General features: G+C 58.3%; 129 protein-coding genes, 1 tRNA gene and 1 pseudogene. 66 read left to right on the top strand and 65 right to left on the bottom strand.

Annotated elements, in window-relative coordinates; all coding sequences use genetic code 11:
• Window positions 1-215: 215 nt before the first annotated feature.
• Complete coding sequence (locus tag ACR0KS_RS18835; protein WP_170554788.1) at window positions 216-596, top strand: hypothetical protein; 381 nt, start codon at window positions 216-218, stop codon at window positions 594-596.
• A 193-nt stretch (window positions 597-789) separates the two neighbouring features.
• Here the strand turns inward: ACR0KS_RS18835 and ACR0KS_RS18830 are convergent, their stop codons facing one another.
• The 3 genes from ACR0KS_RS18830 to ACR0KS_RS18820 all read right to left on the bottom strand — a co-directional run bounded on the left by ACR0KS_RS18830 (window position 790) and on the right by ACR0KS_RS18820 (window position 1,940).
• A complete protein-coding gene (locus tag ACR0KS_RS18830) occupies window positions 790-1,242 on the bottom strand; it encodes an Arm DNA-binding domain-containing protein (RefSeq protein ID WP_480693299.1) in 453 nt (150 codons plus the stop codon).
• 152 nt (window positions 1,243-1,394) lie between these two features.
• Window positions 1,395-1,470, bottom strand: a tRNA-Ala gene (locus ACR0KS_RS18825).
• Between the two features lie 143 nt (window positions 1,471-1,613).
• Window positions 1,614-1,940, bottom strand: coding sequence for a TIGR02300 family protein (locus ACR0KS_RS18820; RefSeq protein ID WP_170803220.1), 327 nt, complete (start codon window positions 1,938-1,940; stop codon window positions 1,614-1,616).
• Between the two features lie 100 nt (window positions 1,941-2,040).
• Here ACR0KS_RS18820 and ACR0KS_RS18815 point away from each other — a divergent pair, with 100 nt between their 5' ends.
• From ACR0KS_RS18815 to ACR0KS_RS18805, 3 genes are all read left to right on the top strand, one after another.
• A complete protein-coding gene (locus ACR0KS_RS18815) occupies window positions 2,041-2,736 on the top strand; it encodes a YgjP family zinc-dependent metalloprotease (RefSeq protein WP_170567858.1) in 696 nt (231 codons plus the stop codon).
• Window positions 2,737-2,766: 30 nt separating this feature from the next.
• Window positions 2,767-3,414, top strand: coding sequence for a GntR family transcriptional regulator (locus ACR0KS_RS18810; protein ID WP_170486018.1), 648 nt, complete (start codon window positions 2,767-2,769; stop codon window positions 3,412-3,414).
• A gap of 111 nt (window positions 3,415-3,525) precedes the next feature.
• Window positions 3,526-4,653, top strand: coding sequence for a lytic murein transglycosylase (locus ACR0KS_RS18805; protein WP_170567856.1), 1,128 nt, complete (start codon window positions 3,526-3,528; stop codon window positions 4,651-4,653).
• A 5-nt stretch (window positions 4,654-4,658) separates the two neighbouring features.
• Here the strand turns inward: ACR0KS_RS18805 and ACR0KS_RS18800 are convergent, their stop codons facing one another.
• Complete coding sequence (locus ACR0KS_RS18800) at window positions 4,659-5,621, bottom strand: acetyl-CoA carboxylase carboxyltransferase subunit alpha (RefSeq protein ID WP_170567854.1); 963 nt, start codon at window positions 5,619-5,621, stop codon at window positions 4,659-4,661.
• A 112-nt stretch (window positions 5,622-5,733) separates the two neighbouring features.
• Complete coding sequence (locus ACR0KS_RS18795) at window positions 5,734-6,330, bottom strand: LysE family translocator (RefSeq protein WP_170567867.1); 597 nt, start codon at window positions 6,328-6,330, stop codon at window positions 5,734-5,736.
• A 73-nt stretch (window positions 6,331-6,403) separates the two neighbouring features.
• Here ACR0KS_RS18795 and ACR0KS_RS18790 point away from each other — a divergent pair, with 73 nt between their 5' ends.
• Complete coding sequence (locus ACR0KS_RS18790) at window positions 6,404-6,856, top strand: Lrp/AsnC family transcriptional regulator (protein ID WP_170554749.1); 453 nt, start codon at window positions 6,404-6,406, stop codon at window positions 6,854-6,856.
• 117 nt (window positions 6,857-6,973) lie between these two features.
• Window positions 6,974-7,552, top strand: coding sequence for a PA14 domain-containing protein (locus ACR0KS_RS18785; RefSeq protein WP_170567852.1), 579 nt, complete (start codon window positions 6,974-6,976; stop codon window positions 7,550-7,552).
• Window positions 7,553-7,585: 33 nt separating this feature from the next.
• On the opposite strand, the gene ACR0KS_RS18780 is transcribed toward ACR0KS_RS18785, so the two are convergent.
• On the bottom strand, window positions 7,586-8,548 hold the full coding sequence (locus ACR0KS_RS18780) for an L-malyl-CoA/beta-methylmalyl-CoA lyase (protein ID WP_170567850.1): 963 nt from the start codon (window positions 8,546-8,548) through the stop codon (window positions 7,586-7,588).
• 295 nt (window positions 8,549-8,843) lie between these two features.
• On the opposite strand from ACR0KS_RS18780, the gene dgcN reads away from it, so the two are divergent.
• The 3 genes from dgcN to ACR0KS_RS18765 all read left to right on the top strand — a co-directional run bounded on the left by dgcN (window position 8,844) and on the right by ACR0KS_RS18765 (window position 11,746).
• Entirely contained in the window at window positions 8,844-9,845 is a 1,002-nt protein-coding gene (gene dgcN / locus ACR0KS_RS18775; RefSeq protein WP_170388100.1) for an N-acetyltransferase DgcN, read from the top strand.
• Window positions 9,846-9,909: 64 nt separating this feature from the next.
• Window positions 9,910-10,875: an N-acetyl-D-Glu racemase DgcA gene (gene dgcA / locus ACR0KS_RS18770; RefSeq protein ID WP_170567848.1), complete on the top strand. Its 966-nt coding sequence runs from the start codon at window positions 9,910-9,912 to the stop codon at window positions 10,873-10,875.
• 10 nt (window positions 10,876-10,885) lie between these two features.
• Window positions 10,886-11,746 (top strand): D-amino-acid transaminase, encoded by an 861-nt coding sequence (locus ACR0KS_RS18765; protein ID WP_170567846.1) that lies wholly within the window; start codon window positions 10,886-10,888, stop codon window positions 11,744-11,746.
• 42 nt (window positions 11,747-11,788) lie between these two features.
• Here the strand turns inward: ACR0KS_RS18765 and ACR0KS_RS18760 are convergent, their stop codons facing one another.
• The 3 genes from ACR0KS_RS18760 to ACR0KS_RS18750 all read right to left on the bottom strand — a co-directional run bounded on the left by ACR0KS_RS18760 (window position 11,789) and on the right by ACR0KS_RS18750 (window position 13,213).
• Window positions 11,789-12,103, bottom strand: coding sequence for a DUF1244 domain-containing protein (locus tag ACR0KS_RS18760; protein WP_170567844.1), 315 nt, complete (start codon window positions 12,101-12,103; stop codon window positions 11,789-11,791).
• Between the two features lie 73 nt (window positions 12,104-12,176).
• Window positions 12,177-12,416, bottom strand: coding sequence for a DUF6868 family protein (locus ACR0KS_RS18755; RefSeq protein WP_170388107.1), 240 nt, complete (start codon window positions 12,414-12,416; stop codon window positions 12,177-12,179).
• A 59-nt stretch (window positions 12,417-12,475) separates the two neighbouring features.
• Window positions 12,476-13,213, bottom strand: a complete 738-nt coding sequence (locus ACR0KS_RS18750) for an N-formylglutamate amidohydrolase (RefSeq protein WP_170567843.1) — start codon at window positions 13,211-13,213, stop codon at window positions 12,476-12,478.
• A gap of 131 nt (window positions 13,214-13,344) precedes the next feature.
• Between ACR0KS_RS18750 and pyk the strand changes: the two genes are divergently transcribed.
• The 5 genes from pyk (at window position 13,345) to rplT (ending at window position 17,789) form a co-directional block, all read left to right on the top strand.
• Entirely contained in the window at window positions 13,345-14,790 is a 1,446-nt protein-coding gene (pyk, locus tag ACR0KS_RS18745) for a pyruvate kinase (protein WP_170388111.1), read from the top strand.
• Between the two features lie 234 nt (window positions 14,791-15,024).
• On the top strand, window positions 15,025-15,462 hold the full coding sequence (locus ACR0KS_RS18740; protein WP_170486007.1) for a universal stress protein: 438 nt from the start codon (window positions 15,025-15,027) through the stop codon (window positions 15,460-15,462).
• Window positions 15,463-15,476: 14 nt separating this feature from the next.
• Window positions 15,477-17,027 (top strand): alanine/glycine:cation symporter family protein, encoded by a 1,551-nt coding sequence (locus ACR0KS_RS18735; protein ID WP_170567841.1) that lies wholly within the window; start codon window positions 15,477-15,479, stop codon window positions 17,025-17,027.
• Between the two features lie 181 nt (window positions 17,028-17,208).
• Window positions 17,209-17,409: a 50S ribosomal protein L35 gene (rpmI, locus tag ACR0KS_RS18730; RefSeq protein WP_010443552.1), complete on the top strand. Its 201-nt coding sequence runs from the start codon at window positions 17,209-17,211 to the stop codon at window positions 17,407-17,409.
• Between the two features lie 14 nt (window positions 17,410-17,423).
• The gene (gene rplT, locus ACR0KS_RS18725) at window positions 17,424-17,789 is read left to right on the top strand and encodes a 50S ribosomal protein L20 (protein ID WP_152457001.1); all 366 of its coding nucleotides are present in this window, start codon (window positions 17,424-17,426) and stop codon (window positions 17,787-17,789) included.
• 86 nt (window positions 17,790-17,875) lie between these two features.
• Here rplT and gntH read toward each other — a convergent pair whose 3' ends face one another.
• The gene (gntH, locus tag ACR0KS_RS18720) at window positions 17,876-19,219 is read right to left on the bottom strand and encodes a guanitoxin biosynthesis MBL fold metallo-hydrolase GntH (protein WP_480693298.1); all 1,344 of its coding nucleotides are present in this window, start codon (window positions 19,217-19,219) and stop codon (window positions 17,876-17,878) included.
• 251 nt (window positions 19,220-19,470) lie between these two features.
• On the bottom strand, window positions 19,471-20,862 hold the full coding sequence (locus ACR0KS_RS18715; RefSeq protein WP_170388119.1) for an aminotransferase class III-fold pyridoxal phosphate-dependent enzyme: 1,392 nt from the start codon (window positions 20,860-20,862) through the stop codon (window positions 19,471-19,473).
• A 220-nt stretch (window positions 20,863-21,082) separates the two neighbouring features.
• Here ACR0KS_RS18715 and ACR0KS_RS18710 point away from each other — a divergent pair, with 220 nt between their 5' ends.
• Window positions 21,083-22,711 (top strand): acyl-CoA synthetase, encoded by a 1,629-nt coding sequence (locus ACR0KS_RS18710; protein WP_170567837.1) that lies wholly within the window; start codon window positions 21,083-21,085, stop codon window positions 22,709-22,711.
• On the opposite strand, the gene ACR0KS_RS18705 is transcribed toward ACR0KS_RS18710, so the two are convergent.
• The 9 genes from ACR0KS_RS18705 to hmgA all read right to left on the bottom strand — a co-directional run bounded on the left by ACR0KS_RS18705 (window position 22,708) and on the right by hmgA (window position 30,098).
• Window positions 22,708-23,049 (bottom strand): DOPA 4,5-dioxygenase family protein, encoded by a 342-nt coding sequence (locus ACR0KS_RS18705; protein WP_170567835.1) that lies wholly within the window; start codon window positions 23,047-23,049, stop codon window positions 22,708-22,710. The genes ACR0KS_RS18710 and ACR0KS_RS18705 overlap by 4 nt on opposite strands.
• Window positions 23,050-23,136: 87 nt before the next feature.
• Entirely contained in the window at window positions 23,137-23,775 is a 639-nt protein-coding gene (maiA, locus tag ACR0KS_RS18700; RefSeq protein ID WP_170567833.1) for a maleylacetoacetate isomerase, read from the bottom strand.
• Between the two features lie 18 nt (window positions 23,776-23,793).
• Entirely contained in the window at window positions 23,794-23,991 is a 198-nt protein-coding gene (locus ACR0KS_RS18695; RefSeq protein ID WP_170388127.1) for a DUF2783 domain-containing protein, read from the bottom strand.
• A 5-nt stretch (window positions 23,992-23,996) separates the two neighbouring features.
• Window positions 23,997-25,607 carry an FAD-dependent oxidoreductase gene (locus ACR0KS_RS18690; protein WP_170567831.1) on the bottom strand — a complete coding sequence of 537 codons (1,611 nt, stop codon included), beginning with the start codon at window positions 25,605-25,607 and terminating at the stop codon, window positions 23,997-23,999.
• Window positions 25,608-25,744: 137 nt separating this feature from the next.
• Window positions 25,745-26,695: an MBL fold metallo-hydrolase gene (locus ACR0KS_RS18685; RefSeq protein WP_480693297.1), complete on the bottom strand. Its 951-nt coding sequence runs from the start codon at window positions 26,693-26,695 to the stop codon at window positions 25,745-25,747.
• Window positions 26,696-26,698: 3 nt separating this feature from the next.
• Window positions 26,699-27,235: a dihydrofolate reductase family protein gene (locus ACR0KS_RS18680; RefSeq protein WP_170567827.1), complete on the bottom strand. Its 537-nt coding sequence runs from the start codon at window positions 27,233-27,235 to the stop codon at window positions 26,699-26,701.
• 3 nt (window positions 27,236-27,238) lie between these two features.
• Window positions 27,239-28,495: a fumarylacetoacetase gene (fahA, locus tag ACR0KS_RS18675; RefSeq protein WP_170567825.1), complete on the bottom strand. Its 1,257-nt coding sequence runs from the start codon at window positions 28,493-28,495 to the stop codon at window positions 27,239-27,241.
• Between the two features lie 80 nt (window positions 28,496-28,575).
• Window positions 28,576-28,743, bottom strand: coding sequence for a hypothetical protein (locus ACR0KS_RS18670; RefSeq protein ID WP_170567823.1), 168 nt, complete (start codon window positions 28,741-28,743; stop codon window positions 28,576-28,578).
• Window positions 28,743-30,098: a homogentisate 1,2-dioxygenase gene (gene hmgA / locus ACR0KS_RS18665; RefSeq protein ID WP_170567821.1), complete on the bottom strand. Its 1,356-nt coding sequence runs from the start codon at window positions 30,096-30,098 to the stop codon at window positions 28,743-28,745. The genes ACR0KS_RS18670 and hmgA overlap by 1 nt, the downstream gene beginning before the upstream one ends.
• Before the next feature lie 57 nt (window positions 30,099-30,155).
• Between hmgA and ACR0KS_RS18660 the strand changes: the two genes are divergently transcribed.
• Window positions 30,156-30,608, top strand: a complete 453-nt coding sequence (locus tag ACR0KS_RS18660; RefSeq protein ID WP_170567820.1) for a MarR family winged helix-turn-helix transcriptional regulator — start codon at window positions 30,156-30,158, stop codon at window positions 30,606-30,608.
• 61 nt (window positions 30,609-30,669) lie between these two features.
• Window positions 30,670-31,899: an adenylate/guanylate cyclase domain-containing protein gene (locus ACR0KS_RS18655; RefSeq protein WP_170567818.1), complete on the top strand. Its 1,230-nt coding sequence runs from the start codon at window positions 30,670-30,672 to the stop codon at window positions 31,897-31,899.
• Here ACR0KS_RS18655 and ACR0KS_RS18650 read toward each other — a convergent pair.
• Window positions 31,896-32,705, bottom strand: a complete 810-nt coding sequence (locus ACR0KS_RS18650; protein ID WP_170388145.1) for a division plane positioning ATPase MipZ — start codon at window positions 32,703-32,705, stop codon at window positions 31,896-31,898. The genes ACR0KS_RS18655 and ACR0KS_RS18650 overlap by 4 nt on opposite strands.
• Window positions 32,706-32,916: 211 nt before the next feature.
• On the opposite strand from ACR0KS_RS18650, the gene ACR0KS_RS18645 reads away from it, so the two are divergent.
• The 3 genes from ACR0KS_RS18645 to ACR0KS_RS18635 all read left to right on the top strand — a co-directional run bounded on the left by ACR0KS_RS18645 (window position 32,917) and on the right by ACR0KS_RS18635 (window position 35,998).
• Window positions 32,917-33,804, top strand: coding sequence for an AEC family transporter (locus ACR0KS_RS18645; RefSeq protein ID WP_170567816.1), 888 nt, complete (start codon window positions 32,917-32,919; stop codon window positions 33,802-33,804).
• A 77-nt stretch (window positions 33,805-33,881) separates the two neighbouring features.
• Window positions 33,882-35,462, top strand: coding sequence for an MFS transporter (locus tag ACR0KS_RS18640; protein ID WP_170567814.1), 1,581 nt, complete (start codon window positions 33,882-33,884; stop codon window positions 35,460-35,462).
• Between the two features lie 107 nt (window positions 35,463-35,569).
• Window positions 35,570-35,998, top strand: a complete 429-nt coding sequence (locus ACR0KS_RS18635) for a CBS domain-containing protein (RefSeq protein ID WP_170567813.1) — start codon at window positions 35,570-35,572, stop codon at window positions 35,996-35,998.
• A gap of 745 nt (window positions 35,999-36,743) precedes the next feature.
• On the opposite strand, the gene rpmE is transcribed toward ACR0KS_RS18635, so the two are convergent.
• The gene (gene rpmE / locus ACR0KS_RS18630; protein WP_170388151.1) at window positions 36,744-36,965 is read right to left on the bottom strand and encodes a 50S ribosomal protein L31; all 222 of its coding nucleotides are present in this window, start codon (window positions 36,963-36,965) and stop codon (window positions 36,744-36,746) included.
• 11 nt (window positions 36,966-36,976) lie between these two features.
• Complete coding sequence (gene rplS / locus ACR0KS_RS18625) at window positions 36,977-37,360, bottom strand: 50S ribosomal protein L19 (protein WP_039541573.1); 384 nt, start codon at window positions 37,358-37,360, stop codon at window positions 36,977-36,979.
• A 381-nt stretch (window positions 37,361-37,741) separates the two neighbouring features.
• On the opposite strand from rplS, the gene ACR0KS_RS18620 reads away from it, so the two are divergent.
• Window positions 37,742-38,539, top strand: coding sequence for a glycoside hydrolase family 25 protein (locus ACR0KS_RS18620; RefSeq protein ID WP_170567811.1), 798 nt, complete (start codon window positions 37,742-37,744; stop codon window positions 38,537-38,539).
• Here ACR0KS_RS18620 and trmD read toward each other — a convergent pair.
• The 10 genes from trmD to ACR0KS_RS18570 all read right to left on the bottom strand — a co-directional run bounded on the left by trmD (window position 38,536) and on the right by ACR0KS_RS18570 (window position 44,765).
• Window positions 38,536-39,333: a tRNA (guanosine(37)-N1)-methyltransferase TrmD gene (gene trmD, locus ACR0KS_RS18615; protein WP_170554697.1), complete on the bottom strand. Its 798-nt coding sequence runs from the start codon at window positions 39,331-39,333 to the stop codon at window positions 38,536-38,538. The two genes, ACR0KS_RS18620 and trmD, sit on opposite strands and share 4 nt — an antisense overlap.
• The gene (locus tag ACR0KS_RS18610) at window positions 39,330-40,145 is read right to left on the bottom strand and encodes a hypothetical protein (RefSeq protein WP_170567809.1); all 816 of its coding nucleotides are present in this window, start codon (window positions 40,143-40,145) and stop codon (window positions 39,330-39,332) included. The genes trmD and ACR0KS_RS18610 overlap by 4 nt, the downstream gene beginning before the upstream one ends.
• Complete coding sequence (gene rimM / locus ACR0KS_RS18605; protein WP_170567807.1) at window positions 40,145-40,648, bottom strand: ribosome maturation factor RimM; 504 nt, start codon at window positions 40,646-40,648, stop codon at window positions 40,145-40,147. Before rimM ends, ACR0KS_RS18610 begins: the two co-directional genes overlap by 1 nt.
• Complete coding sequence (locus ACR0KS_RS18600) at window positions 40,641-40,787, bottom strand: hypothetical protein (protein WP_170418159.1); 147 nt, start codon at window positions 40,785-40,787, stop codon at window positions 40,641-40,643. Before ACR0KS_RS18600 ends, rimM begins: the two co-directional genes overlap by 8 nt.
• A 4-nt stretch (window positions 40,788-40,791) precedes the next feature.
• Window positions 40,792-41,427 carry a 5,6-dimethylbenzimidazole synthase gene (gene bluB, locus ACR0KS_RS18595; protein WP_170567806.1) on the bottom strand — a complete coding sequence of 212 codons (636 nt, stop codon included), beginning with the start codon at window positions 41,425-41,427 and terminating at the stop codon, window positions 40,792-40,794.
• Window positions 41,428-41,439: 12 nt separating this feature from the next.
• On the bottom strand, window positions 41,440-41,829 hold the full coding sequence (gene rpsP, locus ACR0KS_RS18590; RefSeq protein ID WP_170388164.1) for a 30S ribosomal protein S16: 390 nt from the start codon (window positions 41,827-41,829) through the stop codon (window positions 41,440-41,442).
• Between the two features lie 96 nt (window positions 41,830-41,925).
• A complete protein-coding gene (locus ACR0KS_RS18585; RefSeq protein WP_170388166.1) occupies window positions 41,926-42,222 on the bottom strand; it encodes a chorismate mutase in 297 nt (98 codons plus the stop codon).
• Window positions 42,219-42,773 carry a GNAT family N-acetyltransferase gene (locus ACR0KS_RS18580; RefSeq protein ID WP_170567804.1) on the bottom strand — a complete coding sequence of 185 codons (555 nt, stop codon included), beginning with the start codon at window positions 42,771-42,773 and terminating at the stop codon, window positions 42,219-42,221. The genes ACR0KS_RS18585 and ACR0KS_RS18580 overlap by 4 nt, the downstream gene beginning before the upstream one ends.
• On the bottom strand, window positions 42,770-44,275 hold the full coding sequence (gene ffh, locus ACR0KS_RS18575) for a signal recognition particle protein (protein ID WP_170418150.1): 1,506 nt from the start codon (window positions 44,273-44,275) through the stop codon (window positions 42,770-42,772). The genes ACR0KS_RS18580 and ffh overlap by 4 nt, the downstream gene beginning before the upstream one ends.
• A 313-nt stretch (window positions 44,276-44,588) precedes the next feature.
• Window positions 44,589-44,765, bottom strand: coding sequence for a hypothetical protein (locus tag ACR0KS_RS18570; protein ID WP_480693296.1), 177 nt, complete (start codon window positions 44,763-44,765; stop codon window positions 44,589-44,591).
• Here ACR0KS_RS18570 and ACR0KS_RS18565 point away from each other — a divergent pair.
• Entirely contained in the window at window positions 44,765-45,295 is a 531-nt protein-coding gene (locus tag ACR0KS_RS18565; RefSeq protein ID WP_170567802.1) for a prolyl-tRNA synthetase associated domain-containing protein, read from the top strand. The two genes, ACR0KS_RS18570 and ACR0KS_RS18565, sit on opposite strands and share 1 nt — an antisense overlap.
• Here the strand turns inward: ACR0KS_RS18565 and ACR0KS_RS18560 are convergent, their stop codons facing one another.
• Together ACR0KS_RS18560 and ACR0KS_RS18555 are read right to left on the bottom strand one after the other, a co-directional pair.
• The gene (locus tag ACR0KS_RS18560; protein WP_170567800.1) at window positions 45,296-46,036 is read right to left on the bottom strand and encodes an aspartate/glutamate racemase family protein; all 741 of its coding nucleotides are present in this window, start codon (window positions 46,034-46,036) and stop codon (window positions 45,296-45,298) included.
• A 73-nt stretch (window positions 46,037-46,109) separates the two neighbouring features.
• Window positions 46,110-46,691, bottom strand: coding sequence for an NAD(P)H-dependent oxidoreductase (locus ACR0KS_RS18555; protein ID WP_170567798.1), 582 nt, complete (start codon window positions 46,689-46,691; stop codon window positions 46,110-46,112).
• 121 nt (window positions 46,692-46,812) lie between these two features.
• Between ACR0KS_RS18555 and ACR0KS_RS18550 the strand changes: the two genes are divergently transcribed.
• From ACR0KS_RS18550 to ACR0KS_RS18540, 3 genes are read left to right on the top strand one after another with little or no spacing between them, the layout of a single operon-like run.
• Window positions 46,813-47,691, top strand: coding sequence for a LysR family transcriptional regulator (locus ACR0KS_RS18550; protein WP_170567796.1), 879 nt, complete (start codon window positions 46,813-46,815; stop codon window positions 47,689-47,691).
• Window positions 47,688-48,608 (top strand): DMT family transporter, encoded by a 921-nt coding sequence (locus tag ACR0KS_RS18545; protein WP_170567794.1) that lies wholly within the window; start codon window positions 47,688-47,690, stop codon window positions 48,606-48,608. Before ACR0KS_RS18550 ends, ACR0KS_RS18545 begins: the two co-directional genes overlap by 4 nt.
• Window positions 48,609-48,651: 43 nt before the next feature.
• Complete coding sequence (locus tag ACR0KS_RS18540) at window positions 48,652-49,065, top strand: universal stress protein (protein WP_170388183.1); 414 nt, start codon at window positions 48,652-48,654, stop codon at window positions 49,063-49,065.
• Between the two features lie 5 nt (window positions 49,066-49,070).
• On the opposite strand, the gene ACR0KS_RS18535 is transcribed toward ACR0KS_RS18540, so the two are convergent.
• Complete coding sequence (locus tag ACR0KS_RS18535; RefSeq protein ID WP_170567792.1) at window positions 49,071-49,403, bottom strand: metalloregulator ArsR/SmtB family transcription factor; 333 nt, start codon at window positions 49,401-49,403, stop codon at window positions 49,071-49,073.
• Between the two features lie 231 nt (window positions 49,404-49,634).
• Between ACR0KS_RS18535 and ACR0KS_RS18530 the strand changes: the two genes are divergently transcribed.
• The 5 genes from ACR0KS_RS18530 (at window position 49,635) to ACR0KS_RS18510 (ending at window position 52,205) form a co-directional block, all read left to right on the top strand.
• On the top strand, window positions 49,635-49,967 hold the full coding sequence (locus ACR0KS_RS18530; protein ID WP_170418140.1) for an AtpZ/AtpI family protein: 333 nt from the start codon (window positions 49,635-49,637) through the stop codon (window positions 49,965-49,967).
• 2 nt (window positions 49,968-49,969) lie between these two features.
• Window positions 49,970-50,728 (top strand): F0F1 ATP synthase subunit A, encoded by a 759-nt coding sequence (locus ACR0KS_RS18525; protein WP_170567790.1) that lies wholly within the window; start codon window positions 49,970-49,972, stop codon window positions 50,726-50,728.
• A gap of 48 nt (window positions 50,729-50,776) precedes the next feature.
• Complete coding sequence (locus tag ACR0KS_RS18520) at window positions 50,777-51,001, top strand: F0F1 ATP synthase subunit C (RefSeq protein ID WP_005981269.1); 225 nt, start codon at window positions 50,777-50,779, stop codon at window positions 50,999-51,001.
• 86 nt (window positions 51,002-51,087) lie between these two features.
• A complete protein-coding gene (locus ACR0KS_RS18515; RefSeq protein ID WP_170388190.1) occupies window positions 51,088-51,639 on the top strand; it encodes a F0F1 ATP synthase subunit B' in 552 nt (183 codons plus the stop codon).
• 5 nt (window positions 51,640-51,644) lie between these two features.
• On the top strand, window positions 51,645-52,205 hold the full coding sequence (locus ACR0KS_RS18510) for a F0F1 ATP synthase subunit B (protein WP_170567788.1): 561 nt from the start codon (window positions 51,645-51,647) through the stop codon (window positions 52,203-52,205).
• A 57-nt stretch (window positions 52,206-52,262) separates the two neighbouring features.
• Here the strand turns inward: ACR0KS_RS18510 and ACR0KS_RS18505 are convergent, their stop codons facing one another.
• Both ACR0KS_RS18505 and ACR0KS_RS18500 read right to left on the bottom strand, forming a co-directional pair.
• A complete protein-coding gene (locus ACR0KS_RS18505; protein WP_170567786.1) occupies window positions 52,263-52,955 on the bottom strand; it encodes a hypothetical protein in 693 nt (230 codons plus the stop codon).
• Between the two features lie 166 nt (window positions 52,956-53,121).
• The gene (locus ACR0KS_RS18500; protein ID WP_170388195.1) at window positions 53,122-53,892 is read right to left on the bottom strand and encodes an FCD domain-containing protein; all 771 of its coding nucleotides are present in this window, start codon (window positions 53,890-53,892) and stop codon (window positions 53,122-53,124) included.
• A 155-nt stretch (window positions 53,893-54,047) separates the two neighbouring features.
• On the opposite strand from ACR0KS_RS18500, the gene ACR0KS_RS18495 reads away from it, so the two are divergent.
• From ACR0KS_RS18495 to ACR0KS_RS18480, 4 genes are all read left to right on the top strand, one after another.
• Window positions 54,048-55,247, top strand: a complete 1,200-nt coding sequence (locus tag ACR0KS_RS18495; protein ID WP_170567784.1) for an aminotransferase-like domain-containing protein — start codon at window positions 54,048-54,050, stop codon at window positions 55,245-55,247.
• Between the two features lie 46 nt (window positions 55,248-55,293).
• Entirely contained in the window at window positions 55,294-55,701 is a 408-nt protein-coding gene (locus ACR0KS_RS18490) for a hypothetical protein (protein WP_170567782.1), read from the top strand.
• 139 nt (window positions 55,702-55,840) lie between these two features.
• On the top strand, window positions 55,841-59,296 hold the full coding sequence (locus tag ACR0KS_RS18485; RefSeq protein WP_170567780.1) for an AAA family ATPase: 3,456 nt from the start codon (window positions 55,841-55,843) through the stop codon (window positions 59,294-59,296).
• A gap of 54 nt (window positions 59,297-59,350) precedes the next feature.
• Window positions 59,351-59,701 (top strand): hypothetical protein, encoded by a 351-nt coding sequence (locus tag ACR0KS_RS18480; protein ID WP_170388199.1) that lies wholly within the window; start codon window positions 59,351-59,353, stop codon window positions 59,699-59,701.
• Window positions 59,702-59,847: 146 nt separating this feature from the next.
• On the opposite strand, the gene ACR0KS_RS18475 is transcribed toward ACR0KS_RS18480, so the two are convergent.
• The 4 genes from ACR0KS_RS18475 to ACR0KS_RS18460 all read right to left on the bottom strand — a co-directional run bounded on the left by ACR0KS_RS18475 (window position 59,848) and on the right by ACR0KS_RS18460 (window position 63,856).
• Entirely contained in the window at window positions 59,848-60,660 is an 813-nt protein-coding gene (locus ACR0KS_RS18475) for a polysaccharide lyase family protein (protein WP_170567778.1), read from the bottom strand.
• Between the two features lie 135 nt (window positions 60,661-60,795).
• A complete protein-coding gene (locus ACR0KS_RS18470; RefSeq protein WP_170567777.1) occupies window positions 60,796-61,959 on the bottom strand; it encodes a lytic murein transglycosylase in 1,164 nt (387 codons plus the stop codon).
• Window positions 61,960-61,970: 11 nt separating this feature from the next.
• Window positions 61,971-62,891, bottom strand: a complete 921-nt coding sequence (gene cbiB, locus ACR0KS_RS18465) for an adenosylcobinamide-phosphate synthase CbiB (RefSeq protein ID WP_170567775.1) — start codon at window positions 62,889-62,891, stop codon at window positions 61,971-61,973.
• Entirely contained in the window at window positions 62,888-63,856 is a 969-nt protein-coding gene (locus ACR0KS_RS18460; RefSeq protein WP_480693295.1) for a threonine-phosphate decarboxylase, read from the bottom strand. The genes cbiB and ACR0KS_RS18460 overlap by 4 nt, the downstream gene beginning before the upstream one ends.
• Window positions 63,857-64,035: 179 nt before the next feature.
• Between ACR0KS_RS18460 and ACR0KS_RS18455 the strand changes: the two genes are divergently transcribed.
• A complete protein-coding gene (locus tag ACR0KS_RS18455) occupies window positions 64,036-64,398 on the top strand; it encodes a response regulator (protein ID WP_170567773.1) in 363 nt (120 codons plus the stop codon).
• On the opposite strand, the gene ACR0KS_RS18450 is transcribed toward ACR0KS_RS18455, so the two are convergent.
• Entirely contained in the window at window positions 64,380-65,369 is a 990-nt protein-coding gene (locus ACR0KS_RS18450) for a glutathione S-transferase family protein (RefSeq protein WP_170567771.1), read from the bottom strand. The genes ACR0KS_RS18455 and ACR0KS_RS18450 overlap by 19 nt on opposite strands.
• A 211-nt stretch (window positions 65,370-65,580) precedes the next feature.
• On the opposite strand from ACR0KS_RS18450, the gene ACR0KS_RS18445 reads away from it, so the two are divergent.
• Window positions 65,581-65,934, top strand: coding sequence for a hypothetical protein (locus ACR0KS_RS18445; RefSeq protein WP_170388205.1), 354 nt, complete (start codon window positions 65,581-65,583; stop codon window positions 65,932-65,934).
• Between the two features lie 35 nt (window positions 65,935-65,969).
• Here ACR0KS_RS18445 and ACR0KS_RS18440 read toward each other — a convergent pair whose 3' ends face one another.
• Entirely contained in the window at window positions 65,970-67,142 is a 1,173-nt protein-coding gene (locus ACR0KS_RS18440) for a MalY/PatB family protein (protein WP_170567770.1), read from the bottom strand.
• Between the two features lie 94 nt (window positions 67,143-67,236).
• On the opposite strand from ACR0KS_RS18440, the gene def (ACR0KS_RS18435) reads away from it, so the two are divergent.
• Genes def (ACR0KS_RS18435) through ACR0KS_RS18415 form a run of 5 tightly spaced genes read left to right on the top strand, consistent with a single transcriptional unit; the run spans window position 67,237 to window position 69,684 of the window.
• Window positions 67,237-67,755, top strand: a complete 519-nt coding sequence (def, locus tag ACR0KS_RS18435; protein ID WP_170388209.1) for a peptide deformylase — start codon at window positions 67,237-67,239, stop codon at window positions 67,753-67,755.
• A complete protein-coding gene (gene def / locus ACR0KS_RS18430; RefSeq protein WP_170567768.1) occupies window positions 67,752-68,246 on the top strand; it encodes a peptide deformylase in 495 nt (164 codons plus the stop codon). The genes def (ACR0KS_RS18435) and def (ACR0KS_RS18430) overlap by 4 nt, the downstream gene beginning before the upstream one ends.
• Window positions 68,247-68,288: 42 nt before the next feature.
• A complete protein-coding gene (fmt, locus tag ACR0KS_RS18425; protein WP_170567766.1) occupies window positions 68,289-69,203 on the top strand; it encodes a methionyl-tRNA formyltransferase in 915 nt (304 codons plus the stop codon).
• 6 nt (window positions 69,204-69,209) lie between these two features.
• Window positions 69,210-69,446 (top strand): hypothetical protein, encoded by a 237-nt coding sequence (locus ACR0KS_RS18420; protein ID WP_170567764.1) that lies wholly within the window; start codon window positions 69,210-69,212, stop codon window positions 69,444-69,446.
• Window position 69,447: 1 nt separating this feature from the next.
• Window positions 69,448-69,684 carry a GlsB/YeaQ/YmgE family stress response membrane protein gene (locus tag ACR0KS_RS18415; protein ID WP_170413888.1) on the top strand — a complete coding sequence of 79 codons (237 nt, stop codon included), beginning with the start codon at window positions 69,448-69,450 and terminating at the stop codon, window positions 69,682-69,684.
• Between the two features lie 52 nt (window positions 69,685-69,736).
• On the opposite strand, the gene ACR0KS_RS18410 is transcribed toward ACR0KS_RS18415, so the two are convergent.
• From ACR0KS_RS18410 to ACR0KS_RS18385, 6 genes are all read right to left on the bottom strand, one after another.
• The gene (locus tag ACR0KS_RS18410; RefSeq protein WP_170388219.1) at window positions 69,737-70,360 is read right to left on the bottom strand and encodes a trimeric intracellular cation channel family protein; all 624 of its coding nucleotides are present in this window, start codon (window positions 70,358-70,360) and stop codon (window positions 69,737-69,739) included.
• On the bottom strand, window positions 70,357-70,824 hold the full coding sequence (gene rnhA, locus ACR0KS_RS18405; RefSeq protein ID WP_170567762.1) for a ribonuclease HI: 468 nt from the start codon (window positions 70,822-70,824) through the stop codon (window positions 70,357-70,359). Before rnhA ends, ACR0KS_RS18410 begins: the two co-directional genes overlap by 4 nt.
• Complete coding sequence (locus ACR0KS_RS18400; RefSeq protein WP_480693294.1) at window positions 70,817-71,404, bottom strand: class I SAM-dependent DNA methyltransferase; 588 nt, start codon at window positions 71,402-71,404, stop codon at window positions 70,817-70,819. Before ACR0KS_RS18400 ends, rnhA begins: the two co-directional genes overlap by 8 nt.
• Window positions 71,401-71,853 carry a DUF3429 domain-containing protein gene (locus ACR0KS_RS18395; protein ID WP_170567759.1) on the bottom strand — a complete coding sequence of 151 codons (453 nt, stop codon included), beginning with the start codon at window positions 71,851-71,853 and terminating at the stop codon, window positions 71,401-71,403. Before ACR0KS_RS18395 ends, ACR0KS_RS18400 begins: the two co-directional genes overlap by 4 nt.
• The gene (gene ispH, locus ACR0KS_RS18390; protein ID WP_170567757.1) at window positions 71,850-72,800 is read right to left on the bottom strand and encodes a 4-hydroxy-3-methylbut-2-enyl diphosphate reductase; all 951 of its coding nucleotides are present in this window, start codon (window positions 72,798-72,800) and stop codon (window positions 71,850-71,852) included. The genes ACR0KS_RS18395 and ispH overlap by 4 nt, the downstream gene beginning before the upstream one ends.
• Before the next feature lie 188 nt (window positions 72,801-72,988).
• Complete coding sequence (locus ACR0KS_RS18385) at window positions 72,989-73,561, bottom strand: LabA-like NYN domain-containing protein (protein WP_170388228.1); 573 nt, start codon at window positions 73,559-73,561, stop codon at window positions 72,989-72,991.
• 140 nt (window positions 73,562-73,701) lie between these two features.
• Here ACR0KS_RS18385 and folK point away from each other — a divergent pair, with 140 nt between their 5' ends.
• The 10 genes from folK to rnc all read left to right on the top strand — a co-directional run bounded on the left by folK (window position 73,702) and on the right by rnc (window position 81,835).
• Window positions 73,702-74,271, top strand: coding sequence for a 2-amino-4-hydroxy-6-hydroxymethyldihydropteridine diphosphokinase (gene folK, locus ACR0KS_RS18380; RefSeq protein ID WP_170567755.1), 570 nt, complete (start codon window positions 73,702-73,704; stop codon window positions 74,269-74,271).
• A 94-nt stretch (window positions 74,272-74,365) separates the two neighbouring features.
• Window positions 74,366-74,719: a DNA-directed RNA polymerase subunit omega gene (gene rpoZ / locus ACR0KS_RS18375; RefSeq protein WP_142639234.1), complete on the top strand. Its 354-nt coding sequence runs from the start codon at window positions 74,366-74,368 to the stop codon at window positions 74,717-74,719.
• A 26-nt stretch (window positions 74,720-74,745) separates the two neighbouring features.
• A complete protein-coding gene (locus ACR0KS_RS18370; RefSeq protein WP_170567753.1) occupies window positions 74,746-76,878 on the top strand; it encodes a RelA/SpoT family protein in 2,133 nt (710 codons plus the stop codon).
• A gap of 16 nt (window positions 76,879-76,894) precedes the next feature.
• Window positions 76,895-77,593, top strand: a complete 699-nt coding sequence (locus ACR0KS_RS18365) for a DUF2062 domain-containing protein (RefSeq protein WP_170388234.1) — start codon at window positions 76,895-76,897, stop codon at window positions 77,591-77,593.
• On the top strand, window positions 77,586-78,338 hold the full coding sequence (locus ACR0KS_RS18360; protein WP_170567751.1) for a pyridoxine 5'-phosphate synthase: 753 nt from the start codon (window positions 77,586-77,588) through the stop codon (window positions 78,336-78,338). Before ACR0KS_RS18365 ends, ACR0KS_RS18360 begins: the two co-directional genes overlap by 8 nt.
• 22 nt (window positions 78,339-78,360) lie before the next feature.
• On the top strand, window positions 78,361-78,813 hold the full coding sequence (locus ACR0KS_RS18355) for an ABZJ_00895 family protein (protein WP_480693293.1): 453 nt from the start codon (window positions 78,361-78,363) through the stop codon (window positions 78,811-78,813).
• Between the two features lie 52 nt (window positions 78,814-78,865).
• Window positions 78,866-79,843: an NADPH:quinone reductase gene (locus ACR0KS_RS18350; RefSeq protein WP_170567747.1), complete on the top strand. Its 978-nt coding sequence runs from the start codon at window positions 78,866-78,868 to the stop codon at window positions 79,841-79,843.
• Between the two features lies 1 nt (window position 79,844).
• On the top strand, window positions 79,845-80,264 hold the full coding sequence (gene acpS, locus ACR0KS_RS18345) for a holo-ACP synthase (RefSeq protein ID WP_170388243.1): 420 nt from the start codon (window positions 79,845-79,847) through the stop codon (window positions 80,262-80,264).
• 57 nt (window positions 80,265-80,321) lie between these two features.
• Complete coding sequence (gene lepB / locus ACR0KS_RS18340; protein WP_170567745.1) at window positions 80,322-81,161, top strand: signal peptidase I; 840 nt, start codon at window positions 80,322-80,324, stop codon at window positions 81,159-81,161.
• The gene (rnc, locus tag ACR0KS_RS18335; RefSeq protein ID WP_170567743.1) at window positions 81,158-81,835 is read left to right on the top strand and encodes a ribonuclease III; all 678 of its coding nucleotides are present in this window, start codon (window positions 81,158-81,160) and stop codon (window positions 81,833-81,835) included. Before lepB ends, rnc begins: the two co-directional genes overlap by 4 nt.
• 4 nt (window positions 81,836-81,839) lie before the next feature.
• Here rnc and ACR0KS_RS18330 read toward each other — a convergent pair whose 3' ends face one another.
• Window positions 81,840-82,598: a hypothetical protein gene (locus ACR0KS_RS18330; RefSeq protein ID WP_170567741.1), complete on the bottom strand. Its 759-nt coding sequence runs from the start codon at window positions 82,596-82,598 to the stop codon at window positions 81,840-81,842.
• On the bottom strand, window positions 82,595-83,356 hold the full coding sequence (locus tag ACR0KS_RS18325; RefSeq protein WP_170567739.1) for a hypothetical protein: 762 nt from the start codon (window positions 83,354-83,356) through the stop codon (window positions 82,595-82,597). The genes ACR0KS_RS18330 and ACR0KS_RS18325 overlap by 4 nt, the downstream gene beginning before the upstream one ends.
• Before the next feature lie 235 nt (window positions 83,357-83,591).
• Between ACR0KS_RS18325 and era the strand changes: the two genes are divergently transcribed.
• From era to recO, 3 genes are all read left to right on the top strand, one after another.
• A complete protein-coding gene (gene era / locus ACR0KS_RS18320) occupies window positions 83,592-84,500 on the top strand; it encodes a GTPase Era (protein ID WP_170388257.1) in 909 nt (302 codons plus the stop codon).
• Window positions 84,497-84,826 carry a DUF1491 family protein gene (locus ACR0KS_RS18315; RefSeq protein ID WP_170388260.1) on the top strand — a complete coding sequence of 110 codons (330 nt, stop codon included), beginning with the start codon at window positions 84,497-84,499 and terminating at the stop codon, window positions 84,824-84,826. Before era ends, ACR0KS_RS18315 begins: the two co-directional genes overlap by 4 nt.
• Before the next feature lie 142 nt (window positions 84,827-84,968).
• On the top strand, window positions 84,969-85,694 hold the full coding sequence (recO, locus tag ACR0KS_RS18310; protein WP_170567737.1) for a DNA repair protein RecO: 726 nt from the start codon (window positions 84,969-84,971) through the stop codon (window positions 85,692-85,694).
• Here recO and ACR0KS_RS18305 read toward each other — a convergent pair.
• The 3 genes from ACR0KS_RS18305 to ACR0KS_RS18295 form a co-directional block, all read right to left on the bottom strand.
• Window positions 85,678-86,070, bottom strand: a complete 393-nt coding sequence (locus ACR0KS_RS18305; RefSeq protein WP_170567736.1) for an META domain-containing protein — start codon at window positions 86,068-86,070, stop codon at window positions 85,678-85,680. The genes recO and ACR0KS_RS18305 overlap by 17 nt on opposite strands.
• A gap of 13 nt (window positions 86,071-86,083) precedes the next feature.
• Window positions 86,084-86,638, bottom strand: a complete 555-nt coding sequence (locus tag ACR0KS_RS18300) for a hypothetical protein (RefSeq protein ID WP_480693292.1) — start codon at window positions 86,636-86,638, stop codon at window positions 86,084-86,086.
• A 172-nt stretch (window positions 86,639-86,810) separates the two neighbouring features.
• On the bottom strand, window positions 86,811-88,502 hold the full coding sequence (locus tag ACR0KS_RS18295; protein ID WP_170567734.1) for an acyl-CoA dehydrogenase family protein: 1,692 nt from the start codon (window positions 88,500-88,502) through the stop codon (window positions 86,811-86,813).
• A gap of 144 nt (window positions 88,503-88,646) precedes the next feature.
• Between ACR0KS_RS18295 and ACR0KS_RS18290 the strand changes: the two genes are divergently transcribed.
• Window positions 88,647-89,411, top strand: a complete 765-nt coding sequence (locus ACR0KS_RS18290) for a sulfite exporter TauE/SafE family protein (protein WP_170567731.1) — start codon at window positions 88,647-88,649, stop codon at window positions 89,409-89,411.
• Here ACR0KS_RS18290 and ACR0KS_RS18285 read toward each other — a convergent pair.
• The 3 genes from ACR0KS_RS18285 to ACR0KS_RS18275 all read right to left on the bottom strand — a co-directional run bounded on the left by ACR0KS_RS18285 (window position 89,408) and on the right by ACR0KS_RS18275 (window position 92,226).
• Complete coding sequence (locus ACR0KS_RS18285; RefSeq protein WP_480693300.1) at window positions 89,408-89,950, bottom strand: hypothetical protein; 543 nt, start codon at window positions 89,948-89,950, stop codon at window positions 89,408-89,410. The genes ACR0KS_RS18290 and ACR0KS_RS18285 overlap by 4 nt on opposite strands.
• Window positions 89,951-89,983: 33 nt before the next feature.
• Entirely contained in the window at window positions 89,984-90,274 is a 291-nt protein-coding gene (locus ACR0KS_RS18280) for a hypothetical protein (RefSeq protein ID WP_170388330.1), read from the bottom strand.
• Window positions 90,275-90,627: 353 nt separating this feature from the next.
• Complete coding sequence (locus ACR0KS_RS18275) at window positions 90,628-92,226, bottom strand: phosphoenolpyruvate carboxykinase (RefSeq protein WP_170388272.1); 1,599 nt, start codon at window positions 92,224-92,226, stop codon at window positions 90,628-90,630.
• Between the two features lie 346 nt (window positions 92,227-92,572).
• On the opposite strand from ACR0KS_RS18275, the gene ACR0KS_RS18270 reads away from it, so the two are divergent.
• The 7 genes from ACR0KS_RS18270 to ACR0KS_RS18240 are packed head-to-tail and all read left to right on the top strand — an operon-like array spanning window position 92,573 to window position 97,995.
• A complete protein-coding gene (locus tag ACR0KS_RS18270) occupies window positions 92,573-93,277 on the top strand; it encodes a response regulator transcription factor (RefSeq protein WP_170388274.1) in 705 nt (234 codons plus the stop codon).
• A gap of 32 nt (window positions 93,278-93,309) precedes the next feature.
• Entirely contained in the window at window positions 93,310-95,028 is a 1,719-nt protein-coding gene (locus ACR0KS_RS18265) for a sensor histidine kinase (RefSeq protein ID WP_170567730.1), read from the top strand.
• Between the two features lie 3 nt (window positions 95,029-95,031).
• The gene (locus tag ACR0KS_RS18260) at window positions 95,032-95,502 is read left to right on the top strand and encodes a serine kinase (protein ID WP_170567728.1); all 471 of its coding nucleotides are present in this window, start codon (window positions 95,032-95,034) and stop codon (window positions 95,500-95,502) included.
• Window positions 95,499-96,380 carry an RNase adapter RapZ gene (rapZ, locus tag ACR0KS_RS18255; RefSeq protein ID WP_170567726.1) on the top strand — a complete coding sequence of 294 codons (882 nt, stop codon included), beginning with the start codon at window positions 95,499-95,501 and terminating at the stop codon, window positions 96,378-96,380. Before ACR0KS_RS18260 ends, rapZ begins: the two co-directional genes overlap by 4 nt.
• Window positions 96,377-96,784 carry a PTS sugar transporter subunit IIA domain-containing protein gene (locus ACR0KS_RS18250; RefSeq protein ID WP_170567724.1) on the top strand — a complete coding sequence of 136 codons (408 nt, stop codon included), beginning with the start codon at window positions 96,377-96,379 and terminating at the stop codon, window positions 96,782-96,784. The genes rapZ and ACR0KS_RS18250 overlap by 4 nt, the downstream gene beginning before the upstream one ends.
• 2 nt (window positions 96,785-96,786) lie before the next feature.
• Window positions 96,787-97,056 (top strand): HPr family phosphocarrier protein, encoded by a 270-nt coding sequence (locus tag ACR0KS_RS18245; RefSeq protein WP_170485943.1) that lies wholly within the window; start codon window positions 96,787-96,789, stop codon window positions 97,054-97,056.
• Window positions 97,057-97,095: 39 nt separating this feature from the next.
• Window positions 97,096-97,995, top strand: coding sequence for a lysophospholipid acyltransferase family protein (locus ACR0KS_RS18240; RefSeq protein ID WP_170485942.1), 900 nt, complete (start codon window positions 97,096-97,098; stop codon window positions 97,993-97,995).
• A gap of 74 nt (window positions 97,996-98,069) precedes the next feature.
• Here the strand turns inward: ACR0KS_RS18240 and ACR0KS_RS18235 are convergent, their stop codons facing one another.
• On the bottom strand, window positions 98,070-98,945 hold the full coding sequence (locus ACR0KS_RS18235) for a 3-hydroxybutyryl-CoA dehydrogenase (protein WP_170567722.1): 876 nt from the start codon (window positions 98,943-98,945) through the stop codon (window positions 98,070-98,072).
• Window positions 98,946-99,107: 162 nt separating this feature from the next.
• On the opposite strand from ACR0KS_RS18235, the pseudogene ACR0KS_RS18230 reads away from it, so the two are divergent.
• Window positions 99,108-99,929, top strand: a pseudogene (locus ACR0KS_RS18230) (DUF6473 family protein).
• Window positions 99,930-99,977: 48 nt separating this feature from the next.
• Here ACR0KS_RS18230 and ACR0KS_RS18225 read toward each other — a convergent pair.
• The 6 genes from ACR0KS_RS18225 to ACR0KS_RS18200 form a co-directional block, all read right to left on the bottom strand.
• Window positions 99,978-100,907, bottom strand: coding sequence for an electron transfer flavoprotein subunit alpha/FixB family protein (locus ACR0KS_RS18225; RefSeq protein WP_170413959.1), 930 nt, complete (start codon window positions 100,905-100,907; stop codon window positions 99,978-99,980).
• The gene (locus ACR0KS_RS18220; protein WP_170388298.1) at window positions 100,907-101,665 is read right to left on the bottom strand and encodes an electron transfer flavoprotein subunit beta/FixA family protein; all 759 of its coding nucleotides are present in this window, start codon (window positions 101,663-101,665) and stop codon (window positions 100,907-100,909) included. The genes ACR0KS_RS18225 and ACR0KS_RS18220 overlap by 1 nt, the downstream gene beginning before the upstream one ends.
• Before the next feature lie 184 nt (window positions 101,666-101,849).
• Entirely contained in the window at window positions 101,850-102,422 is a 573-nt protein-coding gene (locus ACR0KS_RS18215) for a cob(I)yrinic acid a,c-diamide adenosyltransferase (protein WP_170567720.1), read from the bottom strand.
• The gene (locus tag ACR0KS_RS18210; RefSeq protein WP_170388302.1) at window positions 102,423-102,626 is read right to left on the bottom strand and encodes a twin transmembrane helix small protein; all 204 of its coding nucleotides are present in this window, start codon (window positions 102,624-102,626) and stop codon (window positions 102,423-102,425) included.
• An 80-nt stretch (window positions 102,627-102,706) separates the two neighbouring features.
• Window positions 102,707-103,534 carry an SDR family NAD(P)-dependent oxidoreductase gene (locus ACR0KS_RS18205; RefSeq protein ID WP_170485937.1) on the bottom strand — a complete coding sequence of 276 codons (828 nt, stop codon included), beginning with the start codon at window positions 103,532-103,534 and terminating at the stop codon, window positions 102,707-102,709.
• Window positions 103,535-103,603: 69 nt separating this feature from the next.
• The gene (locus ACR0KS_RS18200; protein ID WP_480693291.1) at window positions 103,604-104,215 is read right to left on the bottom strand and encodes an SH3 domain-containing protein; all 612 of its coding nucleotides are present in this window, start codon (window positions 104,213-104,215) and stop codon (window positions 103,604-103,606) included.
• A gap of 200 nt (window positions 104,216-104,415) precedes the next feature.
• Here ACR0KS_RS18200 and parC point away from each other — a divergent pair, with 200 nt between their 5' ends.
• From parC to ACR0KS_RS18185, 3 genes are all read left to right on the top strand, one after another.
• Window positions 104,416-106,764, top strand: a complete 2,349-nt coding sequence (parC, locus tag ACR0KS_RS18195; RefSeq protein ID WP_170567718.1) for a DNA topoisomerase IV subunit A — start codon at window positions 104,416-104,418, stop codon at window positions 106,762-106,764.
• 97 nt (window positions 106,765-106,861) lie between these two features.
• Window positions 106,862-107,455 (top strand): hypothetical protein, encoded by a 594-nt coding sequence (locus ACR0KS_RS18190; protein WP_170485935.1) that lies wholly within the window; start codon window positions 106,862-106,864, stop codon window positions 107,453-107,455.
• A 113-nt stretch (window positions 107,456-107,568) separates the two neighbouring features.
• On the top strand, window positions 107,569-107,659 hold a 91-nt coding region (locus ACR0KS_RS18185), incomplete at its 3' end, for a GTP-binding protein (protein ID WP_215675807.1).

Below are 107,659 nucleotides of genomic sequence, written 5' to 3'. Positions count from 1 at the left end.
CGGAAGACCGCCGGGGTATGGACCGCCCGAGACATGCTTGCGACCGGTGCGAATGGTCTGGGTCTAGCGCCGATCCACTGATGAGCCTAAGGCAGGGCGAAACCAACAGCATCCAGAGCGTCACGAAAATCGTGATCACCAACCCCGCCCTGGGGTGGTCGCCGGTGGCAACAGCCAACGGGATGCGCATCAAAATGATGAATAGGAGAAATCACATGGAGCAAGATATCCAACTTGAAGCTGCCGCAGCAAGGCACATCGTCCTGATCGCTATGGCCTACTGTGAAGCCCAAACAGCAACGAGCGGCGAGGAACTCCCGATTGTGCATGACCGGCAGTGGCAGGCCTGCTGTGGTGTCGCTGCGCGCTTCCTGAGCGATCCTGAAGCTATGACACCGCAACTCTGCCACCATGAATGGCGGCTCAGCCAAATGCGGCACAGTCATCCGCAGTTCTGGCCTGCTGCCGCATCTCGCACTTGGGATGAACTCGACCCGATGGACCAGTATGTCGAGCGGGCTGGTTTGGCGGCAATGCGTCAGGCGCTGGACGAAACACGGAGGTCCTCGCGGGGTCGCACCGCGGCGCTGCAATGAACGTCGGGCGTTAAAAAGCAGCATTATGCTTGATGTGAACAACAGAAAATATACAGACGGACGAGACACAAAACATCCCAACCTCCCAACCAAACGCCCGACAGGGAAGTTGGGAGGTTTTATTGCATGTCCACCCACAACGATATGGCCGGCCTAGTTCGTTTGGCCTCGTTACAAGCTGTCCCACTTTAAATCAGGCCGTCTTGAGGATAGCATTTTCGAACCGAGCGCCTTTGCTATTGGGTCCTGGAACGAGACGGGGCTCTACATGACGCAAGCGTCGAGCGAAGCTGTTGCGCGCAGGAATTCGGCTGTCCGATACACCTTCTTCGGCACACCACAGACGGAAATTCGAATACAGATCAGCAACAGTGACGACGTTGTTTGCCTTGATGGATAGTCTCTCTGCCGCCCACGCACGAACCCGGTCCGCATCCCTCATCCACGCCTCCTTGGCTATGCGTGATGTCATGGGATCCGCCAAGGTCATCTCACGCTGCTTGCCATCGACCCTGTAACGCCAGACCCACGTCTTGCTGCCTTTCGGGTGAACGATTAGAGCGAGGCCACCGCCATCTGCCAGCTTGATCTTCTTATCGCCCGGCTTCGCAGCTTTGATTTGTCTGTCCGTTAGTTTGGTCATCATGCATACTTTCTCACTGGCGAACCCCACACAGACCCCCACAATGGGACTTCTGGCAGAGCCCAAGTTTCCTTGGGGGTGAGAAAGACTGGCACGTCAAAGGCCTTACTTTCAAAGCCGTATGACTGCGAGTGAATTCGAAGTGAGGATAAAGATGGTGGAGCCTAGGGGAGTCGAACCCCTGACCTCTTGCATGCCATGCAAGCGCTCTCCCAACTGAGCTAAGGCCCCATGCAGGTACTGCCGAAGCAGTGGACGGACGTTTATGAGACAGCGGCGGTTAGCGCAAGTCCAAAAACAGGCAAATCCGTCAAAAACTTTCCGGCCAAAGACCGGGGTGGTTCGAGGCGGCGCTGGGCCGCCTCTGACCAATATTAGTTTTCGTCCTCGGACGACATGTCGGTGATGTCGTCCAAAGAGACGTTATCATTGCCGTCATCGTCATCGTCCAGCAGATCGTCATCCAGTTCGACGTCGACATTGTCGTCATCATCCAGAACCAGATCTTCACTTGACGCGTTCTCACGCGCTTTGGCCGATGCTGCATCTTCTGCATCCGCGGCGATCATCCGGCTTTTGCCGGTTTCAAGCTCCACGATCTCGCCGGTGTAGGGGCTAACGATCGGGTCCTTGTTCAGGTCATAAAACCGCTTGCCGCTTGTCGGGCAAACGCGCTTTACGCCCCATTCTTCCTTGGGCATGTCAAATCCCCTTGATATCAGGTGAGTCGTATCAACGATTCAGGTCACGTGCCACATGCAGCGGGCACTGTCAAAGCCTTTGAGCAGGAGAAACAGGCATATGGGAGATCACGCACTGCCCGGGACGCCTCCGGTGCCGCTGACGTTGCGCAAATCAGCGCGGGCGCGACGGATCAGCCTGCGAATTTCCCAGTTGGACGGGCGCGTTACATTAACATATCCGCAAGGCGTGCCAGAGGCCGAGGCGCTGAACTTTGCGCGTATGAAAGAAGACTGGATCCGGCAGCACCTAGAAGACAGGCCCGACCCGGCGGTTGTTCAGTTCGGCCAGAGCATCCCGGTTGAGGGTATCGCACGGCGAATCGTTCCTGCCAGTGGGCGTCGTGTGCAGTTGGGCACTGATGAGATCGCCGTCCCAAAGGGCGCTGAGGCACGACGGCTGTCCAGATTTCTCAAGGAACTGGCGCGGGACCGCCTTACCGGGGCTTGCGATGACTACGCGGCCATTCTGGGGCGCCCTTATTCCAGCCTGACGATCCGGGATACGCGGTCTCGCTGGGGGTCGTGCAGTTCGACCGGTGGCTTGATGTTTTCATGGCGGCTGATTTTGGCCCCGTCCGACATCCTGCATTACGTGGCTGCACATGAGGTGGCGCATCTGGCGGAAATGAACCACTCACCCGCGTTCTGGGCGCAGGTCGAACGCATTTTCGGAGATTATAAAGACCAAAGGCGATGGCTGCGCGACAACGGGGCACAGCTTCATCAGTACAGATTCGACGCCGCCATGAGTTGACCACAGGTCATTTTGTGATCACATGGGGGCATGTTAAGTGCTCGTCCTTCTGAATCGCAGACGGCCACGCATGACCGGGTCTACCGGGCTTTGCGGGCTCGTATCATGCATGGCGAAATTTCCCCGGGGCAGGCACTGACCCTGCGCGGTATCGGCAAAGAATTTGGTGTTTCGATGACTCCGGCGCGCGAGGCTGTGCGACGTCTGGCGGCAGAAGGGGCATTGTTCTTATCCACGTCCGGCCGCGTCTCGACGCCCGAGCTGACAAACGACCGGATCGAGGAACTGGCGGCCCTGCGCGCCTTGCTTGAGGTGGAGCTGGCAAGCCGCGCTTTGCCCCGGGCACATATGGCTTTGATCGACCGGCTTCAAAGCATCAATATGAACGTGGCCGAAATGGTCACCAAGCGCGATGCCGTTGGCTATATCCGAACCAATCTTGAGTTCCACCGCACCCTATACCTGAGGGCGCAGGCACCTGCGATGCTGGCCATTGCCGAAACCGTATGGCTGCAATTGGGGCCGACGATGCGCGCGCTCTATGGCCGTCTGCGCCGGACCGAGCCGCCGCATTATCACAAGCTGATCATTGCTGCGCTCAAGGCCGGGGACGAACCCGGTTTGCGTCTGGCGGTGCGCTCGGATGTTACGCAGGGTCTGAGGATGCTGGTCAGCTAGGCGACTTGTTGCCGAACGTCTTGAGTCTGCTCAGACTGGATTCGTCGTTCTGGTTTGAGGCGACGCTCTGTTGTACTCTGGACCAAATCACAACAAGAGCAGATTTCAGCTATGATCAATCGTCGAGTATTTTCTGTCGGCCTCGGGTCCGCCCTTCTGACTGCGTGTTCCGCCGGGACGCAGACCACCGCGCCTGCGTCGCGTATGCGCGCCGTTCCAAACTCGGGCTGGGATGCCTGGGTTGCCGGTTTCAAAGGTCGCGCTGCCGCGCAGGGCATTTCGCAGTCAACGATCAATCGTGCCTTTCAAGGGGCGGGTTATTTGCCGGACGTGATCGAGCGGGATCGCAATCAGGTTGAATTCAAACGCTCGCTTGAAGACTATTTGGCCATCGCTGCCTCGGACGAGCGGATCGAGACGGGCCAGCAGATGATGGTGCGCCATGCCGGGACCTTGTCCAAGATCGAGGCGCAATACGGTGTCGACAAAGAGGTCATCGTTGCGGTCTGGGGGCTTGAAAGCCGCTATGGTGCCCGCCGAGGTGATGTACCCGTGGTTTCGGCGGTCTCGACGCTGGCATATGACGGACGGCGGGGCGCATTCTTTGAAAAACAACTGATCGCAGCCCTGAAGATCATTCAGGAGGGCGACACGACCCCTGACAAGATGACCGGAAGCTGGGCGGGGGCAATGGGCCACACGCAGTTCATTCCGACTTCGTACCTTGCCTATGCGGTGGACTTCACCGGCGACGGTCGCCGCGATATCTGGTCCGACGATCCAACGGATTCGCTGGCTTCAACCGCGGCATATCTGGCCCGCGCAGGTTGGGTGCGCGGACAGCCTTGGGGTGGTGAGGTCGGAACGGTCTCGGGCACGCCGGTCGCGGTTCTGCAGCCGCAAACGCCGGGACCGCGTATTGCCGTGTTCCGCAATTTTCAGGTAATCAAACGGTACAACAACTCGGACAGCTATGCGATTGGCGTCGGACATTTGTCCGACCGGATCGCGGGTGGCGCTCCATTTCAGGCCTCATTCGGACCGGATGCCACCGGCCTGACGCTGGAGGACCGCAAAGAACTGCAGCGCAGATTGACTGCGGCTGGCTATGATACGCAGGGCGCAGACGGCGTGATTGGCAACAACACGAAATCTGCCATCAGCGCCTATCAGGGTGCGAAGGGTCTGCCGGTGACGGGCGAACCCTCGGTGGCGTTGTTGCGGCAGTTGGGGGGCTAGGCGCGTTACGCGGCCAGCCCTTTTGAACCGATATCCAGGAATTTCTGACGGCGGTCGCGGATCAGGGCCGCCGCGTCTTTGCCTTCAAGCTCGTTCAGCATAGCGGCAATCGCTGCGCGAACCGAGTCAACCGCAGCCGCGCGATCGCGGTGCGCGCCACCTTTGGGCTCGGTAATGATACGGTCGCAGACGCCCAGTTTGTAGAGGTCTTGCGCGGTCAGGCGCAGGGCTTCGGCCGCTTCGCGCATCTTTTCCGCATCTTTCCACAGAATCGACGCGCAGCCTTCGGGCGAGATGACCGAGTACACGGAATGCTCCAGCATCGCCACGCGGTTTGCCGTGGCAAATGCCACCGCTCCGCCCGAACCGCCTTCGCCAATGATGACCGAAACCAAGGGCACGCCGATTTTCAGGCACATCTCGGTTGACCGGGCGATCGCCTCGGACTGGCCACGTTCTTCAGCCCCCTTGCCGGGATAGGCACCGGCAGTGTCGATGAGCGTGATGACCGGCAGCCCAAATCGCCCCGCCATTTCCATCAGACGGACGGCTTTGCGGTATCCTTCGGGCCGGGCCATGCCGAAGTTCCGTTCGATCCGCGACTTGGTGTCCGAGCCTTTTTCGTGCCCAATCACCATGACGGGCTGGTCGTCAAAACGCGCAAGTCCGCCGATCACGGCCAGGTCGTCGGCAAAGTTTCTGTCCCCCGCCAGCGGCGTGAATTCGGTGAACAGTTCCTTGACGTAGTCCTGACAATGCGGGCGTTCAGGGTGTCGTGCCACCTGACATTTGCGCCACGGGGTCAGGTCCGCGTAAAGCTCGTCCAGCAGCTTGGCAGCCTTGGCGTCCAGTGCGGCGGCTTCCTCGGCCACGTCCATTTCTTCGTTGGCGCGGGCCAAAGCACGCAGTTCCTCGGCCTTGCCTTCAATCTCGGCCAGGGGTTTTTCAAAATCCAGATACTGGGTCATGACGCCTCTCAACGCAGAATTTCCCTGCTATATGACCTGACGTCGCGCCGGATGCAACTCGGGCAATGCGATCGGTGTTTGGTGCAGTCAGATTTCTTCGCCAAGCAGCCGGTTATGCTGGCCAGAGAACGGGGTACAGCGAGGCCACCAGCAATATCGCCATGGACCAGTTGAACGCGGACAAGCGTTTGGGATTGGTCAACACGCGCGCCATCTGTTGCCCCAGAACCGTCCACGTACTGACCGAGGGCAGGTTCACGGCACCAAACACAAGCGCAACGATGATGATGGCGTTCAGAGTCTGCTCGGGCGTGTAGGCGGTTGTGGCTGTCAGGGCCATGACCCATGCCTTGGGATTGACCCATTGAAAAGCTGCAGCCTGAAGAAAGGTCATCGGCGTGCCCGAGGTCGCCCCCGCCTTTGCTGGCGCTGCATGTGCGATTTTCCAGGCGAGAAACAGCAGATAAAGGACCGAGGCCGTTTTCAGGATCGTATAGCTGATAGGAAACCGATCAAAGACTTGCACCAAACCAGCCCCGACCAGCAGAACCATCACCGTAAAGCCCAGTCCGATCCCCAACATGTGCGGGACCGTCCGGCGAAAGCCAAAATTCGCGCCCGACGCCATAAGCATCAGGTTGTTTGGTCCGGGTGTAATGGACGAAACAAAGGCAAATGTGATCAGGGCTAGAAGAATCTCGTATGTCATGAACGGCATAATTGCTGCGCGCAGGGCAAATGAAATTGCGTTTTTGTGCGTGGCTGTCATACTTCTGCAATAAATGACCAAGATTGATCGAATAAATCAGCAAATATTGCACGAGCTTTCGCGCGACGGACGGATCAGCAATCTGGACCTAGCCGAACGTGTCGGGCTTTCCCCATCCGCCTGCCTGCGTCGCGTGCAAGAGCTGGAGCGTACAGGCGTGATCGCCGGATACCGCGCGGTCTTGAACCCGGCGGCGGTTGGCGTGGGGTTTGTGGCCTATATCGGCGTGGGTCTGGGCGAACACACCAAGGCCGCGCAGGAAGGGTTTGAGCGTGCCCTTCAGCGTGCCCCCGAAGTGGTCGAGTGTCACAACATCACCGGCACCATAGAATACCTGCTGCGCGTCGAATGCGCGGACCTTCCGGCCTATAAAACCTTTCATACAGATGTGCTGGGAACACTGCCGCATGTCACTTCGATTACGTCTTATGTTGTCATGGATTCTCCCAAAGATATGCGTGCCTAGCCCCACGATTGTGATGTTTAATCGTCTTGCGGGGGCAAAATTCACGCCCTAGTGTCAGTTAATGACCTAATCATATGGGGATCGAGCCCCCGCAGGATGACTCTCAGGGAGGAGATTATGAAACTCTTCAGAACAGGGGCGCTTGTCGCAGTCTTCGCGATGATTGCAGGTGCGGCCATGTCAGCGCCGCTCAAGCTGCAACCTGCCAGCCCTCAGCCCAGCCCAAAAGCCGGTTTGAATGTGAAATACGCATGGGAGGGTAACCCTCCGCGTAAAATCCAGAACCTGTCCAAGGTTGATTTTCTGCTGAAAAAGGCCAAACCGGGTCAGCCGCTGCGTGGATTGGACTACCGCGATACGACCGAAGGCGATCCGGTGATGACGTTCAACGAAGCGTTCAACGTCGCGGCTGAGATCACCGGTTACATCAAGTTCAACTCACCCGGTGTCTACGAGCTTGAGACGTGGTCCAATGACGGGATCGACGCTTGGGTCGGTGGGCAACAGATCGGATACTTCAACGGCCGTCAGGGGTGCGATGCGAACCAGAGGACCGAGGTCGAAGTCCCGCAGGCGGGATGGTACCCCCTGAAGATCAAGTATTTTCAGAAATACGGAACGTCTTGCCTGATGATGAAATGGGGCAAGAAGGGCGAACGGTTCACCTGGACGCCAAACGACGTATTTGGCCGTTAAGAAAGAGGCGCCCCGAAGGGCGCCTTTTCAGTTTCAACCGTTTGCGGCGATCAATTCAGCCTGTGCCACGATCACCTCGGCCTGTTTGATCGACGCGATGTCCACCAGACGCCCTTTGTAAACCGTTGCGCCTTCGCCGTTGGCCTTTGCCTGTTCCATCGCAGCAAGGATTTCGCGCGCCTCGGAAACAGCTTCGTCCGACGGGGTGAAGACCTGATTGGCCAGCGCGATCTGCTTAGGATGGATCGCCCATTTGCCGACCATGCCCAGCGTGGCCGAGCGTTTGGCCTGCGCGATATATCCTTCGTCATCCGAGAAATCGCCGAACGGCCCGTCAACCGGCAGCACCCCATGGGTGCGGCAGGCGGCGACAATGGCGGCCTGCGCCCAGTGCCACGGATCGGACCAGTGCTTTTCGCCTTCACGCAGCATGTAGTAGTTTTCCTGCGTACCGCCGATGCCGGTGGTCTGCATTCCCATCGAGGCCGCAAAGTCCGCAGCACCAAGGCTCATGGCCTGCATGCGGGGCGAGGAGGCGGCGATTTCCTCGACATGGGCGATGCCAGCGGCGGATTCGATGATGACCTCAAAGCTGATGGGCTTGGTGCGGCCCTTGGCGCGCTCAATCGCCGTGACCAGCGCGTCCACGGCGTAGACATCTGCCGCACATCCGACTTTCGGGATCATGATTTGGTCCAGACGGTCACCAGCCTGTTCCAGCAGATCAACCACGTCGCGGTACCAATAAGGCGCGTCCAGCCCGTTGATGCGGACGGACATGTACTTGCCGCCCCAGTCGATGGTGTTCAGTGCCTCGATCACATTCGCGCGGGCCACGTCCTTGTCGGTGGGTGCGACCGAGTCCTCAAGGTCCAGATTGATCACATCCGCTGCAGAGGCGGCCATTTTCGGGAACAGTTTGGTATTTGATCCCGGCCCGAACAGTTGGCAACGGTTAGGGCGCGCGGGGGCGGCGGGTTGGATGCGAAAGCTCATCTGGACCTCGTGCGAGAAAGGAAATTACGATTTTCTTGCCTCTTGGGGTATTAAATTGCGCGTTGCTTCGCAAGCGTCTTTGTGCAGATGCGGCAATGCAATCGCAGCATTCACCGCAATACGCTGCGTCGCTGGCGGTTAAAGTTTAATCGCTTTAGAAACTCGGGATGTTTTTGCGCTTTTGGTCAAAACTGCGCAAGATTCTCCCTCTCGACCCTGCGTCGCTGCAGGAAAACGCGAAACACTCGTTTGAGTGGTTCAATAATCTGCGTCGGAATCAAAGGAGTGCACCGCAATGATCGAGACACCGTATCTATTGTTTTTGGGCGATGCGCCCGACCAGTTGGCGGCCAAGGTTGCCATCGGAATCCGCGACTGGCGGCCGGAAAACGCCGTGGGTCAGTACCGCATGGACGGCTGCAAGGCCGACCTGGGCATGACGGACATGACGCTTGCCGAAGCCAAGGCCGCCGGAGCTAAGACCTTGGTTATCGGTGTTGCCAACCGTGGCGGAGTGATCAGCGCGGCGTGGAAAAAGGTGCTGATCGAAGCGTTGGAGATGGGCTATGATCTGGCGTCCGGCCTGCACAACCTGCTGCGCGATGAAGGTGATCTGGTGGCCGCAGCTCAGACCCATGGCTGCACGTTGCATGATGTGCGGGTGCCGACCGTTGGCTATCCGATTGCAAATGGCCGAAAACGCGCGGGCAAGCGGTGTCTGGCCGTGGGCACCGACTGTTCGGCGGGCAAGATGTATACTGCCATGTCGATGGACGCCGAGATGCGTAAGCGCGGGTTGAAGTCCACCTTCCGCGCCACCGGTCAGACGGGCATTCTGATCACCGGGCAGGGCGTTCCATTAGACGCGGTCGTCGCCGACTTTATGGCGGGTGCGGTTGAATACCTGACGCCCGAGAATGACGCCGATCACTGGGATCACATCGAAGGGCAGGGCTCGCTTTATCATGTGTCCTATTCCGGCGTGACCATGGCGCTGATCCACGGAGGCCAGCCGGATGCGCTGATCCTGTGCCACGAACCCACCCGGACTCATATGCGCGGCCTGCCAGAATATTCTCTGCCCACGCTGCAAGAACTGCGCGATGCCGCGCTTCCGATGGCACGGATCGCGAACCCGGCCTGTCAGGTTGTCGGGGTGTCGATCAACACGCAGAACCTGAGCGAAGAGGACGCCTTGGCCTATATCGCCGAGGTTGAGGCCGAAATGGGTCTGCCCGCCACCGATCCGTACCGGTTTGGTGCGGGTAAACTGGTGGATGCGCTGGCCGCGCTGTGATCTAAGCGCTGGGCCGGTGGCGTTCGTTGCCGGCCTTTGGATACTAAACTGAAAGGGTAGGCGCGTGCAGGTAGAAGTCTCTCGTGATGTGTTTCGGCTGGCGCAGGTGTTCACCATTTCGCGCGGGTCGCGGACCGAGGCGAAGGTTCTGACAGTCCGGATTTCGGATGGGGCGCATCAAGGGTGGGGGGAATGCGTTCCTTACGCGCGCTACGACGAGACGCTTGAGTCGGTCGAGGCCGAGATCGCGGACCTGCCCGCAGAATTCACACGTCAGTCGCTGATGGACCTGCTGCCCGCCGGGGCTGCGCGTAATGCGGTGGACTGTGCGCTTTGGGATCTGGAGTGCAAACGCGCAGGTAAACGGGCCTGGGACTTGGCTGGCTTGCCGGTTCCGGGGCCGGAGATCACGGCGTATACCCTTTCGCTGGACACGCCCGAGGCAATGCAAGCGCAGGCGGCGCAGAATGCGCATCGCCCGCTGCTGAAGATCAAGCTGGGCACACCGGACGACATGCCCCGGCTTGAGGCCGTCCGCGCAGGTGCGCCGAATGCCAAGATCATCGTCGACGCGAATGAGGGCTGGTCAGCCGCCGTCTACGCCGACCTTGCGCCGCATCTGGTGCGTTTGGGGGTGGCTCTGGTCGAACAGCCTCTGCCCGCCGGAGACGACGAGGCATTGATTGGGATGGAGCGTCCGGTGCCAGTTTGCGCCGACGAATCCTGTCATGACCGCGCCAGCCTTCCTGCGCTGAAGGGTAAATACGACGTGGTCAACATCAAGCTCGACAAAACCGGCGGCCTGACCGAGGCGCTGGAGCTGCGCAAACAGGCGCTGGCCGAGGGGTATCAAGTGATGGTCGGCTGCATGGTCGGCAGCTCGCTTGCGATGGCTCCTGCGACCTTGTTGGCGCAGGGTGCGATGGTAACGGACCTTGACGGCCCGCTTCTTCTGGCCGAAGACCGCACCAACCCGCTGATTTTTGACGACGCCGGAGTGCATCCGCCTTCAAGCGCGCTCTGGGGCTGAGGAGAACAACATGACCCGCACCGTTTACGTGAACGGAGAATACCTGCCCGAGACCGAGGCCAAAGTCTCGATCTTTGACCGTGGATTCCTGATGGCCGACGCTGTTTACGAAGTGACCAGCGTTCTGGACGGCAAGCTGATTGACTTTGAGGGGCACGCGGTGCGCCTGAAACGCTCGCTGGACGAGCTGCAGATGGCCGAGCCCTGCAGCAAGGATGAGCTGCTGGAGATTCACCGCAAGCTGGTCGAATTGAACGGGATTGTTGAGGGCTTGATCTATTTGCAGGTCACACGCGGCAGCGATGGAGACCGGGATTTCGTGTTCCCTGCGGCCGACACCAAGCCGACGCTCGTCCTGTTCACCCAGAACAAGCCGGGTCTGGCCGACAGCCCCGCGGCGCAGAAGGGGGCCAAGATCATCTCGATCGATGATATCCGCTGGGGGCGTCGCGACATCAAGACCGTGCAGTTGCTGTACCCGTCCTTGGGCAAGATGATGGCCAAGGCCGCCGGTTGCGATGACGCGTGGATGGTCGAGGATGGCTATGTCACCGAAGGCACCAGCAACAACGCCTATTTCGTGAAAGACGGCAAGATCGTCACCCGCCCGCTGTCCAATGACATCCTGCACGGCATCACCCGCAAGGCCGTCCTGCGCATGGCGGCTGAGGCCCAGATGGAAGTCGAGGAACGTCTGTTCACCATCGATGAGGCGAAAGAGGCGGATGAGGCGTTCACCACTTCGGCCAGTGCCTTCGTGATGCCGGTGGTTGAGATCGACGGAGTCGTGCTGGGCGAGGGAACGCCCGGCCCGATCGCCAAGCGTCTGCGCGAGATCTATTTGGATGAAAGCCGCAAAGCGGCGATCTGAGCAAAAAGGCCCGCTGAATCGGCGGGCCTTTCTTTTGATGCGTCAGCCTTTCTTACCGACGTTTTCTTCAAACGCGACCTCGAAGGCGGCCTGTTTCTCGGGGCTGGCTTCGGTCTGATAATTGGCTTTCCAGTCGTCCATGGTCATGCCGTAGAAAATCTGACGGGCTTCGTCCTTGCCCATCTCGATGCCTTTTTCATTGGCCGCTTCCTGATACCAGCGCGACAGGCAGTTGCGGCAGAACCCGGCCAGATTCATCATGTCGATGTTCTGTACGTCGGTGCGGTCTTCCATCAGGTGCTTTTGCAGCCGACGAAACGCGGCGGCCTGAAGTTCGATTTCGGTTTGCTTGTCCATGGTCTGGCTCCGGGTGACAGTATCGTTGTATCTGACCTAGCGGTCCGGTGGCGATGTTTCAACAATCGGCCTATCAGGCCAGTTTCAACGCCAGCCACGGTACGATGCAGAAGATCAACGTCAGAATTTTGTAGTTGGCGAGATACCTGAAATAGGCCCGTTTCACATCCGGGCGTTCCATCTGGAACATCCTGCCGTGGATACCCGCGATCCAGTCCTGCAACAGCAAAACCATCGCTGTTGTGAACAGCAAAACCGCGATGTTGAGAACGGCCATCCAGCCAAAAACGGAGGTTATAAATTCCTGTGTCATAGTCGCCCCCTTTCCCGCAATATATATGGGTTGGCGGCGAACCTCACAATGTCATGCGCTTAAAGGTCGCTGTCCTTCAGAGCATCCTCTAGAATGACCGCCAACCGCTCGGCCCATGCGCGTTGCCCGGCATGATCGGCAATCAGATCGTTGCGCAGCTCGATCAATGCATTGGGGCGGCCAAATGCCGTGCAGTGTTTGTCGATCGCATCACCGGGCAGCACTCCGGTATAGGGTTCATTGACGCCAACGCACAGGTCGCCTTCTGCTTCCAGTCGGTTGACCAACGGGCGCGCAAAGCGTTCATCCGGTGTGTGCAGGACACCCACATGCCAAGGGCGCGGGTCGCGGCCGCGAAGTTGCCGGGTGAACGAGTGCATCGAAACGATCACCGCGTGGGGCAGGGCGGCCAATTCTGCTAGCGCGTTGTGATACGGGCGATAGCACATATTCAGGCGGCGTTCGCGTTCGGCGGCGTCTGCGTGGCGGTTGCCGTGGATGATCGAGCCGTCATACAGCTTCATCAGCAGGGTCGGGTCATCTTCCCCCCGGTTGGGGTCGATCACGAGGCGTGAGAAATTGGCGGCAATGACGGGCGCGTTCAGAATTTCGCCCAGATGCTTGGAAACCTCATAAGCGCCCACGTCATAGGCGATGTGACGTTCCATATCCTCGCGCGGCAGGCCGAGGTCTCCACCGTTGATTTCGGGCGGCACGGTGTTGGTTGCATGGTCGCATGTGATCAGCCAGCGGGACGGGCGATCCGCGCCGTGGATAAAAAACGGAGAATACGTCATAAGCCTGTCATCTAGTTTGCCGCAGGTGTAGGACAGTTGCTTCCAAAAGGGAATTGCGCAATAAGCAGCCTAAGCAATGTTTGCGGTAACAAATTCGCGAAACCAGAGAATACCTGAGGAGAGCAAGACCAATGCGACGCCTGAGAAATGTAAAAATCGTGGCGACGCTGGGACCGGCGTCCAATGATTATGACACCATCCGCGCCTTGCACGAGGCCGGGGCAGATGTGTTCCGCCTGAACATGAGCCACGGCAGCCATGACGAAATTCGCGAACGCCACCGTATTATCCGGCAGGTGGAAAAAGACCTCGACAGCCCGATTGCAATCCTTGCCGATCTTCAGGGGCCGAAACTGCGTGTGGGTGTCTTTGCCAATGATGCCGAAGAACTGGTCGAGGGCGCGTCTTTCCGACTGGATCTCGATTCCGAAGCCGGGGACGTCAACCGAGTTTGCCTGCCTCACCCCGAGATTTTCGCGGCGTTGGAACCGGGCGCGCGACTGTTGGTCAATGATGGCAAAATCCGCCTGATCGTTCAGGACTGTGGCCAGGACTACGCCGACTGCACAGTTGAGGTGGGCGGCACGATTTCCAACCGCAAGGGTGTGAACGTGCCGGACGTTGTGCTGCCGCTGGCAGCTCTGTCCGCCAAGGATCGCGACGATCTGGAATTTGTCTGTCAGTTGGGTGTCGACTGGCTGGCGCTGAGCTTTGTTCAGCGCGCCAAAGATGTGTTTGAGGCCCGCGCATTGGCCGACGGCCGCGCGTCGATCCTGTCCAAGATCGAAAAGCCGGCGGCGGTTGAGGCATTTGACGACATTCTTGATGCGTCCGACGGGATCATGGTCGCGCGGGGCGATCTGGGCGTGGAACTGCCCGTGTCCGCTGTTCCGCCTATCCAGAAACGCCTTGTTCGGAAATGCCGTGGTGCAGCCAAGCCGGTGATTGTGGCGACGCAGATGTTGGAGAGCATGATTGAAAGCCCCATGCCGACCCGCGCCGAGGTCTCGGATGTGGCCACCGCCATCTACGAGGGCACGGACGCCATCATGCTCAGCGCTGAATCCGCCGCGGGATCTTACCCGATCGAGGCTGTGCAGACGATGAACAAGGTCGCCATCGAGGTCGAAGCAGACCCGACCTATTCTCAAATCATCGCGTCGTCACGGTCGGCCAAAGGCACGTCTGTGGCAGACGGCATCGTTGCCGCCGCGCGTGAGATCGCTGAAAAAACCGAAATCAAGGCGATCTGCTGCTTTACGCAAAGCGGAACAACTGCCCTGCTGACCGCGCGCGAGCGTCCGGGGGTTCCGATCATCGCGTTGACACCGGCCACCGGCACGGCCCGCCGCCTGTGCCTGACCTGGGGATGCCATTGCGTGATGACGCCCGAGCTTGAACGGTTCAAAGGCGCAGTGGTGAATGCAGCCCGCGCCGCCCGCGCCGGTGGATTCGCCGCCGAGGCCGACCAGATCGTTGTCACCGCTGGTGTGCCCTTCAACGTGCCGGGTACGACCAACATCCTGCGCATCGCGCCCTGCGACGAGCGGTTGATTTACAACACCGACCCGGGTTGAGCTGTAGCGGATCAACTCTCGGGCAGTGGTGATAGCTTAAAAAATAAGCAAAAAAAGTACATATAAAACAACATATTATCCAAATAGAAGGCGAATCCTAAAGATTCCCCTCTATTTTTCGGTGTTTTTCTTGGATACTGATCTGCATGGGCGGTCTACTCATTAAGTTCCAGGTTCCGGCTGCCCGGCCGGGGGCACGGGCCTCGGTATAATCAACAAAATCGGAGGAACGTCATGACAACCAAAATTGTCATTGGACTGGACGGGACAGAAACTGGAGAGCGCGCGATCGCCTTCGCCAAGGACTTGGCCGAACGGATCGGAACGTGTGAATTGCTAGTGGTTTATGTTATCGAATGGTCCCCTTTCACTTTCCAAACACCTGAAGAAAACGCGTTGCGACACAAGCGGCGCGAAGAAGAGGTCGAATTGGCGACGTCGCGGATCGTCAAGCCGGCTGTGGAAGCTCTGTCCGCTGCCGGGTTTTCGGCGCATGGTATCGTGCGTCACGGCGACGTGGCCGAGACTCTCAACGCGATTACGGTCGAAAACGGCGGGACGCAGATCATCGTAGGCCGCGCGTCGGCAGATGGGTTCAAAAAGCGGCTGTTTGGCAGTTCGACGCAAAACCTTGTGATGCATGCCGATGTGCCTGTCACAGTAGTGAATTGAGAGGGGCGACGATTATGAACATGCCGAAACACGTGGGTCTGGCCTCGGCCGCCACCTTCTTAGCAAGCCCTGCTCTGGCGCAAGAGGCGGTGGGACTGGACGACAAAATCAACCAGGCTTTCGCCGATTTCACCGGGCCGTTTGTCAGCTTTATCTTCGCGCCCTTCCCGGGCACTGGGTTCCCCTGGATCGTGGGGTGGCTGGTTGTCGCGGCTACGGTTTTCACGCTGTATTTTGCCTTTGTGCAACTGCGGTTCTTTGGCCATTCGATCAGCTTGGTCAAAGGCGACTATTCCGATCCTAACGACGCGGGTGAGGTCAGCCACTTTCAGGCGCTGGCCACGGCCCTGTCCGGGACGGTTGGTCTTGGTAACATCGCGGGTGTGGCGGTGGCTGTCGGGATCGGTGGGCCGGGCGCCACATTCTGGATGATCGTCGCGGGCCTTCTGGGTATGGCCTCGAAATTCACCGAATGTACGCTGGGCGTTAAATACCGCAACGAATACGAGGACGGTACGGTCTCGGGTGGTCCGATGTACTATATGTCCAAAGGCTTTGCCGAACTGGGTCTGCCCGGAGGCAAAATCCTTGCGGTTCTGTTCTCGATCTTTTGTATCCTTGGTGCGCTGGGCGGTGGCAACATGTTCCAGGCGAACCAGGCGCATCAGCAGATCGCGGGCATCGTTGGCGACTATCCGGGCTGGATCACCGGTCTGGTTTTTGCGGGCATCGTGTTCGCCGTGATCGTTGGTGGCCTGAAGTCCATCGCGCGTGTCACGGAAAAAGTCGTTCCGTTCATGGGTGTCATGTATGTATTGGCCGCGCTGGTCATTATCCTCATGCATGCAGATCAGATCGGTTGGGCCTTTGGCCAGATCTTCGCGGGTGCCTTTACTGGCCTTGGCGTTGCTGGCGGCATGGTCGGCGCGCTGATTCAGGGCTTCCGTCGTGCGGCGTTCTCGAACGAAGCGGGCGTTGGTTCTGCGGCGATTGCGCACTCGGCGGTGCGGACGAAAGAGCCGATCACCGAGGGCTTTGTTTCGTTGCTCGAGCCGTTCATCGATACCGTCGTGATCTGTACCATGACCGCGCTGGTGATCATCATCACGCAGCAGTTGATCGTTGATCCGGCAACCGGCAACTACATGCTGAACGAGGCGGGCAATGCCATTGCCACGGTCGATGGAAACTCGGGCGTCAGCCTGACCTCGGCAGCCTTTGCCAGCGCCTTTGGGTGGTTCCCCTATGTGCTGGCCATCGCGGTGGTTCTGTTTGCCTTCTCGACCATGATCAGCTGGTCCTACTACGGCCTGAAAGCCTGGACCTACCTGTTTGGCGAAGGCCACACCAAAGAGCTGATCTTCAAGATCATCTTCTGCGTCTTCGTGGTGATCGGTGCGGCGGCCAACCTTGGCCCGGTCATCGACTTCTCGGATGCAGCGATCTTTGCGATGGCGGTTGTGAACGTCTTTGCGCTCTACTTCCTGATGAAGGTGGTGCGCGAGGAACTCGCTAGCTACGCAGCCCGACTGAAAAGCGGCGAGATCCGCAAGTTCAACCACTAAACCACATCACCGGGGCGGCGTATGTCGCCCCGGTGCCTGACCACCCTGCGAAAAGCGCAGATTCTGGTCAAAACCCCCTTGCCAGTATGATCGAACTTGCGTAAACGGCGCTTCTGATCGCGTGACCGGCCGGATGGCATGCCGAGTCGCGTTTTGTACCGAACCCCGAAAGGAGACGGAAATGCCTAAGATGAAGACCAAGTCGAGCGCCAAGAAGCGCTTTAAGGTGACTGCAACCGGTAAGGTTCTTGCTGGTCAGGCCGGTAAACGGCACGGCATGATCAAGCGGACCAAAAAGTTCATCCGCGACGCCCGTGGCAACACCACCCTGTCCGCCCCCGACGCCAAGATCGTCAAGGGCTACATGCCCTACGACCGCTAAGAGGAGATTAAGAGATGTCCCGCGTTAAAGGTGGAACCGTAACTCACGCCCGTCACAAGAAGGTCATTAAGGCCGCCAAAGGTTACTATGGCCGCCGCAAGAGCACCTTCAAAGTTGCTCGTCAGGCCGTCGACAAGGCCAACCAGTATGCAACCCGCGACCGTAAGAACCGCAAGCGCAACTTCCGCGCGCTGTGGATCCAGCGTATCAACGCTGCTGTCCGTTCGCATGACGAGGCTCTGACATATTCCCGCTTCATCAACGGCCTGAACCTGGCCGGTATTGAAGTGGACCGCAAAGTTCTGGCTGATCTGGCCGTGCACGAACCGGAAGCGTTCGGCGCGATCGTCGCCAAAGCTCAGGCTGCTCTGACGGCCTGATCCTCTTTCGAGAGACAGTGAATGAAAGGGTCGTTCCATCAGGAGCGACCCTTTTTCTATGCGCAGGTAAGACTGTCAAAGCCGGTTCAGTCACCAGGATATGGGAAGTCGCGTCCCAAAGCCTCGCTAGCTTGTTCGTAGATCGGGCGCAGGGCATCGTCCACGTCCCACTTTCCACCTTCGATAAACTCCGAGAAGCCCACGGACTCCACTGGAATTCCCAGGTTCTCGGCGAAGGTCTGCCGGTCATTTTCACCGGGCGGGATCGGAGGCTCAGACAGCGGCGGTGACCAGGTATGTTCTTCGGTAACGGCCATCCGTACAAGGATATCGTCTTTGGTGACGTTCCATACCATGAAGTCTTCAGCCAAACTCAGCGGTCCATCATAGGTCGTGCGAATACGCTCCTCTACACCTCCGGCGGTGTCGAAATCGTTGAAGAAATGATAGGCAACGGCAATCCGTGGCTTGATTTCGGACATCACTTTCCCGAACGCTTCAGGCGCGGTGTGTATCTGCGTTCCGACCGCAAGCGCGGATTCGGGGGTAAAGCCTAGCTTTCCAACGATGTCAGGAACCGCGATGAAACACTCGTGGATCGCGATGTCAGCATCCTTGGCATATTCGATAAACCACTTGTTAGGGTACGTGTCAGAGCTGTAGACGAATTTCAGGCCGTTCCATTCCAGCGAAAAACTAACCGCACCGTCGATCCCGTGGATCGCAGGGAATGATCGGACGACGACTCCGTTCTCGTCATAGATCACTTGGTTTTCACCTTTGTAGTCAAATTCAGTGACATCCATCTGGTATCCGCGGGGGTCGGTCGCCCCGACGCGTGCGCTCAGATCCCATAGCAGCATATCTTTCATACTGTCCGTGGCAGCCTTTGTCCCAAGCTCTGGGACGGACCCGCTGGGCCCCCAAACGCGCAGCGGCCTGTTGCGGCCCATCAAGGCACCACCGATAAAGAGCTCGTGCAGCGCGCCAAAATGGTCGGTGTGCAAGTGACCCACAAAGACCTTGTCGAGGTAATTGTAGGGAATTTGCAGCGACGAAATGCGTTCCGATGACCCCGAGCCGATGTCAAAAAAGAACTTGTCCCCATTTCCAAGCTCTACAAGAAAACACGCAGCGGCCTGTGCTGCACGGGTTGTTGGCATCCCGGTGCCACACGCGATAACGCGCATCTCGTCAGGCTTCAGGTCTTCCGTGTTCGGATAATACGCATCGCGCGGACGATCACGCACAGCGACGGGCGAGATCTCTGGCTCTGCATCTTGTGCCAAAGCCATTCCGGGACTTAGAGCGTCGACCGCGCCTTGTAGAATAGCGCCCGGAGAAGAACCGCTTCGTTCGATCCACGTTCCGACAGTGACACCGACGCCTAGTAAGACAACGGTGGCTGTCCCTTTCACTAGACCTTTCATCTGCGATCCTCCCTAAACAAAAAATTTTGGCGAAGACGTTTGCGCTATTAAACAAAATACATATGCAAGCATCCGATAAAGAGAATGTAACACGGCTTCAGGAAAACTTCGACTTTAAGATCAACATTGTTTGATGGCCTGGCTCGCCGTCTGTGAAATGGGGATTGAGCGCAAAAAAACCGGCGCAAAACATGCGCCGGTTTCGGTCAATTCGCTTGCCTGATCTAGGCTATGAAAATCACCGGTTGCCTTTAGCCGAACACACGCCCCAACGCGCCATCGACCGCATCCGTGATCTGGTCAATATCATCCGCCGTCGCGATCAGCGCAGGCGAGAAGCACAGCGTGTTGTTCTTGCCGGGAACCGAGCGGTTGGTCACGCCGATGATCACGCCCTGCGCCATGCAGTCGGCGACAACGGCTTGGGCCAGTTTCTCGTCTACCGGCTCGCGCGTAGACCGGTCGGACACAAGCTCGGCCCCAAGGAACAAGCCCTTGCCGCGCACGTCGCCGATGACTTTGTGTTTTTCCATCAACTCTTGCAGGTTGCCCATCATGCGATTGCCCATCTCGGTGCAATTCCCCAGCAAGTTTTCATCCTCGATGATGCGCATGTTCTCGATCGCAGCCGCAGGGCCAGCGGTGCAGCCGCCAAATGTTGAGATATCGCGGAAATAGTTCATCGGGTCGTCAGCATTGTCCTTGAACAGGTCAAAGACTTCTTCGGTCGTTACCATGCACGCAATGGCGGCATAGCCCGAGGCCACGCCCTTTGCCATGGTCACAAAATCGGGTTTCACCCCATATTGCTGATACCCGAACCATGTTCCTGTGCGCCCGACGCCGCAGACAACCTCATCAATGTGCAGAAGGATGTCGTATTTCTTGCAAATTTCCTGCACGCGTTGCCAGTAGCCCTCGGGCGCTTCGATCACGCCACCGCCTGCGGTCACGGGTTCAAGACACAACGCGCCCACGGTATCTGGACCTTCGCGCAGAATGACCGCTTCGATCTGGTCGGCTGCCCATTCGCCGAAATTCTCGTCAGGGGCACCGTCCAGTTCGTGCTTGCGGTATTCCATGCAGTGCGGCACGCGCACGAAATCGGGTGCGAAGGGACCATATTGCGCATTGCGCTCGTCCTGTCCTCCGGCAGACATCGCCGCCAGGGTCGAGCCGTGATAGTCGCGGTCGCGATACAGGATCTTGGTCTTTTTGCCGCCGTATTTCTTATGGGCGATCTGCCGGACCATCTTGAAGGCTTTCTCATTCGCCTCGCTGCCAGAGTTGGTGTAGTAGACGCGGCTCATCCCTGGCATCTTGCTGATCAGTTTCTCGGCGAAAATCGACCCCGGAATTGACCCGGCAGAGTTGGCGAAATAGCACAGTTTCATCAACTGGTCGTACACGGCCTTACAGATCGATTCGCGGCCATAGCCCACATTCACCGTCCAGACCCCGCCCGAGACGGCATCCAGATGTTCTTTACCCTTCTGGTCCCAGACACGCATGCCCTTGCCTTCGACAATGATGCGCGGATCGTTGGTTTCAAAGGGTTTATGCTGGATCAGGTGGTGCCAGATATGGGCGCGATCAGCCTCGACCACGCGGGAAAGATCATTTTCGTTGAACGTGCCGTCCATGACATGCCCTTTCAGATTTTTTGGGTGCGCAGGATGCCGGGATAAAGTTCCGGCCCTTGTGATTTCGATGGCTCAGATCACCGCGAAAGCCCATCGGTAGATAGGGCCAGATTGCATCATCCCATATTGCCAGTCCAGTCCTGCGGCGTATTTCTACGGGTTTGTCAGCCGGGCAACTTTGTGATCAAGTCGCGCGATCAGACAAAGGGAGGGTAAACCGATGACCGCAGCCAACATTTATGAACGTCATCTAGATCGATGCCGCGCGAACCATACGCCGCTGTCACCGCTCAGTTTCATTGAGCGGACGGCGCAGGTTTACCCCGATTACCCGTCCGTTGTGTACGGTGAGCGTCGATATACATGGGCCGAAACATATGTCCGGTGTCGTCGTTTGGCAGGGGCGCTTGATGCGCGCGGCATTGGAAAAGGCGACACGGTTTCGATCATCGCCGCCAACATCCCCGAGATGTACGAGGCGCATTTTGGTGTCCCGATGACCGGTGCGGTGTTGAACGCGATCAACACTCGGCTGGATGAGCCGATCATCGCCTTCATCCTAAACCATGCGGAATCCAAAGTGCTATTGGTCGACCCAGAGTTCTCGGGCGCAGTCAAAGAGGCACTGAAACAGGTCGATCACGATCTGTTGGTTGTGGATATCGAAGATGCCAGTTTTGACGGGGGCGAAAAACTGGGCACACTGACCTATGACGCCCTGCTGGACGATGGTGCCCCCGATTTCGCATGGTCTCTGCCCGATGACGAATGGGATGCGATTACTCTGAACTACACCTCGGGCACCACGGGCAATCCAAAGGGCGTCGTGTATCACCACCGAGGGGCAGCACTGAATGCGCAGTCGGACCTTCTGGATTGGCACATGCCCAAGCATTCGACCTATTTGTGGACCCTGCCGATGTTCCACTGCAATGGCTGGTGCTTCCCTTGGGCGATGGCGGCAAATGCAGGCGTTTCGGTCTGTCTGCGTGCCGTGCGGGATGAACCGATCTATGCCGCCTTCCGCGATGAAAAAGTCACCCATTTCTGTGGCGCACCCATCGTGCTGAACATGTTGGCCAATGCGCCCGAGCACCTCAAGGATTTCGATCACCAGATCAAGGTGATGACCGCAGGTGCCCCGCCACCGGCCGCCGTGATCGCCAATATGGAGGGGATGGGGATCGAGGTCACACATGTGTATGGCCTGACCGAAACCTACGGCCCATCGGTCGTCTGTGCGTGGAAGGACGAATGGAACGACAAACCCTCTGATGAGCGCGCGGCGCTGAAGGTTCGGCAGGGCGTGCGTTATACCGCTCTGTCGGGGTTGATGGTGGCCGACCCCGAAACGTTGGAACCGGTGCCCGCTGATGGTGAGACGATGGGTGAGATATTCATGCAGGGCAATGTAGTGATGAAAGGGTATCTCAAGAACCCGGATGCCACGGACAAGGCGTTCAAAGGCGGGTGGTTCGCCTCTGGCGATCTGGGGGTCATGCACCCGGACGGCTATGTCGCCCTAAAGGATCGGTCAAAGGACATCATCATTTCGGGCGGCGAGAATATCTCGTCCGTCGAGGTGGAGGATATCCTTTATAAGCACCCCGCCGTGATGGAGGCCGCAGTCGTCGCCCGCCCGGATGAAAAATGGGGCGAAACCCCCTGCGCCTTTGTCGAATTGAAACCCGATGCGCAGGCGACTGAGGCCGAGATTATTGCCTTCTGCCGAGATAACATGGCGCATTTCAAGGCGCCCAAGACCGTTGTGTTCGGACCCTTGCCCAAGACATCGACCGGCAAGATTCAGAAGTTCAAATTGCGCGATCATGCAAAGGCGCTTGGCTAACGTGCCATCTTGTCAAACATAGACAGGTCCAGCTCAAGCATCTCGCCCATCCAGATGGCGCGGTCCCGGTGATCCTCAAGATGCTGGCCGGTTTCGGGGTGGGTGAAGATGGTCAACCCACTCCGGTTCAGCATCAGCCACGGGATGACCTGATCAAAGGCGTCTGCGGCGAAGGCCAATTGGCAACTCCAGCGCGGGTGGGGGCCGACATTCCGCGCGTGCATCCGCCCCATTGCAACCGGGAAAAGCCGGGCGGCTTCTTCACAGACCTGCTTGGCGGTCTCTTGCGCGTTGGCATCGAAATAGACATGTGCGTGATAGCCGGTGATCTCGGGCACTGGCGCCTCCTTCTTACGTTTCAAAGAAGGTAGGCAAACACGGTGCCAATTCCTATTTGCGCCGACACACAGACTCTGTGCAGCGTATCAGGAAGGTGCGTACTGATCGGGGTGGGCTGCGGCGAATGCCGGGTGTCTTGCGCAGGCTGCCTCGACGCTCAGAATGCGTGGCAATCCAGTCAGGTCGACTTCCCAGCGGCGCGCGTTGTACATCTGAGGCATCAGGCACAGATCGGCCAGCCCCGGCTGTGGTCCCGTGCAATAGGGGGTCTGCTGGAAATCACCCAGCAGGGATTCAAAAGCCAGTAGGCCCGGGCGGATGAAATGGCGCATCCAGTTGCCGGGCATCTCTTGCGAGCTACCGCTTAACTCGGTGGCGTGACGCGCGACCGACAAGTTGCAAACCGGGTGCAGGTCCACGGCGATAGAGTGCGCCAAGGCCATAGCTTTGGCCCGTGCCGCTGCTTCACCCGGCAAAAACCCCAGCCCCCTAGTCTGATCCAGATAATCTGTGATCGCCATAGATTGCGTCAGTCGAAGCCCGTCTATTTCAAGGACAGGAACCAATCCCTGCGGGTTGCGGGCCAGATGCGTGTCGGACCTGTGCTCGCCCGCTACCAGATCAACCGAAACCGCCTGAAACGCTATTCCGGCAAGATGCAGCGCGATCCGCACGCGGTAACTGGCCGAAGATCGCCAATAGTCGTACAGCACCACGCCGCTCATCCGTGCCTCCTGCGTTTGTCAGTTGCCTTGCAGCTTGGCTGCTTTCAATGCTTGTGACAACACATCCGCATCGCCGATGTGGTTTGCCAGCAGCAAGACCAACCGCGCGTTAAACGCATCGCAGTCGGCTTTGTCCAAGCCTTCATGGGCGGCCAGCAACCCGGCGTAGAAGTCGTCGGCGCTGTCCAGATTAGGGGTGAGGATCAGATCGGTCATCTCGATTACTCCTTACCGGTTGCGCGGCGGATGGCCTGCCGGAACGCGTTTTCTTCAAAATTGTCACGACGGGCGGCCACGTGCTGATCCGGTCGGATCAGATAGACTGCGCTGGTCGCGTCGCCCAGATACCGGCGTTTCAACTCCAGTGTCAGATCGTCTTTGACCGAAAGCGCCAACCGCGTCGCCTCGACCCCGCCTTCCTCGAGGCTGTCGGGCGCGTCCGCGTCGATCGTCAGAAGGGTGAACTTATCTGCCAGTTTGGGCAGAAGAAATTCGTCGCCCAGCGGCGCGTCCGGACAGGCCGAGCCGGGTCTGGTAATGTCCGGTCCGTTCAGCGCATCCGCCGAGTTCAGGGAAGACCCTTCATACACGCAGGGCGTACTCAATCGTCCGGAATTCACCAATGGACGGGCAAATTCGTAGTGCTCACTAAGATCCAGAACAGCATCGCGCAGCAGGCGCGACATCTCGGACTTGGGCGTGATGAAATCGGTCGAGCGCGTGGACATGCTGATGTTCTCATCTGCCGCTTGCACACGTTCGCGGCTGTAGCTGTCCAGCAGCAATTCGGGGGCTTGCCCGTCGATCACCAGCTTCAGTTTCCAGCACAGGTTGTCCGTGTCCTGAATACCGGAATTGGCGCCACGGGCACCAAATGGGCTGACCTGATGGGCGCTGTCCCCGGCAAAGAGGACGCGACCGTACCGGAAGCGTTCCATCCGGCGGCATTGGAAGGTGTAGATGGACACCCATTCCAGATCGAATACGACATCCTCGCCTAACATGGCCTTGAGGCGCGGGATCACGTTTTCCGGTCGCTTCTCACGCTCTTTGTCGATGTCCCAACCCAACTGCAGGTCAATACGCCAGACATTGTCCGGCTGTTTGTGCAGCAGGGCGGATTGGCCCCGGTTGAAGGGCGGGTCAAACCAGAACCAACGTTCCGAGGGAAAATCGGCCTCCATCACCACGTCGGCGATCAGGAAGTTGTCCTCGAACACGCGACCGTCGAAATCCAGCCCCAACATCCGGCGGGTTGGAGAATGTGCGCCGTCACAAGCGATCAGCCAGTCGGCTTCGACGTTATACGGACCTTCGGGAGTTTCGACTTCAAGCTTTACGTGATCGTCATGGGTGCCGATGGCCTCGACTTTGTTTCGTCCACGGATTTCGATCGGAGCACCGTCCGCCTGAAGTGCCCGCACCCGATCGACCAAGATCCTCTCAAGGTGATATTGTTGCAGGTTGATGAAGGCGGGGTTGGCAAAGCCCTTTTCAGGCTGAAGGTTGAACTCGTAGACCTTGCGGTTGTCGAAGAAAACTTTACCCGCGTCCCACTGGACGCCGGTCTCGACCATGGGAAGGCCGCTACCTAACCGATCTGCGATGTCCAGTGTGCGTTGAGAAAAGCAAATCGCTCGGCTGCCAAAGCTGACCTTGTCGTTTTCATCCAGCACTACGACCTCGACCCCACGTTGGGCCAGGTCAATCGCAGCCGCCAGACCTACAGGCCCGGCACCAATGACAATCACCTTGTGACGCACCGGAGCAGCGGCATCCTGATCCGGGCTACGGTCATACGCGTAAAGCGGCGTTTCAAAAATCTTGTTCATGGGTTCTCTCCCCGATGCTTTGGCTCCCTGCGACGCAAGTCCTTGGCCTCTGGGCTGGCCAACCCAGTGGTCTTTCCCAATGGTTTCACTGATTTTTCCCGCGCAAAACGATCTGGATCAAATGCGACGCTATGTCCCTAACCTTGCAACGCCTCCCACATCTCAAGATCGCGCTGCGCGGTCCAGATGCGCGGGGTGTCGATGCCGCGCGCCTCGTCATAGGCGCGGGCGACGTTGAACGGCAGGCAGTGTTCGTAGATCGCGTAGTTCGAGAATTTGGGATCGCACTCGGCGCGAACTGCATCCCACGCTTCTTTCAAGGAACCACCGCGCGCGGCAACCCTTGCTGCCGGGCGATAGGTGCTGTCCACAAAGTCGCGTGTGTTCTCGATGGCAGCATTCACCATGCTTTTGCCCACCAGAGCGTCTCCGCGACCCGGCGCAATCGCGTCAACATCGAACCATTTGATTTCGTCCAGCGTGTCGCTCCAGTCGCCGAAATGCCCGTCGCCGCAGTAGCAGGCCGAGTGATATTCGACGATGTCACCGGTAAACATCACGTTCTGATCGGGCACGTGGATCACGATATCGCCCGCCGTATGTGCGCGGCCCAGATGCATCAGATCAACCCGACGGTTGCCCAGATAGACGGTCATCGTGTCGCTGAAGGTGGTGGTGGGCCATGTCAGACCGGGGATGCTTTCGTGTCCCTCGAACAGGCGGGGGAAACGCTGGAATTCGCTGTCCCAGTCCTCTTGCCCACGTTCCACAACCATCGCGCGGGCCATGTCGGACATGATGATCTGTTGGGCACCGAAGGCGCTGGCACCTAGAACCCTGACAGCGTGATAGTGGGTCAGCGCGACATGGGTGATGGGCTTGTCTGTGACCGAGCGCACGCATTCGATGACCTTGGTTGCCAGACGCGGCGTCGCCTGCGCCTCGACAATCATGACGCTGTCGTCGCCGATGATGACGCCAGAATTCGGATCACCTTCGGCGGTGAAGGCATACAAACCTTCGCCGACCTCGGTAAACGAGATTTTCTTTTCCGACATGTCCCCTTGGGACGCGAAAGCTTTGGTCATCGTTCAACCTTTTACACTGTAGTCTATTTGCAGAATGCCGCCCGGCTGTTTCGAGACTTCCATGAGCGTCAGATTGTGCTGTTTTCCGGGGGCAAAACAGGGCAATCCCTGACCAAGCAGGGTTGGCATGATGAAGATACGAAGTGTATCGAACATACCTGCGTCAATCGCTGCGCGTTGCGTTTTGCCGCCGCCAAGAATCCAGACTCTTTTGTGTCCGGCTTTTAAAATGGCAGTTTCCAGGGACTCGATGCTGCCCGAAGCGGCGATATGTTCGCCATTGAGCTTCTTTTGCCGGGTCATCACATAAGCTGGCCGTTCGCCATATGGCCAACCCCAACCAAGAACCTGATCATATGTGGCGCGGCCCATGATCAGGGCGTCAATGGATGCGATAAATTCCCCATAGCCCCCGTCACCCCCGTCCGAGGATAAGGCTTCGTTGAACGGGTTCAGCCAGTCCACACTGCCATCGGGATCAGCGATGAACCCGTCTAGGCTCATCGCGATATATCCGACATATGTGGGGTTCGCCGTCACGGGTTAGCGCCCGTAAGGGTCTTGCAGTGCAGGTAAAACCGTACCCACGCAGTCACCAAACCCGATTGTATACCCTTCGCCCTTGGCCTCACCGGTCAGGGTCAAGGTGTCGCCGTCCTCGATGAAGGTGCGGGTTTCGCCCGTGTCCAGCATAAGCGGCTCTTTACCGCCCCAGCTCAGTTCCAGAAGCGAGCCGCGCTCGGGCTTTGTTGGCCCCGAGATCGTGCCCGACCCCAACAAATCGCCTATGTTCATCGGGCAGCCCGAGGTCGAGTGATGGGCCAGTTGCTGCGCCGAGGAATAGTACATCTCTTTGTAATTCGTTCTGGCGATTGTTGTGGCGGGCTTCCCCTCGGGGGCCATCGTTACCGACAGATCAATGTCATACAACATCGGGCCGCAGTCTTTCAGGTGATCCAGCAGCTCGAACTCTCGCGCGGGGGTATCGCACCGGAACGGCTCCAACGCCGCCTTGGTAACGATCCACGGGCTGATCGAAGTAGCAGTAGCCTTGGCCTGAAACGGTCCAAGAGGCTGGTATTCCCACGCTTGAATATCGCGCGCGGACCAGTCGTTCAGCAGGACATAACCAAAGATGTTATTGTCGGCTTCCTGCACCGTGATCGGCCCGTCCGAAGGCGTGCCAACAAGCGCGCCCATTTCCAGCTCGATGTCGAAGCGGCGGCTGGGCAGAAAGGCCGGGCGGTCGTGGTCGGGCGATTTCAACTGACCCCAAGGGCGGCGGATGTCGGTGCCGGAAACCACCACCGAAGACGCGCGGCCGTTATAGCCAATCGGAATGTGCAACCAGTTCGGCGGCAGCGCGTTTTCAGGGCCACGGAACATGGTGCCGACATTCTGCGCGTGATGCCGTCCGGCATAGAAATCGGTGTATTCGCTGACGGCGACGGGCATATGCATTTCGGCGTCGCTTTGAGCGACCAGAAGGTGTTCAATGTCGGACCGTGCCTCGCTGCCCTCGGCCAGAAGGTCTGTTAGCCGGTCTCGCAACGCGGCCCAGACCGCCGGGCCTTGTTCCATCAGCGGGTTCCAGAAGGGCAGGTCGAACAGCGGCTCGTCCGCCAACTGGATCAATCCCTCGGCTTCTGCGGCTGTGACATCAAAGATCATGTCTCCGATCGCCACCCCGCAGCGCGGTTCATCGCCGTCGGTCGAGAATACGCCATAAGGCAGGTTGTTTAGCGGAAAAGGGTGGTGGGCGTCATTGGCCGATGCCACCCAGGATGTCATTAGAGGCATCTTTGATCCTTGTCGTCTTTAGCGTCTTTGAGAACGTGGTGTTGGGAATGGGGGTACAACATGTTCCTGTTTTCTATCTTTCAATCGCCGCTGGGATCGGTCCCGCCGGAAGAACCCGCTTGGCGATGGCCGGGCATTGGGTTGTGCCTGTAGTGGTCGCGCTTTCCGTTCCAGCGTCCGCGCAATGCCCAAATCGACAACCCGAAGATGCCTGAGAACACGGCTATGACTATGTATCCACCATCCATCACTTTTTCCCCGGCGTACCGTCGAACTTTTTCTCAAGAGAGGTCCAGCAGTCAATGTAGTCATCCTGCAACGGGGCTTCATTTGCTGCGAATGGGGTCAGATGCTGAGGGAACCGGGTTTCAAACATAAAGGACATGGTGTTGTCCAGCTTGTCCGGCCCAAGGTTGGAATTCGACGCCTTGTCGAACGCTTCGCGGTCTGGTCCGTGAGGCAGCATCATGTTGTGCAGACTCATGCCGCCGGGAACAAAGCCCTGCGGTTTGGCGTCGTACTGGCCGTAGATGTTGCCCATCAGCTCGGACATGATGTTCTTGTGGTACCACGGCGGGCGGAACGTATCCTCGGCCACCATCCAGCGCTCGCGGAACAGGACAAAGTCGATATTGGCCGTGCCGGGCTGACCTGATGGGGCCGTCAGCACGGTAAAGATCGAGGGATCGGGGTGGTCGAACAGGATCGCTCCGACCGGACAATACGTGCGCAGGTCGTATTTGTAAGGCGCGTAGTTGCCATGCCATGCCACCACGTCCAGCGGGCTTTGACCGATCTGCGTTGTATGGAACTGTCCGCACCATTTGACGGTGACTGTCGAGGGAACTTCACGGTCCTCAAACGCTGCGACGGGGGCCTTGAAGTCGCGCGGATTGGCCATGCAGTTGGCGCCGATCGGACCGCGACCGGGCAGTTCAAACTTTTGCCCGTAGTTTTCGCAGACAAACCCACGCGCGGGACCTTCCAGCACCTCAACCCGGTACAGCAAGCCACGCGGGATGATGGCGATCTCTTTCGGCGCTAGGTCAATGATCCCCAATTCGGTCGCAAAGCGCAGGCGGCCTTCCTGCGGCACCACCAGAAGCTCGGAATCGGCTGAGAAAAAGTAGTCATCCACCATGGATTTGGTGACCAGATAGATATGGCTGGCCATACCCACCTGCGTGTTCACGTCGCCAGCCGTGGTCATGGTGCGCATCCCGGTTAGCCACGTCAGCCCTTCGTCTGAATGGGCAACCGCATCCCAGCGGTACTGGCCCAGACTGATCACATCAGGATCGACGTAAGGTGCGGATTTCCAATAGGGCAGGTCGATCTTTTCGTAGCGATGCGAATGTTTCACCGAAGGCCGGATGCGATAGCACCACGTCCGTTCGGGTGGATTGGCTGTAAAGGCGGTGCCGCTGAGTTGCTCGCCATACAGCCCGTAATTACAGCGCTGCGGACTGTTCATCCCTTGGGGCAAAGCGCCGGGCAGAGCCTCGGTCTCAAAGTCATTGCCAAAGCCGGGCATGTAGCCTTCGTGCGTCCCCACCGGGCTGCTGGCTTGTGTCAGGCTGTGCGGATCCGTCGGACGATTCATCCAGTGTTCCTCCATTTGCTGCTTGTCCGATAATAGTTGATTTTGTAACTAACAAGCATGACGAACACGGATTCCGACAAAAAAGATGAATTTGATCTGCGGGTTTTCCTGCCCTACCTGCTGAACCGGGCGGCCGAGGAAAGCTCGTTAGAGTTTCAGCGGGCCTACAAGGATCGGTACGGAATGTTGCGCACCGAATGGCGCGTTCTGTTTCACTTGGGCAACTACGGCGAGATGACCGCGAAAGAGATCGGAACGCGGGCGCGGATTCACAAGACCAAGATCAGCCGCGCAGTCAGCAAACTAGAGCAGCGCAGATATCTTGCGCGCACTCGGAGCCAATCAGATCGCCGGGCCGAGCAGCTGACGCTAACGGCTACCGGGCAGACGGTTTACCGCGAACTGTGCGAAATCGCGCAGAGATACGACACCAAGTTGGCGGGGATGTTCCAAGAGGATGAGGTTGCCCTGCTGCGCAAAATGCTTGGACGGCTGGCGCATATGGATTGACCACTGGTAATTTACGCTAGGTGACCCCAGATGACACCCTGAGTGGACGCAGGATTTTGACATGACAGCCCCGGACCCCAACGCGGCGAAAACGAACGATCTTATTAATTGGCTGGTATCGCGTGGCCTTGCTGGTGCCGAAAAAGAAGAACTTCTGGACGGGTACTGCACACGGCTTATTGATATGGGCGTGCCCTTGATGCGGTTTCACGCGGCGCAATCTGCGCTGCACCCGGTTTACGGCGGTACGGGGTATAGCTGGTACCAGGGGCGTGGCGGGGATTATCAGAAGTTCGAGTATTCGGAAGATGTCAGCGAGGATTGGCAGAAAAGCCCGCTTTTTGCCATTCTCAACGATGATGTCGAAGTTGTGCACGAACGCATGGTGGATCAGAACGAACCCAGCCGATTTCCCCTGATCAATGAGCTCAGAGAGAATGGGGCGACCGAGTATTATGCGCGGGGTGTGACGTTCGACGTCCCGACCCACAACGCGCCGCGGGACGCCAAGAAAGCCGTGGATGGTGTGTTGCTGTCCTGGACGTCGAATGCTCCGGACGGGTTTCGTGACGGCGATCTTGAGCTGATCAACACTGCGTTGCCCCATCTGGGTTTGGCGCTGAAATCGGCGTCTAACGCACGGGTCTCCGAGGATTTGATGCGTGTCTATCTGGGCCGCGAAGCCGGTCGCCGTGTTCTTTCGGGCGAAATTCGGCGCGGCTCTCTGCAGCAGATTGATGCCGTGATCTGGAACTTTGATCTGGAGGGGTTCACCAGCCTGTCCGAAGAGTTGCCGGGCAGCGAAATCATCGACATGCTGAATGACTACCTAGCAGTGGCCGTCGGGGTGGTGCATGACAATGACGGAAACATCCTGAAATTTATGGGCGACGGGCTGATGGCCATGTTCGACGTGGGCGAGATTGACGAAGACGCGCGCGCGGCTTTGAAAGCAGTGCCTGTGCTGCAAGAGCGGATCAGGCTGCTAAACGATGAGCGCAGCGCCGCTGGCCTTCCGGTCGCCAATTTCACGCTGGCCCTGCATGCAGGTGAGATTTTATACGGCAATATCGGGTCGGAAAGTCGGCTTGATTTCACCGTGATCGGACCGGCTGTGAACCAGACGGCAAGGATTGCGGGAATGCACCGGTCACTGGGGCAGCGTATTCTGATTTCAGACGATGTGGCGCAGGCGGCCATGCCGTGCAGTCAGGATCTGATCTCGGTCGGGCGTTACATGCTGCGTGGCGTGCCGGAACCGAAAGAGCTGTTTACCGTGTATAACGGTTAAAAGTCGATCTCGACGCCCGGCAGGTTCAGCTCCTTCATCATGTCGCGCAGTTCCTGACGCGCGGCGATGTTCGAGATATTGAGCTGCTTGACCCCGATATCCTTGAGGTCCAGCAGGGTCAGCCCGCGCGGGAACAACTCGCGGAAGATCACGCGTTCGGAAAAGCCCGAGGCGACGCGGAACCCGATGCGTTGCGACAGCATCTCGATCGCGCGCTGCATCTTTTCCTTGTTGACCATGCGCTGCGTACCCACACGATTGCGCACAACAACCCAGTCGATCGGTTTCAGACCGGCCTGCGCGCGCAACTGTCGGGCATTCCAGACCATCTCGGAATAAACCGACGGGCCGAGGATTTTTTCGCCCTTTGAATCAATCCGGGCCAGCAGGTCAAAGTCGATGAAACTGTCGTTCAGCGGGGTGATTAGTGTATCGGCCAGAGAATGCGCCACCTGGCTGAGGCGCGTATGCGAGCCCGGGCAGTCAATCAGGATGAAATCGCTGTCGCTTTCCAACTCGGCAACTGCGGCAGACAGACGATGGTCATAGATATTCTCGCCCGGTTTCAACTTGGTCGCGTCGATCTCGGGCAGGTCGTGGTGGCGCGGTGTCGGCAGGGTCAGGTCTGAGTTTTTCAGGAAATTGGCGCGATTTTCAAAATAGCGTCCAAGGCTGCGTTGCCGAAGATCAAGGTCCAGCGTGCTGACCTTATGCCCCAGCCGTGCCAGCGCTGTGGCGACGTGCATTGAAACGGTAGACTTGCCTGCGCCGCCCTTCTCGTTCCCCACTACGATGATATGTGCCATACCTGTATTCCCACGTCCCGCCGTGTTTGACCACACGTTGTTGAAAAACACTATATGTTGTGGAAGCTGGGAAGGGAAGAACCCGAAACACAGTCGGTGCTCAATAAAATTCGCTGTTGCGGAAATCTCAGGGTCGGGTTTGGCCTCGCGCTTGCCAAACTCAACCACCTGTTTCACTGTCCGAATTACGAAATTGGATCAGGGGCTTGCGGTGGACCATCTGTTTCTAAACGTGCTGAACGTGGTCCTGCCTGTGCTGATCTGCGCCGGGATCGGGTATAGTCTGGCGTTGTTCAAAGCTCCGTTTGACAACAAGGTCATCGGAGGGATCGTGTCTCGGGTCGGGTATCCGACGCTAATCATCTCGCACCTTTCAACGACAAAGATCGCGGTGGGGACATTCCTGGACGTGATGGCTGCGGCGGCGCTGGCGATTGCAGGCTTTGGCGTGCTGGGGTTTGTGGCTCTTAGGGCCATGCGCTTGCCGGTCCGTGCGTTCCTGACGCCTTTGATGCACGGCAATGTCGGCAATATCGGCCTGCCGATCACGCTTTTGGCGCTGGGCGATGCCGGGATGGCGTACACGATGGGCTTTGTGGTGGTCGTCCTGATCAGCATCTTCACCGTGGGCATGTGGATTCCGGCTGGTGAGTTTTCACCGAAAAAGCTGGCCGCGTCCCCGATCATCTACGCGGTAATCGTTTCACTGGTGCTGATGGCAACGGGGTACAGTCTGCCGCAACCTGTGGCCAAGTCGTTTGACATTCTCGGCGGTCTTTCCATCCCGCTGATGCTTTTGACTCTGGGCCACACACTGGCGAGCCTTCAGGTACAACGCCTTGGCCGCGCCGTGATCCTGACTGTGCTGCACCTGATTATGGCGATTGCGATTGCGACCGCGCTGGTCTGGGCATTCGGCTTTACCGGGGCTGAACGCGGTGCGGTTATCCTGTGCTGTTTGATGCCGTCGTCGGTGGCAACTTACCTGTTCATTGATCAACACATGCCGGAATACGGCCCGGACGTGGCTGGGTTCATTCTGGTGTCAACGCTGACAACGATCGCTGTTTTGCCGCTTGCCCTGTCCTATTGGATCTGAGGTTATGCGATGGGCCAAAACCTGCTAAGGTGTTGATGTGGCGTCCCAAAGGCGCCGGTGGGTTTGAGGGCGGAGCGATGTCACAGACGAATTCACATCCGGATGGGGCGCGGGTCGTTCTGGCTATGACCGCGATCTGCATGATGGTCGTTGGGTTCAACACAACGGCAGTTGCGACCATCCTGCCCAACCTCAAGGCCGAATTCGATCTTACGCCGTCGGGCCTGCAATGGGTCATGGCGACGTACACCGTCGCCAGCGCCACCTTGGTGACTATCGTCAGTCGGTTGGGGGACATCACGGGCAAGATGGGGGTGTTCTTCTTTGGCATGATCGTCTTTGCCATAGGGTCTTCCCTTGTCCTTTTCGCACAAGATGGCGCGATGCTCTTGATTGGGCGCGGCGCGCAAGGGGCGGGTGCTGCGGCATTGTTTGGCACGTCTCTGTCGCTGTTGACTGCGGCAACGCCAGAGGAACAACGCGCCAGCGTGACAGGCGCCTGGGGCGCGATCGTCGGGCTGGCGATTGGCGTTGGCCCCATAGTCGGCGGTGCATTTGCCCACTACGTCAGTTGGCGCGCGGTGTTCGCAACCGATCTGATCCTTTTGGTGATCGCCTTTGTTATTGGCCTGAAAGTGAGCAAGCAGAAATACGTCCCGGATACGCGTCTGGCCGGGGCACGGTTCGATTACCTCGGGGCCATGGCAATCCTGCTGTTTCTCGGGCCGCTGTCTTTTGCGCTCAGTAGCGGGGAAAGCAACGGTTGGACAACGTCCATGACATTGGTGCCGCTGGGCGTCGCAGCCCTTGCAACTGTCGGTATCGTTCTCGCCGCGCGGCGCAGCGATGATCCGTTGATCGAGCTGAGGTATTTTCGTCATCCACGCTATTTCATGGCCGCCGCGGGGATGTTTTTCACCGGCTTCACGTTGTTTGGGTTCTTTGTCTATTTCAACACTTTCGTGCAGTCGCCAGACGCCTTTGGGTATTCCCCCGTTGGCGCGGGGCTGGCGATCATGCCGCTCAGCCTCAGTATGTTCGTTATTTCGGTCACGGCGCCGCGGTTTCTGGCGCCCTACAGTTTCCGGTGGCCGGTCGTGATCGGACTAGGTGCGATGGCCTGCGGGTTCCTGCTGTTGATGGCAACAACGAACACGACGCAATACGGCGAGATTTGGTGGAAACTGATGATGGTCGGGGTCGGGTTGGGTATTTGTTTTTCGCTGCTACCACGCCTTGGCTTGCGGCTGCTTCCAGAGGCGCATGTGGGGCAGGGGTCTGGTGTGATCAACGCCTGCCTCTATTTTGGCGCGACTTTGGGCGCGGTTGTGTGCGGTTTGGCCGAGGCGATCACCATCCGACGAGGCTTGTCCGAAGTGATCGACGCGCTGCCCAGCGGTTCAACCCAGCGCGAGGATCTCGCCCACGCGCTTGCACACGGAACCCCGAGCCAGATCCAGCAGTTGATCTCGGCGATGAAGCCTCAGAGCGGAACCGCACTGGCAAAGGCTCTGCGGGACTTGCAGGACAACGCTTTTGACAGTGCCATGATGATCACCGCGATTGCAGCGCTGATCGGCATGGCGCTTGCTCTGGTTCTTTTGCGTGGTCCGATCCCGCCAGTTCACAGTGCTGCGGAGCTGACAAAACAGCGCTGATCCAAATTCTGTTGCGCCCGGCCTGAAATGGGCATTTTGTGAATGATTTAACCTCGGATTTCGCAAATCTGTGCTATTCTGTGGCAGTTTTATTTAGGAGTTACATCATGGTTATTCAGTCTGTTGCGCAAATTGTCGAACACCGCGAAATCCCCCAAACATCGCCTGACGAGACCGTTCGCAAAGCGTGTCATGTTCTGGATCGCCTGAATGTGGGTGCGCTTGTGGTTTTGGAGGAAGATACCCTTGTAGGTATCCTGAGCGAGCGCGACGTCATCCGAAAGTGCATCTGCCAAAGCAAGCGTACGTCCGACACGATGGTGCGAGAGATCATGACGCCCAATCCCCAAGTTGCGTCCGTAAACAGCGGTCCAGCGGATGCGCTTAGGATCATGGTTGATGGCGGGTTCCGACATCTTCCAGTTCTTAGCCGAGGGAAGGTCGTCGGATTGCTTTCAATACGTGACGTGCCGACCGAGTATCGCTTGATGTTGGAACGTTACAAAGAACACGTCGCGCCGCCTGCCCACGCCTAGCGCAAAGGGCGAAACAAAAAAGGCCGCCCAAAGGCAAGCCACTATAGGTAAATGTTGACGAGCTATCGACCAGCAGTTAACCTGCTGGTCGTTTTCGTTTAGAAATAAGAGCTTGTGACGTGCCGGACCCCAAGAAAGATTCGCAAAAATCTGCGAACAAAATGAGAACTCGGCTTCCTCGCCTGCCTGGCGGCTTCTCAGTCAATTTTTGCCGCAATCCACTTTGCGACCTTTACGGCGTATTACCTGACCCACGAGATGGGCGCGGCCGACCAGCTAACCCTCGTTCGAACTTGGCGCGGGGCAAGGTCTCCGGGTCTGGAGGTGAGCGCACCTATATTTGCCCAAGTTGCGGACGGTCTGTCGCTCCAGATTGTCCCCTATGATCGGTTTCAATAGGCTAAGAGATGATTTGTTGTAACGCTTGCAGTGAAAAGATCGTTTACGTTGTCTTTGAACAATTGAATGTGGTTCTGCTCTCTTTGGAAGCAGGCCATTGCTGCTGAATACGGCAGAATTCGACGATCCCCCTAAGCGAAGGCTATGGTAGTATACACCAGTGTCGATCTTGGGTTCAATCAGGTCATGTGCTGGATCAAATCCAGAGGCCGCCAATTACTGCCGATGGTCGACCGCCTCAATCTATGAAAAATAAGAAGGAGGCTGACGTCTCAGCCTCCTTCAACATTTACCTATAGAGCCTTGGCCCAAAGGGGCGGCCTTTTGTTTGGGAACCGGGTCCGGCTTAGAAGCCCAGACCTTCGTATTTCTTTTTGAACTTCGACACACGGCCGCCCGCGTCCATCAGGCGCGCGCCGCCACCGGTCCATGCAGGGTGCACGGAGGGGTCGATTTCCAGGGCCAGCTGGTCGCCCTCGGCGCCCCAGGTGGATTTCATCTGAACCACGGTGCCATCGGTCAGTTTGACGTCGATGATGTGGTAGTCGGGATGGATGTCTTTTTTCATCTTTCCGCTCCTTACGCCTCGGCGCCAGCCTTGGGCTTGTAGTTGGTGACCTCTGCGATACGCGCGGATTTACCGCGACGGGTGCGCAGATAGTACAGTTTGGCGCGACGGACGCGGCCACGGCGGACAACGGTGATGCTGTCGATGTTGGTCGAATGCAGCGGGAAAACACGCTCCACGCCTTCGCCGAACGAAATTTTGCGGACGGTGAACGAGCCGGCAATGCCGCTGCCACCTTTGCGCGCGATGCAGACGCCTTCGTAGTTCTGCACACGGGTACGCGACCCTTCGGTCACTTTAAAGCCGACACGGATGGTGTCACCGGCTTTGAAATCGGGGATGTCTTTCCCCAGGGCGGCAATCTGTTCCGCCTCAAGCTGTGCGATCAGGTCCATCGCATTCACTCCTATCTGCTCGTGGTTGGTCCACGAAGTTTGGGCACGGGCTGAGAGCTCTTGGTCTTCACCGGGTCCTGCGTACAGCCCGCCAGAGGTCAGATCGAATGTTCCTTTGGTGCGGTTTGTTCCGCCGCGCCGTAGCTGAAGAAAGCCGGGCGTCACGACATGGACCAAACCAAAACACCGGAGTCGCGCAAGTGCGGCACCGGATTGCGGTCGTTTAAGGGCTTTGATCGCAGGGATCAAGCCCAAATCGTCATATTTTACAGGGCCGGGTGGTGAGTTTTCGCCGCCGAAAAACAACACCGTTGCCTTACGGGGGCGATCAGGCATTCTGGAAGGCAATTATACGAGCAGAAATTTATACAGGAACAGAACATGCGCACAGCTCTGATGCTGGCTTTAATCGCCTTTGCGACCCTGTCCTGCGGTCGCAACAGCCCTCCACCGCAACAGGTCGAGGCCAAAGCCTTTCTGGACACGACTTCACCATCCGTGGTCTTCCCATCCTTTGGCGATGCCGACCCCCATGACTGGGAGGGGCGGCATCCCGGTCAATACCCGGTGCACGGGCTGGACGTGTCGCGTTGGCAGGGACCCATCGACTGGCGTCGGGCCAAAGCATCGGGCGTCAGTTTCGTTTTCATCAAGGCCACCGAAGGCGGGGATGTCGCAGACCCGATGTTCAATGCGCATAGCGTGGGCGCGCGCGCGGCGGGGGTGCCGTGGGGCGCGTATCATTACTATTATTTCTGTCGGCCCGCGCATGAGCAGGCGCGCTGGTTTATCAAGAACGTGCCCCGAGGATCAGACCTGCCGCATGTGCTGGACATGGAGTGGACGCCACATTCCAAGACCTGCACTCTGCGTCCCGATGGCGCAACCGTTCGGGCCGAGGCGCAGCGCTTTCTTGATATTCTGGAACGTCACTATGGGCGCCGTCCGATCGTCTATACGACCGTGGATTTCTATGGCGATACAGAGATCGGTCGCCTGCCCAAGACCGAGTTCTGGTTGCGGTCTGTCGCGGGACATCCGCGCAATGTTTACCCCAAGGCCGTCTGGCGGTTTTGGCAATACACCGGAACCGGGCTGGTTCCCGGCGTGGATGGGCCGGTGGACATCAATACGTTCAACGGCCCGCCTGATATCTGGACACGGTGGAAAGCAGGTTAGTCCCGCGACTTTCGATAGGCATCCCACAGGTCGGGCCGACGGTCGCGTGTGATTTGTTCTGACATCTCGTGCCGCCATTCAGCGATGCGACCGTGATGACCGGACATCAGGATATCGGGGATCGGACGTCCCTTCCATTCGGCGGGGCGGGTATATTGCGGGTGTTCCAACAGCCCGGAAGAAAAGCTCTCCTCCTCGGCCGAGGCTTGGTTGCCCAACACGCCCGGGATCAGGCGAACCGTTGCGTCGATCAGCGCCTGAGCAGCAATTTCACCACCCGTCATGACAAAATCGCCCAACGAGACCTCCTGAACGCCGTAATGCTCAAGCACACGCTCGTCCACGCCCTCAAACCGACCGCAGAGCAGGGTCATGCCGTCACAACGCGCAAGGTTCTGCATCATGCGCTGGTCCATCCGGCGTCCGCGTGGGCTGAGATAGATCAGGGGCCAGTTCCCATGCACACCTGCCATCGTATGTTCAATCGCTTCGCCCAAGACATCAGCGCGCAGAACCATTCCCGCACCGCCTCCGGCTGGGGTGTCGTCCACATTTCGGTGCTTGCCGACGCCGAACTGACGCAGGTCGACCGTCTCTAGTTGCCACAATCCTTCCTGCAACGCCTTGCCAGTCAGGCTTTCGCCCAGCACGCCGGGAAAGGCCGATGGGAACAGCGTGATGATCTTTGCTTTCCAAACGCCGTGCAGGTCCGGTGTCGGGGTCAACAGTTCACGCGGTTTCAGGGTCGGTCGGATCGCCTTGCGCCCGTGGGACTTTGAGGGTTTGTCAGTCATGTCGTGCCAATCAGAGCCTTTTGCGCGCGTTCGACGATGGCCTTCTTTTGCTCGACCAGAGCCGCCTCGTCCAGATGTGAACGGTTCAGGTCCAGCAATTCCGCCAGAACGTCCTCTGGCAGTCGCGGGTTTGAATTGGCGGGCGGGACGAGAAGATTGGCCTTGTTCCGTGGCAGATTCAAAAAATCCGCAAACGGTGTGCCGGGGCCGAAACGCCGCAACTGCAACTCTTCCAACCACTCGGACAAAACCGTCACGGACGGTAATTTTTCTTTGATCCGGTCCACTGTGTCCTGCAACGGCGGGAGGTGGTCCATGTCTTCGCGATAGGTGTCAAAGTCCTGAACCTGCCGCATCCGCTGCAAGTCATGCGCCCACAGGCTGCGCAGCCAGCTTCCACGTTGGCGGAGGGACAGGTAGATCGTGATCTCGACTGGCTGCCCTGCAAACCTGTGGTGGATAGAGTCGACCAGACACGCTGCAAGATCCGGGGCGGCGGCGTAGCCTTGCTCGAGGTTGCGGCTGGGCCGCAAACCAGCGAAGTTTTCCTCGCTGACGAGAAGCCCGCGCTTGTCTCCAAAATCCAGCGTTTCCAGAAAGTCGCGCACTTGGCCGCCGAATTCCGACAGAGTGCCGACCGTGCCGTAGACCGAGTGATTGGTGGCCGCGCGCGACAGGCCGGATTTGCGGGTGCGGTAAGGTAGAACCAGTGCGAAATGCGGCCAGATCAGCTCGCGGTTTTCAAAAAGAAAAGACTGCGCTGCGGTTGTGCCCGTTTTGTGTAGCCCAAGATGCAGCAGGACACGGCGCATCAGATCAGGCCATCCGGAGGATCGGCGACGATGCGGCCCTTTTCCAGATCGACGGTCGGAACAGCCGCAAGCGTGAATGGCAGCAATACAGTGGCTTTCAAGCCCGGCCCGTGCAATTCCAGCAGGTCCGTCGCGCCGTGGTTCTGCACCGATTTGACCCGGCCCAGCAACGTGCCGCCAGTGTCATAGACGTCCAGCCCGATCAGATCGGTGTGATAGAATTCGTCGTCGGGCAGAGACGGCAACTGATCACGCCGAGCAAAAAGGCGCAAACCTTTCAACTCGTCAGCCTGTTCCTTGGTTTCCACGCCACCCAGCCGCGCGGCAAAGCCGTTCTTGATCGAGCGGGTCAGGACCAGAGGATAACGCTCGTTCCCGTCTTCGTCTGTTAGCGGCGAATAGGCTTCGATGTCTTCCGGAATCGCGCAATAGCTCTTGAGCCGCACTTCACCGCGCACGCCATACGATCCTGCAATGCTGCCAACGCAGATCAGATCACTCATTTGGCCCATCCGTCACACATAGCCCGTCCTGCCATTGTCCAATCTCGGCGCAAACTTCGCGCTGGTTGGAGCGTTCAAAAAACACGCCCACAATAAAGGCGATCATCATCAGAATGGGAAGTCGTAACAGACCGAACATCGCCTTACCGAACCTCAACAGGCAAAGTGTCGTCGCGGCATTCCCAGCCAACTTGTTCCAGTTCTGGGGTGTCCGACGGTGCCTCGGGCCAGCCTACGCAGAAATAGCCGATCAGCCGCCAGTCGTCGGGCACGTTCAGATCGCGCGCCATTTGGTCGGGGTCCAGGATCGAAACCCAGCCCAGTCCCAACCCCTCGGTCCGCAGGGTCAGCCAGAACAGGGTGATGGCCGAGACCACGGAATAGCGCCGCATTTCGGGCATGGTGCCTGCGCCCAGACCCTGCCCTTTGTCGGTAGCGTCGTCGCAGAACACAGCCAGTTGCACCGGTGCTTCGCGCATGCCTGACAGTTTCAGACGACTGTAAAGCTGCGCCTTCTCGCCGGAATAGCCTTCCAGCGCCTGTGCATTGGCGGTTTGAAAATTTCGCAGCGCCGCGTCGCGCGCGGCCTGACTTTCGACGCGGATCACGCGCCAGGGTTCGCTCAGCCCCACTGAAGGGGCCAGTCGAAACGCGTCGAGGCAGCGCGTCAGCACTGCCTCGTCAATCGCGTCGGCGCGGAACCGACGCACATCGCGCCGGAGCCGCAACAACAGGTCAAACTGCGTGCGAAAATCGTCGGTGAAGGTCTGATCCCGCACGCGCCTGCCTGCTTATTCTTCTGCAGCCGCTTCTTCAGCCGGTGCAGCAGCAGCTTCTGCCGCTTCAGCAGCCTTGGCCGCTTTTTCTTCGGCGCGCTCTTGGGCTTTCTTGCCCGGAGTACCCTTGTTGGGGTTGTTGCGCTCGGCCTTTTCGCGGGTGCCGGCAGCTTCCAGCATACGTGCGATCCGGTCGGTGGGCTGCGCGCCCTGATCCAGCCAGTACTGGATGCGCTCCATGTTCATTTTCACGCGCTCTTCGCTGTCTTTGGGCAGCAGCGGGTTGTAGGTTCCCAGTTTCTCGATGAAACGGCCGTCGCGGGGCATACGGCTGTCGGCCGCTACGATGCGATAGAAGGGACGCTTTTTTGAGCCGCCGCGGGCGAGACGAATTTTCATTGCCATGGTGGTATCTCCTTTGAATGGCATCACGCCAGAGGCGTGTATTTGTAAAGACCGGGGTCTTGTCCGGCTATTCTTGGTATTCGTGGAAACGGGCGTTTATTCCTGATGTTTCCGGTGGTGTCGGATGACTTCCTGAATGATGAAATTCAGGAAAGCCTTGGCGAAGTCAGGGTCCAGATCGGCCTGTTTCGCCAGGTCTTCTAACCGTGCGATCTGCGCGGCCTCGCGCGTGGGATCGGACGGGGGAAGGTCGTGTTCGGCCTTGAGCTTGCCAACAGCCTGCGTGTGCTTGAACCGCTCGCCCAGCGTATAGACAAGGATCGCGTCCAGCCGGTCGATGCTTTCGCGGTGTTCTTTCAACAGCGCGGCGGCCTGTGTCACGGGGTTGGTCATGCGTAAGCCTCCATGCCGCCATTTACCAGATCGGCGGGGGCAGGGTGCCGCCAGATCTCGGATGTGCCGAATTTCGGGTGTTCATAGTGATAGTCGAACGCAGCCCCCAGCCGTTTGGCCACGGCCTTGCTTGCGTGGTTGTCCGGGTCGATCAGCGAAATCGCCGTATCCCAACCCAACACATCATAGGCATGGGTGCGTGCGGCCATTGCGGCCTCGGTCGCATAGCCTTTGCCGGTGGCGCCGGTCATCAGAGTCCAGCCAATCTCGGGCTCGGGCCAGCCATCGGGAAACCACAAACCGACGCGGCCTACGTATCCGCCGGTATCCTTTTCCTCAACGCCCCAGAAGCCAAAACCGCGGATTGCCCAATGACCCAGCAGCATCGCGATCGACCGCCATGTCTCATCCCGCCGCAGCGGGCCGCCGACAAATCGAGACGCATCACTGGCAAAGAAAACAGCGTCCGCGTCCAGATCAGCCTCGGACGGCGCGCGCAGGATCAGGCGCTCGGTCTCAAGCCGGGGGATATGTTGCTCGATCAGGTTCACTTCTTCTTGCCAAATCCGCTCAGGCCCGGAGGCAGGGCCATTCCGCCGCCCATTCCGGGCATTCCACCGGGCATCTTGCCCATCGCCTTGGCCGCCTGTTCCAGCGCTTTTGGGTCCATACCCGCAGCCATTTCCTCGGGCGAAGGGCCGCCTTTGCCGAACATGCCTTTCATGGCCTGTTTCAGCATCTTGCCTTTGCCCATCTTGCCCATCTTCTTCATCATGTCCGACATCTGCCGGTGCATCTTGAGCAGCTTGTTGAGGTCGCTGACCTCCATCCCCGAACCGGCGGCGATGCGTTTCTTGCGGCTGGCCTGCAATAGCTGCGGATTGGCGCGTTCGCGTTTGGTCATGGACTGGATCATGGCGATCTGGCGCTTGAGCACCTTGTCGTCCATGCCTGCTTCTTCGACCTGCTTGGCCATCTTGCCCATGCCCGGCATCATGCCCATCATGCCCTGCATGCCGCCCATCTGGATCATCTGCTCAAGCTGCATCTTCAGGTCGTTCATGTTGAACTGACCCTTGACCATGCGCTTCATCATGCGCTCGGTCTGTTCCATCTCCATCGTTTCCTGGGCCTTTTCGACCAGAGCAACGATGTCGCCCATGCCCAGAATACGACCGGCGATCCGGTCCGGCTCGAAGGTTTCGAGCGCGTCCATCTTCTCGCCCAGACCGACAAAGCGGATCGGCTTACCGGTGACCGCGCGCATCGACAGCGCCGCACCGCCGCGCCCGTCACCGTCCATCCGGGTCAGGACCACGCCCGAGATGCCGACCTTGGCGTCGAACTCCTCGGCCACTTCAACGGCGACTTGACCGGTGAGGCCATCGACCACCAGCAGGGTCTCGCGCGGGTCGACCGCGTTGCGGACCTGCTCGACCTCGTCCATCAGGACTTCGTCGATGTGCAGACGGCCTGCGGTATCCAGCATATAGACGTCATAGCCGCCCAGCGTCGCCTGTTGCTTGGCGCGTTTGGCGATGTCGACGGGCTTCTGGCCCGGAACGATCGGCAGGGTATCGACGCCGACCTGCGTGCCCAGAACGGCCAACTGATCCATCGCCGCCGGGCGATAGACGTCGAGCGAGGCCATGAGGACCTTCTTGCCCTCTTTCTCTTTTAGACGTTTGGCCAGCTTACCGGTTGTGGTCGTCTTACCCGAGCCTTGCAGGCCGACCATCAGGATCGGCGCAGGTGGGTTGTCGATCTTCAGCTTGCCGGGGTCTTCCTCGCCGCGCAGGGTATCGACCAGCGCGTCGTGTACGATCTTGACGACCTGCTGGCCGGGGGTGATCGATTTGGTCACAGCCTGACCGGTCGCCTGTTCCTGCACTTTCTTGACGAACTCGCGCGCGACTGGCAGCGAGACGTCGGCCTCAAGCAGCGCAACCCGCACTTCGCGCAGGGCGGTCTTGACGTCTTCCTCGGACAGCGCACCCTGTTTCGTCAGCCGGTCGAAGACGCCGGAAAGGCGTTCGGATAGATTTTCAAACATGCCTTCGGCCTCCTTAGCCGGTTATCTCGTGGCCCTTCCTAAGTAGGAAACGCCGGTTAAATACACAATTGCCCCCACGGGCGAAACTCGCTGGTGGGGGGCGATCCCTGAACGACTCAAGGGACCGGAAGATCAAGAGGCTTCCGGATGTTTGGAGGGGGCTTTAGGCCGATTGATTGTCAGAGTCAACCGTGCGTGCCGGAAGCCAGTCATGGATAGTATCAACCAACCGATGCGATCTGGTACCGCTGACAATGAGGTGACGTCCAGCGCTTATGCCTTTGTTGGGGGGCAAGAGGCCGCCCACGACAAATCAGATAATGAAGAAGACCAGAATAGAGCCAATCAGCCACGGCCTGTTGGACAGGATCAGTTGGTTCGGTGCGTTGCGCGTCACTTTCATGGCTGGCCGCTCACGCATTTCCGCGCTGTCGTGGCTTGAAACTGCCGCCACGGTGCGCGATGAGCTTAGAAAATCAGGAGAGAACAATGGACGCCTCATCCGCCTTTCAGGATACATTGCCGCTCAGCTCTGACGCGCTGTTGGCCAAATTGGATGAGTGGGGGCTGGCCTACACGCTGCACACGCATGTCCCTCTGCGCACGGTAGAGGAGTCAAAGGCGGTAGAAGATCAGTTCATGGTCCCCGGTGAGAATGCGCTGCGGCTCAAGAACCTCTATCTGCGCGACAAGAAAAAACGGAACTATCTGGTGACGCTGGAACAGAGCCGCGAGATCGACCTCAAGGCGCTGGGCGCAGAGCTGGGCGTCGGGAACCTTTCGTTCGGCTCGGCGGATCGGCTGATGCAGAATCTTGGTATTCGGCCCGGTGCGGTCAGCCCGCTGGCGATGATAAACGGTGTGGAAAACAACGTCCGGTTCTTTATGGACGCAGCGGGGCAGACGGCCGACGTGATCTATATGCACCCGCTCGTCAATGATCGCACCGTTGCAATGAAACGCACGGACCTGATGGCGTTTTTCGACCGTATTGGCTGCGACGTGACTTGGCTGCCGTGATCAACCTTCAAGCGCCTCTTTCAACGCTGCGGCGACATGCGCTGCCGAGGGGTTGACGAAAAGATGTCCGTCCGCCTCGAACACGGCGTCGTCCAGATTGCCGGGGAAGGCCAGTGGCAGTTCGGTGCAGGCCAGTAGGATCGCGGTGCCCGGCTTGGCATGCTTGTTGCAAAAAGCCACCAGCCGGGCGCGCGCCGTTTCTGATGCGCCACCGTAGAAATCCGTGTCGATCATGTTTTGCATCTCGGCAATTTCGGCGTCCGGAAGGGGCGCATTGGCGTTGATCTGAGCTTCGGCCAGCCTGTCGGCATAGTTCGGTGCCTGCATCGTAACAGTCGTGCCCAGAACAAGGGCTTGTGTGGCTCCGGTCGCGGCGGTCGCTTGGGCTGCGGCATCGAAAACACTGAGGATGGGCATGGAAACGCCCTGTCGGATCGCGTGCAGGCGCATATGCGGCGTGTTAGAGGCAATGATGCCGAAATTGCAGCCCGCGCTTTCCAGCGTCAGCAAGGCCTTGCGAAAGACTGCGTCGAAGGCGGCCCAGCTTTCCTCATCCCCCGCTACGCCTCTCAGCGACCGGGTCTTGGCCTGAGTGACGGATTCGATTGTCATGGGCGGGATCGGCAGAGGGGACCCGTGACCACGTTCTGCAAAATATTGCCCGGCACCCTGAGCAATGGCCCTGTAATAATCAACGGTCGAGGCCCAGCCCACACCGCCCAAAATTCCTATTTTCTTCATAACGAACGCCCAGCCTGCACAATCCTGTTTCATTGCAGACTGGACGTTCGGATACGCAAAATCCAGAGGTCAATCAGGCGGCCAGCTCGGAAACCGCCTGACGTGCGTTGTTCAGCGCGGCTTCGGCGTCCAGTGCCATCCGATCAGCGGCGACAACATCGACATTGTTTATGCCGATAAAGCCCAGCACGTGTTTGGCGTAGTCTGTGGCAAAGTCGATGTCCGACCCCACGGCTGTTCCGCCCGACGCGATGGCCAGTACTGCACGCTTGCCTTCCAGCAGCCCTTTGGGGCCGTTTTCGGTATAGGAAAAGGTCAGTCCAACCCGGGCCACAAGGTCAATCCATGCCTTGAACGCCGCAGGGACCGAGAAGTTGTAGATCGGCAGGCCGATGACGATCGTGTCCGCCTGCTGCAATTCTGTAACCAGATCGTCGGACAGGGCAAGCTGGTCGCGCTGAACCTCGTCGCGCTGATCGGCTGGCGTGAAGTTCGCGGCAATCCAGTCCTCGGTCAAAAGCGGCAGCGGAGTCGCCAGATCACGGCGAATGATACGACCGGCGTTTAGGTGCTTGACGATCCGGTTCGACAGTTCGCGGGTGGCAGACCCTTCGCGGCGGGCCGAAGCGTCGATATGCAGGATAGTTTTGGTCATTGGGTTCAGTCCTTATTGAGTGCGGTTTTTGGCTCTGGTCCCAATATGAATGTTGCGCAGGCGAACAAAACTCTGATACTCCAACAGTGAGTGTTAAAATTTGCACAATGGAACAGATGCAATGGACAACTGGGATGAAGTGAGAACCGCCTATCAGGTCGCGCGGATGGGCACTGTCAGCGGCGCGGCCGAGGTTCTGGGGGTACATCACGCCACGGTCATTCGGCATATCGACGCAATCGAGGCGCGGTTGGGTGTCAAGCTGTTCCAACGTCATGCGCGCGGTTACACCCCAACCGAGGCCGGAGAAGACCTGCTGCGTGTCGCTCAGGCAACCGAAGATCAGTTCAACCAATTGGTCGGGCGCATGAAGGGGCGCGGGGATGATGTGTCGGGCGAGTTGGTCGTAACGTCCCTGTCTTCTCTGGCGCCATTGGTCGTCCCCGTTCTGAGCGAGTTTCAGCGCCTGCACCCGGAATTGATCGTGCGGTACCTGACCGGGGACAGATTGTTCCGGCTGGAATATGGTGAGGCGCATGTGGCGATCCGTGCAGGTTCAGCCCCTGATCAGCCAGACAATGTTGTGCAGCCCTTCATCACACAGGAAGTCGGGCTTTATGCCAGCGTGGATTACATCGACCGTAACGGTAAACCCTCAAGCGTTGAGGATTTTGCAGAGCATCATTTCGTCAGTACCGATGATGAAAACAGTCGCGCCCCGTTTTCGCGCTGGCTGCGGCAGACAGTTCCGCTGGGACAGATCACGTTCCGCTGCACCAATAACTTTTGCATCCGCGAGGCAGTGCTATCCGGTGCGGGCATCGGTTTCATGGCCCGTTGGGAGGCCGCCCGTGATCCAAATCTGGTCGAGGTCATTGATCCCTTGCCCGAATGGTTTGGAAATTTGTGGTTGGTGACGCATGTCGACCTGCATCGCACGACCAAGGTGCAGGCGTTCCTGACCTATCTGAAAGAACAATCCAGGGATTGGCTGCCGTGAGCGCTCAGGCACGCGGCCATCTGGCCATGCTTGTCTTTTCTGCTTTGGTCGCGGGTAGCTTTTCGCTTGGTGCCATGATCGCCAACCAGATCGCGCCCGAGGCAGTGACGGCCGCACGATTTGCCATTGCTGCGGTTGTGATCGGGGTCGCTGCGCTTTTTACAACCGGTCTGCCGCGCAGCGCCGCACAAGCGCCTTGGCGCTATCTGGTTCTGGGTGGGCTGTTCGCCACATATTTTGTCCTTATGTTCCACGGCCTGAAAACTGCGCCCCCTGTCAGTGCAGCGGCAGTCTTTACCTTGACGCCGGTTTTGTCTGCCTTGGCGGGTTGGGTTTTGCTTCGGCAGGTGACCACACCTCGAATGGCCTTGGCGCTTACCATCGGAGCAGTTGGTGCGCTTTGGGTTATTTTCAGGGCGGATTGGCAGGCGTTCGCGGCCTTCCAGATCGGGACCGGAGAAATCATCTACTTCTGGGGGTGCGTCGCCCACGCGATCTATACGCCCATGGTGCGCAAGCTCAACCGCGGAGAGCCGGCGGTCGTGTTCACCTTTGGGACGTTGTTGGCCGGGTGCCTATTGCTGACGCTTTACGGCTGGGCCGACATTCGCGCAACGGACTGGGCGAACCTGCCAGTAATTGTATGGGTCGGATTGCTGTATGTTTCTATCTTTGCCACAGCCGCCAGCTTTGTGCTGGTTCAGTTCTCGGCATTGCGTCTGCCGTCTGCAAAGGTGATGGCATATACGTATCTTGTACCCAGTTGGGTGATCTTGTGGGAAATTGCGTTGGGGAATGGTGCGCCGGTTGCGTTGATCCTTGTTGGTGTAGTTCTGACCTGCGTCGCGCTTCTCATGTTGTTGCGGCCGGACGATCAACCTGGCCAACGCCCAACCCTTGAGGCAGATCAAAGCTGATACATGCGGATTTTCCTATGCTTCGGCTGAGGAGGATTGCACCATGTACAACCACATTATGTTCCCGGTGGATTTGCATTTGCCGCCCGAGGTTCGCAAGGCCGCCGATGTCGCCGCCGAGATCGCCAAATGGCAAGGTGCCAAAATCACTGTCGTCAGCGTGACCGGAACCCAACCCGGCGACCCGGTTCAAACCGACGCCACAATCACCGAGAACCTGCGCGAATTCGCCGACCATCTGGCCAAAAACAGCGGGACGGAAGTTGGCTTTCGCAATATCCACTCGGTTGACGTCGCGGCCGAGGTGGATGGGGATTTGGCCAAGGCAGCAGACGAGATCGGAGCGGACCTGATCGTGGTCGGCACACATGCGCCCCGGATTATGGACTATATCTTTTCAAGCCATGCCGGGTATCTGGCCAAGCACGCCAGCGTTTCCGTTTTCGTCGTGCGGTGACCGGGTTATTCCTCGGCTGCGGGTAGCTCGACTTCGAGGAACCGTTCAAACGCGTCCAGATTTACTGGCTCGAACTGCCCGAACCCTTGCATCCAGACGGACGCCGCGCGCAGGGCGTCCGGTTCGAGCTTGCACCACTTCACCCGTCCTCGTTTTTCCTGACTGATCAGTCCCGCCTTGGTCAGGATCACCAGATGCTTTGAGATCGCCGCCAAGGACATCTCGAACGGCTCTGCCACGTCGGTCACGGCCATGTCGTCCTCAAGCAGCATGGCGAGGATGGTGCGGCGGGTGCGGTCGGCAAGAGCCGCAAAAACAGTGTCGAGATCGTTGGACATGCTTCCGCTGAACCACAGCGCCCGGGTTTGGTCAACCATTTGGTTGAATATGCGGATTCAGCATGTTTGCGCGCAAGTCGCCAGGCACGGCCGGCGCGCTCGGCTGCTGTTACAACAACATCTACAATAAAAACAGTATCTTAGCGTGCGGCAATTCGGGCATTCAACGCCGTTGACTCTGTGCTCCGTCAGCCTTAGCACCCTACCCAAGACTGTGCGAAGGAAACGCTCGTGACCGATGATGACCAAAAGCAGCGTATGGCGCAGCTTGAGGCCAAGATCGTGGCGGCGAAAAAGGCCAAGGCGCCCAAGCCTCGCGCAGATGCTGACGTGTCCGGAGGCGAGCTTGCCTGGAGGATGGTCATCGAAATGGTATCCGGTCTTGGGATCGGATTTGGCATCGGATACGGGCTGGACAGCCTGCTCGGGACGATCCCGATCTTTCTGGTGCTGTTCACATTGCTGGGCCTTGTCGCGGGCGTGAAGGTTATGCTCCGCAGCGCGAAAGAGGTTCAAGAGAAACAAACGGCGGCGACGGCTGCCGAGAAGGACGAGAGGGACTGAACGTGGCAACTGAGACCACCGCAGCAGAAGGCAGCAGCCTGGTTTTCCATCCGATGGACCAGTTCATCGTTAAGCCGTTGTTCGGCGACGGTGCGATTGCGTGGTACACGCCGACGAACGTGACCCTCTGGCTGTTCCTGGCGATTGCCTCGATCTTTGCCCTGCTGGTTCTCAGCACGTCCAAGCGTGCCATCGTTCCGACGCGGATGCAGTCGGTCGCTGAGCTGGCTTACGGCTTTATCTACAAGATGCTGGAAGACATCTGCGGCAAGGAAGGCGTCAAGTTCTTCCCCTATGTCATGACCCTGTTCATGTTCATCGTGACCGCAAACTTCCTGGGAATGATCCCCACATCTTTCACCACCACATCGCATTTCGCCGTGACCATCCCGCTGGCGCTGGCCGTGTTCCTGACCGTGACCGTTCTGGGTTTCGTCAAGAACGGCACCGCGTTCCTGGGCCTGTTCTGGGTGTCCAGCGCTCCGCTGGCCCTGCGCCCGGTTCTGGCGATCATCGAGCTGATCTCGTACTTCGTGCGCCCGGTCAGCCACTCCATTCGTCTTGCTGGTAACGTCATGGCTGGCCACGCGGTGATCAAGGTGTTCGCAGGCTTTGCCGCGATTGCCGCGATCTCGCCCGTGTCCGTTCTGGCGATCACCGCAATGTATGGCCTTGAGGTCCTTGTGTCCTTTATCCAGGCCTACGTTTTCACCATTCTGACCTGTGTTTATCTGAAAGATGCTCTGCATCCGTCGCACTAAGGTCCGAACACCCAACATCGAAACTTCCAATTCGTAAGGAGATACATCATGGAAGGCGATCTCGCACACATCGGCGCAGGCCTGGCAGCAATCGGTTCCGGCGCAGCCGCAATCGGGGTGGGCAACGTTGCAGGCAACTTCCTGGCCGGCGCCCTGCGCAACCCTTCGGCGGCTGCTTCGCAGACCGCAACCCTGTTCATCGGTATCGCATTCGCAGAAGCCCTGGGGATCTTCGCGTTCCTCGTCTCGCTGCTGCTGATGTTCGCCGTCTAATCTGCGGAACCTGATCCTTACGCGCAGGTGGGCCCAAGCCATAGCGGCCCACCTGTTGTAAAGACAACGTTCCGACGGAGGACATCATGGCGACTGAACCCATTAGCGAAGAAGTAGTTGGCTCGTGCGTCGACTCGCATGGCTCTGCCATCGGGATGCCGCAGCTCTGCTTCGATTGGTTCCCCAACCAGATTTTCTGGCTGGTCATCACGCTGGTCGTCATCTTTCTGGTCCTGTCCCGCGTGGCTCTGCCCCGCATCGCGGCAATTCTGGCAGAGCGTCAGGGGACCATTACAAATGACCTGGCTGCGGCCGAAGATCTGAAGGCCAAGGCGGTCGAGGCCGAAGAGGCCTATAACAAGGCGCTGGCCGATGCCCGTGCCGAAGCGCAGCGTATCGCTGCCGAAGCCCGTGCCGAAATCCAGGCTGGTCTGGATGACGCGATCGCCAAGGCGGATGCGGAAATCGCTGCAAAGGCGGCTGAATCGGAAAAGGCGATTGCCGACATCCGTGCCGGTGCGCTGGAAAGCATTCAAGTGGTTGCCAAGGACACGGCGGCTGAACTGGTCACTGCGCTGGGCGGCGAGGCGGATGCCAAAGCCATCGACGGTGCTGTTGACGCGCAGATGAAAGGATAAGTGACATGCGGAATATTCTTGCCCTTATCCTGACCTTCGGCGCAGCGAGCCCGGCCTTTGCAGCCAAAGGCCCGTTCTTCTCGCTTGGCAACACGGATTTTGTGGTCCTTTTGGGCTTCATCGTGTTCATCGCGGTGCTGTTCTACTTCAAGGTTCCCGGCATGATCGGGGGCGCGCTGGACAACCGTGCCGAGGGCATCAAGTCCGAACTGGACGAAGCCCGTGCCCTGCATGAAGAAGCACGCAGCCTGCTGGCCTCGTATGAGCGCAAGCAGCGTGAAGTGCAGACCCAGGCAGACGCCATCGTAGCGGCTGCGAAGGACGACGCGGCCCTGGCGGCAGAACAAGCCAAGGTCGATCTGGAAAAATCCATCGCACGCCGTCTGGCCGCTGCGCAGGACCAGATCGCATCGGCTGAGGCTTCGGCTGTGAAAGAGGTTCGCGATCGGGCGATCACGGTCGCTGTTTCTGCAGCGAACGCGGTTCTGGCCAAGCAGATGACTGCAACGCAAGCCAACAAGCTGATCGACGCCGCAATCGCGGACGTTGGTGAAAAGCTGCACTAGGCTTGTAGAGAAATCTAAAAAGGAAACCCGGCCATTGCGCCGGGTTTTTTTATCTCACTAGGAAATAGACTGCGTTTTTACAGGCAACCTGTCCAGAACGTCCGAATGTTCCGGCGAGGCTAGGAACAGTTCCGGTAGCTCCGCCACGACTTCATCGATTGGGTCATAGACCTGAGATGCCTTTGCCAGCAAGTCGTCAGGTATGGACTTTCGCGCACGCTCAACACGTTCGGGCAAAGTGAACTTCAGATTCAGAAAATCCTCGACATCCTTCTGCCGCCGCCAGATCGCATCATAGCTTAGGCAAAGAACTGGAACCTCCTGAAACGTGCCCCACTGTTTCAACTGTTCCACTTGATTGAGGACATCATATTTGAACAGGTCGTCAAAGGGACCCTTGGCGTGAAGGTGTTCAAAGTGCTGGTCAACCCAGTCGCGCCCATACCGTTCTACCGCTGAATAAACGGAAAGAGCTGACGCTTTCGTCGGACCGAAACAGAACAGAACCTTGACGTTTTCGCGGCCCCTTAACCCATCTGGATAATCGTGAGTCTTCACCAGAGAGCCGGCTGCAAGAGGCGCAGAGGCCAGACTTTCTTGAAAACTGGCCGTCGGCCTTCGGAACCAATGCCGGCGTTTGCATGCAACCCACAAAGCATCGAACATCAGCGTGCTGCCCGATCTGCCATTGCTGGCGACGATTATGCAGGGGTCAATTTTGGTGCGAAGCCCAAAGGTAAGTTTAGACATGTGCAGTGCCCTTGTCGCCAGTTCGGGACGGGTTCAAGATGTTCTGGCACTAGATGTCCAACTTTCACGGAAAGGTCCAGAGCAAAGGGCAATACCCATCTGACGCGGGAATACCGGCTGCGATATTGGTTGAAGCCGGAACATGGGGCAATTTACCGGAAGTTTTTCACGCCTGTCCGGTTTCGTGATCCAGCCTTTGCTGAGCTATGGCCTCATTGCGAAGCGCCTTCTGGGTGTCTTCCATGCATTGCCGCACAAAACTCAGGTGGCGATGTACTGCATCTCTGGCGCCTTCGGGATCACGGGCCTGTAGTGCGGCGTTGATGGCGCGGTGCTGGTCCAGAATAGCCTCACGCGTTGTGCGTTGGTTGAACATCATTTGGCGATTGTAGAACACTCCTTGCCGCAGCAAGTCGAACATCGACCGCATCATGTGCAGCATCACGACGTTGTGGCTGGCCTCGATGATGGCCATATGGAACTGGGCGTCCAGATGCGCTTCGTCTTCCGAGGCATTGCGGGCGTGGGCCGCTTCCATCTTGTCAAAGATCGTCTGAACGACTTTCAAGTCGCTTTCCGATCCCAGCCGCGCCGCGCGTTCGGCTGCCAACCCTTCCATATCCCTGCGGAACGACAGATAGTCCGAGACCGCCTCATCATGGCTGCCAAACAGACGGATCAGGGCGGGGGAAAAGGCCGATCCCAAAACCTCGGCCACGTAGATGCCCGATCCCGCTTTGGCGGTCAGCAGACCTTGGTCCTGCAACTCGGAAATCGCTTCGCGCAAGGACGGTCGGGACACGCCCAGTCGCTCGGCCAGTTCGCGCTCGGCCGGAAGGCGTTCGCCGGGGCGCAGGATGCCTCGCAGGATCAGCAATTCGATTTGCCGCACCACCGCTATTGAGAGCTTTTCGGTCTGAACTTTTTGAAAGGGCATGGGGATGTCGTTCTGAGAATTGGTCAAATCATATGACCACGGATTGAGGGGCGGTTCAAGAAGGCCAGATCATATGGCTTGAAACATTAGGTCAGCATTATTGACATTAATGCGCGACTCTCTAGTGTTCACTCACCCAAGAGCGGAGGAGGCTCATGACCAACCACGAGTTGTTTGCAACGCGGGCGTCGCGCATGAAGGCGTCGGAAATTCGCGAATTGCTGAAGCTGCTGGATCAGCCCGGGATTATTTCCTTTGCAGGGGGAATACCGGACCCGGCCTTGTTTCCTGCAGACGCATTCTCGCAGGCTTTTCAGGTTGCGCTTGGTCCAAATAAGCAGGCGCAGGCGTTGCAGTATTCGGTTAGTGAAGGCTATGCCCCGTTGCGCGAATGGCTCGTCGACCATATGCGCGAGATCGGCATTGTTTGCGACATCGACAATATCCTGATCACGTCCGGGTCACAGCAAGCGCTGGATTACCTGGGCAAGCTTTATCTGTCACCCGGTGATACGGCGCTGGTCGGTTGGCCGACTTATCTGGGCGCGCTGGCTGCATTCAACGCCTATGAGCCGCGGTTCGACCGGCTGAGTGTTAATGGCAACCGGGGTGCTGACGAATACGCCGCTGCTGCCGGGGCGGGCAGGGTCAAGTTTGCCTACCTGATACCGGATTTCGCCAACCCAACGGGCGAGACCGTGGATTTGCGTGGCCGCGAGGCTCTGCTGGATCTCGCGGAGGACCTGAACTGTACCTTGATCGAGGACGGGGCGTATCAGGCATTGCGATACGAAGGGGAAGCGATCCCGCCGGTTTTAGCATTGGAATTGGCGCGGAAGGGGTCCATCGAAGAGTGTCGCACGATCTATTGCGGCAGCTTCTCCAAGACGCTGTCGCCGGGCCTGAGGGTCGGGTGGGTCGTTGCTGCCAAGCCCGTGATCTCTCAGCTGGTGTTGATGAAGCAGGCTGCTGATCTTCACTCGGCAACGATTAACCAGATGGCGATCGACCAGGTGGCGCGGGCGTGTTTCGATACACATATCCCAATGCTGCGCCAGACTTATGGGGCGCGTCGGGGTGCCATGCTTGCGGCGTTGGAACAATACATGCCGGAAGGGGTGGAGTGGACAAAGCCCGAAGGGGGGATGTTTATCTGGCTGACACTGCCCGCCGGTACCGACGGTGCCGCATTGCTGGCCCGTGCTTTGGAATCGGTCAAAGTGGCATTTGTTCCGGGTCAGGCATTTTTCCCTGATGGCTCGGGCGCAAATACGATCCGATTGAGCTTTTCTAATTCGGACGAGGCGACAATTCGCGAAGGAATACGCCGCTTGGGGAAAGTCTTGCGAGCCTGAGTGCGCAATAAGGGTCTGTTAACCAATTCCGGCCATTGATCGGGGTATGAAACGGTTTCTGACTTTGCTGTTGGTGTTGGCCGCGTGTTCGGCTGGCACGCCGCATTTCCGCGATGTTCCGGCCACCCGGATTGCGGTCAACGGCAGTGTGTTTGACGTGCGCGTGCGAGGAGAGTTGGCCGAGGCGGTGCGGGTCAACACGCAATACGCTCCGCGCCTCGGCCCCATCCGTGATCGCGCGGCCCTTGCGATGGCGCAGGTTTCGGGTTGCCCAGTCCTTGACGTTCTGGGCGACGCGGCCGTCACGGTCGGCGTATTGGGGTGCGACCGTCAAGCCGGCGAACGCTTGTTAATGACCTCGATTTCTGTGCCAAACTACGAATGTATCGACTTTGGCATCTATGAAGGTGTCGGTGACGGCGGTTATCAGGTCTTTGAGTGTACGCCCTACTGATACGGGCTATGACCGGCGGAAATCAGCAAGATATTGTGGATAACTCCTGCCGATATCCCATATCCTGCGCAAGCTCGTTGACTCGACCCCAATCTGTTGCGCAGACTTCCAGATATAGGAATCATGGGACCCGTCGCCTTTGCGCTTTAGCAAACTCAAACTCACCGGCTTCAAAAGCTTTGTTGATCCGACCGACCTGATCATCGCGGACGGGTTGACCGGAGTTGTGGGTCCCAATGGCTGCGGCAAGTCCAATCTTCTGGAAGCGTTGCGCTGGGTGATGGGGGAAAATCGCCCCAAGTCCATGCGCGGTGGCGCGATGGAGGACGTGATTTTTGCGGGGGCGGCCACACGACCCGCCCGCAACTTTGCCGAAGTTGTTCTGACCATGGACAACTCGGAACGGCTGGCCCCGTCAGGGTTCAACGATACCGATCAGCTTGAAATCGTGCGCCGTATTACTCGCGATGTGGGCAGCGCCTATAAGACCAATGGCAAGGATGTGCGCGCGCGCGATGTGCAGATGTTGTTTGCCGATGCCTCGACCGGTGCGCATTCACCCGCGCTTGTGGGGCAGAACCGTATCGCCGAATTGATCAACGCCAAACCCCGCGCGCGTCGGCGTATTCTGGAAGAAGCGGCGGGAATCTCGGGCCTGTATCAGCGCCGGCACGAGGCCGAGTTGAAGCTGAAAGGCACTGAATCCAACCTGACACGTGTAGATGACGTGCTGGAACAGCTTGGAACGCAGCTTGCGCAGTTGGCCCGACAAGCACGACAGGCTGCCCGGTATCGCGAGATTGGCGAACAGTTGCGGCAGGCCGAAGGGATGCTGCTGTATCGCCGCTGGAAAGAGGCGGATATGGCCCGTCAGCAGGCCGAAGAAAAGCTGCGCGAGCGCATTACTGAGGCCTCCCGCGCCGAGGCTGAAGCCCGCCAAGCCGCTGCCAAGCGTGCCGAGATCGAGGAAACTCTGCCCCCTCTGCGCGAGGAAGAAGCGATTGCCGCTGCCGTGTTGCAGCGCCAGCAGGTGCAGCGCGACCAACTGGCCGATCAGGAAACCCGTGCGCGGCAGACGATCGAAACCCTGACGAACCGTATTCAGCAGTTGGGTAATGATATTGAGCGTGAAGCTGGCCTGAACCGCGATGCGGGTCAGATGATCGAGCGGCTGGAGTGGGAGGCGCGAGAGCTTGCCAAGGCCGCCGAAGGGCATGACGAGAAAGTCGCCGAAGCCGCCGAGATTGCGCGCGAGGCCGCGTCCGTTCTGCAAGACCGCGAAGATCACCTCTCGCAGGAAACCGAGGATATGGCGCGTCTTGTCGCTCGGCACCAATCGGCGCAGCGTTTGGTTGAGGATAGTCGCAAGACGCTGGCCCGGTCCGAGGGCGAAGAAGAAAAAGCCCGCGTCGCAGTGGATGAAGCCCGTGATGCGCTGAGCCGCGCAGCCGAGGCGTTCGAGGCTGCTCAGGAGGGTGAGGAAGAAGCCCGCGAAGCTGCCGAGGCCGCCGAAGAAGCACTGGCCGCTGCGGATGAGTTGCGCACCGAAACGCAGGCGCGAGAGGCCGAGGCCCGCGCCCAGCGGTCCGAAGCCGAAGGTGAGCTTGGAGCGATCCGGGCGGAAACCGCGGCCCTTGCGAAACTGGTGGAGCGTGATACGGCCGAAGGCGGGCAGGTGCTTGACCTGCTGCGCGTGGCGCCGGGTTACGAAAAGGCGCTGGGTGCGGCGCTGGCCGATGACCTGCGCGCGCCGCTGGTCGAAGGCGATGGGCCGTCCGGCTGGGTTCAGGTTGCCGGATACGATGCCGATCAACCCTTGCCGGATGGCGCAGAGCCTTTGGCGCTGCATGTTTCTGGGCCGGATCGTCTGAGCCGCCGGATTGCTCAGATCGGGTTGGTCGACGCGGAGCAGGGCGCACGTTTGCAGGCTTCGCTGCAACCGGGGCAACGTCTGGTGTCGCGCTCGGGTGATTTGTGGCGCTGGGACGGGTTCCGGGCCTGGGCCGAGGACGCGCCAAGCGCGGCTGCGCTGCGGTTGGAGCAATTGAACAAGCTGGAAGCGCTGAAGCAGGAACTAGCCCGGACCGAGGCGCAGGCCGATGGGGCACGCGCGGCGCATGAGGCTCTGTCGCAGCAACTGGCCGATGTCACCGAAGCAGACCGCCGGGCGCGTGAAGCCCGCCGTGCCGCCGATCAGCTTATGGCCGAAACCGCGCGGCAACTCAGCCGGGCCGAGGCCGACCGCAATCTGGCACAGGGCAAGCTCGAGACTCTGACCCTTGCCGTTGATCGCCACAAAGAAGACGCGATGTCCGCCCGTACCCAATTGCGTGAGGCCGAGGGCGCGCTGACCGGTCTGGGTGATCTGGACAGCGCTCGCGCGCAGGTTGAGGACATCAAACAAACGGTCGAAGCCGCACGGATCACCATGCTGACCCACCGCTCGACCCATGATGAGCTGCGCCGCGAAGGAGAGGCCCGAACCCGGCGCACGCAAGAGGTGACGAAAGACCTAAGCGGTTGGCGGCATCGTCTGGACAGTGCCGAAAAGCGGATTTCAGAACTGGCCGAGCGCAAGGAAAGCTCGGAAGACGAGCTGTCCGAAGCCATGGCCGCCCCCGGTGAAATTGCCGAGGCGCGCGAAGAACTCAATGAGCTGATTGAAACGGCCGAAGCGCGTCGGGCCGAGGCCGCGGATAAACTGGCTGAGGCCGAAACCCAGCAGCGCGAAGTTGTCTTGGCCGAGCGGGATGCAGAACGCGTCGCGTCCGAGGCCCGTGAAACCCGAGCGGCTGCCGAGGCACGGTGTGATGCCGCAAAAGAAGGGGTAACTGCGGCGGCTGAACGCATTGCCGAAGATCAGCAACTCACCCCGAACCAGTTGCTGAACCAGTTGGATGTGAACCCCGACCAAATGCCTGCGGCCGACGCGCTGGAGGCTGAGGTCAACCGCCACAAACGCCAGCGCGACGCGATGGGTGCTGTGAACCTGCGCGCCGAAGAAGATGCGAAAGAGGTTCAGGAAGAATTTGACACGCTGAACTCTGAAAAGGCCGATTTGGAAGAGGCGATCAAGGCATTGCGCAGCGGCATTGCCAGCCTCAATCGCGAAGGGCGCGAGCGTCTGCTGACTGCGTTTGAGCAGGTGAACTCGAACTTCGCCATGTTGTTCAAGCATCTGTTCGGCGGTGGTGAGGCCAATCTGGTCATGGTCGAAAGCGACGATCCGCTGGATGCAGGTCTGGAAATCATGTGCCAGCCGCCGGGCAAGAAGCTGTCGACCCTCAGCCTGTTGTCGGGCGGCGAACAGACCCTGACCGCGACCGCGCTGATCTTCGGCGTTTTCCTCGCCAATCCCGCGCCGATCTGCGTGCTGGACGAGGTCGACGCGCCTTTGGACGATGCCAACGTGACACGTTTCTGCGACCTGCTGGACGAGATGTGCCGTCAGACCGACACGCGGTTCCTGATCATCACCCACCACGCGGTAACGATGGCGCGGATGGACCGTCTGTTCGGCGTGACCATGCAGGAACAGGGCGTCAGCCAGCTGGTCTCGGTCGATCTGAAGAAGGCCGAGCAGATGGTCGCCTGATCATCACTTCAATGTTATGCCACTCTTTCCTTTCAGCAGGGCTAGTATGGCGGCATGATACGCACGCTGATCCTTGCCCTGCTGTTCGCTGGCCCGGCTATAGCCGCCGAATGGCCCACCAAACCCGAAGACATCCCCCTGTCGCCCGAAGAACTGGACGCGTTGGCAGGCCAGACGTTCACCTTCTACGATGACGGTCAGGCTGCATTCTCTGCCGGAGGTGCCTACTCGTATACCTACGCCAGCGGAGATGCGGCCTTTGGCACCTATTCCATCGCCGAAGATGGCAGTGTCTGCATCGCTTACCGCAACGGATTCAGCCGGTGTGACTTGTATGTGCGCAGTGGAGGGCGGTTGATCCTGATAGACGAGAAGGGGGATCGGTATCCGGTCAGGCCGGAGTGAGGTGGAAACGATCTCTCGAGCGCTTTTTTCAAGGGATGCTATGCGGATGAAAGCGGACGTTTGAGTTTGTCAGGTGTGAACAGAAAATCTTGAAACCATGACAAGTTGGTTCGGGTGCAACGAAGTAACCAGTTTTTTCCGGCCTGTTAGTTTATTCGGACTTTCCTCATTTTCACATTTCGAAACTTCGCGACGATGCTGCCGTTGAAGGGTGTGAATGGCGTCGAATACCCCCAGCGCTGCCAGTCTGGGCCGAATCCCTGCATCACCAAGCCCATTTCAAAGCCTATTTGTCCGGGATTGTTGTTAAGCTTGGGGTTGCATAGGTTTGTTATGTAGCAATGTGGCGTCGAAACCGTCGTAGGTTTTCCCGAGACGTGATAGATTACTTTTCCGTTGCATTTCACGGTCATGGTCCCGTCGTTCGTGCGCGACCATTTGACAGTCATTTCAAACGGAATCCACTTCCCGAAGTCGCTTGGGCTCGCGCATGTCTTGCCAACGAAGCGAACACCGTAGCGTTTGTCGAGTTTCAAAAGGTAAAGGTAATTGTGCTTCCCGTCGCCCAGCCAGGCGGCAATTCGAAGGCGTGTATCCCAAGCTCCGGGCAAAAATCCCTTTGCATTCGAGTTTTTCCAACCTGCGTACTCTATGCTTGGGTCAATCCAAAAATCAAAGCTGTACCTAACTGTACTACCAACACGCACCCATTTCTTTTTTAGGCTTGAGCGTATATTACCGTTCTTGCAGTCGTTTTCGGTCCGATCCCCACTATACGGCCTTGATGAGCATTCGCCGTATCGAAGCCCGAAAGTCGTTTCACCTTTCTTAGTGGTTGGCTTGATGGATGCGTTACGTTCGTCGGGCCTCAGGCCAAGCGGGTTAGCAGAAACAGATTGGATGCTTGAAAGCAACAAGAAAGCAAAAACGAATGCTAATTTTAGAGCAGCTTGTAACATCTAAACGCCCTCAATCTGCCAGTTTCCGAAACTATCCCATCTTGATATCATGTTAGGTGCTTTGCTGGGATATTCAAAATCGTGTGCCCGAGCGTATTCAATTAAGTCCCATTGGGCCCCAAGCCAGACACCCTTTCACAACCGCCCCAACAACTCCGCCGTCGGCCACGCATCCGCGGGTAACCCCAGCCGCTGTTGTTCGGCCTGAACAGCCGCCCGCGTTCCGGCACCCAGAATGCCGTCGATTTTGCCAACATCATGCCCGCGCGTTTGCAGCTTGGTTTGTAGCTGCTTCATCTGCGCGTCTGTCAAACCCTGCGCTGGATTCCCAGCGTTGTAGATTTGCGCACCTTCCAGTCGGGTTCCGAAATAGGCGGCGGTTAGCACGTAGACAAAGCTCTGGTTCCATTCAAAATAAACGTCGAAATTGGGATAGGCCAGAAACGCCGGTCCCTTGTGTCCTTGTGGCAGGATCAGTGACGCGGGCAGGTTGGCCAGTGAACCGCTGCGGGCCTTTACGCCCATCGCCTGCCAGTCCGATACAGGGCGCGGCTTGCCCGGGCCAGACAATGACCAATCCATCTGGGCGGGAACCGTGACTTCCTGCAGCCAAGGCTGCCCCGGTTGCCACCCAAGGTGCGACAGCATTTTCGCGCCGGACATCAGTGCATCCGGGGCGGATGTTTTCAACGAAACCTTCCCGTCTCCGTCGCCGTCCACGCCATTGTCCAGAATATCCTGCGGCAGCATCTGAACCATGCCGATCTCACCCGCCCAGGCTCCTGTCGTTCGGGCGGGATCGAAATTGCCCTGATCGTACAGCTTTAGCGCTGCGAAAATCTGCGGCCGGAACAGCTCGGGCCGGCGGCAATCATGGGCCAGTGTCACCAAGGCGTTGCGGGTGTTGAAATCCCCCTGAACCGCGCCGTAGTCGGTTTCAAACGCCCAGAACGCCAGCAATACGCCCCGAGACACGCCATAGTCTCGCTCAATTCGGTCAAACACTGCGTCGTATTTGCGCGACATCGCTTGCCCACGATCAATCCGGTTCTGCGAGATCAGACGGCGGGAGAATTCGATGAACGGTTTCTGAAATACGCCTTGCGCGCGATCTGCCCTCAGCACCGCGCCATCCTGATGGACGCCTTGGAAAAACCCGTTGACGGTTGCAGAGTCAAATCCCTTGTTGACCGCCTCGGCCTTTAGGCCATTCACAAAGTTATTGAATCCGCCCCCGCATTGGCTAAAGGCGGGCGAAGCAAACAGGGCGGCGGCAAGAATACCGGGAAGCAAGCGCATGGGTGAATCCGTCAGAAAACAAAGCTGATACCAACCCACACTGACACGAGGCCCAGTGCAAGCCCCCAGACCCTCCAAAGCAGGTCACATGCGCGGAAAATCTCCGGCGCGCCGATGTCCCGTGGGGCGTCGCCGTTTACCCATGCCAGATCGCGAAGCTGGCCATCATAGCTGCGCGGCCCTGCAAGGGCGACGTTCAGCGCGCGCGCCGTAGCAGCCTCGGGCCACCCCGCGTTGGGTGAAATATGGCGCTGTGCGTCGGCCACCATCTCGGGCCAGCGCGACCACTGACCGGACAGTGTCACGATCATCGCGCAGGTCAAGCGGGCCGGTATCAGATTCAGCGCGTCGTCCAACCGCGCCGAAGCCCAGCCGAAGTCACGGTATTCTTCGGTGCGATAGCCGATCATGCTATCGGCCGTGTTGATGGCCTTGTAAACCAGAAGCCCTGGTAGCCCAGCGACTAGAAACCAGAAGGCGGGCGCAATTACCCCATCGCTCAGGTTTTCGGCCGCACTTTCAATGGCTGATCGCGCGACCTGAGCTTCTGTCATGTCCCGGGTGTCGCGCGACACGATCATGGCAACCTTAGCACGGCCCTCGGCCAGTGAGATACGCAGCCCGTCCCCTACATCGCGGACGTGAGACACCAATGATTTCTGGGCCAGCAAAATCGCGCAAACGATGATCTCGGCCACAGGTCCAAGGAACGTCAGCGCTAGCCCCAGGATCACTGCCCCGCAAACCAATAGCAGCGCAACCGCCACCCCTTTCAGACGCCGATGCCCTCGTTGGTTCAGACGTTTGTCCAACCATTGAATGACCGATCCGGTGATGACTGCCGGGTGGCGTAGACGCGACCAAAGCCAATCGGGTTCGCCAAGCGCGGCGTCCAGACACATCGCGCAGACCAGCAGAAAGGGGGTGCTCACAGCGCGGCCTCCAGCCTGTCCCATCCGTTGACCGGGGGCAGGCCAAGACGCAGGTAGGTCTTGGAATAGGGGAAAACGCGGCTCCAGATATGCGCCTGCGCCAAGCGGTCCTGCCAATCGGCGGCGCTGTCGACTTCGTACAGTCTGAACAGTGTGGTGCCGCCTATCAAGGACGCGCCGCGTGAGGTGATTAGTCGGTCCAGGCGGTCGGCGTCGTCCGTCAGCCGTGCGCGCGTCGCGTCAGCCCAGCCCTTATCCCTTAGCGCACGCTCACCGATCCGGAGGGCGGGGCCGGAGACGGCCCAAGGCCCGGTCAGATCGTTGAGTTGTTTGATTAGGTCGGCACGGCCGATCGCAAATCCCAGGCGCAGCCCGGCGAGCCCCCAGAATTTCCCGAAACTTTTCAATACGATCACGCCGGGTTTCGCCGCCATGTGGATTAGGGAAGCCTCTGGACAGACATCGCAAAAGCTTTCGTCGATGATGGTCAGGGCGGCGTCCGCGTCGGCTTCGGACCAGATGCGCCCGTCCGGGTTGTTTGGGTGAACGATCACACGCGCTTCGGTCGGACCTTCGGATTGAACCGTCCAGCCCTGCGCGGCAAATGCGGCTGCGTGCTCGTTGTACGTTGGCGCCGTGATGTGAACGCGGCCCGTCTGGGCAAGTGCGGGGATACGCGCGATCACCGCAGAGGCGCCGGGCGATGGTAGTATTTCGGCACTACCGGGCACAGACCAACAGTCGCGGGCTGCGGCGGTCAAGCGTTCAAAAGCGGTATGGTCGGGAAGGTCGGTCCAGTCGGACGGGATCAAGCCATCAATGCTGTAAGGGTGCGGATTGATGCCGGTGGAAAGGTCAATCCAATCTGCGCGAGTCCCACCGTAGGTGGCTATGGCCCCGTCAAGCCCGCCGCCATGATCACGCGCCGCGCGCGGGTTCAGAGTATGAGTTTGAGTTGCCATCATAACACTTGCCGGAATCGCTTGTATCGGCGCGTTTCAAGCGGATTTTTGCCGCTTACACAAGCAAATCCGCGTGATTGAGGGGTGAATGGAGGCCATTAACACTTTGTTAAGGAAATAGCGTGATCACAAAGTTCAGGGTTCGGCACCACCCGTTCTACCCTGTGCCGAGGTTGTAGCTAATGAATGTTTTGATTGTTGAGAGTAACCCTGATCTAGGTCGGGTCTGGAAAAGGCATCTACAGCGCCAAGGCGCCGAAGTGACGCTGGTGACCGGGCAAGAGGCCGCGATCCTTGCGCTTTATGGCGCTGAGTTCGATATCATCGTGTTGGACTTGGTTCTGGAAACTGGCAGCGCGCTGGCCGTTGCTGATTTCGCCAGCTACCGTCGACCGGGTGTGCGGGTGATATTTGTCACCAACACGACCTTTTTCTCGGATGGGTCGATCTTTGCGCACAGCCCGAACGCCTGCGCCTATGTGCAAAGTGCAACGCCGCCAGAAGATCTGGCGGCGATGGTCGAACACTACGCGGCGGGTCGCTGACCGCGACCGTGCGGCTCCATGTAATCCAGCACGGGGTTCACCGGAATAATCCGATGCGGATTTATGCTGTCGTGACTGTAGTGATAGTGGCGCACGATGTGGGTCATGTTCACCGTCGGCGCGACGCCCGGCCACTGGTATAGCTCGCGGGTATAGGCCCACAGGTTCGGATAGTCGATCAGCCGTCTTCGGTTGCATTTGAAGTGCAGGTGATAGACCGGGTCGAACCGGATCAATGTTGTGAACAGCCGCCAGTCAGCCTCGGTGATCCGGTCGCCCAAAAGGTAGCGATTTGCGCTCAGGCGATTTTCTAACCAGTCCAATGTATCGAAAAGCGGCGCTACAGCGGCGTCATAGGCTGCTTGGGTCGTGGCAAAGCCCGACTTGTAGACGCCGTTGTTAACGTCGGAATAGACGCGCGCGTTCACCTCTTCGATGTCGTCGCGCATTGCCTCTGGCCAGTAATCGTCGGTGTTTCCCGTGATCCCGTTAAAGGCCGAGTTGAACATGCGGATAATTTCAGAGCTTTCGTTCGAGACAATGGTTTCTAGCTGTTTGTCCCAAAGGATTGGCACGGTCACACGACCCGAATAGCCTGGGTCAGCCTTGGTGTAGACTTGGTGAGCAAAGTCCAGTCCATAGAGGTTGTCCCCAGTTGCGCCGTCGTTGTCCCTTACGAATGTCCAGCCTTTGTCCAGCATATCGGGGTGAACCACTGACACCGTGACAAGGTCGCTTAGTCCCTTCAACTCTCGGAAGATCAATGTGCGATGCGCCCACGGGCAGGCATAGCTGACGTACAGGTGGTACCGAGCCGGTTCCGCCTTGAAGCCGCCTTTGCCCGACGGACCTGCGCTGCCATCTGCAGTCAACCAGTTGCGAAACTGAGCCGCGCTGCGCTTGAACGCGCCACCCGTGGATTCGGTGTCATACCAGGTGTCGTGCCATTTGCCCTCGACCAACAGGCCCATGCTGTGTTCCTCCGCATTTCGATTTTCCAAACATAGGGGGCCGCCTTCATCGTTCCCATCCGACGGAACGCGCAGACCGTCTGCACATGTGCACAGATCGGACTGGGATTTCATGCAACAGGCAGGAAACCTAAGATTTTATCATTAGGACTTTACTGGATTTTTACTTTCGTGTCCGCACAATAGGAGTCCGCTGCGGGGGGAATTTGTAATGACGACCTATGTTTCAAAGGAAATGAGCGCTGAGCTGGACGCTGCGCGAATCGCGGGGCTCAAGAAAGCCAGCAGACTGCGTGTCGAATTTGGCGACAATACGTTTAAAATTCTGAGATTGTGGAAAGACGGTTTCACGGTCGAGGCCGAAACTACGCCTCGGTTACGCGGGCTTGTCGATATCTACGATGGCGCAAACCACCTGTATCAATGTCTGATCATTGCGGATCAGGACGAAGCAGGCGAAATGCGCTATGAGTTCAAGCGCAGCACTGCCGCGGCTGACAAGGCTCCGCTGGATTTTTATCGCGATCCTGACGCGCCCATCGCGCTTTTGGGGCACAAGGGCTGAGTGGCTGCCCAACGGGGTTACCGTTGGGCATAGGTCTACTGCAAGTCTGCAAACGCCAGTTTCAATCGGGTGCAAGCCTCTTCGATGCGGCTGCGTTGGGTGGCTAGGTTGAACCGCTCGAACGTTTCCCCGCCTGTGCCGAAACCGGGTCCGGAGGACGTTGCAATCCGCGCGCCATTTCTAAGGCGGTGGATGAACTCATCGTGATCCATCCCAGTGCCCGAAAAATCGACCCAAGCCAAATAGGTCGCCTGAAGTGGCATGGACCAAAGGCCGGGAATGTCCGCGATCGTCGCGTCGAACAGTTTGCGGTTGCCGTCCAGATGCGCGATCTGTTCGTCGACCCATGCGGCACCCTCGGGCGAATAGGCCGCCATGATCATAGCCACGCCCAAAGCGCTGGGCCCATAGTCCAGTGTGTTGAGACGATGGACCATCGCTGCGCGCAGTTTTGGGTCAGGAATGATCATGTTGCCTGTGCGTTGACCAGCAATATTGAACGTCTTGGAGGCTGCTGTCAGGGTCACCGTCCATGGGCGCGCATCGGGTGCGGCCACGTCCATCGGGACAAAGGTGCTGCCGGGATAGACCAGATCATGGTGAATCTCATCGGAAACCAGCACAAGCCCGTTGCGTTCGGCAAAAGCTGCCACGGCGCGCAGCTCATCCGCAGTCCAGACCCGGCCAGACGGGTTCTGCGGTGAGCACCAGAGAAGCATCTTTTCCGACCCGTCCAGGCGCGACTGCGCGTCGTCCAAATCAATGGTGTAACTGTCGCCCTCTCGTACCAACGGGCATTCCACCACGCGGCGGCCGGTTTTGTTCACCTTGTGGGCGAACTCATGATAGACCGGCGTGAATATGACCACGCCGTCCCCCGGCTCGGTCCACACATCCAGACACAGTGCGATCGCGTTGCCCAGACCTTGCGAGGTCAGAACCCAGTCTGTGTCGATGTCCCACCCATGACGGTTCTTCATCCACCACTGGACCGAGGCCAGATAGTCAGGGTGCGCCCACGAGTAGCCGAAAACGCCGTGTTCTGCGGCCTTGCGAACGGCCTCAATGACGCAGGGCGCGCTGGGATAATCGGAATCTGCCGTCCACATCGCCAGCCCGTCCTGCGGCGACACGCCGTAGAGTTGCTCCATCTTGTCCCATTTTGAACTGTGAGTGCCCCGGCGGTCGATCAGGTCGTTGAAAGTCATGTCTTCTCCATCTGTCCGCTGGAAAGCTAGCTACAATTTTGACAGGTGCAAGGGGGGCGTTGCGGTGGGGCGTGTGATGGCCTAAATCAACCTCATGAAACGCTCAATTCTTATCCATCCCGACCCTCGCCTGAAAAAGGTCTGTGCCCCTGTGACCGACCTGTCGGACGAGCTGCGTCAACTGGCCGATGACATGTTGGAAACCATGTATGACGCCCCCGGCATCGGGCTGGCCGCGCCGCAGATCGGTGTGTTGGATCGGCTGATCGTGATGGACTGCGTCAAGGAAGAGGGCGAGACACCGCGCCCGCTGATTATGTTCAACCCCGAGATCATCGCATCCTCGGACGAAACCAACGTCTATGAGGAAGGCTGCCTTTCGATCCCCGAGCAATACGCCGAAGTGACCCGACCCAAAGTCGTTGAGGTCGCGTGGATCGACCGCGATGGCAACGCGCAGCAGGAAACCTTCGATGACCTCTGGGCGACCTGCGTGCAGCACGAGATCGACCATTTGAACGGCAAGCTGTTCATCGACTATCTCAAGCCGCTCAAGCGCCAGATGATCACGCGCAAGATGCAAAAGCTAAAGCGTGAAAAGGCCCGCGCATGACCGTTCGTACCTGTCTGCCATGGCCCGACAAACGCCTGCGCACCAAGGCCGAGGCCGTGACCGAGATCACCGACGATATTCGCACGATCTGGGATGACATGGTGGATACGATGGAGGCGATGCCCGGCGTGGGTCTAGCGGGTCCTCAGATCGGGGTGATGCTGCAACTGGCCGTCGTGGATGGCTCGACCGAGCGGGGTCGGGCCGTGCGATTGGCGAACCCCGAGATTCTGCACAGCTCGGTCGAGATGCGTGAACATGATGAGGCCAGCCCAAACCTGCCCGGTGTCTCGGCCAAGGTGAAACGGCCGCGTGCGGTGACGGTCAAGTTTCTGAACGAACAGGGCATGATTGACCGTCGCGACTTTGTCGGGATCGAGGCCACAAGCGTGCAGCACCAGATCGACCATCTGAACGGAAAGATGTATTTCGACCGGCTCAGCAAGGTCAAACGCGACATACTGCTGCGCAAAGCAAAGAAACTCGCGTAGGCTGGGCTTTAGCCCGGCACCACCCAAGCCTTGGAGCAGATCATGCGCATAATTTTCATGGGAACGCCCGAATTCTCGGTGCCGGTTTTGGACGCGCTGGTTGAGGCCGGGCACGAGATTGCCGCTGTATACTGTCAGCCGCCGCGCCCGGCGGGGCGGGGTAAGAAAGACCGCCCGACACCGGTTCATGCACGGGCCGAGGCGTTGGGCCTGACCGTGCGCCACCCTGTTTCCTTGAAGTCCGAGGAAGAACAATCCGCTTTCGCTGCCCTGCAGGCTGACGTGGCGGTCGTCGTGGCATATGGCTTGCTGTTGCCTCAGCCTATTCTGGATGCGCCGCGACATGGGTGCCTGAACATCCACGCCAGCCTGCTACCCCGCTGGCGAGGTGCCGCGCCGATTCACCGTGCGATCATGGCGGGCGATGCTCAGACTGGTATCTGTATCATGCAGATGGAGGCAGGGCTGGACACCGGCCCTGTCTTGCTGCGAAAGGCCACCGATATAGGAGAGCGGGAAACGACCGACCAACTTCATGACCGGCTTTCTGAGATGGGCGCGGAGCTGATCGTACAGGCGCTGGCCAGACTGCCAGAGCTGACTCCGGTGAACCAGCCCGATGATAGCGTGACTTATGCCACCAAGATCGACAAATCCGAGGCACGCATCGACTGGACCCGCCCAGCGGTTGAGGTCGATCGCCAGATACGCGGATTGTCACCCTTTCCCGGCGCATGGACCTTGGTTGAAGGCGAGCGGGTCAAACTGCTGGCCTCTTGTCTCTCCCAGGCGCAGGGCACCCCCGGTCAGGTTCTGGACGACGCGCTGTGTGTCGCCTGCGGAGAAGGGGCCGTGAAACTCCTGCGCTTGCAAAGGGCGGGCAAAGGCGCGCAGGATACAGAAACGTTCCTGCGCGGCTGGCCAATCCCGACCGGCACGCTTTTTCAATCGGAGTAAAGCCGCATGTTCATGATCCTGATGGGCACAGTCGTGATCGCCGGGATCGTGGGATACCTGTCAGAGAAAACCGGTTTCACGCATAACGGTTACGTGCCGTCCATCATAATATGCGTCGGTGGGGCTTTTCTGTTCTATTTTGTCCGCATCATGTTCGGCATCAGCTTTGGGGCGCCTGGCTTGAATGCTGTGATCTCATCCGTCGGTGCGCTGATCATCGTGCCGACGCATTGGAGGAAATGACATGCCTGTAATCGCTCTGATTGTGATCGGCGCGGCCGCAGGGTTTCTGGCCACACGTCTGATGCGGATCGAGGCTGACATTCCAACGACGATGCTTATTGGCATCGTCGGCGCACTGGTCGGCGGGTTTCTTCTGCGCGCATTGATAACCGTTGCCGGCTGGCTGTCTGGTTTCGTTGGTGCCGTTCTGGGCGCATTGCTGGTGATCTGGATCTGGCAAAAATATCTGCGCCGCTGATCTGCTTGGCCGCTGTCGGACCAACACACGATACTTTGCCCAAGCTTCGTAGCTAATGACGCGGTGGCCGGCTTTTGTAGACGGGCAATCGCCAGCCAAACAGTAACGATCCAGCTCTGAGAGCCCAACAGACAAGCGCACAAGCGGCAAGCGCTGCGAGGGTATCGAGCCCAAAACGGGTTGCAAGCACAGCCGTCAGAGCGCCGGCAAAGGCGCAAGACACGTAAAGCTCGCCCTGTTTCAGGACCAACGGGACCTCATTGCAAACCACGTCGCGCATCAACCCGCCGAGGCAACCTGTGATGATCCCCATCAAAACGACGATAATGCCGGAATGACCCAGTGACAAAGCGGCAGCCGTTCCAGCGGCAACGGCGATGGACAGGGCAAAGCTGTCCAGCCAGACCAGCCAGTTATACCGGCTTTCGACAAGGTGTGCCGTGAAGAACACCAGCGCGGCAGCACCGGTCGCGATCAGGATATAGTTGGGCTGCCCAACCCAGAAAACAGGGTGCCGGTCCAGCAGCAGATCGCGCACTGTGCCGCCGCCAACCGCGGTCAGGCAGGCAATGAACGCAAAGCCGACCAAATCCAACTGCGCCCGGCTTGCAACCAAAGCGCCCGTCAACGCAAACACAAAGACCGAGGCATAGTCGAGCAGCGCCAGACCGCTCACGCCTTTTCCTTTTTCGGCTTGAACGGCGCCATGCCAGCACGGGCCAGTTCATCTGCCTTTTCGTTCTCGGGGTGACCGGCATGTCCTTTGACCCATTCCCACGTCACATCGTGGCGGGCCTGCGCTTCATCCAACCGTTGCCACAGATCGACATTCTTGACCGGCTTTTTGTTTGACGTTTTCCAGCCATTGCGCTTCCACCCGAAAATCCAGCCGGTCACGCCGTTCTTTACATAGGCGCTGTCTGTTACGACCGTGATATTCGAGGCCCGTTCCAGTGTTTCCAGCGCGCTGATCGCGGCCAGCAGTTCCATGCGGTTGTTGGTGGTTTCGGCCTCTCCGCCGCTCAGCTCGCGTTCTTTCAGAACGGTGTCGCCATCCATCGCGCGTAGCAACACACCCCACCCTCCGGGGCCGGGATTGCCGGAACAAGCCCCGTCTGTATAGGCAAACAGTTCAGGCATGGGCGAGCACCAGAATGAAACCGTCGTAAGACCCGGCCAGCCCCGCTCCGACGCCAGTGGTGATCTGGTCGATGGTAAATCCGGCGGTTGCAAGGGCTGCTTCGATCTCGGTCTGCGAAAAATACGTATAGAACCGATCCAGATCGTCGCGATGTTCCCCCGTGCCGAGTTTCAGGCCAAGGAAGAAAACACCCTGAGGCTTCAAAGCGCGGTGGATCGCTGTCAAATGACGTGGGAAATCTTCGCGCGGGGCGTGCAAAAGCGAAAAACTGGCATAGATGCCGTCATACTCGGCAACCTCGGTCACGTTGTCGAACGTACCAAGATGCGCATCTATGCCATTTTCCCGAGCGTGATCGACAAAGGCCTGTGTTGCGTCCAGCGCCCGAACCCGCAGCCCTTCGCGCTGTAGGAACGCACTGTCTGAACCGGGACCAGAGCCGAGGTCCAGAACATACCCGCCGTCGGCAACCGCTTCGGCAAAGGCCATGCGCGCTTCGATCTGTTCTGGCGGCAGAGGGATGCTCAGGTATTCGGCGACACGGGCGGTGTAGGCGTCGATTGTTTTTTTATCGGTCACAAATACACTCCGATGGCAAGGCAGGCCAAGACAACGGCCGTCAGCAACATGCGCAACCGCATCCACCAGACCGGGGTCAGTCGCCAGTATGAAAACACGGCATCCAATAAAAGCAACCCGGCAAATCCGTACATCAGGCTTGTTCCAGCGCTGACCGGGCCGCCGCCTGTCTTGAAGAATGCCCATAGCGCAGGCAGGACAGAGAGCGTGTAACAGGTTGCTGCCTTGCTGCCGGACGTCTTGGTCGCGAATCCCCACAAAACGCCTGACATGAAGCTCAGGATGACAGAGCCGTAAAACAACTGGACATATGGCCCAACAAACCGAGGCCCCAGCGCCTCTTTGCCCCAGTCGTTCAGATCACCGTTCAGATAGGTCAGAGCGCCCCAGACGAATGGGATGAGGCCAGCCAATCCAAGAAACAGGGGCGCGCGTGGTATGCCGCTCATGCGGGTTCCCGCAGCACGCGTGGGACCTTGAACTCGACGTTTTCGACGGCCGTTTCCACCATCTCGACCGTTACGTCATAGTGATCGCGGAAGGCGTCAATCACCTCGTTCACCAGCACCTCGGGGGCTGATGCGCCTGCGGTGATGGCGATGCTCGAGATCCCCTCCAGCGCGCGCCAGTCGATATCGGTTGCGCGCTGTACAAGCTGGGCATAGTCACATCCGGCGCGCGAGGCGACTTCGACCAGACGCCGTGAATTGGACGAATTGGGTGCGCCAACCACCAGCAAGGCGTCCGATTTTGGCGCGACAGCCTTGACCGCTTCCTGCCGGTTGGTCGTGGCGTAGCAGATGTCTTCTTTGTGGGGGCCGACAATAGACGGAAACCTGTCCTCAAGCGCGGCGATGATGTCTTTGGTATCGTCCACTGAAAGGGTTGTCTGTGTTACAAAAGCCAGCTTTTCAGGGTCGCGCACTTGAACCGTTGCAACATCTTCGACCGTTTCGACCAACAGGACTTCGCCTACGGGCAGTTGCCCCATTGTGCCAACCGTTTCAGGGTGGCCCTTGTGCCCGATCATGATCATCTGAAGGCCCGCGTCCGCGTGGCGCTGCGCTTCGACATGGACCTTGGACACCAAGGGACAGGTCGCGTCTACATAGATCATCTCGCGTCGAGCAGCGGTTTCCGGGACGGCCTTTGGCACGCCGTGGGCCGAGAAAATCACTGGCCGGTCGTCGGGACATTCGTCCAGTTCCTCGACAAAAACAGCCCCTTTGTCGCGCAGCCCGTCGACGACAAACTTGTTGTGCACGATCTCGTGGCGCACATAGACCGGAGCGCCCCATTTCTGCAGCGCCATCTCGACGATCTTGATCGCCCGGTCGACGCCGGCGCAGAACCCGCGCGGTGCGGCTAGGTACAGGGTAAGGGGGGGCTTGTTCATGTCACGGTCTCCTTGAGGCCACAGGTAAGTCTTTTCCCGGCCTTGGTCCAGACAGGACTGCGTCATTGAACTGACATGAATCAGTGGTAACGGTTAGGTGTTTCAGCACCTGTTTCTAGTTAAAGAAGCGCGGTCAGGTGTTCATCCTGACCGCGCTGATTTCCTTCCCGGTACCGAGTGAACCGGTGCTATTGCCCGCTGGCCGCGACACTGCGCGGTTCCATCGGAACTTCACGCGGAGGGCGGCCGATCACGTCGCGCAGGTCCTCCAGTTCGATGAAGTTGTCCGCCTGGCGGCGTAGTTCGTCCGAGATCATCGGCGGCTGGCTGCGAATGGTCGAGACGACAGAAACACGCACGCCCTGACGTTGCAGGCTGGCAATCAGCGGGCGGAAATCCCCATCGCCCGAGAACAGCACGATATGATCCACGCGCGGCGCCAGTTCCATGGCATCCACGGTCAGCTCAATGTCCATGTTTCCTTTGACTTTCCGACGCCCCATGCTGTCGGTGTATTCTTTTGCCGGTTTCGTCACCATGGTGAAGCCGTTGTAATGCAGCCAGTCAACCAAAGGACGGATCGGCGAATACTCGTCGTTTTCCAGAAGCGCTGTGTAGTAGAAAGCTCTGAGCATTTTACCGCGGCGCATAAACTCCTGCCGCAGCAGTTTGTAGTCGATATCAAACCCCAGTGCTTTCGCGGCCGCATAAAGATTCGAGCCGTCGATGAACAGCGCTAGCCGTTCGTCTTTATAAAACATAAATAGTTCCTTCCGGTACAAACCAGAGCGCCGGATGTTACGTGAGTGAGTTTAGAAAATGAGCGGCGCGCTGATACGCCTATAATTAGGGCATTTACCGTGTATCGCAAGTATGCAATTCGCCGAATATAGGGAGTAGGATGGGTAAAATCAGGTCAAAAGCGGTGATCGCACTGGGCGCAAATCTCAATTTGAGGGATCATGGACCCAAGGTGACACTTGAAAAGGCACTTGACGCAGTTTCGCGTCACGATGTGGTGATTCGCGCTGTCAGCCGCTTATTCGCAACGCCCTGCTTTCCCGCCGGTGCAGGGCCGGATTACGTAAACGCAGCGGCAATGCTTGAGACTGACCAGTCGCCGTCCGAATTGCTGCATATGCTGCATGAGGTCGAACACGAGTTTGGCCGCGAGCGGATTCAGCGGTGGGGCATGCGGACCTTGGATCTGGACCTGGTCTGTTTCGACGACGCCATCCTGCCGGATTTTGCGGAATTCGAGCGCTGGCGCACTTTGTCAGCCAAGGATCAAAGGCAACAGGCACCGGATCAGTTGATCCTGCCGCATCCACGTCTTCAGGACAGGGCTTTTGTGCTGGTTCCAATGGCGGATGTCGCCCCGGATTGGCGTCATCCGGTGTTGGGTCGAACCACAGCGGAAATGCTTGCGGACCTTCCCGCCGAAGAAGTTGCCGCAGTAACCCCGTTGTGATCGGTGCATTTGCAGCATTTCCTGCTTGTCAAGGCGGAGATTCGCGCTTAGATAAACTTCTTCCTGACATGGACTCAGTAACGGAGAGCGCCCTATGGCCCGCGTGACGGTTGAAGACTGCGTAGACAAAGTGCCAAACCGGTTCGAGCTGGTGATGCTTGCCGCCCATCGTGCGCGCGAGATTTCCGCTGGTGGCCCGATCACCGTGGACCGCGACAACGACAAGAACCCGGTCGTTTCGCTGCGCGAGATCGCAGATGAAACCCAAAGCGCGGACGAGCTGCGTGAGCGCCTGATCGAAGCCAACCAGACCCAGATCGAGGTTGACGAGCCGGAAGAAGACCAGATGGCTCTGCTGATGGGTGCGGAAACCGATAAGCCTGCGGACGATGACATGTCCGAAGAAAAGCTGTTGCGCGCTCTGATGGAGGCTCAAGGCCAGGGGTAATCCCCTCGAACGAAGGTGCGGACCGGATGATTTCTGCTGATGATCTGATTGCGCTGGTCCGCAACTACAACCCCAAGACAAATGCAGACCGCATCGCCCGAGCTTACGAGTTCGGCATGCAGATGCATGAAGGCCAGTTCCGCCATTCGGGAGAGCCTTACTTTACCCATCCCGTTGCCGTTGCTGCCATCCTGACCGAACAGCGTCTGGATGATGCGACGATCATAACGGCCCTTCTGCACGACACGATCGAGGACACCAAGGCCAATTATGGGAAGGTGTTCGACCTTTTCGGCGATGAGGTCGCCAAACTGGTGGACGGTGTCACCAAGCTGACGAACCTGCAGCTTTCAAGCCGCGAAACCAAACAGGCTGAAAACTTCCGCAAACTGTTCATGGCGATGTCCAAGGACCTGCGGGTTATCCTGGTGAAGCTCGCCGACCGTCTGCACAATATGCGCACGATCAAGGCGATGCGCCCGGAAAAGCAGGTCGTCAAAGCGCGCGAGACGATGGATATCTACGCGCCGCTTGCGGGCCGCATGGGGATGCAGTGGATGCGTGAGGAGTTGGAAGACCTCGCATTCCGCGTTCTGAACCCTGAAGGCCGCCAGTCGATTATTCGCCGTTTCATCACATTGCAGCGTGAAACCGGTGACGTGATTCACCGCATCACGGGCGACATGCGGCGCGAGCTGGAAAAGGCCGGGATCGAAGCCGAGGTGTTCGGTCGCGCCAAGAAACCCTACTCGATCTGGCGCAAGATGCAGGAAAAGGATCAGGGCTTCTCGCGCCTGTCTGATATCTATGGGTTCCGCATCATCACCCAGACCGAGGAAGATTGTTACCGGACGCTGGGGGCAATTCACCAGCGGTGGCGCGCCGTGCCGGGACGGTTCAAGGATTACATCAGCCAGCCGAAATCGAACGGGTACCGCTCGATCCACACAACCGTGTCCGGGCGCGACGGTAAGCGGGTCGAGGTTCAGATCCGTACCCGCCAGATGCATGATGTGGCTGAAACAGGTGTAGCGGCGCATTGGTCTTATCGCGACGGTGTCCGCTCGGAAAACCCATTTGCTGTCGATCCGGCGAAATGGATCGCCAACCTGACCGAACAGTTTGACAGCGAGGAGGATCACGAAGACTTCCTCGAAGCGGTCAAGTTGGAGATGTATTCCGACCAGGTGTTCTGCTTCACGCCCAAGGGCGATGTGGTCAAGCTGCCACGCGGGGCCACGCCGATCGACTTTGCCTATGCGATCCACACCCGGATCGGGTCCGCCTGCGTTGGGGCCAAAGTGGATGGCATCAGGGTTCCGTTGTGGACCCGGATCAAGAACGGGCAATCGGTGGATATCATCACCGCCGACGGGCAAACACCGCAGGTCACATGGCTTGAGATTGCGGTGACCGGAAAGGCCCGAACCGCCATTCGCCGTGCCTTGCGCGAAGTAGATCGCGAACGGTTCATCAAGTTGGGCAAAGAGTTGGCGCGATCCGGCTTTGATCACGTCGGACGCAAAGCGACCGACAAGGCGCTGGATACGGCCGCCAAGCATCTTCGTCTGAAGGACCGGCACGAGTTGCTGGCGCGGCTCGGAAGCGCGGAACTGACCGCCCATGATGTGGTCAGCGCGGTCTACCCGGAACTGACTCAGGATGACGGCGACGCGATCCCGCTGCGCCGTGCCGTGATCGGTCTGGAACCCGGGCAGAAGTTCGACCGCGCGTCGTGCTGTCAGCCGCTGCCGGGCGAGCGGATTGTGGGCATTACCTATCGCGGGAAAGGCGTGGTGGTCCACGCCATCGATTGTGACCGCCTGACCGAGTTTGAGGGCGAGCCTGACCGTTGGGTCGATCTGCACTGGCATACCGGAACGCACCCGGCTGTATATGGCGCGACCCTTGATCTGACCATTGGAAATGATGCCGGGGTACTGGGGCGTATTTGCACATTGATTGGCGAGAAAAAGGCCAATATTTCAAACTTGGAATTTGTCGACCGCAAACCGGATTTTTACCGCCTGCTGATCAATGTCGAACTGCGCGACCTGGAACAGCTGCATTCGCTTATGCTGATGCTTGAGGCCGAAAGCGACGTGGCCGCGGTCGAACGTTACAGAGACAGGACCAAAACCGCTGTGGCGGCTGGCTAAGAAGGGGTGATCAGGAGTGGTATTCAAGCGCCGAGATCGACGCTCGCCTGTCCAGATCGCATCAGAATTCGTCTATCCTCGTGGTGGATGGACCCGCGCTTTTCACTACGTCAAACACCGCGTGCGTCGTCTGCCGGATTCGCCTGAGCGTATTGCGCGTGGTATCGGGGCAGGGGTCTTTGCTGCGTTCACCCCGTTTTACGGACTCCACTTTGTCGTGGCCGCGGTGTGCGCGCGTCTGATCAATGGCAATATTCTGGCCGCGCTCAGCGGGACGTTCTTTGGCAATCCGCTGACCTACGTTCCGATTGGGGTGGTGTGCCTGCAGACAGGGCATTTCTTGCTGGGAACAGAGTTCCAGGAAGGCGATACGCAAGGGCTGATGAGGAAATTCGCCAACGCCCTGCGGGACTTAAAGGACAACCTGATCGCCATGTTCACAGATCGGGTCGCGGATTGGCATGGTCTTGGCGTCTTTTATCGCGAAGTGTTTTATCCTTATCTGGTCGGAGGTATTCTGCCCGGTCTGCTTGCCGCCGCGATCTGTTACTACCTCAGCCTTCCCCTGATACGCACTTACCAGCAGCGCCGCCGAGACAAGATCAAGGCGAAGTTTGATGAAATCAAACGTTTGGCCGAGTCCGGGGCTGCCGTTCCCGTTACAAACCCACTAGGCTCGGGCAAAAATTCGGGAAAGGAATCAAGCGATGTCTGAAAACCATCTGCGTTTGGGTGTGAATATCGACCACGTTGCGACCATTCGGAACGCGCGTGGTGGAGCGTACCCTGACCCGATGCGGGCTGCGAAGCTGGCGGAAGAGGCCGGTGCTGACGGCATCACCGCTCATTTGCGTGAGGATCGCCGTCACATTCTGGACGCAGACATCGAAGCGCTGATGGACGTCTTGTCGGTGCCGCTGAACTTTGAGATGGCGGCGACGCCTGAGATGCAGAAAATTGCTCTGCGCCATAAACCGCACGCTGTCTGTATCGTTCCCGAAAAGCGCGAGGAACGCACCACCGAGGGCGGGCTAGAGGTCGCGCGCGAGGAAAACAAGCTGGCCCATTTCATCGCGCCGTTGCGTGAGGCGGGGTGCCGGGTTTCGATCTTCATCGCGGCTGACCAGCGCCAGATCGAAGCGGCTCATCGCATTGGGGCAGAGGTGATCGAACTGCACACCGGCGCTTATTGCGATGCCTTTGCCGAGGGGCACTTTGACGAAGCCAACCGGGAACTTGAATCCCTGCGTGAGATGTCCGCCTTTGCACACTCGCTGGGCCTAGAAGTTCACGCGGGTCATGGGCTGACCTATGAGACCGTGAAGCCCGTGGCAGAGTTTCCCGAGGTTCGAGAGTTGAACATCGGTCATTTTCTGATCGGCGAGGCAATCTTTCTGGGCCTCACCCCCGCCATTCAGGAAATGCGCAGGCTGATGGATGAAGCCCGCGTAAACCCGTAGCCTGTTCAGGGAAGGCAAGGCGTTGAAAACTATCAACTTGTGGCACTATGCGATCTGGTTGGTCGTGATCCGGTTTTTGCTGCAAATTTCGATCGTCGTGTTGCTTGTTCTGACCGGAATAGACCTGACGAATGTGGGCATTCCGTATTTGTCAGCTATTCTTGCGGCGGCCATTGCCGGGCGTGCGACAGCACGATCCGCGCAGCGTATGCCGCGTATGATCGAAATCCTTCAGTTTGCGGTTGCGGCAACGTTGTTCTTCTTTTTCGTCAACTACGTGGCTTATTTTCTGTTGGCCCTGTCCGGGATCGGTCCGGTGGACATGTTCCTTTTCCGCTTTTGGCACCGCAGTGGCCAAATTGTAGAGTTGATGGCATGGCTAACGATCTGGGCGTTTTTCTCAAACAGCGTGATTTTCTGGCTGGCCACGAAAGCGGAGCTCAGGGCGCTGGGCAGAAGGAAGCAAAAGACTTGAAGAACCTGGCCATCGACAAAACTCTGTCAATCAGAACGGGACATGTACCGGCGTGAAAGCAATTACCTACCGAAAGTTTGGACCCGCATCAGAGGTTCTGGAACTGGTTGATATGCCTGATCCCAAGCCCGGACCGGGCGAGGTGCTGGTGCGCGTTCGCGCAAGCGGCATCAACCCGTCCGACGTAAAACTGCGGGGCGGCGCTCGGCCGGGGGCTGCCATGCAATACTCCGTCGTCATCCCTCATTCCGATGGGGCTGGCGTGATCGAAGCAGTGGGCGACGGTGTGGACACCGCTCGGGTTGGTGAAAGAGTCTGGATTTGGAATGGGCAGTGGCAGCGTGCTTTTGGCACAGGTGCAGAATACATCGCCCTGCCATCCGAACAGGCGGTCTACCTGCCTGAAACCACCAGCTTTGCCGAAGGCGCTTGTTTCGGGATACCGGCCATGACTGCTTGGTATGCGCTTTATTGCGACGGTCCGATAACCGGGAAAACGGTTCTGGTTACCGGTGGTGCAGGGACCGTTGGCAGGTATGCCTGCCAAATGGCGGCTCTGGGCGGCGCGCGTGTTATCACTACAGTCAGTTCTGACGAAAAGGCCGCACATTCCGGTGCGGATGAATGGGTGAATTATCGCGCGCAGGATGTGACCGAGACCGTTATGGATATGACCAACGGTCAAGGCGTGGACCGCATTGTTGAGGTGGATTTCGCCGCCAATCAGAGCGCGTCTTTGTCGTTGATCCGCCCCTGCGGGACGATAGCAAGCTATGCGTCGGCTTCTCAGATGCGGCCAGAGTTGGATTTTTATGGCTTTATGTTCAAGAATATCCGCCTGCACATGCTGATCGTCTATCAGATGGATGCCGCGTCGCGACGCCGGGGCGAAGCGCAGCTTGGTCAATGGCTGGAGCAAAATGCGCTCAGCCATGCGGTTGTGTCTGGCGGCGGGCTGTCGGAAGCAGCAGCGGCTCATGAAATGGTAGAAGCAGGGCGGAAGATGGGCTCTGTTGTTCTGGAGGTGTGACGTGATCCTCGGTATTGGCACAGACCTTGCGAATATTGAACGGATTCAGGGTACGCTGGATCGGTTCGGTGATCGTTTCCGCAATCGGGTTTTCACAGAAATCGAACAGCGCAAAGCCGAAAACCGCGCGGATACCGCCGGAACCTACGCCAAGCGCTGGGCCGCGAAAGAGGCGTGTTCCAAGGCGCTGGGCACTGGTCTGCGCATGGGGATCGCGTGGAAAGACATGTCCGTTACCAATCTTCGCACAGGTCAGCCCGTCATGCATGTGACCGGTTGGGCCGCTGAGCGTCTACGCGAAATGACACCCGAAGGCCACGAAGCGATCATCCATGTTACGCTGACAGATGATCATCCCTGGGCGCAGGCTTTCGTGGTGATTGAGGCGCGACAGCTTCACGAAGGCGCCGTCCGGCCTTGACTAACCGGGCCTCGCCCCGCATGTAGCACCCCAACAAATCAAGGACCGGAGAGCAGTATGGCCGAGGACGTCAAAACCGGAAATTCGGTGTGGGAGACGATCAAAACCATCGTCTACGCATTGCTGATCGCAGGCGTTTTCCGCACGCTGTTCTTTCAGCCTTTCTGGATTCCCTCCGGGTCGATGAAGCAGACGCTGCTGATCGGGGATTTCCTGTTCGTCAACAAGATGGCCTACGGGTATTCTTATGCTTCATGTCCCAGCCTTATCATCCCCAGCTTTGGGCTGAATATTGATGCCAAGGATATTTGCGGCTGGATGCAGGGCGACGACAGCTCGCGGATTTGGGAGGGAGAGCCCGAGCGCGGCGATGTCATCGTTTTCCGCCATCCAGCGACGGGTCGTGACTATATCAAGCGTTTGATCGGGCTACCGGGGGATCGCATTCAGGTGCGTCAGGGTCAGATTATCCTTAATGGCACCCCGGTTCCGCAGCAGCCCGACGGAGTCTTTACCGAAGTGTCCGCGCCGCAGGGGTCGCAAGGGTTGCGCCCCCGGTGTGAAAACGGACCTGTCGGTTATGGCGGCCTGTGTGAAAAATCTCGCGTGATCGAAACTCTGCCAAACGGGGTGTCCTATGACGTCCTGAATATCGGCAATCAGGGATCGGACAATACCGGCATCTATACCGTGCCCGAAGGCCATTACTTCTTTATGGGTGACAACCGCGACAACTCGAGCGACAGCCGTTTGCCGCAATCGGCTGGCGGAGTGGGATATGTCCCCTACGAAGACCTGATCGGTCGCGCTGATCGGATCATGTTCTCGTCTGCAGGGCGTTCGATGCTGTTCTTCTGGACCTGGCGCGGGGATCGGTTCTTTAAGGCGGTGAATTGAAGCTCTCGGCTGACATAAAGGCTTTCCAGCAGCGTTTGGGGTATGAGTTTTCAAACCCCGAATTGCTGGTGCGTGCCCTGACGCATGGGTCGGTGTCGTCGTCGACCCGCCCCGACAACCAGCGTTTGGAGTTTCTGGGTGACCGGGTCTTGGGCCTTGTGATGGCCACGGCGTTGCTTGAGGCCGATAAAAAGGCATCCGAAGGGCAGCTTGCGCCCCGTTTCAATGCGCTTGTGCGCAAAGAAGCATGCGCTGATGTGGCACGCCAGATTGATCTGGGGGCTGTGCTGAAACTGGGCCGGTCCGAAATGTTGTCAGGCGGGCGCCGCAAGCAAGCGCTGTTGGGCGATGCGATGGAAGCGGTCATTGCGGCCATATACCGTGACGCCGGTTTTGAGGCTGCGGCGGGCGTGATCCTGCGACTTTGGGGCGACCGGATTCACAATGTCGAGGCGGACGCCCGCGACGCGAAAACCGCGCTTCAGGAATGGGCGCAGGCGCGCGGGCAAAAGCCCCCGTCCTATGTCGAGGTCAAGCGCAGCGGCCCCGACCATGCGCCGGTTTTCACTATCGCGGCCAGACTGCAGGACGGGACTGAGGCGCAGGCCACAGCAGGATCAAAGCGGCAGGCAGAGCAGGCCGCGGCCAAGGCTCTGTTGGATAGTCTGACCTGATAGATCAGCGAGCCGCAGGCAGTACCCCTTGCTGTTGCAACACGTTAAGCACATCCAGAATAGTCCCGGGGCTGACGTCGAATGACCCCTTTAGCGCGACACCGATCCCACCATTGCTGATTTCTACCGTGCCGCCCGAGGTAAAGCGGGGATCAATCGAAGACAATTCTGGCGGCAGGGTCGGGCAGACTGGATTGCGCTGTAGAACAGCATTACTGGCCTTCTGAAATATGGCTTGGGCCTCGCTTAGGAATTGCGCTTGTGTCTCTGTGTCCGGGATCGGTTCAGCCAGTGTCAGGTCCATCCCGCCCAATTCAAAGTACACGCATTGGTCTTGGACCTGCACCGAAGCCGCCGCCGTGAACGTGATGGTATTGGCTGCGATACTTTCAAGACGTTGAGGAGACTGGCCAGCCTTGCGATCGCATTTGAACGCCTCCATTGCAAAGCGACCCTGAACCGCGATTTCATTTCCTTGCGCGGCCGTGCTGAGGGTTTCAAGCGTCACCTGAGCATTGCATAGGTTTGCAAGTTCGGTGTCGTTTGCCATTTTGGAAAGTGCTTCCTGTGCCTCACGCAAGTCTAAAATGGCCTCAACGCCGATACGTGTTGGCGCAACATCTGACAGCGTCATGGACAGGCGATAGGGAAATTCCACCCCTTCGGCTGCAAGGGTTTGATTGAATTCGAGTTTTACCTCGCGAGCCAATGCTGGATACGAGGTCAGGCACAGGCCACAGGCAAGCGGGATCAGCACCTTCATTTCACAACCCCGACGCCTTGCGTTTCCTGTAGTACAGCAATCAGATCCAACAACGTTTCCGCACTGGTATCGACCGACCCGCTCAGCGTCGCTCCTACGCCGCCGGTGCCGATCTCTCGAATTCCGCCGGATGTGAACTGTGGCTTCAACCCTGCCAATTCGCTTGGCAATTCGGGGCATACGGGGTTTTCGGCCAGAACTTCGGTGCCTTTTGCAAGGATCACTTCACGCGCTTTGTCGGTCAGGCCAATCAAATCCGACAGGGTTCCTACGACCCCTTGCAGTTCCAGATCAATATCCCTCAGACGCACATGCAAACAGTTCTGTTCCACCTCTGCCGCGGCCTTCACGATGACATCCACATTTTGCCCGAACAGTAAGATCCCCCGGTAATGAGTTTCGGGATCATCGGTGTCGCAGGCATAGAACTTGGCCTGGACCTGCCCCTTTGCGACAAGCGTTTCCGCATCAGCCTGAACATCAGAAACAGCAAGCGAGAACTTGCGTTGGCAGGTATCTTGCAGCACCCCCGAAAATATCCAGGGTGCGTGTTTTTGAAATGAACGCAGATCCAGAAACGCGGCCATGCCCAATCGGGTTGGTCCTGTGTCTTTTAGCGTCAGATACAACGTGTAAGGCAGTGCCTTTTCCTTGACCGGGATGGTTTCGGTTATTCGGAGGTCCATGTTCTCGGCCTGCGTCGGACCCGTTGTCGCAAGCAGGGCGCATGACAGCAGGCCGCACATTCCTGCGATCATTCTGGTTGGTCCGGGGATGTTGCTGCAGATGGTGGTAAACACGTTTTTTGTCCGAAATCCTAACCCTAGCCTAGCAGAACTCTGGCGCATGTCGTTGGTGCTTTATTGTTTTTCTTCCCCCGGCAAGGGCCTTGTCCCTCCAGAGCGGGACATGTCGGACTGTCAACAAATCCCTCTGGCCCATTGGGTCTTTCTGATATAGGGGTGCGCACTTGCAAACAGGATCGCAGGACACATGACCACACGCGCCGGATTTATCGCCCTGATCGGAGAGCCCAACGCAGGCAAATCCACCCTTCTGAACCGGATGGTCGGGGCCAAGGTCTCGATCGTGACGCACAAGGTTCAGACGACGCGGGCCCGTATTCGTGGCGTCGCGATGGAAGGGGACGCGCAGCTTGTATTTGTGGACACGCCCGGCCTGTTCAAACCGCGCCGCCGTCTGGACCGCGCCATGGTCGCCGCCGCGTGGGGTGGGGCCGCGGATGCTGATGTTGTCGTTCTGATGGTCGAAGCGCACCGAGGCATCACCGAAGGGGTCGAGCGTATCCTTGAGGGGTTGGAGGAGATCGGGCAGGGGCGCACCATCGCACTGGCCATCAACAAGATCGACAAGGTGCCCAGTGAAAAGCTGCTGGCGCTGACCAGTGACCTGAACGCGCGCTACCCCTTCGCCGAAACTTTCATGATCTCGGCTGAGAAAGGCTTTGGCGTCGATGACCTGCGAAAGTGGCTGGCGGCTGAGTTGCCCGAAGGCCCGTGGCTCTATCCCGAAGACCAGATTGCCGATCTGCCGCTGCGGATGATTGCGGCCGAGATGACCCGCGAGAAACTGACCCTGCGGTTGCATCAGGAACTGCCCTACCAACTGACTGTCGAGACCGAGAACTGGGAAGAGCGCAAGGATGGTTCGGCCAAGATTGATCAGGTCATCTATGTCATGCGCGACGGCCACAAGGGGATCGTTCTGGGCAAACGCGGCGAGACGATCAAAGCCGTTAGCCAAGCGGCGCGCGCCGAACTGGAAGAGTTCCTTGACCGGAAAATCCACCTGTTCCTGCAAGTGAAAGTCCGTCCGAACTGGCTGGAAGAGTCCGAGCGGTATTCGGAAATGGGACTGGATTTCAAAGACGGAAACGCATGACCCGTCTGACCGCAGATTTCTGGGTTCACGCCTATATCGCGCGGCTGAGGCTTCAGGATATCCCGGCTTTTGTCGTGGCGCATGGCGACGATACGGCGGGCGCTGTGTTGGTCAAAATGAACACGCTGGATGGTCAGGCGGTGGCCTTTCAACGCAGCTTTGACCTGATGAGCGGTGAGCGCAAATGGGTGGAGCTGTCCAGCGGTGAAGAAGCAGACGTGGACAATACCATTCAGCGCCAACGCAGTTTTGATCCCGACCTTTGGGTGATCGAAGTCGAAGACCGGCAAGGGCGGCATCTTTTGGGTGAGGACGGGCTGGAGTGATGATCCGGCAGAGCGCGACGCAGTTTGTGCCCCTCGCATCGACAAACTCAGGTGCAAAACTGGTGCCCGTGTCTGATACCCTTGCACACTGCGCTGGGTTGGGATTTGCTGCGCCCAGCACAATCTTCCACAGGATCAAAACTTGGACTGGCGCGATCATGGCATCCTTCTGACGTCTCGCAGACATGGCGAGACCTCAGCGATCATCGAGGTCTTTACCGAGGCCCACGGTCGTCACGCCGGGGTTGTTCGGGGTGGGGCCAGCCGCAAAATATCTCCGATCCTGCAACCGGGGGCACAGGTGGATGTACTCTGGCGGGCCCGGCTAGAGGAACATCTTGGCACGTTTCAGGTCGAACCCTTGCGGTCCCGCGCGGCGGCGGCGTTCTCTGGTCGGCTCGCGTTGTCGGGTCTGAACGCGGTGGTGGCGTTGCTGTCCTTCAGCCTGCCCGAGCGCGAACCGCATCCGGGGGTCTACAAGCAAACGGAACAGTTGATGGACCTGCTGGGCCAAGATGAGATTTGGCCACTGGCCTATCTGCGGTGGGAACTGGCGTTGCTTGAGGAGTTGGGTTTCGGCCTCGACTTTTCAGCCTGTGCTGTAACAGGCGCGACTGAGGGTTTGATCTTTGTCTCTCCGAAAACCGGTCGTGCAGTCAGTGAGCAGGGCGCAGGGGAATGGGCCGACCGGCTGCTGCCATTGCCGCCTTGTTTGAAGGGAGAAGGAACCGCCCCGGATACAGAGATCGCGCAGGGGCTGCGGACAACGGGTTACTTTCTGGAGCATCATCTGGCCCCGTCGCTCGGTCACAACCCTCTGCCCGAGGCGCGGGCCCGTTTCGTGGATCAGTTTACTCGGCGGCTTTGAACACCATTTCATGTCCGTCGTCATTGCGCAGGATCAGGACATCCCCGGACACTTCAGACTGGGTCATGGCCAGCAGGGCCGCAAAGTAGAAGCCTTCTGCCTCAAGCCCGGCACAGGCCGCGCGTGTGGCTGTCAGGTCGGTGATCTCAAACCAGGGATAGGGCGCGTTCAGCGTGCCGCTGTAGCTGTTGCAGGGGGCATTGCCTGCGATCTTGCCTTCTTCGGGGAACCTCAGCAGGGCACTTGCTGGAAAGCGTTCACCATCGATTTCCTGCAGCACCCAAATCTGATCCGCCGCGCCATAAGCGGCCACCGTTTCGTCCTTGTCGCATTGAAATAACGCAAGAAGGGGAAAGGCGAAGGCAAGGCGTATCATGCCGGTATCCTTATCAATACGGTATTGAGCCGTTCAACAGCTCTTCGCGAACCTCGCTCCGAGGTCGCCAGTTATACCGTGTGTCTTCGCGGACAGGGGCCCAGAACAGCGCGCCACTGTTCCGCCAGGGGTCTAGAATGACTCCGTCATACATCGAAGCACCCTTGGCGCTGATCAGGGCCGAGTGGTGGATGATACGAAACTGCGTGGGCGGCGATGTGGCCCAATGCACGTCCAACGTGCGAAAGTTTTCTTGCCGAAGGCGTGCAGACATGGCTTCGGCCCAGTCGTTACACAATCCGCGTTCCCGAAATCCGTTAATGACCTTGGCATTGTGAATGATAGCCGCATCAGTGACATTCCAGTCCCGCGCCAGTTGCTGGGAATAGGAATATGAAATAGCTGCGGCCCTTTGCGCTTCGTTCGGATCGATGCTTGGGTCAAGCTCTTTGATGGCAACGGTAAGCGCGTCGATGTCGCTCTGACTGGCGCTGGGTTGAGAGGTTGAGCAGCCGCCAAGCGCAAGCGCCAAGAAGATCGCACAGAGTGCCAGTAAAGATCGGATCATTCTGATTTTCGCATTTGGGACTGTCTGAACTCTTTGGCTGCTCTAGCGTCGTTTAAAATGAATTCATAGGACGAACTGAGCAAGAGGCCAGATTGAGTCCAAACGTTGCAGAATAGAAAAAGACCCGGCGCGAGCGCCGGGTCAAGTTGGGGAAACAGGGTTGCCGAAAAAGTCAGCTCAACAGACGTCGAGCGATAACTTGTGCCTGAATTTCGGCGGCCCCCTCAAAAATGTTTAGAATACGTGCATCACACAGAACGCGGCTGATCTTGTATTCCAGCGCAAAACCGTTGCCGCCATGAATCTGCAAACCGTTGTCGGCTGCTGCCCACGCAACACGGGCACCCAACAGCTTGGCCATGCCAGCCTCAAGATCGCAGCGTTGGCCGTGGTCTTTCTCCCACGCGCTGAAATAGGTCAGCTGACGCGCGATCATGATTTCGACCGCCATCATCGCCAGCTTGCCCGAGACGCGCGGGAAGTTGATCAGAGATTTGCCGAACTGTTTACGCTCTTGCGCGTATTGCATGGCAATATCCAGCGCACATTGCGCCACGCCGATGGCGCGGGCTGCGGTCTGGATGCGGGCGGACTCAAATGTCTCCATCAACTGTTTGAAGCCTTTGCCTTCTTCGCCGCCCAGCAGGTTTTCACCTTTGACTTTGAAGCCATCAAAACCCAGCTCGTATTCTTTCATGCCGCGATAGCCCAGAACCTCGATCTCACCGCCGGTCATGCCCTCGGTGGGGAAGGGGTTCTCATCGGTGCCCGGCGTCTTTTCGGCCAGGAACATCGACAGGCCACGGTGGTCGGTGGTGTCAGGGTTGGTACGGGCCAGCAGGGTCATCACATGGGTGCGCGCGGCATGGGTGATCCATGTCTTGTTTCCGGTGATCTCGTAATTGCCATCCTCGGTCTTGGTTGCCCGGGTGCGCAGGCTGCCAAGGTCCGATCCGGTGTTGGGTTCGGTGAAAACAGCGGTCGGCAGGATCTCGGCGCTGGCGATCTTGGGCAGCCATTGCGCCTTCTGTTCGTCGGTGCCCCCCGCGATGATCAGCTCGGCGGCAATCTCGGAGCGGGTGCCCAGCGAACCAACACCAATATAGCCGCGCGACAGTTCCTCGGACACCACGCACATCGAGGCTTTGGACAGGCCGAACCCGCCGAATTCTTCGGGGATGGTCAGACCAAAGACGCCCATTTCGGCCAGTTCTTCGATGATCTCGATCGGGATCAATTCATCCTTCAGGTGCCAGTCATGGGCGTTGGGTTCCACCTTTTCCTGCGCATAGCGGCGGAACTGGTCGCGGATCATTTCGAGTTCTTCGTCCAGACCGGACGCGCCGAACATCGTGGCACCGGCCTGATCTTCCATCAGTTCAACCAGACGGATGCGGGCGGCCTGAGAATTGGCCTGCGCCATCAGGGTCTGGATTTCAGTTGATTGGAAGCCAGACAGCGCGTCCCAGCCCAAACCCATATCCTGCAGGCGAATGACCTCACCCTGGTTCATCGGAATGCCACCGGCGACCTGATGCAGGTATTCGCCAAAGGCGATCTGATGCAGCAATTGTTCGATTTCGCCAAACTTGCCATCAGCGTCCAGCGCCTCGGCCCAGCGTTGCATCTGTTGCAGGGACTGCTGGTAAGTCGCCAGCCAAGCCAGCCCATGTGCCGCGGTCTGGTTCGCTTCGATCAACGCGCCAGAGACACGATCATTTTCGGTTACCATCGCCCGGACCGACTCGCGCGCGCGTTCAAATACTGCTTCGACAGCAGGAACGGCTGCGCGGGTCAGAGTCAGTAGGTCGGGCAAAATCGCGGATGTCGTCATCTGGGTCATATCCTGTCCGTCATGGGCCATGAATCACGTCCTTTTCTGGGTCGTACGGTCATACCATGCTGCACATGCAGCGCAACAAAAATACGAATTACGCTACGAAAAAGTTCAAAAATTGCGCTACCATTTTTGCAGTGCAGAGAATTTCAGGAGTGGTATCACGGGACCATGACGTTGTTTTCCGCACTCTCCTCGCAGGAACTGATGCTCGCTTTCGGGGTCGCTTTCTTGGCCGGTTGGGTCAAGGGCATGGTTGGATTTGCCATGCCGATGATTCTGGTGTCGGGGCTAAGTATGATCCTGCCGCCTGACCTTGCCATTGCGGGATTGATTTTGCCGACACTGGTGACGAATGGATATCAGGGGCTTCGCGAGGGGGTGCCCGCAGCCATTTCCGCCGTTCGGCAGTTTCGGGTGTTTCTGAGCGTTGGGCTGGTTTTTCTGCTATTGGGCGCACAACTGATCAGCATCGTCCCGGCGAGGACGTTTCTTTTGATAATTGGCGTTCCGGTGACGTTCTTCGCCTTGATTCAGGTTTTGGGGTTGAAGCTGACCCTTGAAAAACCCTCTGTCCGGATTGAGGTCGGGATTGGGTCAATCGCCGGGTTTGTCGGCGGTATGGCCGGCGTCTGGGGTCCGCCGACCGTTCTTTACCTGACCGCGCTGAATACGCCGAAAGCTGTGCAGATGCGGGTTCAGGGAGTGATCTATAGTCTGGGTGCTGTTGCTTTGTTGGTCGCACATCTGGGTTCAGGCATCTTCAATTCCCAGACGGCTCCGTTTTCGGCGGCTTTGGTTCTGCCTGCCCTTATCGGTATGTGGATCGGTTTGCAGCTACAGTCCCGCATTGATCAGGCGCTGTTCCGAAAGGTCACGCTGCTGGTCTTGCTGATCGCCGGGTTGAACCTGCTGCGGCGCGGTTTTCTCGGTTAGCCGCGCGTGTCGGCAAAGCGAAACGCGAAATACAAACCAAGCATAAGGAAAAACAGGCCCGAGATATCGCCGATCAGGTATGCGACGTATTCCACTCGCGCGCTGCCGAATGCCAAATTGGTCAGGCCCGAAACGAGGAATGAGGTAATGACGCCGACGCCCATGATGCAGGACCAGCAGGGTTTGCGGTCGGCGCGCGGGAATAAATCCCAGCCCACCCACTTCAAAAGGTAAAATACCGCCGGAACGGTGGTTACAGCTATTGCGATGGCCATAAGGCGGCTGGGTAGGAACACGTCAGAGCCACCCAGAAATGCAAACACGATAAAGACGCCTGGAAGTAGCGCGTAGATCGAACGCCAGCCAAGCAGCCAAGCCGCCAGAACGCGCACGCCGTGCGGCAGAAACAAAAGGCTGGCCCGGCTGGGATATTCAGGAAAGAAAACATTCTGCAGCGGCATCAGAACCTCGAACGTGAGGAAGGATGCAACGACATAAGCCAGCGATGCGTAGAATGTGTCAGAGGCGCATTTGTGCACGACGATCAACCACCATCGTGCAGGCTAAAGCCATCATCTGGGTGCATGAACGATATACCGGCCCCGGTTCGCGCTGCCGCTTTGCGAAAGATACCCTTTCTGCACCAGCGACTTGAGCGCACGGAAAAACGTCGGGCGCGAAACACTTTGAACCAGAGTGTGCTCGATCAGGCCGAATGTGCGGACTTCCTGATCGGTTTTCGACAGTTCTTCAGCAGCGTAGTAGATGTCCCGCTCAACCGGAGAAAGCTGTTCCAGCCCCAGTGTGCGTTCCATGCTCTGCATCAGTTTGCGCAGTTCGGTCAGTTTCGAGATTTCCGTCATGGTTTTACCTGTCCTTGCCTGTGTCGCCCGCCGTGCAAGAACAACGGGGTGAGACATGCTGAGTTATTTGAGTTCAGCTCGTCTCGTATTGACACTCATCCCCTGTTTCATACACTCGTATTCGATTAGGTTGCTCAAATCGCGTGTGTGAGTGTGCGCCTGAGCTTCCCAAAGGTCTTTTCACCATATGCCCGGTGCAATTGCGCCGGGCTTTTTCGTCACAATGACCTCGGGGAATACCGCAAACCAAGGAAACGAGCAACGTATTTGTATACGCCCTTGGACGTAGGCCGCATTGCCCGAAGGTCATGTGCCGAGGCAAAAAAAAGGGGCGAAAGTCGCCCCTTGTCTTTTTACCCGATCGCAACCGCTTTGATGTCTTCGTCGATAAACGGCAGGTATTGTTCAAAGTTTTCGGCGAACATCTGCACCAGCTTTTCCGCCTGTTTGTCAAAGGCGGCCTGATCGTCCCAAGTGCGACGGGGGTCCAGCAGAACTTCGGCAACGCCGGGTACGGATACCGGAACATCAAAGCCGAAATTGGCGTCCTTGCGGAACTCGGCGTCACGCAGCGAGCCTTCCAGCGCGGCAGTCAGCAAAGCGCGAGTTGCGCGGATGGGCATCCGGCTGCCAACGCCGTAGGCTCCACCGGTCCAGCCGGTGTTGACCAGCCAGCAGGTCGCGCCGTGCTGGGCGATCTTGTCCCGCAGCAGGTTGCCGTATTCTTCCGGACGACGCGGCATGAACGGCGCGCCGAAACAGGTCGAGAAGGTCGGTTGCGGCTCGGTGATGCCACGCTCGGTGCCCGCAACCTTGGAGGTGAAGCCCGACAGGAAGTGGTACATCGCCTGCGCCGGGGTCAGTCGCGCGATCGGAGGCAGTACGCCGAACGCATCACAGGTCAGCATGATGATGTTCTTGGGGTGACCACCCAGCGCGCTGCTGGACGCGTTCGAGATATACTCCAGCGGATAGGCGCAGCGCATGTTCGCGGTTAGCGAGTCATCCTCGAAATCCAGTTCCTTGGTTTCGGGGTCAAACACCATGTTCTCGATGACGGTGCCGAACTTGTTGGTCGTCGCATAGATTTCCGGCTCGGCCTCGGCGTTCAGGTTGATCGTCTTGGCATAACAACCGCCCTCGAAGTTGAAGGTTCCGCGATCTGACCAGCCGTGTTCGTCGTCGCCGATCAGTGTACGCGACGGATCGGCAGACAGGGTGGTTTTGCCAGTGCCCGACAAGCCGAAGAACACAGCCGTATCGACCGGGTTGCCAACAGCGTGGTTGGCCGAGCAGTGCATCGGCATAACGCCTTTTTCGGGCAGCATGTAGTTCAGCAGGGTAAAGACGGATTTCTTGTTCTCGCCTGCATATTCGGTGCCGCCGATCAGGATCAGCTTGCGGTCGAAGTTCAGCGCGATCACGGTCTCGGACCGGCAGCCGTGCTTTTTCGGGTCGGCCTGGAAGCTGGGGCAGTTGATGATGGTGAAGTCCGCAGTGAACTCGTCCAGATCCTCGCGATCCGGGCGGCGCAGCAGGTGACGGATGAACAGGTTGTGCCACGCCAGTTCGGTGACCATGCGCACGTTGATCGAGTAGGCCGGGTCTGCCCCGCCGACGAGGTCCTGCACGAAATAGTCGCGGCCCTTCATATGCGCCAGCATGTCTTCGTACAGCGCATCAAACCCCTCGGGGCTCATCTCGGCGTTGTTTTCCCACCAGATGGTTTCAGCGACGCTATCGGTTTTGACAACGTGCTTGTCCTTGGGTGACCGGCCGGTGAATTTGCCGGTGGTAACGAGGAAAGCGCCACCGTTGCCCAGCGTGCCTTCGCCCCGCTTCAGCGCTTCTTCGATCAGCGCCGGTTCCATGAAGTTGTAATAGACATTTCCCAGACCCTCGATGCCCTGATCTTCGAGGCGGAATTGCGGGTTAACCCGTCCAGATGTCATGTTTGTCTTCTCCTGTGGCGGCGCGCAGGCTTCAGGCCCAATGCGCTCTTGGGGCATTTTGCCGGATCGTTCCGGCGGACAGCCGGGTCTTATCACGGTCGTTTGGGGCATGAACAGGACGGTTTGGCGCAGTTAGCGCAACCAACTTCAGGTTTAGCGCCATCACAAATTTCCTGTCGGAAATCAGGGCGCTTTTCCGGCAACATTAACGGCTTTTTTGCTGCAACTGTGTGACAACAAACGCACGATTCGCAGATACGGATTGATTCGGGGCCACAAAAACGACAAAAATGCCCTACTAATAAGCGAAATATTGCATGAGTGAGCAGGAATAGGGGCAAACCCGATGTCAAAGATTGCACTGGTGGACGACGACAGAAACATTCTGACGTCCGTGTCCATGACTCTCGAAGCCGAAGGTTTCGAGGTCGAAACGTATAACGACGGGCAGGCTGCGTTGGACGCGTTTAACAAGAAACTGCCGGATATGGCTGTTCTGGATATCAAGATGCCCCGGATGGACGGCATGGATTTGTTGCAGCGCCTGCGGCAGAAAACCCAGATGCCGGTGATTTTCCTGACCTCCAAGGACGATGAAATCGACGAAGTGCTTGGCCTGCGCATGGGGGCCGATGACTACGTCAAGAAACCGTTTTCTCAGCGTCTTCTGGTTGAGCGTATCCGCGCATTGCTGCGTCGGCAGGAGGCAACCTCGGGTGATGTCGCCGTTGCCAATTCGGGGGATGCCAAGGTTATGGAGCGGGGCGAGTTGAGGATGGACCCCCTGCGCCACGCTGTTAGCTGGAAGGGCGCGGACGTCTCCCTGACAGTGACCGAGTTCCTTCTTTTGCAGGCTCTTGCGCAACGTCCGGGCTTTGTCAAAAGCCGCGATCAGTTGATGGATGTCGCCTATGACGATCAAGTCTACGTGGATGACCGCACGATCGATAGCCACATCAAGCGACTGCGCAAGAAAATGCGCGCCGCCGACCCGGAGTTTTCGGCCATCGAAACGTTGTACGGGATAGGCTACAGGTATAACGAAGAATAAAAATAGCTGCTTTGAAAGGGTAGTTGGGGCACGTGCGCGATACGGAACAAGCCAGCGAATTGCGGGATGGAGATGTCGTTCTGGGCGATGACTGGGTCATCCCGCAGGATCCGGACTCGGCCGAGCTGCGTGCATCGCGCCGCCGCCGGAACCTGTTTTCGCTTCGCGGATCCCCTCTGGCCCGAAAGATCATAACCTTCAATCTGGTGGCTCTGGTCATTCTTGTGACCGGCTTGCTGTATCTGGATGATTCCCGCGAGGAGAAGGTAAAGCAGACGGCACGCAACTTGTCCGGGGACGCCCTGCTTGTCAGCAACGTGTTTGAAGCTCAACTGCGGCAAAACTCTATCGCGCTTTCCAATGGCAGCGCCGAGCTGGACGTAAAGGACACGCTTGCGGGGCTAAGCCTTCCCGTAGGTGGCGAGGTTTTTGTGTACGACGCCGCCGGTACTCTGATCGGTTGGACGCGGGGCGGGGCGGTCAGTGTTCAGATGCCCCACCTTCTCAGATCAGAGGCCGAGGTTCAGACAGGCAGCACGCTGATCAGTGACGCGCTGAATGCCGTGTGGACCGGGTTGTACAAGGTATTCACGAACGCCAACCTGGACGAAGCGCCAACGCTGGCGCAGCGCGTGCAGTCTTTGGTTCCCAGCGCGCTGCAGGGCGAGATGCAGGTTCAGGCTGTGAAAGACGGCGCAGGTGAAACCGTTATCGTAGCTGCCGCACCCATTGTGCAGGACGGACAGCCTGTCGGGGCGGTCGCTATGGCCGGTCCTGCCGGTGAGATCGACGCACTGGCCCGTCGCGAGCAGGAGCGTATACTGCAAATGTTCGTGGTCGCATTGCTGGTCTCCATCGGTCTCAGCCTTGTTCTGGCGTCTACGATCGCAAACCCCTTGGCGGACTTGGCCGCCGCTGCCGAGACAGGCAAGGACCGGGGGGCCGGGGTAAATCCGGGTCGTATCCGCATCCCAGACCTTAGCGCCCGTCCGGATGAGATAGGCCGCCTCAGTCGGGCTTTGCGCGGCATGGTGAATGCGCTTTACAACCGTATTGATTCAAACGAGCAATTTGCCGCTGACGTGTCGCACGAGATCAAGAACCCCTTGGCCAGCCTGCAATCTGCAGTGGGCACATTGCGCATGGTCAAGCGAGAGGATCAGCGTGAAAAACTGCTGAGTGTTATTGAGCATGACGTGCGCCGTCTCGACCGTCTGGTCAGCGATATCTCCAATGCATCGCGTCTGGATGCCGAGTTGGTCAAGGAAGAAGAGCAGATGTTTGATCTGCTCAAGCTGCTCAGCAATATCAGCCAGTATCTAGGTGAAGACGCCAGGGCCAAGGGTGTCGAATATATCACTGACTTGCCGGCGCAACCAATCGAAATTAACGGGCTTGAGGCGCGTCTGGCGCAGGTGTTTGTCAACTTGATCACCAACGCGATTTCCTTCTGCGAAAACGGTGACGCTATCCGCGTGTGGGTGCGGCGTCGGGAAAACCGTGTTTTGATTGTTGTCGAGGATACTGGCCCCGGAATTCCCGAGCAGGCGCTGACCAAGGTCTTCAAAAGGTTCTATTCGCAGCGTCCACCCGAGCATTTTGGAAACAATTCCGGTCTCGGACTGGCGATTTCCAAACAGATCGTTGAGGCGCATGGCGGGGTTATCTGGGCTGAGAATATCCGCCCCACCGAAGCGGATATTACCTCTGACCCGCTGGGTGCCCGTTTCGTCGTGGGCCTGCCTGTGTAGGTCATGAGCGGTCAGTTCCTCTTAGACGTCGCAGATCAAGACACAGCAATTCTCCATGCCACATGCGTCGCCGCCGAAGGGCGGGGGATGTTGTTTGTCGGACGTTCCGGGGCCGGTAAGTCCGCACTCGGGTTGCAGATGATGGCGCTTGGGGCCGGGCTTGTCGCAGACGATCGGGTCGTTTTAAGGATGGAAGGCGAGAGTGTTCTGGTCGACGCCCCTGCGCCCATACGCGGATTGATTGAGGCGCGCGGCATTGGTCTGTTGCGGGCGCAACCCGTGGGGCCGGTTAAGCTGAGCTACGTGGTCGATCTGGACCAGTCAGAACCCGCGCGCCTGCCCGAAGTGGTTCAAATTCGCGCCCTGAGGCAAACTGTTCCCTTGCTACGCGGGGCGGGTGTCCCCAATTTGGCATCAGCTCTGATGCAACTACTGAAAATGGGGCGCGTAGACCCTGAATGGCCCAGCACATGACAAAGCAGCGGCGTATCGTTCTGGTGACCGGGCCTTCGGGTGCGGGCCGGTCGACAGCGATTCGGGTTCTCGAAGACCTCGGGTTTGAAGCGATTGACAACCTTCCCATGGGTCTTTTGCTGCACCTGTTGGAAGGGCCGGAAAACGACCGGCCAATGGCGCTGGGCATTGACGCCCGCAACCGTGAATTTTCTACGATTGGGTTCATCGAACTGGCGGCCAAACTGCGGCGAATGGAGCAAGTCGACATGTCGACTTTGTATCTCGATTGCAGTGACGAGGTGCTGCTGCGCCGGTTTTCCGAAACACGCAGGCGTCATCCGGTGGCGGCAGACGCAAGTCCCGAGACAGGTGTTCGTCAAGAAAAGGAACTTTTGGCACCGATCCGCGAGTTTGCGGACATGCTGATTGATACAAGTCCGCTGAATGTCCACCAACTGCGCGAAGAGGTCGAACACTGGTTTGCACCGCAGAGCGGCCGACACCTGGCGGTATCGATCGAATCATTCTCTTATAAAAGAGGGCTGCCGCGCGGACTGGATATGGTTTTTGACTGTCGATTCCTGGCCAACCCCTATTGGCGCCCGGAACTAAGGGCCGAGGATGGTCGAAACCCGGATGTGGCGCGCTATGTTCAGTCAGACGCGAACTATGCGCCGTTTTTCGACCGGGTCGTTGATTTGCTCAGGCACTTGCTGCCTGCCTATCGGGCCGAGGGCAAAGCGCACCTGTCCGTGGCCTTCGGCTGCACCGGGGGACAACACAGATCGGTTGCCACCGCCGAAGCCGTCGCAAAGGCTCTTGCGGAGGAGGGGCAGCAAGTGGCAATTAGGCACCGCGAAATGGAACGTCGATCGTTGAATGTGAGGCCGGATTGATCGGGATCGTACTCGTAGCACATGGTGGGTTGGCTCAGGAATATCTGGCCGCGATGCAGCATGTGGTCGGACAACAATCTGGCTTGGTTGCGATCTCGATTGAGGCAGATCATGATCGCGACGCAAAGCAGGCCGAGATCTGCGCGGCTGCTGACATTGTGGACGTCGGCGACGGGGTCGTCGTTGTCACGGATCTATTTGGCGGCAGCCCCTCGAATCTGAGTCTGCGCGCCTGCGCACCGCAGGATCGACGTATCCTTTACGGTGCAAATCTGCCTATGTTGATTAAACTGGCCAAATCCCGCCATCTGCCTGTCGGAGACGCTGTAAGGCAGGCGATGGAGGCTGGACGCAAATACATCAATGCCCAAAATGTGACGCTGGACGAAGACCGGACCGATTAAGAATGACAACCCGAAGTTTGAAAATAATCAATGAAAAGGGCTTGCACGCCCGTGCCTCGGCAAAGCTGGTCGAGGTGGTCGAAGGGTTCGACGCTCAGGCCGAAGTGTCAAAAGACGGGCTTTCTGCGTCAGGCGACAGCATTATGGGTCTTTTGATGTTGGCAGCATCGCGTGGAACGACTATTGACGTCGAGACATCCGGACCGGATGCTGAGGCGTTGGCTGATGCGCTGGAAACCTTGGTGAACGACAAGTTCGGGGAAGGGTTCTGACCGCACCTGCCGCGATAAGAAGAACGGGAAGACCAGGATTTGGCGGAAACAACGCACGAGACCAAGACAGGCCCGGTTGTGAATGGGGCCGAGGACCAGGGCGAAGTCTACGACCGTAGAACCCTGACCTACGCAAACTCTTTCGACGATGCCTGGACTGCAACCGCGATCCGCGCCATTGAATGGTGTACGGGTAAGCTGACCATTCTGCGTATGGTCAACAAGTTCGAGAAAAAGAACGAATACTATCGCGGCCAACGGTTCTGGGGCGGCGCGCTCGAGGTGATGGGTATCGACCTCACCACCCCTGAAGAACAGATCGCACGTATCCCAAAAACCGGACCGGTGGTCGTGGTGGCCAACCACCCGCATGGCATGGTCGACGGCATGATTTTGGCTGAGTTGATCGGTCAGGTCCGCAGCGATTATCGTATCCTGACGCGCTCGGTTTTGACTGGTCTGGATGAAGCCGCGACCTCGTTCATGATTCCCGTGCCTTTTCCACATGACCCGGAAGCACAGGCCAAAATGCTCGAAATGCGCGGAAAGGCGATGGACCATCTTAAAAATGGTGGGGTGGTTGCCCTGTTCCCTTCGGGCGTCGTGATGTCGTCGGATGACTGGTTTGGCCCCGCGATCGAGCAAGAGTGGAATGTGTTCACGGCCAAGATGATTCGGCGATCGGGCGCACGGGTTGTGCCTATCTTCTTCCCGGGCAGCAACTCGCGCGCATACCAGATTGCCAATAAAATGTCCGCTATTCTGCGTCAGGGGCTTCTGCTGCACGAGATCGTCCGCTCCTGCAACAAGCCACAATCCCCAGTCATCGGCGACCCGGTTTCAGACGAAGACATGCAATTGCTCGAACGTGACCCGCGCGGCTTCATGGCTTGGCTCCGCAAGCACACATTGGGGCTTGGCGAGTCGCTCAAGCCCTGATCCGTATCTTCATCTGGCTAAAAATATCCCGGGGGTGAGCCCGGATAAAATCCGGGCGAGGGGGCTGGCCCCCTTTACCGTGTCGGGACGGGCATATCACCCCGGTAATCATAAAAGCCGCGCTGCGTTTTGCGCCCCAACCATCCGGCCTCGACGTATTTCGTCAACAGAGGGCAGGGGCGGTATTTGGTGTCGGCCAGTCCGTCATGCAGAACATTCATGATCGCCAGGCACGTGTCCAGGCCGATGAAATCTGCCAGTTCCAGCGGGCCCATCGGATGATTGGCACCTAACTTCATGGACTGGTCAATGGACTGTACGTTCCCAACCCCTTCATACAGGGTATAAACTGCTTCGTTGATCATCGGCATCAGGATTCGGTTCACGATAAAGGCCGGGAAGTCCTCGGCGCTGGCCGCTGTTTTTCCCAGCCGATCCACGACGGTCCTGCACGCGCTGAAAGTCTCTTCGTCGGTGGCGATACCACGGATCAGTTCAACCAGTTGCATGACCGGCACCGGGTTCATGAAGTGGAAGCCCATAAAGCGTTCCGGGCGGTCAGTACGGCTGGCCAGTCGCGTAATAGAGATCGAGGAGGTGTTTGATGTCAGAATCGTGTGGGGCAACAAATGCGGTTGAAGGTCTTCAAAAATTGCTTGCTTGATCGCCTCACGTTCTGTTGCCGCTTCGATCACCAAATCTGTCTGCCCCAGCGCCGGCAAATCAAGTGTGGTTTGGATACGGTTAAGGGCGGCCCGCATCGCTTCGTCAGAAATCTTTCCGCGTGACGCTTGGCGCGCCATGTTCCCTTCGATGGTCGCCATCGCACTGTCTAGCGCGTCCTGATTTACGTCGTTCAACAGAACGTCGTAATCCGCCAGCGCGAGGACATGGGCAATACCATTCCCCATCTGGCCTGCGCCAATCACTCCGACTGATTTTACATCCATATTCTGGTGCCTTTGTGCCACGGGTTAGGGCGACAATATCGACAGTTTGGGTCGGGCGGCAAGGGTATCAAGTACTGCGGATTTGCTTCAAATGCGCACATTAGGAATTTCTCAAGATTTGCGGCTGCATGATGGCACCCGGGTGAAAAATGGGTGAGTGATATGAGCTATCATCAAACAGGCTCGGGGGGACCCGAGGATGCCGTTTGTCAATACGGCGAGTCGCGTCTTTGGTTTCGCAGGCCGCAGCGATCCTTGGATACGCCTTACATGGCGTGTGTGGGCGGAAACGAAACATTCGGCCGTTTTGTCGAGCGTCCCTTCCCCGCGATCCTCGAAGGAAAACTGGACCGGAGGTGCCTGAATCTCGGCAGTTTGTCTTGCGGTGTTGACGCGTTGTGTGGCGATGCGGGGCTACAATCGGTGCTAAACGATGCGGACCTGTGCGTCCTGCAAGCACCGGATGTTCTGGGGCAATCGAATCGTTTTTAAAGGGTGCATCCGCGGCGGAACGATCGGTTTCTAGCACCAACTGAGGACTTGGTCTCGTTGTACCCAGAAGTCGATTTCGCGGATGTCCATTTCGTGCACCATCTTGCGACTTTGCTTCAAGGGCAGCAGGACGCGCGTTTTGAAGCTGTAGCTGAAGAACTGCGCAAGTGCTGGGTTGCCCGATTGAGCGATCTGCTGGAATCCCTGAAAACACCAGTGATTCTTCTGAACTTGCGTGTTCTGAGGCAGTCCGACGGATCTGAGCCAGCACAGGACGCAGAAGTTCCCGTCTCAGCCGAAATGCTGGACGCGCTGCGTCCACGCTGTCTTGAGATCGTTGAGCTATCCGCCAGCGTATCCGGTCAGTCAGACGAGCTGGAAGATATGTTGTTCGGAACGATGCAGCAGCCGATGGCTGAGCACATGATTGGGCCGGCCGCACATAGGGCGATCGCCGAAGTGCTTGTTAACAGGGTTAGGGACCTGCAATGAAAAAGGCCCGCCGATTGGCGGGCCTTCCTATCAATGCGAAGCGTGGGCTTAGCCCAGCTTCTCGGTCAGCTCCGGCACCGCCTGGAACAGGTCGGCAACCAGACCGAAATCGGCAACCTGGAAGATCGGCGCTTCTTCGTCCTTGTTGATCGCAACGATGACCTTGGAGTCTTTCATACCGGCCAAGTGCTGAATCGCACCCGAGATGCCAACCGCGACATACAGGTCCGGGGCAACAACCTTACCGGTCTGACCCACCTGCCAGTCGTTCGGGGCATAGCCCGAGTCGACCGCCGCACGCGATGCGCCAACAGCAGCGCCCAGCTTGTCGGCCAGGGTTTCGATCAGTTTGAAGTCCTCTTCCGAGCCGACACCACGGCCGCCCGAAACAACAACACCAGCCGAGGTCAGCTCGGGGCGGTCGCTTTCGGCAACCTTGTCTTCAACCCACGAGGACAGACCGGCATCTGCGCCGACCGAAATGGTCTCAACCGCAGCCGAACCGCCTTCGCCCGCTGCGTCGAAGGACGCGGTGCGGAAGGTAACGACTTTCTTGGCGTCAGACGACTTTACGGTCTGGATCGCGTTGCCCGCATAGATCGGACGCTCGAAAGTCGAGCCATCAACCACGCCGGACGCATCCGAGATCACCATCACGTCCAGAAGGGCCGCAACGCGCGGCATCACGTTCTTTGCGTCGGTGGTGGCGGGTGCAACGATATGCTCGTACCCATCGGCCAGGCCTGCGATCAGGGCCGCAGTCGATTCCGCCAGGCGGTGGCCCAGCGACTCGTCTTCGGCAACCAGAACCTTGGCGACACCGTCGATCTTGGCAGCGGCTTCACCAGCTGCAGCGGCAGAGCCACCTGCGGCCAGAACGGTCACGTCACCCAGCGATTTCGCGGCGTTGACGGCTTTGGCAGTGGCGTCCAGCGCCAGTTCACCATTGTTGACTTCGGCGAGAAGAAGAACAGCCATTACACAGCCCCCGCTTCTTTGAGTTTCGCAACCAGCTCGTCGACCGAGCCTACGACGATACCAGCGGCACGTGCCGGCGGCTCTTCGGTTTTGACGATTTCCAGACGGGGCGAGACGTCGACGCCGTAGTCGGCGGCGGTTTTCTCGTCCAGCGGCTTTTTCTTCGCCTTCATGATGTTGGGCAGCGACGCATAGCGCGGCTCGTTCAGGCGCAGGTCAACGGTCACGATGGTCGGCATCTTGACGCTGATGGTCTGCAGGCCGCCGTCCACCTCGCGGGTGATCTTGGCGGTGTCGCCTTCAATGTCGACTTCCGACGCGAAGGTGCCTTGCGACCAGCCCAGCAGGGCCGACAGCATCTGACCGGTGGCGTTCATGTCGTTGTCGATCGACTGCTTACCCGCCAGAACCAAACCGGGCTGCTCTTCCTCGACCACTTTGGCGAGGATCTTGGCAACGGCCAGCGGCTCGATGTCCTGATGAACGTCGTCGGCTGCAACAACCAGAATGGCGCGGTCAGCACCCATGGCCAGAGCGGTCCGCAGCGTTTCCTGCGCCTGCTTTACGCCGATCGACACGGCGACGACTTCGTCGGCCTTGCCTGCTTCTTTCAGGCGGATCGCCTCTTCGACGGCGATTTCGTCGAATGGGTTCATCGACATTTTGACATTGGCGAGATCGACACCGCTACCGTCCGCTTTGACGCGGACCTTCACATTATAGTCAATCACGCGTTTGACAGGCACGAGTACCTTCATTTTGCGCTTTCTCCTTACAAATCCGGTAAGCCGCGAAGCGACTCCACCAATGCTCTCGGGGGTCTGAATAGCGTTTCAATTCGAGTGGCAACAGAGCAAAATCGTCACGTCATGGTCTTGGGACGTCGCGTTTCGTGTTTTTTGACGCAACGGCGCGCAATAAAATTGCTTGCCCAATGACGAGTTAGCGGTTCGCGCCGGGAATCCAGAGCACATCCGACGTGCCGTTTTCGTTTGCGCATCTGGCCGCCACAAAGAACCAGTCGCTGAGACGGTTAAGGTATTTAACAGCCACCTCGTTCACCGGCTCCATGTTCGTCAACTCGACGGCCAGCCGTTCGGCGCGGCGTGACACTGTGCGGCAGACATGCAGATGAGCCGCCAAACGAGACCCGCCCGGCAGGATGAAGCTGCGCAACGGCTCCAGCGTTTCGTTCATCGCGTCTATCTCGGCCTCCAGCCTGTCGATCTGGGCTGGTACGATCCGAAGCGGGGGATAGTCGGCCTCGGCGTCTTTTTCCATGTCGGGGCGGCAAAAATCAGCCCCCAGATCGAACAGGTCGTTCTGGATGCGCGACAGCGCGGCCTCAACCTCGCCTTCGGCCTCGGTGCGGGCAACGCCGACAAAGGAATTCAGTTCATCCACGGTGCCATAGGCGGCCACGCGCCCCGAATATTTTGCGACACGTTCGCCGTTACCCAGCGCGGTTTTGCCGTCATCGCCGGTGCGTGTGTAGATTTTATTGAGAACGACCATCTATTGAACTCCTTGTCCGCGCAGCCAGACGTAGAGCACGATCAGTATTACAGCAATGAATTGAAACAGGATGCGCAGGCGCATCATCTTGTTGCTTTTCATCGCGGCTGCCTTGCCGCTTTTGCCGAAATTCGAGATGCCGATCGCCAGCACGACGACGACAGCAGCCATTGCCAACAGTAGGACGACCATCAGTAGGTCCATGAGTACACCGTCCGCGTTACTTGTTTCGTTGGGCTATCATCTAGCCTTGGACGTTCAAAAAGCGAACGGGTAATTTCGCCTCAGACGTCCGATAAAATACGGTCGATTGTGCGCGTGGGAAGGAACCGGCGCAGGTATCCAGCGATATAAGTCGGCGTGGTGACATAATACCGGGCGCGCGGGCGTTTGGATTCCACAGCATGAGCCAGCTTGTCGGTTACCGCCGACGCAGGCAGCTCGAACCGGTCCGGCCCCGAGGATTCGTACAGTCTTTTCAACAGCGAAGCTTCGTACTTTTCGCGCAGGGCCGAGTTTTCCCAGTTGATGAAGCGCTCGAAGAAAGGGATCGAATTCTCGCGAATTTTCGACGTGATCGGGCCGGGTTCGATCAGGATGGCCTTGATGTTCGTTCCTGCCAGTTCCAGGCGCAGCGTGTCCGTCAGCCCTTCGACCGCATATTTGGTGGCCACATAAGCGCCCCGCCACGGAAAAGCGACAAGGCCCAGAACCGACGAGTTTTGAACGATTCGCCCGTGGCCCTGCGCGCGCATGATCGGGATGATTTGGCGCGTGAGCTCGTGCCAGCCGAAAAAGTTTGCCTCGAAGATCGTGCGCAAACCGTCTGTGGGCAAATCTTCAACCGCCCCCGGCAATCCATGTGCGCCGTTGTTGAAAACCGCGTCCAACGTGCCGCCGGTTGCATCCAGCACTTCCGCGAGGCCGGATGTGATGCTTTCGCTGTCGGTATAGTCAATGCGCGGGCTGTCAAAGCCCTGCGCGCGCAGCCGGTCGCAGTCACGCTGCTGGCGGCAGGACGCGAAAACACGCCACCCACGCGCGCGCATCCCGTGCGCTGCGTCAAGTCCGATGCCAGAGGAGCAGCCGGTGATAAGAATGGTTTTCTGCATGGTCTTCCTGAAATTTATCCTGCGCCAAAGCTATGGCGAGGCATGGATCAGGACAATGTTGGTACTGCGTCACTCTGCGATTTTTCTGACCAGAGAGGCAGATATCCATCCGACCTGTTGCGCGGGCAACACGCGCAGCCGCAGCCATCCGGTGCCCGAGTCGCTTAGGACTTCGACCTTCTGGCCAATGCTCACTTTCCCAACGATCGGGTAGATCGTGCCCGGACCGTCGCGCATGTTCACACGTGTTCCCGAAATTTCACGGATGTCTTTTTGTGGTTCCGGAATCGCAAGTGATTCCGTCTCTGCTTGTTGCTCAGGTTCGGTGACCTGACGAAGCCCGGTCAGCCCGTCCTCAAGCGAGGCTAGGGTAATATTTGCGCTTGGATCATCGAAAGCCGACAGGCTTGAAAAGGACTCGAGGGTGGCCGGTTCGGGCAAAATCTCGACGATGTCTTCTTTTGTGAGGATAGGCTTTACGCTCACCGTCGGCGTGCGCGCGGCAACATTCGTCACCAGTTGTTCGGCACGAGTGTGTTGCAGGGCAACCTGCTCCGGAGGGGGGGTAACACGCTCCGGCTTCGCGGTTCGCACTCCGCGCGGCTCAAAATCGGCACCGTCACTCATGACATAGAAACACCATCCGAGTGCGGCAAAGGTAGCAAGAACAAGGCGCGACATGGCGCATCCCCCGGTAAAAGAAAAACGTGAAATAGACGGCAGTATAATACGTGAAAGCCTAACATAATCTTTTAGCCGAGTCGAAAGATTGGGGGAAATCCTGAGCTTGCCTCCCCCTGTTGCATAAAGCGCCACTTGTCCCCAGCAAAATGCGTGCTGGTTGCTTTACCGCAGCGCGGTTGCGTCGTATCACATCATATATGAACGACACGATCGACGACCCCAACATGGAGACCCCTGAGACCGGGGGCGAGATAGCTGAACCGCTGCGCCGCGCGATTGGCGAACGCTATCTGACCTATGCGCTATCCACCATCATGCACCGGGCACTGCCCGATGCGCGGGACGGGCTAAAGCCGGTTCACCGGCGAATTCTGTACGCAATGCGCGAGTTGCGACTCAGCGCGACGGGAGGATTCCGTAAGTCAGCCAAAATCTCGGGCGACGTGATGGGTAACTATCACCCGCATGGCGACGCAGCGATCTACGACGCGATGGCGCGTTTGGCGCAGGATTTCAACGTGCGCTATCCGCTGGTCGACGGGCAGGGGAACTTCGGCAATATCGACGGCGATAACCCTGCGGCCTCGCGATACACCGAGGCGCGGATGACCATCGTGGCCGAGGCGCTGCTTGAAGGTCTGAATGAAGACGCTGTCGATTTCCGCGACAACTATGACGGCACCCTGACCGAGCCGGTCGTGCTGCCCGCGCAGTTCCCGAACCTGCTGGCGAACGGAGCCAGCGGTATTGCGGTGGGCATGGCGACGAATATCCCGCCGCACAACATCTCAGAGCTTTGCGACGCCTGTCTGCATCTGATCAAAACGCCCGACGCCCGCGACGACACTCTGTTGAACTACGTTCCCGGCCCGGACTTTCCGACAGGTGGGGTGATCGTCGAGCCGCCCGAGAATATCGCGCAAGCCTATCGCACCGGGCGCGGGTCGTTCCGCCTGCGCTGTAAGTTCGAGGTTGAAGACCTCGGACGCGGCCAGTGGCAGATCGTGGTTACCGAGATTCCCTATCAGGTTCAGAAGTCCAAGCTGATCGAAAAGATCGCGGAACTGATCCAGACCAAGAAAATCCCGATCCTCGCCGATGTACGCGACGAATCCGCCGATGACATCCGCCTGATCCTTGAGCCACGCTCCAAGAACGTGGACCCCGAGGTGCTGATGGGCATGCTCTATCGCAACTCGGACCTTGAGATCCGGTTCAGCCTGAACATGAACGTGCTGATCGACGGAGTGACACCCAAGGTCTGCTCGATGAAGGAAGTTCTACGCGCCTTCCTTGATCACCGGCAAGAGGTTCTGCTGCGCCGTTCGCGTCACCGCATGGCGAAGATCGACCACCGGCTTGAGGTGTTGGAGGGCTTCATCGTCGCCTTCCTGAACCTCGACCGTGTGATCGACATCATCCGCTATGATGAAGACCCCAAAGCCGCGCTGATGCGCGAGGATTGGGGCATCGACCATGTTCGCGCGACCGATGAGTCCGATTATGTCTCGCCTAAATCGGGCGAGGGCGAACTGTCCGAAGTCCAGGCCGACGCGATCCTCAACATGCGCCTGCGCAGCTTGCGCCGTCTCGAAGAGGTGGAGCTGGTGCGCGAGCGTGATGAGCTGATGCTGGAACGCGCCAATCTCGAAGACCTGCTGGCCGATCCTGCCCTGCAATGGGCCAAGATTGCCGAGCAGTTGAAAGAGACCAAGAAGACATTCGGCAAAGATTACGAAGGCGGCGCGCGCCGCAGCCAGTTTGCCGAAGCCGGGAATGTCGAAGAAGTGCCGCTTGAAGCGATGATCGACAAGGAGCCGATCACGGTCGTCTGCTCTCAGATGGGTTGGATTCGCGCCATGACGGGTCACATTGATCTCAAGCGCGAGCTCAAGTTCAAGGATGGCGACGGTCCGCGTTTTATCTTCCATGCCGAAACCACCGACCGTCTGCTGGTGTTTGCATCGAACGGACGTTTCTACACGGTCAGCGCAGCCAACCTGCCCGGCGGACGCGGCATGGGTGAGCCGCTGCGCCTGATGGTGGACCTGCCGAACGAGGCACAGATCATCGACATCATGATCCACAAGCCGGGGCGCAAGCTGCTGGTGGCCTCGGATGCAGGCAACGGCTTCATGGTGCCCGAGGATGACGTTCTGGCCCAGACCCGCAATGGCAAGCAGGTTTTGAACGTCAAAGGCGACGAAACCGCGATGATCTGTAAGCCGGTTCAGGGCGACCATGTGGCTGTGGTGTCCCAGAACGGCAAGTTCCTTGTATTTCCTGTCGAGGAGCTGCCTGAAATGGGGCGTGGCAAAGGCGTGCGCCTGCAGAAATACAACATGGCGCGCGGACGGCAGGGAACGCTTGAGCTGGATGGCGGCCTGTCGGACCTTACGACCTTTCACTGGGAGGAGGGGCTCAAATGGTCCATGGGTGGCGACAAAACACGGCACGAGGCCGATATGTCCCAATGGCTTGCGAAACGCGCCAGCGTTGGGAAAAAGCCGCCTTACGGGTTCCCGCGCGACTATAAATTCTCGTGATCGCGCGGCCACAACAACTGAATTCTTTCGATCCAGCTTGGCACAGGTTGGGTTGGTGCGCTAAATCAAAGAAAAACAGGCCCATCGAGACGAGATCATGTTACGCATTCTGACCTTGATTACCGGATTGACCCTGCTGGGCGCGTGTGCGCAGACGCAGCTATATGAAGAACCCGAGTCGCTGGGGGAATTCAAGCTGCGCGTGAACTATGCGTTTGCTGACAAGGCAGTGCAGGGTCCGGTATCCCGCGACGCCACGCCGGATGAATGGACGGCGGCGATTCAGAACGCTGTGGATGTCCGCTTGGGCCGGTATGAGGGCGCTCAGGAATACGATATCGGTATCAGTCTCGAAGGGTACATGCTGGCCCCACCGGGCATTCCGGTCATCTACAACCCAAAAAGCACGGCGATTGTTCTGGTTAACGTCTATGACGTGAAGAACAAGGAATTCCTGGCTAAGGGAAAACAGTTTCAGGTTCTGGAAGATACAACCGGTGAAAGTGCCCTGACAGGGTCGGGAAATACGCGGACCAAAGAAGAGCAAATGAGCGGTCTGGCCCTGAAGGTTGCGGACCGAGTCGAAGAGTGGTTGGCCGAAGAACATGACGAGAACGGCTGGTTCCAACGCCGCCCTGACCTGATACAACCTCTCGATTCCTCCGAGGTTCTGCAAAATCCGGCGTCTTAACCTGCTTTTAACGCAGGATGTGCTTGATTTTCCCCTGCGAACCAAATATCTCGCGCGCGCAGATGTAACCACGGGACCAAGGGTCCCCCAAATCGCAAAAGGGCGCCTGAGGAATGGCAAAGGAAAAGTTTGAGCGTACAAAACCGCACGTCAACATCGGCACGATTGGCCACGTTGACCATGGTAAGACGACGCTGACCGCAG

This window comes from Ruegeria sp. BC7, assembly GCF_056539165.1.
Note: the sequence above shows the minus strand (reverse complement) of the source record. Positions and strands in the feature narration are given on the sequence as shown.

What these genes read in the sequence shown, in the direction of transcription:
- ACR0KS_RS18835 (WP_170554788.1), top strand. Translation starts at nt 216, where the DNA reads ATGGAGCAAGATATCCAACTTGAAGCTGCCGCAGCAAGGCACATCGTC.
- ACR0KS_RS18830 (WP_480693299.1), bottom strand. Translation starts at nt 1,242, where the DNA reads ATGATGACCAAACTAACGGACAGACAAATCAAAGCTGCGAAGCCGGGC.
- ACR0KS_RS18820 (WP_170803220.1), bottom strand. Translation starts at nt 1,940, where the DNA reads ATGCCCAAGGAAGAATGGGGCGTAAAGCGCGTTTGCCCGACAAGCGGC.
- ACR0KS_RS18815 (WP_170567858.1), top strand. Translation starts at nt 2,041, where the DNA reads ATGGGAGATCACGCACTGCCCGGGACGCCTCCGGTGCCGCTGACGTTG.
- ACR0KS_RS18810 (WP_170486018.1), top strand. Translation starts at nt 2,767, where the DNA reads ATGTTAAGTGCTCGTCCTTCTGAATCGCAGACGGCCACGCATGACCGG.
- ACR0KS_RS18805 (WP_170567856.1), top strand. Translation starts at nt 3,526, where the DNA reads ATGATCAATCGTCGAGTATTTTCTGTCGGCCTCGGGTCCGCCCTTCTG.
- ACR0KS_RS18800 (WP_170567854.1), bottom strand. Translation starts at nt 5,621, where the DNA reads ATGACCCAGTATCTGGATTTTGAAAAACCCCTGGCCGAGATTGAAGGC.
- ACR0KS_RS18795 (WP_170567867.1), bottom strand. Translation starts at nt 6,330, where the DNA reads ATGACATACGAGATTCTTCTAGCCCTGATCACATTTGCCTTTGTTTCG.
- ACR0KS_RS18790 (WP_170554749.1), top strand. Translation starts at nt 6,404, where the DNA reads ATGACCAAGATTGATCGAATAAATCAGCAAATATTGCACGAGCTTTCG.
- ACR0KS_RS18785 (WP_170567852.1), top strand. Translation starts at nt 6,974, where the DNA reads ATGAAACTCTTCAGAACAGGGGCGCTTGTCGCAGTCTTCGCGATGATT.
- ACR0KS_RS18780 (WP_170567850.1), bottom strand. Translation starts at nt 8,548, where the DNA reads ATGAGCTTTCGCATCCAACCCGCCGCCCCCGCGCGCCCTAACCGTTGC.
- dgcN (WP_170388100.1), top strand. Translation starts at nt 8,844, where the DNA reads ATGATCGAGACACCGTATCTATTGTTTTTGGGCGATGCGCCCGACCAG.
- ACR0KS_RS18765 (WP_170567846.1), top strand. Translation starts at nt 10,886, where the DNA reads ATGACCCGCACCGTTTACGTGAACGGAGAATACCTGCCCGAGACCGAG.
- ACR0KS_RS18760 (WP_170567844.1), bottom strand. Translation starts at nt 12,103, where the DNA reads ATGGACAAGCAAACCGAAATCGAACTTCAGGCCGCCGCGTTTCGTCGG.
- ACR0KS_RS18755 (WP_170388107.1), bottom strand. Translation starts at nt 12,416, where the DNA reads ATGACACAGGAATTTATAACCTCCGTTTTTGGCTGGATGGCCGTTCTC.
- ACR0KS_RS18750 (WP_170567843.1), bottom strand. Translation starts at nt 13,213, where the DNA reads ATGACGTATTCTCCGTTTTTTATCCACGGCGCGGATCGCCCGTCCCGC.
- pyk (WP_170388111.1), top strand. Translation starts at nt 13,345, where the DNA reads ATGCGACGCCTGAGAAATGTAAAAATCGTGGCGACGCTGGGACCGGCG.
- ACR0KS_RS18740 (WP_170486007.1), top strand. Translation starts at nt 15,025, where the DNA reads ATGACAACCAAAATTGTCATTGGACTGGACGGGACAGAAACTGGAGAG.
- ACR0KS_RS18735 (WP_170567841.1), top strand. Translation starts at nt 15,477, where the DNA reads ATGAACATGCCGAAACACGTGGGTCTGGCCTCGGCCGCCACCTTCTTA.
- rpmI (WP_010443552.1), top strand. Translation starts at nt 17,209, where the DNA reads ATGCCTAAGATGAAGACCAAGTCGAGCGCCAAGAAGCGCTTTAAGGTG.
- rplT (WP_152457001.1), top strand. Translation starts at nt 17,424, where the DNA reads ATGTCCCGCGTTAAAGGTGGAACCGTAACTCACGCCCGTCACAAGAAG.
- gntH (WP_480693298.1), bottom strand. Translation starts at nt 19,219, where the DNA reads ATGAAAGGTCTAGTGAAAGGGACAGCCACCGTTGTCTTACTAGGCGTC.
- ACR0KS_RS18715 (WP_170388119.1), bottom strand. Translation starts at nt 20,862, where the DNA reads ATGGACGGCACGTTCAACGAAAATGATCTTTCCCGCGTGGTCGAGGCT.
- ACR0KS_RS18710 (WP_170567837.1), top strand. Translation starts at nt 21,083, where the DNA reads ATGACCGCAGCCAACATTTATGAACGTCATCTAGATCGATGCCGCGCG.
- maiA (WP_170567833.1), bottom strand. Translation starts at nt 23,775, where the DNA reads ATGAGCGGCGTGGTGCTGTACGACTATTGGCGATCTTCGGCCAGTTAC.
- ACR0KS_RS18695 (WP_170388127.1), bottom strand. Translation starts at nt 23,991, where the DNA reads ATGACCGATCTGATCCTCACCCCTAATCTGGACAGCGCCGACGACTTC.
- ACR0KS_RS18690 (WP_170567831.1), bottom strand. Translation starts at nt 25,607, where the DNA reads ATGAACAAGATTTTTGAAACGCCGCTTTACGCGTATGACCGTAGCCCG.
- ACR0KS_RS18685 (WP_480693297.1), bottom strand. Translation starts at nt 26,695, where the DNA reads ATGACCAAAGCTTTCGCGTCCCAAGGGGACATGTCGGAAAAGAAAATC.
- fahA (WP_170567825.1), bottom strand. Translation starts at nt 28,495, where the DNA reads ATGCCTCTAATGACATCCTGGGTGGCATCGGCCAATGACGCCCACCAC.
- ACR0KS_RS18670 (WP_170567823.1), bottom strand. Translation starts at nt 28,743, where the DNA reads ATGGATGGTGGATACATAGTCATAGCCGTGTTCTCAGGCATCTTCGGG.
- hmgA (WP_170567821.1), bottom strand. Translation starts at nt 30,098, where the DNA reads ATGAATCGTCCGACGGATCCGCACAGCCTGACACAAGCCAGCAGCCCG.
- ACR0KS_RS18660 (WP_170567820.1), top strand. Translation starts at nt 30,156, where the DNA reads ATGACGAACACGGATTCCGACAAAAAAGATGAATTTGATCTGCGGGTT.
- ACR0KS_RS18655 (WP_170567818.1), top strand. Translation starts at nt 30,670, where the DNA reads ATGACAGCCCCGGACCCCAACGCGGCGAAAACGAACGATCTTATTAAT.
- ACR0KS_RS18650 (WP_170388145.1), bottom strand. Translation starts at nt 32,705, where the DNA reads ATGGCACATATCATCGTAGTGGGGAACGAGAAGGGCGGCGCAGGCAAG.
- ACR0KS_RS18640 (WP_170567814.1), top strand. Translation starts at nt 33,882, where the DNA reads ATGTCACAGACGAATTCACATCCGGATGGGGCGCGGGTCGTTCTGGCT.
- ACR0KS_RS18635 (WP_170567813.1), top strand. Translation starts at nt 35,570, where the DNA reads ATGGTTATTCAGTCTGTTGCGCAAATTGTCGAACACCGCGAAATCCCC.
- rpmE (WP_170388151.1), bottom strand. Translation starts at nt 36,965, where the DNA reads ATGAAAAAAGACATCCATCCCGACTACCACATCATCGACGTCAAACTG.
- rplS (WP_039541573.1), bottom strand. Translation starts at nt 37,360, where the DNA reads ATGGACCTGATCGCACAGCTTGAGGCGGAACAGATTGCCGCCCTGGGG.
- ACR0KS_RS18620 (WP_170567811.1), top strand. Translation starts at nt 37,742, where the DNA reads ATGCGCACAGCTCTGATGCTGGCTTTAATCGCCTTTGCGACCCTGTCC.
- trmD (WP_170554697.1), bottom strand. Translation starts at nt 39,333, where the DNA reads ATGACTGACAAACCCTCAAAGTCCCACGGGCGCAAGGCGATCCGACCG.
- ACR0KS_RS18610 (WP_170567809.1), bottom strand. Translation starts at nt 40,145, where the DNA reads ATGCGCCGTGTCCTGCTGCATCTTGGGCTACACAAAACGGGCACAACC.
- rimM (WP_170567807.1), bottom strand. Translation starts at nt 40,648, where the DNA reads ATGAGTGATCTGATCTGCGTTGGCAGCATTGCAGGATCGTATGGCGTG.
- ACR0KS_RS18600 (WP_170418159.1), bottom strand. Translation starts at nt 40,787, where the DNA reads ATGTTCGGTCTGTTACGACTTCCCATTCTGATGATGATCGCCTTTATT.
- rpsP (WP_170388164.1), bottom strand. Translation starts at nt 41,829, where the DNA reads ATGGCAATGAAAATTCGTCTCGCCCGCGGCGGCTCAAAAAAGCGTCCC.
- ACR0KS_RS18585 (WP_170388166.1), bottom strand. Translation starts at nt 42,222, where the DNA reads ATGACCAACCCCGTGACACAGGCCGCCGCGCTGTTGAAAGAACACCGC.
- ffh (WP_170418150.1), bottom strand. Translation starts at nt 44,275, where the DNA reads ATGTTTGAAAATCTATCCGAACGCCTTTCCGGCGTCTTCGACCGGCTG.
- ACR0KS_RS18565 (WP_170567802.1), top strand. Translation starts at nt 44,765, where the DNA reads ATGGACGCCTCATCCGCCTTTCAGGATACATTGCCGCTCAGCTCTGAC.
- ACR0KS_RS18560 (WP_170567800.1), bottom strand. Translation starts at nt 46,036, where the DNA reads ATGAAGAAAATAGGAATTTTGGGCGGTGTGGGCTGGGCCTCGACCGTT.
- ACR0KS_RS18555 (WP_170567798.1), bottom strand. Translation starts at nt 46,691, where the DNA reads ATGACCAAAACTATCCTGCATATCGACGCTTCGGCCCGCCGCGAAGGG.
- ACR0KS_RS18550 (WP_170567796.1), top strand. Translation starts at nt 46,813, where the DNA reads ATGGACAACTGGGATGAAGTGAGAACCGCCTATCAGGTCGCGCGGATG.
- ACR0KS_RS18540 (WP_170388183.1), top strand. Translation starts at nt 48,652, where the DNA reads ATGTACAACCACATTATGTTCCCGGTGGATTTGCATTTGCCGCCCGAG.
- ACR0KS_RS18535 (WP_170567792.1), bottom strand. Translation starts at nt 49,403, where the DNA reads ATGTCCAACGATCTCGACACTGTTTTTGCGGCTCTTGCCGACCGCACC.
- ACR0KS_RS18520 (WP_005981269.1), top strand. Translation starts at nt 50,777, where the DNA reads ATGGAAGGCGATCTCGCACACATCGGCGCAGGCCTGGCAGCAATCGGT.
- ACR0KS_RS18515 (WP_170388190.1), top strand. Translation starts at nt 51,088, where the DNA reads ATGGCGACTGAACCCATTAGCGAAGAAGTAGTTGGCTCGTGCGTCGAC.
- ACR0KS_RS18510 (WP_170567788.1), top strand. Translation starts at nt 51,645, where the DNA reads ATGCGGAATATTCTTGCCCTTATCCTGACCTTCGGCGCAGCGAGCCCG.
- ACR0KS_RS18505 (WP_170567786.1), bottom strand. Translation starts at nt 52,955, where the DNA reads ATGTCTAAACTTACCTTTGGGCTTCGCACCAAAATTGACCCCTGCATA.
- ACR0KS_RS18500 (WP_170388195.1), bottom strand. Translation starts at nt 53,892, where the DNA reads ATGCCCTTTCAAAAAGTTCAGACCGAAAAGCTCTCAATAGCGGTGGTG.
- ACR0KS_RS18495 (WP_170567784.1), top strand. Translation starts at nt 54,048, where the DNA reads ATGACCAACCACGAGTTGTTTGCAACGCGGGCGTCGCGCATGAAGGCG.
- ACR0KS_RS18490 (WP_170567782.1), top strand. Translation starts at nt 55,294, where the DNA reads ATGAAACGGTTTCTGACTTTGCTGTTGGTGTTGGCCGCGTGTTCGGCT.
- ACR0KS_RS18480 (WP_170388199.1), top strand. Translation starts at nt 59,351, where the DNA reads ATGATACGCACGCTGATCCTTGCCCTGCTGTTCGCTGGCCCGGCTATA.
- ACR0KS_RS18475 (WP_170567778.1), bottom strand. Translation starts at nt 60,660, where the DNA reads ATGTTACAAGCTGCTCTAAAATTAGCATTCGTTTTTGCTTTCTTGTTG.
- ACR0KS_RS18470 (WP_170567777.1), bottom strand. Translation starts at nt 61,959, where the DNA reads ATGCGCTTGCTTCCCGGTATTCTTGCCGCCGCCCTGTTTGCTTCGCCC.
- ACR0KS_RS18460 (WP_480693295.1), bottom strand. Translation starts at nt 63,856, where the DNA reads ATGATGGCAACTCAAACTCATACTCTGAACCCGCGCGCGGCGCGTGAT.
- ACR0KS_RS18455 (WP_170567773.1), top strand. Translation starts at nt 64,036, where the DNA reads ATGAATGTTTTGATTGTTGAGAGTAACCCTGATCTAGGTCGGGTCTGG.
- ACR0KS_RS18450 (WP_170567771.1), bottom strand. Translation starts at nt 65,369, where the DNA reads ATGGGCCTGTTGGTCGAGGGCAAATGGCACGACACCTGGTATGACACC.
- ACR0KS_RS18445 (WP_170388205.1), top strand. Translation starts at nt 65,581, where the DNA reads ATGACGACCTATGTTTCAAAGGAAATGAGCGCTGAGCTGGACGCTGCG.
- ACR0KS_RS18440 (WP_170567770.1), bottom strand. Translation starts at nt 67,142, where the DNA reads ATGACTTTCAACGACCTGATCGACCGCCGGGGCACTCACAGTTCAAAA.
- def (WP_170388209.1), top strand. Translation starts at nt 67,237, where the DNA reads ATGAAACGCTCAATTCTTATCCATCCCGACCCTCGCCTGAAAAAGGTC.
- def (WP_170567768.1), top strand. Translation starts at nt 67,752, where the DNA reads ATGACCGTTCGTACCTGTCTGCCATGGCCCGACAAACGCCTGCGCACC.
- fmt (WP_170567766.1), top strand. Translation starts at nt 68,289, where the DNA reads ATGCGCATAATTTTCATGGGAACGCCCGAATTCTCGGTGCCGGTTTTG.
- ACR0KS_RS18420 (WP_170567764.1), top strand. Translation starts at nt 69,210, where the DNA reads ATGTTCATGATCCTGATGGGCACAGTCGTGATCGCCGGGATCGTGGGA.
- ACR0KS_RS18415 (WP_170413888.1), top strand. Translation starts at nt 69,448, where the DNA reads ATGCCTGTAATCGCTCTGATTGTGATCGGCGCGGCCGCAGGGTTTCTG.
- rnhA (WP_170567762.1), bottom strand. Translation starts at nt 70,824, where the DNA reads ATGCCTGAACTGTTTGCCTATACAGACGGGGCTTGTTCCGGCAATCCC.
- ACR0KS_RS18395 (WP_170567759.1), bottom strand. Translation starts at nt 71,853, where the DNA reads ATGAGCGGCATACCACGCGCGCCCCTGTTTCTTGGATTGGCTGGCCTC.
- ispH (WP_170567757.1), bottom strand. Translation starts at nt 72,800, where the DNA reads ATGAACAAGCCCCCCCTTACCCTGTACCTAGCCGCACCGCGCGGGTTC.
- ACR0KS_RS18385 (WP_170388228.1), bottom strand. Translation starts at nt 73,561, where the DNA reads ATGTTTTATAAAGACGAACGGCTAGCGCTGTTCATCGACGGCTCGAAT.
- folK (WP_170567755.1), top strand. Translation starts at nt 73,702, where the DNA reads ATGGGTAAAATCAGGTCAAAAGCGGTGATCGCACTGGGCGCAAATCTC.
- rpoZ (WP_142639234.1), top strand. Translation starts at nt 74,366, where the DNA reads ATGGCCCGCGTGACGGTTGAAGACTGCGTAGACAAAGTGCCAAACCGG.
- ACR0KS_RS18370 (WP_170567753.1), top strand. Translation starts at nt 74,746, where the DNA reads ATGATTTCTGCTGATGATCTGATTGCGCTGGTCCGCAACTACAACCCC.
- ACR0KS_RS18360 (WP_170567751.1), top strand. Translation starts at nt 77,586, where the DNA reads ATGTCTGAAAACCATCTGCGTTTGGGTGTGAATATCGACCACGTTGCG.
- lepB (WP_170567745.1), top strand. Translation starts at nt 80,322, where the DNA reads ATGGCCGAGGACGTCAAAACCGGAAATTCGGTGTGGGAGACGATCAAA.
- ACR0KS_RS18330 (WP_170567741.1), bottom strand. Translation starts at nt 82,598, where the DNA reads ATGAAGGTGCTGATCCCGCTTGCCTGTGGCCTGTGCCTGACCTCGTAT.
- ACR0KS_RS18325 (WP_170567739.1), bottom strand. Translation starts at nt 83,356, where the DNA reads ATGATCGCAGGAATGTGCGGCCTGCTGTCATGCGCCCTGCTTGCGACA.
- era (WP_170388257.1), top strand. Translation starts at nt 83,592, where the DNA reads ATGACCACACGCGCCGGATTTATCGCCCTGATCGGAGAGCCCAACGCA.
- ACR0KS_RS18315 (WP_170388260.1), top strand. Translation starts at nt 84,497, where the DNA reads ATGACCCGTCTGACCGCAGATTTCTGGGTTCACGCCTATATCGCGCGG.
- ACR0KS_RS18305 (WP_170567736.1), bottom strand. Translation starts at nt 86,070, where the DNA reads ATGATACGCCTTGCCTTCGCCTTTCCCCTTCTTGCGTTATTTCAATGC.
- ACR0KS_RS18300 (WP_480693292.1), bottom strand. Translation starts at nt 86,638, where the DNA reads ATGATCCGATCTTTACTGGCACTCTGTGCGATCTTCTTGGCGCTTGCG.
- ACR0KS_RS18295 (WP_170567734.1), bottom strand. Translation starts at nt 88,502, where the DNA reads ATGGCCCATGACGGACAGGATATGACCCAGATGACGACATCCGCGATT.
- ACR0KS_RS18290 (WP_170567731.1), top strand. Translation starts at nt 88,647, where the DNA reads ATGACGTTGTTTTCCGCACTCTCCTCGCAGGAACTGATGCTCGCTTTC.
- ACR0KS_RS18280 (WP_170388330.1), bottom strand. Translation starts at nt 90,274, where the DNA reads ATGACGGAAATCTCGAAACTGACCGAACTGCGCAAACTGATGCAGAGC.
- ACR0KS_RS18275 (WP_170388272.1), bottom strand. Translation starts at nt 92,226, where the DNA reads ATGACATCTGGACGGGTTAACCCGCAATTCCGCCTCGAAGATCAGGGC.
- ACR0KS_RS18270 (WP_170388274.1), top strand. Translation starts at nt 92,573, where the DNA reads ATGTCAAAGATTGCACTGGTGGACGACGACAGAAACATTCTGACGTCC.
- ACR0KS_RS18260 (WP_170567728.1), top strand. Translation starts at nt 95,032, where the DNA reads ATGAGCGGTCAGTTCCTCTTAGACGTCGCAGATCAAGACACAGCAATT.
- rapZ (WP_170567726.1), top strand. Translation starts at nt 95,499, where the DNA reads ATGACAAAGCAGCGGCGTATCGTTCTGGTGACCGGGCCTTCGGGTGCG.
- ACR0KS_RS18245 (WP_170485943.1), top strand. Translation starts at nt 96,787, where the DNA reads ATGACAACCCGAAGTTTGAAAATAATCAATGAAAAGGGCTTGCACGCC.
- ACR0KS_RS18235 (WP_170567722.1), bottom strand. Translation starts at nt 98,945, where the DNA reads ATGGATGTAAAATCAGTCGGAGTGATTGGCGCAGGCCAGATGGGGAAT.
- ACR0KS_RS18225 (WP_170413959.1), bottom strand. Translation starts at nt 100,907, where the DNA reads ATGGCTGTTCTTCTTCTCGCCGAAGTCAACAATGGTGAACTGGCGCTG.
- ACR0KS_RS18220 (WP_170388298.1), bottom strand. Translation starts at nt 101,665, where the DNA reads ATGAAGGTACTCGTGCCTGTCAAACGCGTGATTGACTATAATGTGAAG.
- ACR0KS_RS18215 (WP_170567720.1), bottom strand. Translation starts at nt 102,422, where the DNA reads ATGGTCGTTCTCAATAAAATCTACACACGCACCGGCGATGACGGCAAA.
- ACR0KS_RS18210 (WP_170388302.1), bottom strand. Translation starts at nt 102,626, where the DNA reads ATGGACCTACTGATGGTCGTCCTACTGTTGGCAATGGCTGCTGTCGTC.
- ACR0KS_RS18205 (WP_170485937.1), bottom strand. Translation starts at nt 103,534, where the DNA reads ATGCAGAAAACCATTCTTATCACCGGCTGCTCCTCTGGCATCGGACTT.
- ACR0KS_RS18200 (WP_480693291.1), bottom strand. Translation starts at nt 104,215, where the DNA reads ATGTCGCGCCTTGTTCTTGCTACCTTTGCCGCACTCGGATGGTGTTTC.
- parC (WP_170567718.1), top strand. Translation starts at nt 104,416, where the DNA reads ATGAACGACACGATCGACGACCCCAACATGGAGACCCCTGAGACCGGG.
- ACR0KS_RS18190 (WP_170485935.1), top strand. Translation starts at nt 106,862, where the DNA reads ATGTTACGCATTCTGACCTTGATTACCGGATTGACCCTGCTGGGCGCG.